Below are 112,405 nucleotides of genomic sequence, written 5' to 3'. Positions count from 1 at the left end.
CGCCTCGCGCGGCTGCTGGCCGAGGCCAAGGACGGCACCCTGGTCTCCTACGAGGAAAGCCCTGGCGGCACGGTCGCCGTGATCGAGCAGGGCAGGCCGGGCGCCAGCTTTCGGCGCCTGTACATCTCAGGTGTTTCCAACTCGGGCGACGCCATCGGGTCGCTGCGCTACATGCGGCTGCAGGCCTTGCTGCCGCTGCTGGTCCACACGCAGGAGCCGCGCTCGGCGCTGGTGGTTGCGCTTGGCACCGGCATTACCGCGGGCGCGCTCACGCAATACCCGGGGCTGGAACGCCGCGTCACGGCCGAGCTGCTGCCCGCGGTGGTGCGTGCCGTGCCGGAGTTCCGGGGCAACTACGACGTCAGCCGCCATCCCCGATCCGACATCCGCGTGCGCGACGGCCGCCATGAACTCCTGCGCAGCCCCGAGCGCTACGACCTGATCACCCTGGAGCCGCCGCCGCCATCGGCTGCCGGCGTGGTGAATCTCTACTCGCGCGATTTCTACGAGCTGGCGCGCAGCCGCTTGCAGCCGGGCGGGCTGTTTGCCCAGTGGCTGCCGCTGGCCACGCAGAACGACGAAGACTCCCGCGCGCTGGTGCGCAGCTTCCTTGACGCGTTCCCGCACGCCTCGCTTTGGACGACCGAGGTGCACGAGATGCTGCTGGTGGGCTCGGATGCGCCGCTGGACCTGGACGCCGCGCGCATCCAGGCGCGCTTCAACCAGCCAGCCGTGGCCGGCGCCCTGCGCGAGGTCGGCATCAATTCGCCCGCCGCGCTGCTCGCCACCTGGGTGACGGGACGGGAAGGGCTGGAGCGCTACGCCGCCGGCGCGCCGGCCGTGACGGACGATCGGCCGTTGATCGAATACGCGGGCTGGGTGCGGCGCGACGAGATATCGCGCGTGCTGCCCGCCTTGCTGGATCTGTATATGGCACCGCCGTTGCGCGGCGCAGACCCTGCCTTTCAGGCGGATATCGATCAGGAGCGTCGCCGGCTGATGCACTTCTACGCGGCCACGCTTGCCGCTTACGCCGGCGACCGGCAGCGCTGGCGGGAAGAGATCGGGCTGGCCGTGCAGGGCGGCGAGGCCAACCAGTACTTCCGCCGCATGCTGGGCATGCGGGACTGAGCAACGAGAGATTCGAGAACACGGATTGGGGAAACCGGGGCCGCCGGCAGCGGTCGGGTAACAGAGGAGGAGCACACATGCGAATCAATCGCTCACTGAAGCGAGCGGCTATCGCGCTCGCGGTGGCGGTGCCGATCGCGGCCGCCGGATGGCTGGTAACCGCGCCAACCACCACAATGGCAGCGGACGCGCCTGCCAAGGCGTCAGCGAGCGCGCCGAACAGCACGTCCGCCAAGAAGCCGAATATCCTTGTGATCTTCGGCGACGATATCGGGCAGACCAATATCAGCGCCTATAGCATGGGTGTGGTCGGTTACAAGACGCCAAACATCGACCGCATCGCGCGCGAGGGCATGATGTTTACCGACTACTACGCCGAAAACAGCTGTACGGCGGGCCGCTCTTCCTTCATCACCGGGCAGACGCCGTTGCGCACCGGCCTGAGCAAGGTCGGCGCGCCGGGTGCGCCGGTGGGCCTGCAGAAGGGCGATATCACGATTGCCCAGGCATTGAAGGCGCAAGGTTATGCCACCGGGCAGTTCGGCAAGAACCACCTTGGGGACAAGAACGAGTACCTGCCGACAGCGCATGGCTTCGATGAGTTCTTTGGCAACCTCTACCACCTGAATGCCGAGGAGGAGCCTGAGCGCCCCTATTGGCCGAAGGACAAGAACGACCCGTTCGCGAAGAACTTCTCGCCGCGCGGCGTGATCCACTCGTTCGCCGATGGCAAGGTCCAGGACACCGGCCCGCTGACCACGAAGCGGATGGAGACGATCGACGACGAGACTACTGCCGCAGCGCAGGAGTTCATCAAGAAGCAAGCCAAGGACAACAAGCCATTCTTCGTCTGGATGAATACCACCCGCATGCACTTGTTCACGCATGTCCGCGACTCCATGAAGGGCCGCAGCGGCATGCCCGGCAACGAGTATGCCGACGGCATGCTGGAGCATGACGAGGATGTGGGCAAGCTGCTGAAGACACTGGATGACCTGGGCATCACCAAAGACACCATCGTGGTCTACACGACCGATAACGGGCCCAACCAGTTCTCCTGGCCGGATGCGGCAACCACCCCGTTCCGCAGCGAGAAAGACACCAACTGGGAGGGGGCGTTCCGGGTGCCCGCCATGGTGCGATGGCCGGGGCGCATCAAGCCGGGAACAGTCTCCAACGAGATGTTCTCCGGGTTGGACTGGTTCCCGACCCTGTTGGCCGCCGTGGGCGATACCACCGTCAAGGATCGCCTGCTGAAGGGCTGGTCGCCGAAATCCGGGCAGAGTTTCAAGGTGCACCTGGACGGCTACAACCAGCTTGACTACCTGACAGGCAAGAATGCGAAGGGAGCGCGCGAAGAGTTCTATTACTTTGACGATGACGGCAATCTGGTGGCCATGCGCTTTGGCGACTGGAAGGCTGTCTTCTGCGAGCAACGCGCGCCGGGGGGCATGCAGGTCTGGGCCAATCCCTTCACCTGCCTGCGACTGCCAAAGATCTTCAATTTGCGCATGGACCCCTATGAGCGCGCAGATGTCGCCTCTGACCAGTACTACGACTGGATGACCAAGAACGCCTACCTGACCGGCATCGCCACCATGAAGGCATCCGTGTTCCTCGAGACCTTCGTGGCCTACCCGCCAAGCCAGAAGCCAGCCAGCTTCAGCGTGGACCAGGTGCGCAAGTCCGTGGACGAGCGGATCGAGAAGCTGAGGTCGCAGAAAAAGTAGCCGCGGCTGTTGTGTAACGATGTGGCCCGCCGGTCCTGCTGGCGGGCCATTCTCGCGACTTACCCCGGCCCTGCGGCCGAGGCTACGAGAGACTTGGACAATGAGTTCCAGAGAGGCAATCGCGGCGCTGCAGCAGCATGTGGAGCAGTCCATCAAAGGGCAGGGCGAAGTGATCCGGCAGATCGTCATCGGCCTGCTGGCCAACGGCCACCTGCTGCTGGAGAGCGTGCCCGGGCTGGCCAAGACGCGCATGGTCAAGAGCGTGGCCGCGAGCCTGGACGCGCAGATGCGCCGCATCCAGTTCACCCCGGACCTGCTGCCCGCCGACATCACCGGCTCGGACATCCTTTACCAGGAGGCGGGCAGGAACAGCTTCCGCTTCCAGCCGGGCCCCGTGTTCGGCAACCTGATCCTGGCCGACGAAATCAACCGTGCGCCGGCCAAGGTGCAATCCGCGCTGCTCGAAGCCATGGAGGAGCGCCAGGTCTCGGTGGGCGGCACCACCCATCCCATGCCTGAACTGTTCATGGTGCTGGCCACGCAGAACCCGATCGAGCAAGAAGGCACTTACCCGCTGCCCGAGGCGCAGATGGACCGCTTCCTGATGAAGGTGCTGATCACCTATCCCGCAGCCGACGACGAGCGCGATGTGCTGCGCCTCGTGCGCGGCGAGGAGACGGGCAGCGCGGCGCCCGCTACGCCCCACGCGGAGCAGGCCAGGGTGCCGCAGTCGGCGATCTTTGCCGCGCGCGAAGAGATCCACGGTGTCCACGTGGCTGACGCGATCGACCGCTACATCATCGACCTGGTCAATGCCAGCCGCACGCCGGCCCGCTTTGACGCCGAACTGGCGAAATGGATCGCGCTGGGCGCCAGCCCGCGCGGCGGCATAGCGCTGGACCGCGCGGCCCGCGCCAACGCCTGGCTGGACGGACGCGATCACGTGACGCCCGACGATGTGCGTGCGATGGCGCTGCCCACGCTGCGGCACCGGCTGATCCTGTCCTACGACGCCAGCGCGGACGGGCTGGACACCGACGCGGTGGTGAACAAACTGGTCGAAGTCGTGGCCGTGCCCGCATGAAGGATCCCGCGATGCCGGTGGTGCGCGGGAGCGAGCTCGGCACCGTGTGGGTCGACGTCGCGCACCTGGCCCGGCTGGAGCTGGCCGTGCGGGACCTGGGCTTCACCATGCGCCAGCCGCACGCCAGTGTGCTGTCGGGCAAGCACGGCTCGCGCATTCGCGGGCGCGGCCTGAACTTCGAAGAACTGCGCGGCTACCAGCAGGGCGACGATGTCCGCCACCTGGACTGGAAGGCCTCGCTGCGCATGGGCAAGCCGCTGGTGCGCGTCTATACCGAGGAGCGCGACCTGCCGGTACTGCTGGTGGTGGATCAGCGCATGCCGATGTTCTTCGGTTCCAGGCGGGCGATGAAATCGGTGCTGGCCGCGGAGTTTGCCGGGCTGTGCGCCTGGATGGCGCTGCAGGCGGGCGACCGCGTGGGCGCGATCGTGTTTAACGACTCCGATACCACGCTGATCCGGCCGCTGCGCAGCCGTGCCCGCGTGCAGGCCGTGCTGGGCGCCATCGCCCGGATGAACCAGGCGCTGCACGCCGACAGCGCGGCGCGGCCCGTCTACGGCCAGCTCGACCGCACGCTGGAGCGCGCCTTGCAACTGGCCGGGCACGACCACCTCATCTGCGTGATCAGCGATTTCGCGGGCGCCGGCCAGCGTACCCAGGACCTGCTGCGCCAGCTGTCCAGCCACAACAGCGTGATCGCGGCGATGGTGTTCGATCCCTTGTTCCAGGCGGTGCCGCACCACACCGGCCGCATGGTCGTGACCGAAGGGCATCTGCAGGTCGAGCTGGACATGGGCGACAAGACCACGCGCGAGCCGATCGAATCCTTCTTCACCGGGCGCCTGCACGAGGTCACCGAACTGCTCAAGCGCAGCGGCGTGCCGATGATGCCGATCGACACGGAGGGTGAGGCCCTGGCCCAGTTGCGGCATTTCCTGGGACGCCTGGCGCCGCGCGGCAAAGCGCCAGGCCGGCATTGAGGCGCGCGGCGGATACTCCATGGCAGACCTGACCCGTTCCTACGCCACCGATGCCGTGCAGCCAGGTGCAGGCGCACCGGAGGCCGCCGGCACATTGGCAAACCTGCAGGAAATCGCCTTGCCGCCGCCTGCGTCCTATCTGCCCCAGACCTGGGGCTGGGCCGTGCTGGCCGCCTTGCTGCTGGCGCTGGGCGGGCTGCTGGCCTGGCGCGCCTGGCGGCGCCGCCAGGCAAACCGCTACCGGCGCGACGCGCTCGCGGAGCTGGCGCGCATTGAAGCCGGCCTGGCCGCGGCGGCCGGCGCCGACAGCCGCCGCGACGCGCTTGCCGCCTTGCCCGCGCTGGTCAAGCGCGTGGTGCTGGCGTTCGCGCCGCGCACGCAGGTGGCGAGCCTGTCCGCGCAGGCATGGCTGGACTATCTCGATGGCACCTGGCGCGGCGGTGGTTTCAGCAATGGCCCTGGCCGGCTGCTGCCGGAGCTGGCCTACGGGCAGCGCCCGCCGCCGGCTGCCGAAGTGACGGCGCTGATTGCGCTGCTGCGCGACTGGATCGGACAGCACCATGCTCACCTTTGACCACCCGTGGGCCGCGCTGGTCCTGCTGTTGCCCATCCTGGTCTGGCTGCTGCTGCCGGCTTACCGGGAAACCATGCCTGCCGTGCGCGTGCCGTTCTTCGAGGAAATGGCTGAACGCTCCGGCCTGCGGCCCTCCGAGGGCGCGGTGGTGATGCGCCGCAACTGGGCACAGCGGCTGCTGGCGCCGCTGTGCTGGGCACTGGTGGTGGCCGCGCTGGCCATGCCGGTCCGGGTGGACCCGCCGATCGAGCGCACCGAGCCGGCGCGCGACCTGATGCTGGCGATCGACCTGTCGCAATCGATGGAGGCCAGGGATTTCGCGCAAGCCGACGGCCACCGCGTGGACCGGCTTACCGCCGTCAAGCAGGTGGTCAGCACGTTTATCGACCGCCGCAAGGAAGACCGCATCGGCCTGATCGTGTTTGGCGCGGCGGCGTTCCCGCAGGCGCCGCTCACCATGGACCACGACAGCGTCAAGGCCTTGCTCGCCGAAGTCCAGATCGGCATGGCGGGCCCGCAGACGGCGATTGGCGACGCCATTGGCGTGGGCGTGCGCATGACCGAAAAATCGCCCGCGCAGGAGAAGGTACTGATCCTGTTGACGGACGGCAACGACACTGCCAGCAAGGTGCCGCCGGAGCAGGCCGCGCGGATCGCCAGGGACAAGGGGCTGATCATCCATACGATCGGCATCGGCGACATCAACGCCACGGGCGAGAACAAGGTCGATCTGGGTGCGTTGCAGAAGATCTCCAGCATGACGGGAGGCCGCTCGTTCCGTGGCGAGGACCTGGCCGGGCTGGAGTCCATCTACGCGACGCTGGACCGGATCACGCCAGTCAAGGTAAAGCGCCAGTCGCACCAGCCCAAGCGCGATCTTTTCTACTATCCGCTCGCCGCGGCGGGCATGCTGCTGTTGCTGTATCACGCGGTCATGCTATTGCTGAGCGCCATCCGCCGGCCGCGCCGCCAGCCGTTGGTGGACCGTGGCCAGGGCGTCGCGCCGGAACCGGGGCACTGAATGGATTTCGGTGAGTTCCATTTCCTGCGCCCCCTGTGGCTGCTCCTGATGCCGGCGGCGTTGCTGATTGTCTTCGCCTGGCATCGGTTCTCCGACCCACGCCGGCGCTGGCGGGGCGTGATCGCCCCGCACCTGCTGGAGCGGCTGATCGTCGATGGCGGGCGCGGCTGGCGCCTGCGGCCGGTACACGGCGCGTGCGCCGCGCTGGTTCTGATCGGCCTTGCCGCGGCGGGGCCGGCCTGGGAGCGCGAGCCGCCGCCGTTTACCGAGGACAAGGCGCCGATGGTGGTTGCCATCGACCTGTCGCGCAGCATGGACGCGGTGGACCTGGCGCCCACCCGGCTGGAGCGCGGCAAGCAGAAGGTGCGCGACCTGATGCAGCTGCGCGCGGGCTCGCGCACCGGGCTGGTGGTGTACGCGGGCACGGCGCACATGGTAGTGCCGCCTACCGATGACCCGCAGTTCATGGCGTTGTATCTGGACGCGCTGGATACCGGCATGATGCCGCGCGCGGGCAAGAACGCCGCCGCCGCGCTGGCGCTCGCCGACACCCTGCTGGCCCGGGAGTCGGCCGCGGGCACCGTGCTGTTCATCACCGATGGCTTCGACCGGGCGGAAATCCCCGTTTTTGCCGCGCTCGCCCGCAATAGCCAGGTGCAGGTGCTGGTGCTGGCTGCCGGCACTACCCAGGGCGGCCCGATCCGTACCGCTGATGGCCGTGTGGCTACCGACCAGCAGGGCCGGCCGGTGCAGGGCACGCTGGACCTGGCGGCGCTGAAGGCGCTCTCGTCCGATGCCGACATCCCGCTGGCCAGCCTGACGCTGGACGACGACGATGTGAACTGGGTACAGCGCCGCGCGGTGCGCAATATGCAGGCCGCGCAGGAGAAGAACGCCGAGGTGCGCTGGAAGGAGGCGGGCTACGTCCTGACCATCCCCATCGCGCTGCTGGCTGCCTTCTGGTTCCGGCGCGGCTGGGTGGTGCGCTGGCTGCCTGCGCTGCTGGTGGCCCTGCTTGTGCAGGCACCGCGCCCGGCGGTGGCGGCGCCGGTGGTCCTCACGACGGCATCGATCAAGGCGTTTTTCCTGGATGCCTTCCTCACCCCCGACCAGCAAGGCCGCTGGCATTTCGAGCGCGGCGATTACACCGCCGCCGCGGCGCATTTCCAGGACCCGATATGGCGTGGCTGGGCCAGCTACCGCGCGCGCGACTTCGCGGGCGCGCTGACCGCGTTTGCCGCCCTGGCCACCCCGGATGCTTTTTTCATGATGGGTAACTGCTATGCGCAGCTGAAGGACTATCCGCGTGCGCTTTCGGCCTATGACAACGCGCTCAAGGGGCGCGCCGGATTTGCGCAGGCCATCGCCAACCGAGCCCTCATCGCGGCGCTGATCGAACAGGAGAAAAAGAAGAAGAAAGACGACGGCGAGGAAGCGCCGGACACGCCGCCGGACAAAATCCAGTTCGACGACAAGGACGATGGCGGCAAGAAGGAAAAGGCCGATATGAGCCGCGTGCAACAACAAAACGCCGAGCTATGGATGCGTAACCTGCAGATTTCGCCGGCGGATTTCCTGCGCCAGAAGTTCCAGATCGAGGCGCAGCAGCCGGCGCAGGGCAAGGCCGCGCCATGAAACGCCTCCTGTTCTACACCACCATTGTCGCCTTGCTGGGCCTGCTGATCGCGCTGCCGGTCCTGGCTGACGGGCCGCGGTCGATGGCGCGCGCGCATCTGGAGCCAGGCGGCGCGGTGGCGCAGGGCCAGCCTGTCAAGCTGGTGGTGGACGCGCTGACTACCAACTGGTTCACCGAGGCGCCGGTCTTTCCCGTGCTGGAGATTCCCGGCGCTATCGTCAGCCCGCCGGGCGACGATGCCACCAACCTGAGCGAAGAGATCCAGGGCGTGAAGTGGTTCGGCGTATCGCGCTCGTACATCGTCACGCCGCAGACCGGCGGCGATCTTGCCATTGCGCCGCTGGAACTCACGCTGCAGGTAGGGCAGGTGAGCGGGGTGGTAAAGGTGCGCACCCCCGCGCTGACGCTGAAAGTCAAGACGGTGCCGCGCCCGGCCGGCGCGGAGAACGCTATCGGGACATCGCGGCTGGAATTGACGCAGTCCATCGACCATGACCTGCGCACGCTCAAGCAGGGCGACGCCTTTACGCGGACCATCGAGATCAGCGCCGACGGCGTGCAGGCCATGCTGCTGCCGCCCACGCCATTTGGGCCGGTGTCGGGGCTCGCGGTCTATCCCAAGGCGCCCCGCGTGCAGGACATCAGCCAGGAGCGACAGGGTTTTCTGGGCGGGCGCCGGGTCGATGCCGCCACCTATCTGGTGCAGAAGTCCGGCCGCTACGAGTTGCCGGGGGTGAGCGTGCAATGGTGGGACATCCGTGCTGGCAAGTTGCGCACGGCCACGGTGCCCCCATTGCGGTTTTCCGCTTCCGCCAACCCCGGCTACCAGCCGCCGGTTGGCATTCCGGGCGAGCCCCTGGCGGCGCTGCCGGGACGCCATGCGCGCCTGGATCCGCAATGGCTAGCCTATTGCGCCGCAGTGCTGGTGGTGCTGGGGCTGGCGGCCTGGCTGCTGTTGCCCCGGCTGATCCGCGCGGTTGGGCGCCTGAAGGCCTGGCGGCGCCAGCGTCGGCTGGCTTATGCAAGCTCCGAGGCCGCCGCCTTTGCGCGGCTGCGGCGCGCGCAGCAGGGCGAGGACGCCAGCGCACTGGTGAGCAGCCTGTACGCCTGGCTCGACCGGGTGGCCCGGCGCGCGCCCGCTGTGCTTGGGCGCCCCGCGGCGCTTGGCGATGCCGAACGCGCCGCCGGCAGCGCGACTTTTGCCACGGCGGGGGAGCAACTGCTGTCCAGCCGCTATGGCGCGGCGGCCACACAAGGCGATGTGCCGCCAGCCGCGCTGGGCAAGGCACTGGATGAAGCCAGGGCGGGGCTGGTGCGCCGCTCCACGCGTTCCGGTCATCATGCGGCGAGATCTTTGCCACCGCTCAATCCGGCCAGTGGCTAGCAAGCACGCCGCCATGGCTGGTCTAAGCTTGGTTTCCATCCGGAGCGATTCCACAATGCTTCCACCTCCGCTGCAGGCTTGTTTCGCATCATCCCCCCCGGCCGGGCGGCGCACCGCCGGCGCGCTGCGCTTGTCGATCGCCATGTTGCTGGCAGCCGTCATGTCCGGCAAGGCCGCCGCCGGGCCGGTGGACCTGCCGAATTCCCTGCCGAACATGGTCGGCGCCGGCTTTGGCTCCACGACGGAATACGCCGGCGGCAAGGACCGCATGATCGGCGTGGTGCCGGGGGTGCGCTATGTCACGCCAGGCGGCCACCTGTTCGAATGGTACGGACCCTATGCGCAATACAACTTTGGTGGCGTCACCGGCTTCCAGTGGGGGCCCGCAGGGGCGCTCCGGTTGGGGCGCAAGGATGTCGACGATCCCGTGGTCTCCCAGATTCACGAAATCAAGACCACGGTGGAGGCGGGCGGCTTCATCGGCTACGAGTACCTGGACCAGGGCAGCATTCCCTACCGGCTGCGCGGCAGCGTGGCGGTGGTGACAAATGCGGGCGTGGTCTACACGGGTGCGCGCCTCAGTGTCAACGGGAGCGGCTGGGTGCCATTGCATCCGCGGGTATATGCCGGGGCCGGGCTGGGCGCAAGCTGGGTGAGCCAGGGCTTCAACCAGACCTACTACGGTGTGACGCCGGACGATGCCGCGCGCAGCGGCCTGCCCGTCTACGCGCCCGGCGGCGGATTGCAGCAGGTGACCGGCTGGCTTGCGCTGGTTTTCCAGATCGACAAGAACTGGTACGCCGGCGCCATGGTCTACGGACAGCGGCTCACCGGCAGTGCCGGAGACAGTCCTATCGTGACGCAGCGCGGCACGCGCAACCAGATCACTTATGGCGCTGGCATCGCCTATGCCTGGAGATAGACAAGCATGGAAATCCATACCGGCAACAACACCCGGAAACGCAAAAGACAGAGCCGTAATCCAAGGAAAGCTTGTGGACACCCCTGAAGACATCGAATCCCGCCGCGAACGCGGCAAAGTCACGCGCAAACACGTTCCCCGCAGCGCGCATGTCGCGGTCGGCAGCGTCGAACGAGATCCCGTCGGGTTGCTGGAGATCAACAGCGCCGGCCGTGTCGAACGGCTGGTGCCGCTGCGCTATGGCCGCATGATCGAATCGCCTTTCACCTTCTACCGTGGCAGCGCCATCATCCAGGCGCATGACCTCGCCGGTACGCCGAATTCAGACATCCCCATCCAGATCTGCGGCGACTGCCACCTGGCCAACTTCGGCGGGTTTGCCAGCCCTGAACGCTCGCTGCTGTTCGACCTCAACGATTTCGACGAAACCAGCCTCGGGCCCTGGGAATGGGACCTGAAGCGGCTTACCGCCAGCTTCGTGGTGGCGGGCCGGCATCTGCGCCACAAGCGGGGCGTGATCGACGACCTGGTCTACCGCATCGTGCGCAGCTATCAGGAGCGCATGGCCAACTATGCCGGGATGGGCATTCTCGACACCTGGTATGACGCCATCACCTTCGAGCGGCTGATGGCCGAGACGCCTTCGCCGCAGATCCACAAAGCCCTGGAGCGCGGCATGGCGCGCGCGACCAAGCGCGCCAGCCAGGCGCTGCTGCCGAAGTTGTCGGAGCGGGTTGGCGAGCGCTGGGTTATCCGCGACGCACCGCCAGGGATCTTCCACATACGAGGCGAGAACACGCTGTTCTCCCCCGAGGACGACTGGATGAAGATCACCGACACCGACAAGGCTTTCGACAGGGCGTTCAAGGAATACCTGGGTACCATGGCGCCAGACAGGCGCCAGTTGCTCAGCCATTTCACGCGCCACGATGCCGCCTTCAAGGTGGTGGGGGTGGGCAGCGTCGGCACGCGCTGCCTGATCATCCTGATGATCGACAATCACGGCAAGCCGCTCTTCCTGCAAAGCAAGCAGGCCACGCAGTCGGTAGTGGCGCGCTATTTCAAGTCGCCGCCGGTGACGCATGAAGGCCGCCGTGTGGTGGAGGGCCAGCGGCTGATGCAGGCGGCCAGCGACGTGTTCCTTGGCTGGAACAACGGGCCGTCCGGCCGGCATTTCTATATGCGGCAACTGCGCGACATGAAGCTGTCGCCCGAGATCGAACTGATGGATATCGAACTGTTCAGCGAGTTCGCGGCGGTGTGCGGCTGGGTGCTGGCGCGAGCCCATGCCAAGGCCAGCGGGATGGCGCTGGAGATCAGCGGCTACCTTGGCAATAGCGATGCGATGGCCGATGCGCTGTTGGCGTATTCGAACGCGTATGCGGATCAGGTCGAGCGCGACTATGACGTGTTTGTCGCCGCTTGCCGCTCTGGCCGCCTGGAGGCGCGTACGGATGCAGACATGGCGGCGGATTTCCGCATCTAAGGCGCCAGAGGTCGCACAGAGTAGCCGGATTTCCTCCTGTGCGGCATGCCGGTCCCGGTCCCGCCAGATTTAGCAAAATTTGGTAGCCGTCCGGACCAGAAGCGCGGACGGCTGGGGCATTCCGCAGCGCAGCAAGGCAAAGTACCGCCTCGTTTGCGCGAAGCGTGGCGAATTCGCCGCATGTAGCGTCAATCGACCCCCGTTTCCCCTCCAGAAGAATTCAATACACACGCCGATAGATTTCAGATGGGGAAAATGTTGATATTGGAAACGATGGAACTAAAGTTCGTCACTGAGGACTAGCGCGCCAGCACGGCCGCCGAGACTGGAAACCAAATTTTCCAAAATATCGGACTCAGGTAGGTGGGGCACTGGCCTGATGCCAGGGCAGGCGCCAGTTTCATCACGATGCTCCGGAGCCATCCATGCGCCAAGCCCTTGATTCGCGCCAATCGAATGCGATCACATCGGCGGACAGGGTGCCCGGCGCAGATGGGACGGGCGGGCAGGAAAGCGTGGGCGCGGCAAGGGATCCGCGAAGCTGCATGCCTGCCCGCAGGGTGAACACGCGCGTGCTGCAGACATTCATCGCCCTGCTGAATGCCGGCTCGATTGCCTTCGTGGCGGACAGGCAGCGGGTATCCCGCGCTACCGTGCTCTACCAGTTGCACTCGCTGGAAGAGCGGGTCGGCACCTTGTTTCATGTCCAGTCCGACGGGGCGCTCTGTCCAACGCCGCTGGCTGTCGATATGGCGCCCAAGGTGCGCGGCATGCTGGATATCTGGGCGAGCCTCGTTGGCGGCCGCGCGGGTGAGCCGGCTGTGCAGGCGTCCGGCAGCTTGCGTATCGGTGTCTCGGGCGTGGCGGAACTGGTGGCGCCGCACGTCCTTGGCCATGTCCGCAGGATGCATCCGCTGATGGATGCCATGCTGGTGCCCATGGCGACGGACGCCGCGCTGATGCAGGCACTGCGCCGCGCGGACATCCATCTCGGGCTTTCCCTTGGCGCGGACGACGCATTCCAGGTGGTCACGGACTGCGTGGAAATGCGCTGCCGGATGGTGCCCGTATGCTCCCGCCTGCGCCACGCCGAATTCATGGCGGCCAGGGTTGATGCCTGGCCGTGGTTGCTGGAAGACAGCATGCCGGGCCTTTCCGCGGATCTCGGCGTCTGGTTCCGCGCGGTGCTGGCCGGCGGCGAGCCACGCGTTCGCGCGCAGTCTGCCGGCGTCCTGATGGACTTGCTGACCGCCGGGCTTGGCGTGACCTTGCTGCCCGAGGTGGGCTTGCCGGGATACCTGGCCGAAAGACATCTCGCGGTGCTGGAGCCGGCGGTGCCATTCATGCCACCCCCGTCAGTCCACTTGTGCGTGGTGGCCCCGGCCGCGGCCCGTCGCGCTGCCCAGCCGAGAGCGCTGGCGCGGGATCTCTATCGCGTGCTGGTTGCCGATGTCGAGTCCGGGCAAGGCAGGCAGCGTGACGAACCTCACCCGGTCAGGTGATTGCGCCATGCGCCTGATTGCTCATGATCTGCGGCTGGGGCGGACCTCGCGACCCGCCTTTTCACACTTAGCCCTCGACCACCCCGGCCGAGGGTTTTTTTCTCTGGCGGGAAAAACACCAATTCTGGCGAAACCGCTTTTCGGGCAAAATCTGTAACCTTTGCCGGAGCGGTGCGATGCGCGCAACCAGCGGCCGGCCAACACAAGATTGCCGATCACCCGACTACAAGGGAAAACCTAAATGCACCCCAGGAAGACGAAGCCTCTCGCCATTGTGTTGCCACTGCTGCTCGCTGCGGTGTCGGCGCATGCCACGGAGGGCGCGTTGGGCCGACCCATTTCCGGCACCAGCGTGGTGCCGAATGCCGGCATCGTATCGCCGGAGCCGATCCTGGCTGTCAACCTGGCCGAGATGTACCTGAATGGCTCTGTCGACGGCGGACGCCAGGTGCCGATCGGGGGGCAGGCCTCGCTCGGCATCAGCGGCGAGGTAGCCTTTACGCTGGCCACCATCATGAAGGTCTGGGACACCAGGACCGGCGCGTGGAATTTTGCCTCCAGCTTCACGCTGCCCTATCTGTGGAACAAGGTGGGTGCCAACGTGACGCTCGGGCGTTTCAACGGTAGCAGCCAGGACACCGCGTCCGGCCTGTTCGATATCTACTTCACACCGGTTATCGCCGGCTATCACTTCTCCCAGACCGAGCACGTGGCGCTGAGCCTGAACATCTGGGCGCCCACGGGCAGCTACGATGCCAACGCGCTGGCCAACACGGGCCTGAACAACTGGACCTTTGTGCCGCAGGTGGCGTACACCAAGATCCTGCCCGAGCAGGGGTGGCAGTTCGATGTGGTTTCCGGCCTGCAGTTCTACACGCGCAACAACGCCACCAACTACCAGAATGCGCCGCTCTTCACGCTTGACGTCATGGCGCGCAAGCTGTTCACCAAATCCTTCAGCGCGGGGCTGATCGTCGGCACCACGCAGCAGCTCGGTAACGACAGCGGACCCACCGCGGATCGCCTCAATGGCTTCCGCGGGCACGACTGGGCGATCGGGCCGGTCATCAACTACGACACCAGGATCGCTGCCAAGAGCACGCTTTCGCTCGGCCTGCGCTGGGTGCCGACGGTGGCGAGCCAGAATCGCATGGAAAGTACCAGAACCTTCATGGGCACGGCGACGCTCGTGTTCTAGCGGGCTGTGCGCAGAGCCGTTCCGAGGTCGGAAGCGGCTGGCGGAATGCGCCGACAAGACTGTGCCGGGACCGCCGCCGGTAACACGCCGGCTTGCCCGCTGGCGTTATTCCTCCACGATCTGCTCGAAGCGCAGGGCCAGGAAATCGATCAGGGCGCGCACCGCGGGCAGCAGCCCCCGGCGCGAGGGATACACGGCATGGATGACGCCGCCCCTTGGCCGCCATTGCGGCACCAGCATGACAAGCCGGCCTTGCTTCAGCTCGTCCTCCACCACCATGCTCGGCAATGCCACCGCGCCGACCCCCGCCAGCGCGGCGAGGCGCAGGGCCAGCATATCGTCGGTGACCAGGCGCGGGCTGTGCCGGATTTCCATGCCGGCGCCATCGGGGCCCTCCAGTTGCCAGCTATGCGCGGGTTGCGGCGGGCCCCAGTCGAGCGTCGGCAGCGCGGCCACGTCGGCCGGCACGGCGGGCAGGCCGCGCTCGGCCAGCAACGCGGGGCTCGCGACCAGGCACCAGGCGCGCCTGCCCAGCGTGCGCATCACCAGATCGCTGTCGCGCAAGGGCGGCACGCGGACCCGGATCGCCACGTCGATGCGCTCGGCGATCACGTCCACGCGGCGGTTGGTGGCCTCCAGATGCACGATCACTTTTGGGTAAGCCGCCATGAACTCCGCCACCATGGCGCCGATCCGCGCGTGCAGCAGCGCCACCGGGCAAGCCAGGCGGACGATGCCCTGGGGCTCGGAACGCGTCAGGTCGATGGCCTGCTGCGCGGCGTCCGCCTCGACCAGCATGGCCTTGCAGTGGCCGTAATAGCTTTGCCCGATCTCTGTGACGGAGAAATGCCGGGTCGAGCGCTGGATCAGGCGCGTGCCCAGGCGCTCTTCGAGTACGCCGATACGGCGGCTCAGCTTTGACTTGGGAATGCCGAGGGCACGGCTTGCCGGCGCGAAGCCCTGGTGATCCACCACCTGGGCGAAGTAGAAGAGGTCGTTGAGGTCGGGGTGCATCGGGGGCATCGTCCTATCAATAGGACACTGAGGATAGCGCACGCCGACTACCGACGGGCCTGGGGACCGCCTAAGCTTTTCTTCAACAGAGGCGCAGTCAGCCCCCATCGTCCAGGAAGCTTCATGAAGCAGATCATCGGCACCTATAGCAGCCCACATGCCCACTGGGTGGGCGACGGCTTTCCAGTCCGCACGCTGTTCTCCCAGCAGAGCCTTGGCAGCCACATGAGCCCGTTCCTGATGCTGGACCATGCCGGCCCGGCCGAATTCACGCCCGCCACCCGCAAGCGCGGCGTGGGCGAGCATCCGCACCGCGGTTTCGAGACCGTGACCATCGTCTATCAGGGCGAGCTGGAACACCGCGACTCCACCGGGCAGGGCGGACGCATCGGCCCGGGCGACGTGCAATGGATGACGGCGGCGTCCGGCATCCTGCATGAAGAGTTCCACTCGGGAGCTTTCACCCGCACCGGCGGCACCCTGGAAATGGTGCAACTGTGGGTGAACCTGCGCGCCCGCGACAAGATGGCGGCGCCGGGCTACCAGACCATCCTGTCGGCGGACATTCCTTCGCTGCCCTTGCCGGGCGGCGCTGGCCGGATGCGCGTGATTGCCGGCGAACATCAGGGCGCGCGCGGACTCGCTCACACCTTCACGCCGATGGATGTCTGGGATCTGCAGTTGCGCGAGGGCGCGGATGTCGACTTGCAGGCGCCCGAGGGCCGCACCGTGGCGCTGGTTGCGCTGCGCGGCAGTGTGCGGGTCAACGGCAGCCAGGTCGCGCAGGCCGGGCAGATGGTGCTGCTTGGCCGCGCGGGCACCGCCTTTGCGCTGGAGGCTACCAGCGCCGCCGTGGTGCTGGTGCTCCATGGCGACCCCATCGACGAACCGGTGGCCAGCTATGGGCCGTTCGTGATGAACACGCAGGAAGAAATCGCGCAGGCGCTGCAGGACCTGCGCAGCGGCCGCTTCGGGCGTATCGAGGCAGTGCAGGAGAGGCGCGTGCGGTAAGCGCGCATCAGGATGGGGCGGCCCTCAGGGGCCGCGGCAGCCAGGCAGTTTGCATCCGATCGCGAAACGCTGGATTCCCGGCGCGGCTGAACGTCAATCGATGAGCCTTCATCGCGATTGACCGTTGTTAATCGTTAATCCTCAAAAAGGAGATTCGCATGACTACCCCGTACAAGCGCCTGGACAAGAGCCAGGCCGCCGTCCTCCTGGTCGATCACCAGGCTGGCCTGCTATCCCTGGTCCGCGATATCGAGCCCGACAAATTCAAGAACAACGTGCTTGCGCTGGCGGACCTGGCCAAGTATTTCAACCTGCCTACCATCCTGACCACCAGCTTCGAAGATGGTCCGAACGGGCCGCTGGTGCAGGAACTGAAGCAGACCTTCCCGGATGCCCCCTACATTGCGCGGCCGGGCCAGATCAACGCCTGGGACAACGAGGACTTCACCAAGGCGGTCAAGGCCACCGGCCGCAAGCAACTGATCATCGCGGGCGTGGTGACCGAGGTCTGCGTGGCGTTCCCCGCGCTGTCGGCGCTGGCCGAAGGCTATGACGTCTTCGTGGTGACGGACGCCTCCGGCACCTTCAACGAGATCACCCGCAATGCCGCCTGGAGCCGCATGGCGGAAGCCGGCGCGCAGATGCTGAGCTGGTTCGGCATCGCCTGCGAGCTGCATCGCGACTGGCGCAACGATATCGAGGGACTGGGCACGCTGTTCTCCAATCACATTCCAGACTATCGCAACCTGATCGCGAGCTACACCACGGCAAAGGGCGCCAAGTAGGCTCGGAGGGCCGGCGCTTCAGGCGCTGGCCCTCCGCGTTTCACCGGCCTGCGCGCGCAATGGCGCAGGCCCGGCGGGCCGGTTTCCCCTGGCCGCGCCTGCCAGGATCGCCTTGACATCCTTACTTAAGATATATATCTTACGATATGTCTTTCGATAGTAGGGGTTGCGATCGTGCGTCACCATCCGCTTCTGGGCAGGCTTAGCCATCGCATGCTGGCTCACCTGTCGTCTCATTTCTCCGCCCATCCCTCGTTGCCCGGGGCGCGCCATGCCATACATGCTGTTGGCCACCATCGCCATGGCGGCGGTCCGGGCGGCTTCTTTGGCGGCGGCGACGGCTTCGACGGTGACGGCGATAGCTGGCGCCGCGGCCGCAAGTTCAGTTCGGACGATCTCCAGCTGATGCTGCTGTCCCTGCTGGAGGAAAAGCCCAGCCATGGCTATGAACTGATCAAGGCACTGGAAACCCGCACCAACGGTTTCTACAAGCCCAGCCCCGGCATGGTCTATCCCGCGCTGACGTTCCTGGAAGAAGTCGGCTATGCCACCGTGGATACCGAGGGCAACAAGAAGCGCTACCAGTTGGCGGAGCCGGGCCGGGCGCATCTCGAAGCCAACCGCGAGCGGCTGGCGCTGATGCTCAACAAGCTCAAGCACGTGGCGCGCAAGATGGAGTGGGTGCGGCGCGCGCTGTCAGGCGAAGGGGCGGAGGGCGGCGAGGAGCGTGAAGCCGAAGGCGGGTGGCTGCCCGAGTTCGTCGAGGCGCGCCTGGCGCTCAAGCGCGCGCTGCTGATGCGCACCGAGGCCACGCCGGCCGAGCAGCGCCGCATCGCCGCCATCCTGGCGCGGGCCACGGCGGAGATCAATGCCGGGCAGGGCGCTACCTGAGTGCTGACCCGGTTCCCGACACTCCATATCCCGAATTCCAACTCCCAGTCATCAAGGAGATCCATGCATACTCGCGACCTCACCGTGCAACGCGTTCGCCATGAACTCAAGATGCGCCTGCTGCAAGTGGTGCGTACCCAGGCCGTCTCCCCGCAACTGCTGCGCGTCACGCTGGCCGGCGACGACCTGAAAGGCTTTGTCTCCGCGTCCTTCGACGATCACGTCAAGGTGTTCTTCCCGGCGGCCGGACAGGACAAGCCCATACTGCCGGTAGCCGGCCCCAACGGCCCGGTCTTTCCCGAAGGCGTGCAGAAACCCGCGGCGCGCGATTACACGCCGCGCCGCTATGACCCGGTCGCGGGCGAACTCGACATCGAGTTTGTGCTGCATGGCGATGGCCCTGCCTCCACCTGGGCCGCGCAGGCTGCGGCCGGCCAGCATCTCGGCGTGGGCGGCCCGCGCGGCTCGTTTGTGATTCCCGAGGGCTTCGACTGGCACCTGCTGGTGGGCGACGAAACCGCGCTCCCCGCGATCGCCAGGCGCCTGGAGGAACTGCCGGCCGGCGTGCGCGCGCTGGTGGTGCTGGCGGTGGACAACGCCGCCGCCGAAATTCCGCTGCCCAGCCGCGCCGACGTCGAACTCCGCTGGCAGCACCGCGACGGCGCGCCAGCGGGTGCAACCGCTGGCAGCTTGCTGGAGCAAGCGCTGCGCGAGCTCCCGCTGCCGAGCGGCGAGGGCTATGCCTGGGCCGCCGGCGAAGGCGCGGCAATCCGTGCCGTGCGCCAGTACCTGGTGGGCGAGCGCGGCATCGAGAAGGGCCGCATCCGCGCCGCCAGCTACTGGAAGGCCGGCGCCGCCGCCGTGCATGAGAACATCGACGACTGATGATTGACGGCTGCGGCGTCCGTTCGCGCGGAGGTTGAAGACCGGATCGGCTGGTTTTACAATGCAACCGCCTCGCCGTGGGTGCCGGAACCGGCGCCAGCGCAGCGCGCCGCAGCCCGCGGCGCCGTGCCGGCGGCGCGCAGACGGAGTTGCGATATGGTCCGGCGAACCAGCCTGGAAGGTGCGGAGTGCCCGGTGGCCCGCTCGCTCGACGTGATCGGCGACTGGTGGTCGCTGCTGATCGTGCGGGATGCCTTCGACGGCCTGCGGCGCTTCGGCGAGTTCCAGCGCAGCCTGGGCCTGGCCAAGAACATCCTGTCCGACCGGCTGCGCACGCTGCTGGCGCACGGCATCCTGGAGCAGGTGCCAGCATCGGACGGCAGTGCCTATCAGGAATACGTGCTGACGCAGAAAGGCCGGGCGCTGTTTCCCGTGGTGGTGGGTTTGCGCCAATGGGGCGAGGCGTTTTTCTTCGCGCCGGGCGAGCCGCATTCGGTGCTGGTGGATGGCCAGGCCGGCAAGCCTGTGCGGCAGCTCGAGGTGCGCGCCGAGGATGGCCGCCTGCTCGGGCCCGATGACGCCGTGGTGAGGAAGGTGGGCGAGGCGGCATGACGCTGCGCAATCCATCGCAGACGTAGCCGATCCTTCGGTCTTCATTCATACGTAGTCCACACCGCATCGCCATGCCAACGGATTCTTCCTCCCGCCCCGCGCTCCTTGTCAGTTCCTGCCTGCTCGGCCAGCCGGTGCGCTACGACGGCCAGGCCAAGGCCCAGCCCGAGCCCGTGCTGGCCGTGCTGGCGCGGCATTTCGACCTGATTCCGGTCTGCCCCGAATCGCTGGGTGGCTTGCCCACGCCGCGTCCGCCCGCCGAGATCGTCGGCGGCAGCGGCGCGCATGTGCTGGCCGGTGCCGCCATCGTGCGCGACGCCACCGGCGCCGATGTCACGCAGCCCTTCACGGCAGGCGCGCGCGACGCACTGGCGATCGCGCGGCAGCGCCAATGCAAGCATGCCTTGCTCAAGGCGCTGAGCCCGTCCTGCGGCAACCGCGAACACTACGACGGTTCGTTCAGCGGCGCCGTGCGTCCGGGGCAGGGCGTGGCCGCGGCATTGCTGGCCGAGGCGGGCGTGCGCGTGTGGAACGAAAGTGAGATCGAGGCGCTGATCCGCACCGCGGGCGCGTCGCCGGCCGCGTTGCAAAACCCGTAGACGCCGTGCGTATTCGCCGCTAAGATCTTCCGGTCGGCCGCACCAACGGCCGGCAGCGTCGCTCGGACGGTTCCGGGCGCTTACGTTCAAGGAAAATCCATGTCCGCCTCCGCAGGCAAGCGCCGCTTCGCGCGTATCGATCGTCTTCCCCCCTACGTCTTCAATATCACCGCCGAGCTGAAAATGGCGGCGCGCCGCCGTGGCGAAGACATCATCGACATGAGCATGGGCAACCCCGACGGCGCCACGCCGCCGCATATCGTTGCCAAGCTTACCGAAGCCGCGCAGCGCCCCGACACCCACGGCTACTCCGCTTCCAAAGGCATCCCGCGCCTGCGCCGCGCCATTTCGCACTGGTACCGCGAGCGCTACGACGTCGAGATCGATCCGGATACCGAGGCCATCGTCACCATCGGTTCCAAGGAAGGGCTGGCCCACCTGATGCTCGCCACGCTCGATCGCGGCGACACCGTGCTGGTGCCCGATCCGAGCTATCCCATCCATATCTACGGCGCGGTGATTGCCGGCGCCGATATCCGCTCGGTGCCGCTGGTGCCGGGGGTGGACTTCTTTGCCGAGCTGGAGCGCGCCATCCGTGGCAGCTATCCCAAGCCGAAGATGATCGTGCTGGGCTTCCCGTCGAACCCGACCGCGCAATGCGTGGAGCTGGACTTCTTCGAGCGCGTGATCGCGCTGGCGCGCAAGCACGATATCTTCGTGGTGCACGACCTGGCTTATGCCGACATCGTGTTCGATGGGTGGAAGGCACCGTCGATCATGCAGGTTCCGGGTGCCAAGGATATTGCCGTGGAGTTCTTCACGCTGTCCAAGAGCTACAACATGGCGGGCTGGCGCATCGGCTTCATGGTCGGCAATCCCGACCTGGTGGCGGCGCTCACGCGCATGAAGAGCTATCACGACTACGGTACCTTCACGCCGCTGCAGGTGGCCGCCATCGCCGCGCTGGAAGGCGACCAGCAATGCGTGAAGGAGATCGCCGCGCATTACCAGACGCGCCGCGACGTGCTGGCGCGCGGGCTGATCGAGTCCGGCTGGCCGGTGGAGATTCCCAAGGCCTCGATGTATATCTGGGCGCGCATTCCCGAGCCGTATCGCGCGCTGGGATCGCTGGAATTCTCCAAGCAGTTGCTGGCCAAGGCCAAGGTCTGCGTCTCGCCCGGCATCGGCTTTGGCGACTACGGCGACGAGTACGTGCGCTTCGCGCTGATCGAGAACGAGGCGCGGATCCGGCAGGCGGTGCGGGGCATCAAGGCGATGTTCCGCACGGACGGACTGGTGAAGGTGCCTGTGGACGAGCACCAGCCGCACGGCCACGCGCCGAAGCCGAAGGACTGATCAGCCGCTGGTCGGACTCTGGTTCGATGACACGCCGGCGCAATGCCGGCGTGCAACGTGCGCGGCGTCAGCCGAGCGACGCCAGCGGATGCGATTCACGCGGCCACGGACTATCGAAGAACGATTGCACCGTGGCTTCGCTGACTTCGCCCACTGTCTTCACGCGCCAGCGTGGCGCATTGTCCTTGTCGACGATCAGCGCGCGTACCCCCTCGATGAAGTCGCCCTGCGTAAAGGCGTGGGATACCACGCCCAACTCCATGCGGAAGCAGTCCGCAAGATCAAGGTCGCGGCCACGCAGCAGCATTTCCCGCGTCACGGCCATCATCAGCGGCGAGCGTCCGCGCAGGATCTCCAGCGTGCGCTCGGCCCAGCCGGCATAAGCCGGATCGGACTCGGCCGCCAGGCTGTCGAGCAACCCGGCCACGCTCGCGTCGGGACGGAAGTGCCGCAGCACGGCCGGCAAGGCCGCCTGCAATGGCGCATCGGCGCCGCCGGCAAGGGGCGTTGCCGGCAGCGCGGCGCGCAGGTCCGCCAGCACATCGCCCGTCCAGCGAATGCCGGCCAGGGTCTGCTCGATGCCTTCCAGGCTCGCGGCGGGCACGGCGATATCGGCCAGCTTGCACAGCAAGGTATCGGCAGCGCCGAGCGTCACGCCGGTCAGCCCGACATAGAGCGCCAGTGCCGGCGGCAGCCTGGACAGGAAATGGCTGGCGCCCACGTCCGGCACCAGGCCGATGCCGGTCTCCGGCATCGCCACCCGCGAGCGCTCCGTGACCACCCGCAGATGCGCGGCCTGTGCCAGCCCCATGCCGCCGCCCATGACGATGCCGTCCATCAGCGCCACCACCGGCTTGGGATAGCCATGCAGGCGGTAGTCGAGCCGGTACTCGTCGACGAAGAACTGCTGGCGTAGCGATGTACCGGCGTGGAAACTGTCGTACAGCGCGCGGATATCTCCGCCGGCGCAAAAGGCTTTGCTGCCCGCGCCGCGCAACAGCACGGCGGCGATGTCGCCGCGCGTGGCCCACGCCGCAAGCTGCGTATCGAGCGCGCCGATCATCGGGTACGACAGGGCGTTCAGCTGACGCGGGCGGTTCAGCGTCATCACGCCGACGCCGTTGATCTCCTGGAACAGCACTTCGGGCTCGGCGTTCATGGCGGCGGCGGGGCGTTCCTGCGCAGCGTCGTTCGGGTTCAGGCGCATGGCGTGGCTCCTAGGCATTGCGCCATTGCGGCGCGCGTTTTTGCAGGAAGGCGTTGACGCCCTCGCGCTGGTCCTCGCCGTCGAACAGGTCGACAAAGCGCTCGCGCTCCAGCGCCAGCGCGGGGCCGCGCGGCACGCCCTGGCGGGCCAGGTGCACCAGTTGCTTGCTGTAGGCCGCCGCGCGCGGGCTGACATGGCTTGCGCGCTCGGCCAGGCGCATCGCGGCGTCGAGGGCCTGGCCGGCCGGCACCACCTCTTCCACCAGGCCGATGCGCAGCGCGGTGGCGGCATCGATCCGTTCATTGGCCAGGATCATGCGCTTGGCCCAGCCCTCGCCCACCAGCCAGGGCAGGGTCTGCGTGCCACAGCCGCAGGGCAGCAGGCCGACGCCGGCCTCGGGCAATGCCATCTGGGCTTGTTCCTCGGCAATGCGGACATCGCAGGCGAGCGCGCATTCCAGCCCGCCGCCCATCGCGTAGCCGTTGATGGCAGCGATCACCAGGGGGCGCGCATTCTGCAGCGCTTCGAAGGCGGCGCCGAAGCGCTGCGCCATTACCCGTGCATGGGCGCGGTCGCCGTCGGCGAAGCCGTTGAGGTCGGCGCCGGCGCTGAAGAAGCGGTTGCCGTCGCCGGTGACGACGATGGCGCGCACGCGCTCGTCGGCGTTCAGCGTGCCCACCAGTTGCTGCAGCTGCTGCAGGCCTTCGGCATTGAAGGCATTGGCGGGCGGGCGCTTGAGGGTCAGGCGGGCGATATGCCCGTCGATCACGTGTTCGATCATGCCGACGGCTCCTCTTGCGTCATGTACTGGCGGATCACGCCCGAGAAATCGAGCTGCCCGTCGCCGGCCTGGCTCACGGCCTGGTAGATCTGCTGGGCCAGGGCGCCCAGGAAGAGCGGCTGCCGCACGCTGCGGGCGGCGTCCGCGGCCAGGCCCAGGTCCTTGAGCATCAGGTCCGCGCCAAAGCCGCCGCTGTAGCCGCGGGAGGCCGGCGCGGCCGGGATCACGCCGGGGTAGGGGTTGCAGGTGTCGGCGGCCCAGCAGCGTCCGGTGGAGGTGTTGACGATGCCGGCCAGCACGCCGGCGTCGATGCCGAGCTTGACGCCGAGGGCCATGGCCTCGGATACGCCGATCATGGAGATGCCGAGGATGAGGTTGTTGCAGATCTTGGCGACCTGGCCCGTGCCGGTGCCCCCGCAGTGGACGATATTGCGGCCCATGCCGGAGAGCACAGGCTGCAGTTGCTCGAACAGGGCTTGTTCGGCGCCTACCATGAAGGTCAGCGTGCCCGCCTGCGCGCCGCCGGTGCCGCCGGAGACCGGGGCGTCGGCCATCGGGTTGCCTTGCTTGCTGGCTTCTGCGGCCAGCGCGCGGATGGTGGCGGGGTCGATGGTGCTGGAATCGACCAGGGGGACGCCGGGGCGGACGCCGGCGAGGACGCCTTCGGGATCGAGGTAGGTGGCGCGGACGTGGGCGGCGGCCGGCAGCATGGTGATGACGAAGTCGGCTTCGGCGGCTGCCTTGCGGGCGGATTGGGCTATGGCGGCGCCGTCGGCTTTTAGTGCTGACAGGGCGGTTGGGTTCAGGTCGAATACGGTGAGGGTGTGGCCTGCCTTGAGCAGGTTGCGGGCCATGGGGGCGCCCATGTTGCCTAGGCCGATGAAGGCGATGTGCATGTTGGCTCCTTACTCTTTGTATCGGTTGTGTTTTGGCTGTGGCGGCTGCTTTAGAGTCAAAAACCTAAAGTCAAAGGCGGTTTCACCCCCCTGCGGGGGGCGACCTACTTTCTTGTCTTGCCAAGAAAGTAGGCAAAGAAGGCGCGCCATACGGCCTGGTACACCTTCACGGCTCGCTTCGCATCGCTTGGGGGGCTCGCTTCGCATCGCGCCGGCAGAAGGCAATGCCTTCAAATTTCTGAAAGCTTGCCCGCCGCCCTTCGTTTCACCGCAAGCTGATGGTCGTATTCACTCCATCGTTCACCGTCGCGTCATCGAACCAGCGTGCGGTCACGGTCTTGGTCTGGGTATAGAACTGCACCACCTGCTTGCCGTAGGGACCCAGGTCGCCCAGCTTGGAGCCGCGCGAGCCGGTGAAGCTGAAGTAGGGCACGGGTACCGGGATGGGGATATTGACGCCGACCTGGCCGACGTCGATCTCGCTCTGGAACTTGCGCGCCGCCGCGCCGCTTTGGGTGAATACGCCGGTGCCGTTGCCGAAGGGGTTGCGGTTGACCAGCGCGATGGCTTCGTCAAGTGTGTCGACTGCGATCACTACCAGCACCGGGCCGAAAATTTCCTGCGTGTAGATGGACATTTCCGTGGTGACGTCGGCGAATACGGTCGGGCCGATGAAGTTGCCGTCGGGGTAGCCGGGTACCTGCACGTTGCGGCCGTCCAGCAGCAGGGTGGCGCCTTCGCGCTCGCCGGCTTCGATCAGGCCGGTTACACGTTGTCTGGCCGCTACCGATACCACCGGGCAGACATCGACACCGGGCTCGCTGCCGGCGCCGACCTTGAGCGTCCTGGCCTTGGCGACCAGATCGGGCAGCCAGTCGCGTGCGGCGCCTACCAGCACCGCCACCGAGGTTGCCATGCAGCGCTGGCCGGCGGCGCCGAACGCCGCGCCGACCAGGGCGTTGAGGGTGTGCTCGCGGTGCGCGTCGGGCAGTACCACGGCGTGGTTCTTGGCACCCATCATCGATTGCACGCGCTTGCCGTGCGCGCCGGCCAGGTTGTAGACGTGGGTGCCCACGGCGGTGGATCCGACGAAGGAAACGGCCTTGATGTCCGGGTGCGTGCACAGGGCATCGACCACCTCGCGCGCGCCGTGCACGACGTTGAGCACGCCGGCCGGCACGCCGGCCTCGACGGCCAGCTTGACCAGTTCCATGGTGGACAGCGGATCCTGTTCCGACGGCTTGAGCACGAAGGTGTTGCCGCACACGATCGCCATCGGGAACATCCACAGCGGGATCATGGCCGGGAAGTTGAACGGCGTGATGCCGGCGCAGACGCCGATCGGCTGTTGCAGGGTGTAGGTATCCACGGTGGCGGCCACGTTCTCGGCAAAGCCGCCTTGCTGCAGCGTGCCGATCGAGCAGGCGTGCTCCACCACTTCCAGGCCGCGGAAGATATCGCCTTCGGCATCGGCCAGGGTCTTGCCCTGCTCGGCGGTGAGGATGGCGGCGATGCGCTTGCTGTGTTCGCGGATGAGCGCCTGGTATTTGAGCATGATGCGCAGCCGCGCGCCCAACGGCGTGTGGCGCCAGGTGGCAAAGGCGCGATGCGCCGCGCCGACGGCCGCATTGACTTCGGCCGCCGTGGCCAGGGGAACTTGCGCCAGTACTTCCTGCGTGGCGGGATTGACCACCGGGCGGAATTCGGTGGCGGCGGACTCCACCCACTCGCCGTTGATCAACAGCTTGACGGTGGGCACGGCGGCGGTATTTGCGGAAGCGGGCTGGGCACTCATTGGGTGGTCTCCGTCGGTTCTGGGTTTTGGTGGGTCAATGCAGGAAAGGAGCAGGCACGCCGCTCAAAGGGTGCGCGCGATCAACATGCGCTGGATCTCGCTGGTGCCTTCGTAGATCTGGGTAATGCGGGCGTCGCGGTAGTGCCGCTCGACCGGGTAGTCTTCCAGGTAGCCGTAGCCGCCGTGGATCTGCAGCGCCTTGGAGCACACGCGTTCGGCCAGTTCAGAGGCGTAGAGCTTGGCCTGCGAGGCTTCCGACAGGCAGGGCTGGCCTGCGGTACGCATATGCGCGGCGCGGTGCACCAGCAGGCGCGCGGCGTTCAGCTCGGTAGCCATGTCGGCCAGCATGTTGGCAATCGGCGGGTGCTCGCGCAGCGGGCGGCCGAACTGCACACGCTCGGCGGCATAGCGGCAGGCGGCTTCGAAGGCGGAGCGGGCGATGCCGAGCGCTTGCGCGGCGATGCCGATGCGCCCGCCTTCCAGGTTCGACAAGGCAATGCGCAGGCCCTCGCCGGGCTCGCCGAGCAGCGCGTCGTGCGGCACGCGGCAGTCTTCCAGCGTGATGGCGCAGGTGTCGGAGGCGCGGATGCCGAGCTTGCGTTCCGGCGCGTGCACGATGAAACCGGGTGTATCGGTAGGCACGACAAACGCGGACAGGCCGCGCTTGCCTTGCTCCGGCTCGGTGGCGGCAAACACGATGGCCACGCCGGCGCGCTGCCCGTTGGTGACGAACTGCTTGGAGCCGGACAGCACCCAGCCGTCGTCGGTGGCGCGGGCACGGGTGCGCAGGTTATGCGCCTCCGAGCCGGCCTGCGGCTCGGTCAGGCAGAATGCGCCGATCATCTCGCCGCTGGCCAGGCGGGGCAGGTAGCGCGCCTTCTGCGCCTCGGTGCCGTAGTGCAGGATGGGGCCGCAGCCCACCGAGTTGTGCACGCTCATCAGCGTGGCGCAGGCGGCGCAGCCCGCGGCGATCTCCTCGATGGCCAGCGCATAGGCGATGTAGTCGGTATACGTGCCGCCCCATTCCTCGGGCACGATCATGCCGAGCAGGCCGAGCGCGCCCATTTCCGTCACGACCTCCGGCGGCAACTGGCCGGCACGGTCCCAGGCCGCGGCGTCCGGCGCCAGCCGTTCGCTGGCGAAGGCGCGCGCGGTGTCGCGGATCATGGCTTGCTGTTCGCTGAATTCTTGATGCATGGCGGCTCGGGTTGCGCCGGGACCGGCGTGGGGTTGGCACGCGATCGCGGCGTCTGGCGGTTGGTCGGGTGGCCCGCTGTGGGCGGGGGGCATGGCAGCAAGTGTAGGAAGACAGCGGGGGGGCTCCTATGCCAGAATCCGCCAACCTTGCTGAACTCGTTTGCCACTGCCGGCGAGCCCGGGCAGGCAAACCGTACCGTACCGATCGTTGCATTCCATGGAAAAACACAGCGTCGCCATTTGCTTCGTGCATCACGCCATCGCGGGCCTGCGAGCGCGCGGCATCGCGCCGGAGCCGGTGTTGCAGGCCGCGGGCATCGCGCCGGCGCTGCTGGCGGTGCCGCAGGCGCGGGTGTCCGCCGCAAGCTACAGCGCCCTGTGGCTGGAAGTGGCCGCCGCGCTCGACGATGAATTCTTTGGCCAGGATTCGCGCCGCATGAAATGCGGCAGCTTTGCCATGCTGTGCCACGCCGTCGCGGGCAGCAAGACGCTGGCGCAGGGGCTGGAGCGGGTGGTGCGCTATTTCGGGCTGCTGCTCGACGATATCGGCGTGCGCCTGGAGCGCGAAGGCGCTGGCGCCGAAGGCGGCCGGGGGGGCGGCAGCGGGGCCGGCAAGCGCCGGCGGGCGGCGCTGGTGCTCACGGCGCCATCGGCGCAGCCGCCGGGCGTGTTTGCCCAGGAGACCATGCTGATCATGCTGCACGGGTTGATGAGCTGGCTGCTGCGCCGGCGCGTGCCGGTCCTGCTGGCGGCGTTCAGCTATCCGGAGCCGGCCTACAGTGCGGAATACCGGCTGATGTACTCGCGCCACCTGGCGTTCGGCGAGCCGGCCACGGCGCTGGTGTTCGACGCGGCCTGGCTGGACCAGCCTGTCCACCAGGACGAGCGCAGCCTCAAGGCCTTCCTGCGCGACGCGCCCCACAACGTGGTGGTCAAGTACAGCGACCGGGGCAGCATCATGGCCCGCGTGCGGCGCCAGTTGCGTGCCCAGCCGCCGGAACAGTGGCCCACGTTCGACCGGCTGGCGCACGATGTCCATATGTCGTCATCGTCGTTGCGGCGCCGGCTGATGGAGGAGGGCGGCACCTACCAGCAACTGAAGGACGAACTGCGGCGCGACCTGGCCATCGAGGCGCTCAGCCATTCCAGCCGCCCGCTGGCGGAGATTGCCGCCGAACTGGGCTTTGCCGAGCCCGGGGCTTTCCACCGCGCGTTCCGCCGCTGGACCGGGCTGCGGCCGGGCGCGTATCGGGCCACGACGCCCGCGATGCCCTAACGGCGCTGGCGCTCGCCGGAAGGGCCCATGGCGGAGGGCTGCGCCGCATGTGCCGGAGCGGCGTGCGGCATGACGTCAGGGGCAGCCGTATGCGGCAGCACGCGGTTGCGCCCCGAGAGCTTGGCCATATAGAGCGCGGTATCGGCGCGCGCGGTGAGTTGCTGCAGGCTCTCGCCGGGCTGCCATGCGGCATAGCCGCCGCTCACGGTATAGCGCACCGTGCCGGAAGGGCCGCCGACGGGGCTGGCCTCGGCCAGCGAGCGGATGCGCTCCGCGACGTGGCGGGCATCCTCCAGCGAACTGGCTGGCAACAGCACGACGAATTCCTCTCCGCCCATGCGGCCGATGCGGTCGGGCGCGCGCAGGCTGGCGGTGACAAGCCGCGCGAACTCGACCAGCACGGCGTCGCCGGCGGCATGGCCGAACGTGTCGTTGACCGACTTGAAGTGGTCGATGTCGACGATCAGCAGCACCGGCGGGTGCCCGCCCCGGGCGGCGCGGGCCAGTTCGCGAAAGGCTTCCTCCTCGAATGCCTTGCGCGACATGGCGCCCGTCAGGTAGTCGCTGTTGGCAATGGCTTCGAGCCGGTGCACCATCGCATCGTGGATCATCAGCACCGCGCCCATGGTGAGACCCGGCGTGGCCATCGCACCCAGCACGAGAAAGGCGGCATTCAGTCCGGGCGAGGTCATGGTGGACGGGTCGTCCATGACCGAGAGCACCGACAAGATGCCGCGCAGGGCATGCGCGGCGGCAAGGAAAAAGGCGAAACCGGCCGTGGTCAGGTAGTGGCTGGTGGGGCGGGCGCGCGGGCGGTAACGCACCAGCACGTACCCCGCGCAGGCGCACAGCACGGCATGGAATACCGAAACGACGACAACGCGCGCGTTGAAGTCATTGTAGATATAGCGCCACGTCACGATGCCGGCCACCACGGCGAGGGCCGCCGCCGCCATGGCCCGCCAGGGCGGCTCTCGCCCGCAGAAGCGCGCGATGCCGGCGTGGAACAGCGCCAGCGCCCACGCCAGCGCGCCGTTGGCTACCACGATCGACAGGATGTCGGGGACCCGGCCACGCAGCGTAAATAGTACAAGCGCCACCATGGCCGTCAGGTTGGCCTGCCACCAGTGCCTCACGCCGGGCTGGCCGCAGCGGCGCAGCGACCAGACGATCGCCAGCATCATGACGCTGAGCAGCGTCGTGACGGCTAGCAGGGCGAACGGGTCCGACATCTGCTGATTTCCTCCGGTTGTATCGCGTGATTGGGTGCGGGTGCCCGGGCGGGCGGGAAGCTCGGGAGAATACCCTAGCGGCGTCGCCGCTACCCACCTACGCAAGAGGGGGTAGACCATTGGCTTGCGGCGGGGCTGTCAGGTCAGGGGACTAGAATGGGGAGCGGGGCGCTTTGATCGGTACTGCGCATCAATGCCCTGACGCTGGCCGTATTGCCGCCATCCTGTCCTTCCCCTCTTGTTTTCATTGCCGCAGCCTGGAAAACCATGCAACACATCAGATTCGACCTCGGCGACCTGCAGGCCATGGTGGCGGTGGTCGAGCAAGGCGGCTTTCGCGCGGCGGCCGAAGCCCTCAACCTGTCGCAGCCGGCGCTGTCGCGCCGCATCGAGAAACTGGAGGAAGCGCTTAACGTCAAGTTGTTCGAGCGCACTACGCGCCGCGTCACCCTGACTGTGGTTGGGCGGGAGTTTGTCGGCAAGGCGCGTGCGGTGCTGACGGAAGTGGAGACTTCGCTACTTGGCATCGGCGATGCCGCCACGGCTCGCGCCGGCGAAGTGACCATTGCCTGCGTGCCCTCGGCCGCGCACTATTTCCTGCCGGCGGTGATCGGGCGTTTTCGTGCGCAGTATCCGAATGTCCGCGTCAAGATGGTGGACGAAGGGGCTAACGTCGTGCTGCATAGCGTGGCCAGCGGCGAGGCGGATTTCGGCCTGAACTTTATCGGCACGCAGGAAGCCGATCTGCTGTTCGAGCCGTTGCTGCGCGATCCGTTCGTGCTGGCCTGCCGCCGCGACCATCCGCTGGCGCGGCGGCGCTCGGTGAAATGGGCCGAACTGGCCGGGCACACGCTGGTGGCCCTGGCCAAGTCCAGCGGCAACCGCCTGATGCTGGATCTCGCCCTGGCGGAGGCGCCGCGGCGGCCGGCCGCCTTCTACGAGGTACGCCACGTCAGCAGCGTGCTGGCGCTGGTGGAGGCCGGCCTTGGCGTGGCAGCGGTGCCGCGGCTGGCGCTGCCCGATGGCGACCGCTCCGGGCTGGCCGCCGTGCCCCTGCGCGAGCCCGCGGTCTCCCGCATGCTGGGGATCCTGCGGCGCCGGGGGCGCATGCTGTCGCCGCATGCGCAGGCGTTGTACGAAATGGTCGCGCAGGCGGTGCCAGCGCGGGGCCGGGCGCGGTCATTGATGCGTGAAAGCGATCAAAGCTGAAAAAGATTGCATTATCGCGGCGCGCGGCGCGTGCATAGAATGGGCTGCCTGCCCTCGGAGACCGATGCGGGCAGGACTTTTGTCTTTTGTCTTTTGTCTGTTCCCATTTCCCATTTCAATGCCCATCGAGAGCGCATATGCCCATATCGTCCGCCGCAGTGCCCAGCCCCGTCGTCACCTCCCTCCGCAGTCGTCCTTCGAACTCCCATGATTCCCGCAAGCGGCCGTTGCTGGCGCTGGTGCTGGCCGGCGTGGCCAGCCTTGCGCTGGGCGCTGGCAATGCACTGGCCGAGGAGGTCAAGGTCATGAACTCGGGCGGCTTCACCGCAGCCTACAAGGCACTCGGACCCGGCTTCGAGAAGTCCACGGGCAATACCTTGTCAACCGCGTGGGGCCCGTCGATGGGCAAGTCCTCCGAGGCGATTCCCAACCGGCTCGCGCGCGGCGAGCATGCCGACGTGGTGATCATGGTTGGCTACGCGCTGGATGAGCTGATCCGGCAAGGCAAGGTGGTGCCGGATAGCCGGGTAGCCCTGGCCGATTCGCGCATCGGCCTGTCGGTGCGGGCTGGCGCGCCAAAGCCGGATATCAGCACCGTCGATGCGTTCCGCAAGACGTTGCTGGAGGCGCGCTCCATTGCCTATTCCGATAGCGCCAGCGGCGTGTATGTCGAGAAGGAGATGTTCAAGAAGCTGGGGATCGAGGAACAGGTCAAGGGGCGCGCGCATAGGATTGAGAAGACCCCCGTGGGTAGCGTGGTGGCGCAGGGCGATTATGAGGTCGGCTTGCAGCAGGTCAGCGAGTTGCTGCCGGTGGCGGGTGCCACGTTTGTCGGGAAGATTCCGGAGGCGGTGCAGCAGGTGACCAGCTTTGCGGCGGGTGTGCCGGTGGGCGCGGAGCATCCGGAGGCCGGGCGGGCGTTGATTCGGTATCTGGCTTCGCCTGCGGCAAGAGAGGAGATCGAGAGGAGCGGGATGGATGCGGTTGTGGGGGATAAGCGGGGGCAGTGAGAGGGGCGAGGCGCTGGTTGCGCGCTCGCGCTGGCGCTAGCCCTGGCAAGCCGGGGCCGCGGCGACGCGGCTCCTGCGTGTCTGCCGCAGCGGGTTGCTGGCGCGCGGCGTGCCACCCCGTAGCGCATCCTGTCGCCAAACAATCCGTCTGGCTGGTATGATCCGCCTCCATGACACAAGCACACCGCCGAAAGAAGCAGCCCGACGTGCTGCGCCCGCAGCTATTGCATTCCGCGGCCCAGCTCGCCCTCGAATCCGGCCTGCGCGCCGTGACGCTGGATGCGGTGGCGGCGCGTGCCGGTGTCAGCAAGGGCGGATTGCAGCATCATTTCCGCAATAAGCAGGCGCTGCTGGACGCGCTCTTCGACGACGCGGTTGAGACCTTCAACGCCGATGTGGCCGCCGCGATCGCCAGCGACACGCAGGCCGAGGGCCGCGCGGCGCGGGCCTATATGCGGGCGACGCTGCAGGAAGAGAGGAAAGAGGACGCCGCCAGCTATCTGCACCTGTTGTTGGCGCTGATGCTGACCGATGCAGATACGCGCGATCGCTGGGCGCCACGCATCGCCGAAATCGCACGCCCCGATCCGCTGCCCGCGGCAGATGCGGCGAGGCTGATGATTTGCCGCCTGGCCGCTGACGGGCTGTGGCTCGCCGACCTGCTGGGCAGCCAGTCGATGGAACCCGGGCTGAGGGCGGAAGTCCTGCGCCAGCTGGACCAGATGACGCGGCGCCAGCCGCAATGAACGCACGATCGAATTTCCAATTGAATACCCAACCGAATACCCAGCCAAAGGCTCAACCTGGCACCTGGCATGACGCCGGCGCACCCAAGCAGGAAACGCCCGCCACGCCGGGCGCCGGCGCGGACCTGCACCGGGCCATCGACGCGGCCCGCGAGGCCCTGCTAAGCCACCAGCATCGCGACGGACACTGGTGCTTCGAGCTAGAGTCGGACGCCACCATCACCGCGGAGTACATCCTGATGATGCACTTCGTGGACGAAATCGACGCCGAATTGCAGGCGGCGATGGCGGTCTACCTGCGAAGCATCCAGAGGCTAGACCGTCATGGTGGCTGGGACCAGTATCACGGCGGCGCGCTCGACGTGTCATGCAGCGTCAAGGCCTACTACGCGCTGAAGGCGGCGGGCGACGACCCTGAGGCCCCGCACATGGCCCAGGCCCGCCGCGCCATCCTGGCGCAGGGCGGGGCCGCCAAGGCCAATGTGTTCACCCGCATCCTCCTGGCCACGTTCGAGCAGGTGCCCTGGCGCGCCACCCCCTTCGTGCCGGTCGAGCTGATCCTGTTCCCTCGCTGGGCGCCTGTGCATCTGGACAAGATGGCCTACTGGGCGCGCTCCACGCTGGTACCGCTGACGGTGCTGTGCTCGATGCGGGCCAAGGCCGCCAATCCGCACCGTGTCGGGGTCAGCGAACTGTTCGTCACGCCGCCCGAGCGCGAGCGGCACTATTTCTCCCGCGAAGGCCTGATGCGCAAGGCCTTCCTGGTGGTCGACAAGCTGGCACGCGCGATCGAGCCGCTGATTCCCTCCTCGGTGCGCCGGCGGGCCGTTGCCCGGGCGCAAGCCTGGTGCGTGGAGCGCATGAACGGCGAGGATGGCCTGGGCGGCATCTTTCCGCCGATGGTGTACTGGTACGAGATGATGGCGCTGCTCGGCGTGCCGAAGACGGATCCGGCCCGCGCTACCTGCCTGGCCGCCATCCGCAAGCTCGTGGTGCGCCGCGCCGACGGCTCGGCCTATTGCCAGCCCTGCCTGTCGCCGGTGTGGGATACCGCCTGGAGCATCATGTCCTTGCAGCACGCCGGCACCGACGCGCGCACGCAGGAGGCGGTGCAGCGCGCCTACGACTGGCTGGAAGCGCGGCAGGTGCGAGACCTGCGCGGCGATTGGGGCAAGCACGTGCCGGCCTCGGTGCAGCCCGGCGGCTGGGCGTTCCAGTACGCCAACGCCTATTACCCTGACATCGACGACAGCGCCGTGGTGGCCGCCATGCTTGCCGTGCACGCGCGCCGGATCGGCCAGCCCGAACGCTACCAGGACGCGGTCGCGAGCGCCGTGAAATGGATGGTGGGCCTGCAATCGCGCAATGGCGGATTTGGCGCCTTCGATGCCAACTGCGATCGCGAGTACCTGAACCGTATCCCCTTCGCCGACCATGGCGCCCTGCTGGATCCGCCCACCGAGGACGTTTCCGGCCGCGTGCTGCTATGCATCGGCCTGAGCGGAAACCGCGAAACGCACGCCGCCGCCGTCGAGCGCTGCGTGGCCTATCTGCGCCGCACGCAGCGCGCCGACGGCGCCTGGTGGGGACGCTGGGGCAGCAATTACATCTATGGCACGTGGAGTGTGCTGGCGGGCCTGGCGCTGGTGGGCGAGGACGTGCGCCAGCCCTATGTCCGCAAGGCAGTCGACTGGCTGCTACGCTGCCAGCACGCCGACGGCGGATGGGGCGAGACCAACGACAGCTACTTCGACCACTCGCTGGCGGGCACCAATGGGGGCGAGAGCACGCCCAACTGCACCGCCTGGGCGCTGCTGGCCCTCTTCGCCGTGGGCGAGGTGGATACGCCCACAGTGCGCAGGGGCATCGCTTACCTCCTGGGCTGCCAGACTGGCAGCGGCCTTTGGCAGCATCCGTCGCACAATGCGCCGGGCTTCCCCCGCATCTACTACCTGAAGTACCACGGCTACACCGCCTACTTCCCGCTGTGGGCGCTGACGCGCTACCGTCAGCTGACAAGGCGCCCGGCGGCGAAGTAGGGCCCGGGGCGGCCCATACGCTCTGGCACACCGCTACGGCCCGCTTCGCAGCGCGGGCCGGCGTGCCCCCCTTGGGAGCGCTCCACACGGCTGCAGCCGGGGAGCCGCGTGCTCGCATTTCCCGACTTGCCAGTCCCCAATACCCACCAACTACACGACGTTGAGCCGCCACGCCCAGGGGCTAGTGGGCAGTACCGGCGTGCATTGAATAGGCAATGCTACCACCGCCGCTCGATCAACGATCAATAAGGTATTCCGCCGCGCTTAATAGCACGGAGACCTGCCGAGATATATAGGACTAGTACGAATTTAATTTAAAAGTACTATTTTGTTTAAAAATTGTAAAAAAGGAATTTATGGCATAAGGAAAGCCGTTTAGAGTCCTGCGTCAAGTTCGATCACGCTGACAATGGAGCGAAGACCATGACGGATCCTGTTGAACAACGGAACGCATACGGCGGTGCGCGCTGGGCGTACTTGCTGGAGGTGGCTGGCGGTAGCCTGTGCTGCTCCGTCCCTTGGCGGATCAAGTGGGGCACAGATCGTTCTCGTTGGCCAGGGAAAGCACATCCATTGCGCGATATTGACGTGGACGAGCCATCAAGACATGGCGCGCTGATCTCCGGGTGGAGGATCGTGTGATGGGCCCCGTATTGGCACGTCATTCCAACGCTTCGCAAACCAGGCAGACTCATGAGTAGCCCTATGAGCAGCAGCACACCTGACGTAAATCCGCTCGCACAAGACAATCAAAACGCAACGGTCCCCGACACCGGACACGGAAGTGATGACGTTGTCCGGCTTGCCAGTGGATTCGACCCGGATGGCGTGGCCTCCGCACGCGCAGTGCTCACGCCAGATAGTGACCAGCGTTGCAAGGAAATAAGCTTTGATCCGCGTTCGCCCATTCCGGTCATCTTCCTGCCTGGCGTGATGGGCTCGCTACTGGCCAACAAGGACACCGGTGAAGAAGTGTGGTACCCGCCCAACATGGATGGCGTGGTTTCGGGCATTTCGGGTGCGATTTCTGTCATTGCAGGCTGGTTCGCCAGCGCCGCCGGGCGCGCGAGACGCTTCGACCCCGTACCGGCCGTGGTTGATCCCCGCGGTCCAGTCAAAGTAGGTAACAGCGGCTTGAGCGAGAAGGAGGCGAGGCGGCGCGGCTGGAGCACGGTGCACCGCTGGAGTTATCAGGCCACGCTGGCCTGGCTGGAGTACACACTCAACCACCCCATGCTCGATGGCAAGCTCCACGGCGAATGGGCACACGGTGATGCAGAGGGCGAGAAGGCCGCGCTGAAAGCCGTGCTTGGCACGCACCCATCCGATTACGGCGCCTATGGTCCTGGCGGACCGATTGACGCGTGCTCCGACGTGTTCAAGTCACTAATCAACTATCGCTATCCCGTCTACGCCATTGGCTACAACTTTCTGCAGTCGAATCAGGTCTCAGGCCAGCAAGTGCTGGACGGCATGGATTTCAAGGATCCCGAGAGCCAGGAGGTCACGCGCATCATGGGCATCCGGGAGATCTGCCGGGAAAACCGGACGGACAAGGCCATCATCATCACGCACTCGATGGGCGGCCTAGTGGCGCGCATGGCCTCGCAACTTTGCGGCGGCGCCAACGACATGCTCGGCGTGATCCACGGCGCGCAACCTGCCACCGGGGCGCCGCTGTTTGCCAAACGGTTCCGCACGGGGGGAGAGGATTTCATCAACAAGAGCCTGATGGGCCGCTGCGCGGCCGAGTTCGTGGCGATTGCCAGTAACGCGGAAGGTCCGATGGAGTTGTCGCCGATGCCGGATTACCACGATCGCAAGCCGTGGTGGATCTTTGTGGATAAGGCCGGCGAAGTACGTATGGCCTTGCCCAAGCAAAGCGCACTGGACGAGCTCTACATCAACGACGCGTGGTACGGGTTGTTGCCCGATAGTTAGTTGTTAGATCCGGCAGGGATTGTGAAGAAGCGCCTGGAAGAGGAAATGGATTCTTCCACTGTGCATGAACACTTTAAAAAAATGATGAGTAATGTAGTGGATCGGCAAAAGGAGCTGATGAACAACTACCACGCCAACACCTATGCGCTGTACGGAGACGGCGCGCTCGATCCACAACGCTCCGATGGCACGCATGAGCCTGACAAGCTGGAATTCAGTGAACCGGCGAAAAACCTGCAAACCTGGGGCAGGGTGGTGTGGCGGGGCGACCTTCCCGAAGGTGTCGGGGAAGCTGAGCTAAGAGCCGCTAAATGGGTGGGCGACGATCAGCACGGCGTACTCAGGATCGTGGTCGGGGGAAGAACTGTCACACTCACCGTGCAACAACAAGCGGTCGCGCCAAAGCCGGGAGAGAAAGACAACGGCATCATCCCAGGCGATGGCACCGTGCCGGCATGGTCTGCCGCAGCGCAAGGCCGTGGGGTGATACCGGATCTGTCGGAAACTAAAGCCACGGGCGTGCAGATGGCCTTTGTGCAAGGTGGCTATGAGCATCAGAAGTGTTTCGATCATCCCTGGACACGCTGGGCCACCCTGTACAGCGTGGCGCAGATTGTGCACAGCACCAAGGTGGCCTCCCAATGAATCCCAATCGGATCAGTTCACGCGTACTGCGCGCGGCCCTCTTCCTGTCGATATGTAGCCTGTCCGCCTGCGTGCGGACGGTTCCCGTGGAGCCCGAAATGACCAACAACCCCTTGCTTGCCGATCCGCGTCCGTGGTGCATTGGCCGACTTGTGATGGATCGCCCTGCTCGTAGCGGACTCAGCTACGAGAAATACGAATACTGGGGCAACAAGATTGATATTGCCAGAGATGTCAGCCCGGGAACGTTCCACTACAGAGTCGATGCGCGCGAAAGCGAGTTGCGAGCCAACAAGCGAATCATGTCCATCCCGCTCACCGATGAAATGATGAGAACGGGGGACAATGGTCTTCATAAGACCGATGCTCCTTGGCTGGAGCAAGCCGTTTCGCCCACACCCAATTCCCGTCTGTTGATTTTCAAAACGAAGGTGAGAGAGGATTACCCTTTCACCGCCGAGGGTTACGTGCTCGCCGGCAGCACGATGCTGACCATGAAGTTCGACGTTCAGCGCAGCAGCGGGATACAGAAGGTCACGCAACGCTCAACCGATGTATACCAAAATATCACTTACCGCGATGACTGGACGGTTCCAACGGAACGCGGCTTTTGCATTCCGGGTGCACTGATCGGCGGGCCTTCGCGCAACAGCGAACTGGCCGAGCAAACCATTGTCCTGCAACCCGGCCGAGCGTCCGCGTTTGTCATCAAGATGCGCGATGCGGTGGATGTGGATCAGCAATCGTCGCTGCTCAAAACCCTGCCCGATCTACGTCGGCAGTTGCGCGCGCAAGGCAGCGTCCAGATTCTGCGCGAAGGCAAGCGCCCGGTCGCGGGCATGGAGGCGGAAGAAGTGCTGTTTTCCATCAAGGAGGGTGGGAGCCAGCTATACCGTTTCTATCTTCTGGCGCCAGGGGTCCACCATTCGATGGCGCAACCGCACACCGAGATCCAGTTGAGGCTGGGAAGTGCACTGACCGATGCTGACAAGGATCGCGGGGTGAAGCCGGAAGAAGTATCTTCGCTCGTCGACGAGGCCGGCGCGATCCAGGCGTGGGATACGCTGCTCAACAGCATGCATTTGCGACCCGGGGCGATGTGATGAGTCGTCACGGAAAACCGGAGTATCGCTTCGATGCTGCCAAGGCTTGCAAACAGCAGTCGATTTAGTACGCAACGCATTCATCAAAGCCGTGAAAACAACATAGCAATGAGGCGTTACGATAACTCAAAGGGTGACTGGACAACAACGGTCGGCAGCAGCGTCGAGGGCCGTGACGCCAACAGGGGAGTGAGGCTTCGCGGCAGCGATTGGTGGAACGTCTTCGGGAGCATCGCGGCTCCACTTCATGCGCCAACCGAGTTTTCAGCGAACAGGGGCTCGCGCCCATGTCACCCGCTTTCGCAGCTTGCCACCCGAGCGGTGACCTGAAGGGGGGCAGGCTACTGCGCTCAACTGGCGTGCGACCGGCCTTTTCTTGGCGGCCGGTCGACGCCTGCACACTAACTCGATACGAATCACGTTGCGGGCATGCCTGCCAATGGCCGCTGGGGTCACGCAGGACTTGGCGTGCCGACTGCAATTGATGCAGTTGAGTTTCTGAGACACGCTGTTCACGATCCGGCGCGGCCAGAAGATGCGCCGCCTCCTCGAACTACCTGCGGATGAGGTTACGCATGGAAGGCGAAAATAGCGCCGGCCCGTTCCCGGGCCGGCAGGAATCCCTTGCTACCTCTATTTCTCAGGGTCTTCGGCCCGAGCCGTGGTTCTCCCCCGGTCAGTCACGCATCGCCGGCATGGCGTTGCCCGTCAGCAGCACCGCCGCTTGTTCACCATACGTGACCACGTAACCGCCGTTGGACGCTTGCCATGCCTGGGCGCCTTGCCGGTCGGCGAACCAGAGTTGCTGGTAGTCGCCGAACTCGCAGAGGTCGAGACGGTAGCGGTCCAGTACCCTGGCGGGGCGGCCGTCGATGTCGCGTTTGCACGCGGCCCAGCCGGCGTAGCCCAGTTCGGCCGCCAGCAGTTGCAGGCAGTGCTTGAGCTGTAGTGTGTGGCGCAGCCGGTAGAGTTCCGCGACGCTTTGCGCGCGTACCTGCTCGCGGTGGATGCGCCGGATTACCGGTAGCGCCTGCATGGCTTCTCCGGCGTGGAGCTGGCGCAACAGCCTGCGTGCATGGCGGCGCAGGAAATCGCTATTGGGAAGGCGGGATGGAGCGTTGAGCGTTGTGAGCCACATGTCATGTCCTTGCAATGCCGTTTCCCGCGGCGGCAAAAAAGGTCAACGTTGTGGTTCTTGCAACGAACTGGCGGTGCCGGGCTGGATCGCTCGGCGCCGTACGGTACGGGCAGGCAGGTGCGCTGGCTTTTGCGGGAGCGGGCGCCCTGCCGGCGCCCGGACGGGATTATATGCCAGCACCGGATGCCTTTGGCAAGCGTTGGCTGAATCAGGCTGCGCATGCCCTTGGCCGGATGCCTGCCGGCTAGGCCGCCTGCGCCTCGGTCTCGGCCGTCAGTCCGAGTTCCTCCACCAGCCGTGCCGCCAGCGCTGCCGCCTGGTTGCGCACGTCGATGATGGTGCCCGACTCCCACAATGCCCCGCGCAGCGGTGCGCCCAGCGTGCTGAGGCCGGGCACGAGGCGGCCGCCGCGATCGAATACGCGGCCGCGCGCGTCGCCGTCGAGGCCGGACCCGGCTGCCGCCGGCCGCACCAGGCCGCGCGCCAGCAGGCTGCGCACCAGGGGCCGGGTGTTGCCTGCGTGCCAGCCGTACTCCGCGCCGGTGCAGTTGATGGCCGCGTCCACAGTGGAGGGCGCGGGCAGCGGGCGCGACAGGTGCAGGGCCACGCGGTGGCTTCTTCCCTCGCTCCCGTGACCGCCACGCTGCCAGCCGCTCGCGGTGTTCCCGTCATCGGCCGGCGCCAGTGCGGTGACGCGGGCGGCGTGTACGTGCAGGCGTCCCTGTGCGCGCACCGCCTCGAATACCGCATGCGTGGGCGGCGCGGCGCGGTGCAGCAGGTTGTCCCAGAAGGGCCGCACATGGCGCAGGAAGCGCTGGCGCTCCGGCACGCTGGCGGCCGCCCACAGCGGGCCGATGTAGGTACGCAGCGCGGGCGGCACGCTTTGCCAGTCGAGGCCTTGCGCCGTCAGTGCAGCGCTTTGCCGGCGCACCCGCCGGACCACGTCGCGCGCGGTGGGCGCGGCCAGCGCTACAGGTCCCGCTGCGGCCAGGAAGTCGTCGCAGGGGCCGGCGTTGTGGCGCAGCCAGGGTACCAGCGCACGCCGGGAGAACGCGTGGTAGGTGCCGGTGAAGCCGAGGCGCTCCAGCGTGGCGACCACGTCGAGCATGGTCAGGCTGGTGCCGATCAGGGCGATCTCGCGTGCGTTCGCGAGCCGGGCCAGTGCTTCGGGCTGCCAGGGGTCCGGCACGTAGCGGCCATCGGCTTCGAGCGCGTCGTCTTGCGCCAGCGCCGGCCGCGCGGGCTGCACGCCAGTGGCCAGCACGATGTGGTCCGTATCCCAGGCGCGGCCGTCGGCGCTGCGCACGCGGTGCGGCACGCCGATGGTCACGTCGGTGATTTCCGCTCGCACATGTTCCAGCGTGGCGTGCCCGGCCGCGCCTGCCAGCGCGCGCGCCAGGGTGTCTTGCAGGTAGTCGCCGTACACGCCGCGCGGAGCGATGGCGTTGTCGGCCTCGGCGGGGGCGGCGTGACCATGGCGCACCAGCCATTGCGAGAAGTCTTCCAGCGCATCGGGGTGAAGGCTGAAGTTCAGCGCGGGCCCGTTGAGGTAGTGCGCCGGGTCTTGCGTGCTGTAGGCCAGCCCGCGCCCCGGCTCGGCACGCGGCTCGAACAGGTGGATGGCGAGCGGTGCGCTGCTGTCGCGCAACAACCGGATGGCGGTCAGGGTGCCGGCCATGCCGCCTCCCACGATGGCGATGCGGCGTGGCTGGGAATCGGGTCGGGTCATGATGGTCTCAGGCGTTGGTGCCGGGCGGGTTGGCGTGCGCCGCGGCGCGCAGCGCCTGCTCGCCGGCGCTCACCAGGATGGCGTCGTTCTGCGGGGTATGGATGCGGCTGCACAGCACGTTGCGGTAATGGCGCTCAAGCGGGTTGCCGCGCGACAAGGCGGGGTTGCCGGCGAGCCTGACCGCAAGCTCGACGGCGGCGATGGCGTTGTCGGTGATGTTGAGCTTGAGCAGGTTGCTGTCCGTGGCGCTGGCCGGCGCGCCGGCATCGGCATCGGCGCTGAAGCGGTCCAGCAGGATGCGGTTGGCCAGCAGCCAGCTGTCGATGCGGCCCACCGCTTCCTGGAAGCGTGGCAGCGTGGCCAGCGGCGCGCCCAGGCTGCCGGGGGCGCGCAGGTTGAGCCACGCGACAAACCAGTCGCTGGCGCTGTGCGCCACGGCGTTGTACAGCGTGCCGAGCAGGGTGGATGTCCACACGGCCCAGGCCGGGTCATGGCGTTCCGCCCAGGCTTCGGGCAGGCGCAGGTCGACCGCATGGGCGGCGGACAGCGGGGTGTTGTCGAAGACCACGTCGTGGCTGCCGGTGGCGCGCATGCCGAGATGGTCCCAGGTAGGCAACACGGTGATGCCGGGCGCGTCGCGCGGCACCAGGAACACACCGGTGCGCGGGCTGGGCTCGTCGGTGCGGCCCCATACGGCCAGCCAGCTTAGCGCCGGGATGCCGGTGGAATAGATCTTGTGGCCCGACAGCAGCCAGCCGTCGCCCTGCCGGCGCGCCACCGTGGCCGGCAGGCCGCCGCGCGCGGGAGAGCCCAGCGCGGGCTCCACGCGCAGGGAATTGATCAGCGCGCCTTGTTCCACCGCGCTGCGTTGCACCTGTTCGCGGATGTCAGCCGGCCATTGCGTGTCCTGCGCCAGGTTGCGATGGCCGAGGATCTGCATCACCAGCACCAGTGCCGTGGACGGATCGCCCGCAGCCACGTGATGGACCACGCGGCGCGCTTCCGCCAGCCCGGCGCCGGCACCGCCGAGCGCGCGCGGCACGGTGAGGTCGAGCAGCCCGAGCTGGTGGAGTTCGGCGATGTTCTCGAAGGCAAAGGTGGCGTCGCGGTCATGCGTGGCGGCGCGTGCGGCAAAGCGCGCGGACAATGCGCGCAAGGCTTCGTCCGTGCGCAGGGGACGCGCCGCGCCGGCCGTACCGGTGGCATCGGGGGTTGGCGCGGCGGGCGTGAAGCCGCTTTCGCGATGCCACTCCGAAATCCGCTGCCGGCTGGTCGTGCCGGTGGGTTTCAAATGCATTCTTGCTCCTGTTTTGTCTGGTGGATGTTCAATGGCAGATCAGCCCGCTCTCGACCAGCATCATGTTGAAGGCGGCGTCGCCGGCGGCTGCATCTCGCAGCCGTGCAAGCCGCCCGTCGCGTTGCCAGCGCGCCAGCCAGTGCTCCAGGTAGCGCGCCGATTGCGCGTCAGGCTGGCGCAGCGTCAGCGTCGCGCCCTCGCCATCGAGCAGCAGCGGCGCCGCCGCGAAGAAGCGCCATTCCGGCAAGCGCATCACGCGCGCGATCAGCGCGGCATCTTCCGCCACCGCCGCGCACTCGCCACGGCGGAACGCCAGCAGCGACTGCAGCGGCGAGGGGTAGCGGCGAAGCCCGGCGCCAGCTCGGGTCAGGAGCGCCTGGAAAGGGCTGCCTTCGCTCACGCAGGCGGTCTTGCCGTCGAGCGCATCGAGCCGGCTTACCGGCGCGAAGCGCAGGGTCAGCAAAGTGCCGCGAGGCGTGCCTGGTGCCCGTACCGAGGCTGCGCGAGGATACGCGCCGTCCGCCGCCGCGCCAAAAGCGAGATCGATAGCGGGGTGCTCGTTGCCGCCGGCGCTGGCTACCGGCAAATGCCGCAGCCTGACCGGGACGCCCAGTGCACGGCCCAGTTCCGCGGCCAGCCCGGCTTCACCCGGATCGGGTTTTGCCACCAGCGGCCGGCCCGGCGGCGTCGGGCGCGGATACACATGCACGCCCACCACCAGTTCGCCACGCGCCTGGGCTTGGCGCAGCAGGGGACCGGGTTCGGCGTGCGATTGCCACGGCGTGCCGGCGAAGAGCCAAAGCGGCAGGGCGATCGCGCAAGCCGCCAGGGCGATCACGCCCGCCATGCGCCTTGTCGCCGCCGGGATGCCAGAGGGCAAGCGCGGCAGGGTACGCGTACGCATGCCGTCCGCCATGCCGCCTGGTAGCGGGTCGGGCCCCAGCCACCAGGTGCCGTGCAGATGCCAGAGCTCATCGGGCATGGCCGCCTCGCCTGCGTTGGCTTACCATCCCTGGCCCAGCCCCAGCAGGCCGAGGATCTCGCGGCGCAGCCGGATCAGTTCGGGGTCGTCGCGATGGCGCGGATAGTCGCGGTCGATCCTGAGTTCCGCCGTGATGCGGGCGGGGCGTTCGCTGAACACGATCACGCGCGTGGCCAGCAGCAGCGCTTCCTCCACGTCGTGCGTAACCAGCAGCGCGGTAAAGCGCGAGCGCTGCCACAGCGCTACCAGCTCGCCCTGCATGCTCAGGCGCGTCAGCGAATCGAGCTTGCCCAGCGGCTCGTCGAGGATCAGCAGGCGCGGCTCGTTGACCAGAGCGCGCGCCAGCGCGGCGCGTTGCGCCATGCCGCCGGACAGCTGGCGCGGATAGGCGCGGGCGAAGTCGGTCAGGCCCACGCGTGCCAGCGCATCGTCCACGCGGGCGCGCTGGCTGCCGAGCAAGCCGCGCGCTTCCAGGCCGAGCGCGGCGTTGTCCCATACGGTGCGCCACGGGTAGAGCGTGGGGTCCTGGAACACCACCACCCGGCTCGGGTCAGGCCCGCCGATCGGTACGCCATCCACCGCCAGCGTGCCGCGCCGTGGCGGCTCCAGCCCGGCCACCAGCCGCAGCAGGGTGGACTTGCCGCAGCCGCTGGGACCGAGCAGGGCAACGAACTCGCCCGGCTCCGCAGTCAGGCTGACGCGGCTGAGCACCGGCAGCACCTGGTCGCGCAGCGTGAAATGATGGCTGACCTGGTCGATGGTCAGGCGCACGCCGTTGCCGGCGGCGCCGGCCGTGTCGATGGCAGCTTGCGCAGGCTGGGCCCGGGCGGGTTCGTCGAGCACGGCGCTTACCATTTGACCACTCCTTTTTGCCAGGCCAGCAGGCGGTCCCGCGAGCGGAACAGCAAGGTGATGAGCCCTGAGAACAGGATCGCCATCACCAGCAGCGCGCCGTACATGCTGGCGTAGGCGGCCCAGCCCTGGGCCCATTGCAGGTACCAGCCCAGGCCGGACTTGACACCCAGCATCTCGGCCACCACCAGCACCGAGAACGATGCGCCCAGGCCCATGAACAGGCCGACGAACACGCTCGGCAGCGCCGCGGGCACGGCGACTTTCAGCACCAGGAAGCGCTCTTTGGCACCGAGGGTGCGGGCCACGTCGTAATACGCCGGGTCCACCGCCGCCACGCCAGACCACGTCAGCACCGTGACCGGGAACCAGGTCGCCAGCGCCACCAGGAAGGTGGCCGCGCTGGCGCTGCTGGGAAAGGCGAAGAACACGATCGGCAGCCATGCCGTGGCCGGCAGCGGCCCCAGCAGGCGCAGCACCGGGTGGACCCAGTAGCCGGCGCGGCTCGACCAGCCGATGGCCACGCCGGTCAGGAAGCCCGCCAGCGCGCCCAGCAGGTAGCCGGTGGCCAGCAGGCGCAGCGAGTGCGCCACCGCGTCGGCCAGCCGCGCATAGTCCTCGAGAAACACTTCAAGCAGCGCTTGCGGCGGCGCGAAGAAGGGGCGCGGCAACAGGCCCAGCTTGGCGGTCACCAGTTCCCAGATCAGCGTCAGCGCCGCGAGCACCAGCAGCCACGGTCCGGCACGGCGCAGCGCGGCGCCGATGCCGCCCAGCCGGTGCTGCACGAATGCCAGCACCAGCAGCACGGCGGCGATACCCGCGAACAGCGAGGCGGCTTCATGCGTCAGTGGCCAGTCTTCCGGCTCGGGCCAGAACTTCACCACGGCGGCGACGGCCAGCCAGGCCGCCGCGGCCAGTGCGCCGGCCAGCCAGACACGCGGGATCGCGGGCGCGGGCAAGGCCAGGAAGTCATCGGGCGCGTCGAAGGCATCGTGTCCGGCAAGCGCCTGTGCGCTGTCCAGCGCGCCGCGCTGCCCGTCAGCCGAGAACGTTGGCATAGATGCGCTCCGCGAATTTGCTGGAATCGGTGCCGGGCCGGATCACCGACACCAGCTTGAGTTCGTCGGTGTATTGCGCCAGCTCCTTCTTCAGGTCCGCGCCCACCGGATGGTGGCCGTGCGTATGGCTCTTGAGCATGGCCACCACATCGGCCTGCGGCACCTTGGCGAACTCGGCGAAATGCCGCGCCGCGCCTGCGGGATTGGCCACCGTCCAGTCCTGCGCCTGCAGCACGGCGTGGGTGAGCGCCGAGGCGGTCTGCCTGTCCTCGCGGATCAGGCTGCCGCGAATGCCGAGCACGCAGCAGGCGCGGTTGGCGTATTCGTCCGACAGGTTGGTGGCGACCTCGACCAGGCCGCGCTCCTTGCGCAGCAGGTAGGTGCGCGGGTCGCCGTCGGCGGCGGCCTGGGCTTCGCCTTTTTCCAGCGCGATGCCGAGCAGGTCGGCCGGGTACTGGCGCCACTGCACATCGCGCACGGGGTCGATGCCGCGCTTGGCCAGCAGGATGGAAAAGAAGTTCTTGGCCGGGCTGGCCATGTCGCTGACGGCCACGGTCTTGCCCTTGAGGCTCTTCAGGTCGGTCACGCCCGAGTTGCTCAGGGTCAGCAGCCGCATGCAGCCGCCGTGGGTGGCCGCCGTCAGCTTGACGTCGAAGCCTTGCTCGAGCGGCTTGAGCCAGCGCAGCGCCATGCCCACGCCGGCGTCCGCTTTCCTGGTGGCAATGGCTTCGAGCAACTGGTCGGTCGAGCCGCCAAAGTTGATCAGCTCCACGTCCAGCCCGTGGTTGCGGAAGATGTTTTCCTTCAGCGCCGCGGCAACCGGCGCCAGGCACACGGAACTGGCGTTCCAGGCCAGCTTGACCGGCTTGAGCTGGCCGGTGGCGGCGCTGGGCCTGGAGGTCCAGATAAAGGGCGCGACGCCGCCGGCGATGGCGAGCGCGCCGGCGGCCTGCAGCCAGCCGCGGCGGTTCAGGGCGCCCGTGCTGCGCGGATTGCCCTCGGGCGAGGAACGGTTGACTGCGGACGGCTGCTCTGGCTCTTGGTGCATGACACTCCTCGGTAGGCTGCGGGATGTGGACGATATGCACCATGCTAAGAACTGGTTCACTGCAACAGAACGAATTTGTTGGCACAAGCTTGCACGCCCACCGACTAATGCGGCGGCTGCATATGCTTGTACCGGCGCGAGGGCGTGGCCGGCAGTGGGGTAAGATCGCCGCTTTCCATTCCGGTCAGATCGATGCAAGCGCAGGCAGTCGCCGCCCCACGGCGGGTGGATATCGTGGTGTACCCCGGATTCAAGGCCATGGAGGCGGTCGGCCCCATGACGGTGTTCGACTACGCCAATGTGCGCCTGGCCCAGCGCGGGCAGCCACCGGCCTACGCCACCCGGATCGTCGCGCTGGAAACCGGCCCGGTGCGCTCCGACACGCTGATGACGCTGGAGGCCACGGCCCGGCTCGATACCGTGCTGCTGCCGGACATCGCCCTGATCGTGGGCGCGCGCGATATCGAGCGCGCCATGGACGAGGCCCAGGGCATCGTGCCCTGGGCGCGCGCGGTGGCGCCGCGCATCGGGCGGCTGATCGCGCTGTGTTCGGGCACCTTCTTCCTGGCCGCCGCGGGTCTGCTCGACGGGCGCCGGGCCACCACGCACTGGGGCGTGGCCGCGCTGCTGCGCCAGCGCTTTCCGGCGGTGGAAGTGGATGCGGACGCCATCTTTGTGCGCCAGGGCAACCTGTGGACCTCGGCCGGGGTGACTGCGGGCATCGACCTGGCGCTGGCCGTGGTCGAGGAAGACCTTGGCCGCGAACTGGCGCTAGACCTCGCGCGTGAACTGGTGGTCTACCTCAAGCGTCCAGGGGGGCAATCGCAGTACAGCCTGCATCTGGCCAGCCAGGCCACCAGCCACGCCGGCATTCGCGGGGTGCAGGACTGGATACTCTCGGATTTGACGCACGACTTCACGATGGCGGAGATGGCGGGCCGGGTGGCGATGAGCGAGCGCAATTTCCGGCGCGTGTTCGCGCGGGAGACGGGTAGCAGCCCGATGGCGTTTATCGAGTCGGCGCGCATCGAAGGGGCGCGGCGGCTGCTTGAACAAGGCGATCTGCCGCTCAAGTCCATTGCCGCGCGCACCGGATTTGGTTCGGACGAGGGGCTGCGGCGCGCGTTCCTGCGCCAGATGGGCATTACGCCGCGGGACTACCGCGAGCGTTTCGGGGTGGCGCAGCGATAGGCGGGGCTTTACTGGTTGCCTGAAGCCGCCGCGGCCGCCTCCGTAGCGCCCGGCGCGTTGGCGTGCAGCCCCGTATCCTGGCTTGCCGGCGTATCGGCCGCAGTGCCGCCCGGGCCGTTCTGGGCGCTGTCCTGCGAGCGCTGGCGGCCCCGGCCGCGGCTGCCGCCACGTCCGCTGGCGCCGATCGGCGCGGCATGGTTCTGCTTCAGTTCCTGATTGATGCTGTCCACCGTGCGCGGCGCAGGCGTCATGCGCGCAAAGTTGCTCTGGATGGCGTTCATGGCTTCGTCGCCAGCCGCGGGTGAACCCTGCGCGAAGGCGGCGGGTGACAACAATAGCGTGGCCACCACGGGAATCAGGCGAAAAGCGCGGGCGCTGCGGGTCATGATGAAGTCCTTCGGCTGGCCGCAAGCCGCGTTCGGATGACGCGGTGACAGCGATCCAGGACACTACCAGCGCGGCCCGCCGCAACGCAAGGCGTCGCACGGCGGATTCCGTTTCATCGGGCGCCGGCGTGTTTCAACGTATTACCAGGCGGCGCCGCCTGCACCGGCGCTTACTCCAGGTTCTGCCCGATACGCCACAACACCCCGGACGGATCGAGCAGCACGAAGTCGCGCATCTGCCAGGGCTGGTCCTGTGGCGGCACGAGCCTGACGCCGTAGCGCCCGCCGATATCCTGTGCATTGACCTTGTCCCACCAGGCCTGCACATCTTCCACCAGCAAATGCATCATCAGGTTTTCGGCCAGCTCTTTCACATAGAAGTTCTGCAGCATGAAGCAGCACTTTCCGTGATGCAGGTAGGCCAGGTTGTCGTCGCTCCATGGCATGACGAAACCCAGGTCCTGGTAAAACTGCCTGGATAGCGTGAAATCCCGGGCGGGCACAAAGGCCTTGAGTTCGATGGTGGTCAGGTTGCTCATGATGCCTTGTTCAGGCGGACGGGCGGGGTCCAGCCCGTCCGCACATGGTCAGAGTTGCGCTACGTGATGCCGGATATGGTTCTCGATGAAGGTCGAGATGAAGTAATAGCCGTGGTCGTAGCCCTCGTGCCGGCGCAGCAGCAGCGGCTGCCCGACGGCGGCGCAGGCGGCCTCGAAGGCTTCGGGGTAGAGCTGTTCGGCGAGGAATTTGTCGGCCAGGCCCTGGTCGACCAGGATGCCGCGTGGGAAGGGCGCGCTGGCCTGGCGCCGCATCAGCGCCGAGGCGTCGTACTGCTCCCAGCTTGCGCGGTCCTCGCCCAGATAGCCGTTAAAGGCCTTCTCGCCCCACGGACAGCGCATGGGCGCGGCGATGGGCGCGAAGGCCGACACCGAGCGGAAGCGGCCGGGATGGCGCTGCGCCAGCACCAGCGCACCATGCCCGCCCATCGAATGGCCGAAGATGCCGACACGCTGAGGATCGGCGGGCAGCGCGGTGGTGACGAGGTCGAACAACTCCTGCGCCACATAGCTTTCCATGCGCCAGTGCTGGCTCCAGGGCGCCTGCGTGGCGTCCAGGTAGAAACCCGCTCCCGCGCCGAAATCCCATGCCTGCGCCTCGCCGGCGATGCCGGTGTCGCGCGGACTGGTATCGGGCGCCACCAGGATCAGGCCATGCTCGGCGGCAACGCGCTGGGCGCCGGCCTTGATCATGAAGGTTTCCTCGGTGCAGGTCAGGCCGGCCAGGTAGAACAGCGCGGGCAGGCGCCGTTCGGGCTGGATCAATGCCTGCGCCGGCAGGAATACCGAGAACCGCATCGGCAGGCCGATGGTCGTCGAGGCGTGCCGATAGAAGCGCTGCACGCCGCCGAAGCAGCCGTGCTCTGAGAGTAGTTCGAGCATGGCGGGCCTCAGTACAGGACCACGGAGCGGATCGACTCGCCGCGCTTCATCAGGTCGAAGCCCTCGTTGATGCGCTCCAGCGGCAGGGTGTGGGTGATCAGGTCGTCGATATTGAGCTTGCCGTCCATGTACCAGTCGACGATCTTCGGCACATCGGTGCGGCCGCGCGCGCCGCCGAAGGCCGAGCCCTTCCATTCGCGGCCGGTGACCAGCTGGAACGGGCGGGTGGAGATCTCCGCGCCGGCCTCGGCCACGCCGATGATGATCGACTTGCCCCAGCCCTTGTGGCAGCACTCCAGCGCCTGGCGCATGACCTTGGTGTTGCCGATGCATTCGAAGGAATAGTCGGCGCCGCCATCGGTCAGCTGCACGATATGGTCCACCACGTTCTCCACCTCGTTCGGGTTGATGAAGTGGGTCATGCCGAACTTGCGGGCCATGGCCTCGCGGCCGGGGTTCAGGTCCACGCCGATGATCTTGTCCGCGCCCACCATCCTGGCCGCCTGGATCACGTTCAGGCCGATGCCGCCCAGGCCGAACACCACCACGTTGGCGCCGGCTTCCACCTTGGCGGTGAACAGCACCGCGCCCACGCCGGTGGTCACGCCGCAGCCGATGTAGCAAACCTTGTCGAAAGGGGCATCCGGACGGATCTTGGCCAGGGCGATCTCCGGCACCACGATGTGGTTGGCGAAGGTGGAGGTGCCCATGTAGTGGAAGATCGGCTTGCCGTCGATGGAGAAGCGCGAGGTGCCGTCGGGCATCAGGCCCTTGCCCTGCGTGGCGCGGATGGCCTGGCACAGGTTGGTCTTGCGCGACAGGCAGAACTTGCACTGGCGGCATTCCGGCGTGTACAGGGGGATCACATGGTCGCCGGGCCTGAGCGAGGTCACGCCGGGGCCCACGTCGGTAACGATGCCTGCGCCTTCGTGGCCCAGGATGGCCGGGAAGATGCCTTCAGGATCGGCGCCGGACAGCGTGTAGTAGTCGGTATGGCAGATGCCGGTGGCCTTGATCTCCACCCGCACTTCACCGGCGCGCGGGCCGTCCAGGTCGACTTCTTCCACGGTCAGCGGGGCACCGGCCTTCCAGGCGATGGCGGCTTTGGTCTTCATGATGTTGTCCTTGGTAGTGGTGGCAACTTGCGTGCCGGCCCGATGTCTGGGGACGCATACCAGTGCCGTGCGGGACGAGCCAGGCACGGCACCGTTGGTCAGCGACGACTATACGCCCACGCGGTTGGCCGCGGACGCCCGAGGCGGCGGATTTGGCCTCGGGCGCCCCTTGTTTGGCCGAAATCGTGGGTTGCGCGGGGCGGGACGGCTGACCGGGCGGCTGCAGTCCGGATGCCGGTTCGGCCAGGGTTTTGGCATCGGCCCGGAGAGATTCCGACTGGCCGACGCGGCCAGCGCAGGGTCGACCAGCGCGCGCTGCCGCCCCTTGCCTGGATCGGGGCAGGGTCATGGCAGGGTCAGGGCATATCGAATTGATCCGATGGCTTGCTCTGATCCAGCTCCGGCAAACCTGCGGAATACATCACCGCCCAGTTGTCCGGACCTAGCCCTCCGTCACGGCAGAGTAAGCTGCCGACGCGCTTGCCGTCCTTCTCGACGACAAGCCCTTCCTTTTCCCAGCCCTTGCCGCTGCCGGCGTAGACCACATAGTCGTAGCCCCCGTTGGAGAACCGGAAGTAATCGGTGCCGCCACCTGAGTAAGCGGTGACGCCCCACCGGAAGTGCTTGCGCGGATCATCCGTGAGTTTCGGGTAAGCAAGCTCGACGGCCCCCTTTTTTCCAAAGCGGTACTGCACGTACCCTTTCGTTTTGGAAAGATCCGGCGAAGCGCAAAGCGATACAACCTTGTTGCCTTTGACCGTGCATGAGAACGCAACATTCTCGGCCGCCGCGCACAGCGATTCATGTGCCAGTGCGGTAAGCGAAAACATCGAAAGCAGCAGGGCGCCAACGACGCGATGCGGGTGGGACATGAATGACTCCAGTTGAATGACTCCGGTCAATCGAGCAGGGCGCCCTGCTCGAACGCGACAAATTCGCAGCCGTAGTGGTGTACCGCATCGCCGTCGGTATGCACCGACTGGTAACGTACCACGCGAACCCCCATCTCCAGGCTTGCCAGCGTGCCAAAGCGCAGCCTGCCTTTGGGCAGCAACGTCCCGACGGCCAGGGCATTCGTACCTGGTGTGCGCGAGCGCAGGCCCACCCCGGACGCCGAAAGATCGGCAATGTCCAGGATGAGTCCGGTGCCGTCAGGCAACTCGGCCTCGAATGTGTACTGGTAATCCAGCGTCTCCGCCCTGTAGTCCCGCCGCCGTTGCACCTGGGACAGTTTTTCCGGGAACGGCACCGAGAACGCGGCGGCGCCGGCGAACAGGGAGCGGGCCGGGGCGCCCAGGCAAAGCGTGAGCGACACATCATCCAGGACAGTCGAAAGTTCGCTTTGCGCGCAGGCCAGTACTGCCTCATTGTCAGGCTCGCTGACGTATCCCTGGAGCGTAAACGTGCGGGCTGGCCCATCCACGGACAGTACTTTCGTGTGCAGTGTGCGCCCGTCCGGCAAGCGCAAGTCGAGGCTGCGCTCCTGCATGGCCAGGATGTCCAGTATCGCGTGGATCTCACCCTCAAGGGCGTACTGGAACCCGTCCGATGACGGCGGGTTGGTCGAAGCGGAGTCAAGTCTATTCATGGATTGGAATGGCTGGTGAACGATCTGACGCGAGGCGTCGGCCCGGCGCGGAGTCAGGCCCAGGCTGGCAAGCGAAAGCGGAAAGAAATGTGACCGCGAAACGACTCCTAACGGCGGGAGCGATCAAATCTTTAGCCCGCCGGGGAAGGGCGGAATGGCGCCGAATGGAAAAGATGGGGAAGAGAGCGCTGGATTTCTCAAGAACCTGTCTGGCAATGCCGTTAGAGCGGTCGGCATGCAACGGAACATGCGATGCAACGAATATGCCCTCGAAGCTGGAAAGTCGCGAGAAACGTCCGATCGAATACCTTGAATGAGTTAGTCCCGATGAATCGTAGCGCTAGCGCCGCAGTGTTCCCGGACCAGTCTGCAATACCATCATGGCCTCGAACGCCTTAGGCGCGCCTTTGCCGCTCCCGTGGGCTGCTGGCAGCCATATCGAACGGCTCAGCGATCCGGGCCGGATACTTCAGATCCTGCAGGATCTGGCCCGCGTGCGTACCCGGCTCCATCTTCAACCTGCGCAGGAGTGGCGGGTTGCTTCGTGCTTTCTGTCCGTCGACCCATCCAGAGGCACCTGCGTGCTTGCCTGGTGCCGCAACGGCCTGGAACTGGAAGCGATCCTGAACGCCAGCGAACTGGCCGCCTCGGCATCGCTGGGCGATATCACGTTCCACTTCCGGTTCGCCACGCCGGCAGTCACCCGCTTCGACGGCGGACCGGCGTTTCTCGCTTCCTTGCCGGCCGGGATCTATATGGTTCCGCGCCGCAGGCATTTTCGCGTCCGCCTGCAGCAGGACAGGGACTTTCGCTGCCAGATCCTGTTAAGCGACGGCCAGCTTGTGGAAATGGAAGTCGCGGACCTGTCCGTATCCGGGGTGGGCTTGCGCTCCATGCGCATCGGACCGGGTCAGTTGCCGGTCGGGACCAGCATCGCGCAATGCTGCCTGGATCTTGGCGACCTGGGTGCGATGAAGCTTGCGCTGCAGGTGGTGCGGCATCGAAAGGCATGGCACGGCAACGAGGCGTACAACCATTTCGGCTGCCGCTTTGGCCAGATGGATGCGCAGAGCGGCAAGTGGCTGCAGCGCATGGTGTTTGCCCTGGAGCTGGCGGGCCGCCCGTGAGCAGGGCGCCCGGCAGGATCGCCATGCCGCCCGGAGACGGGCCAGCCTGCGCCGGTCCCCGCAACAACGGCGCCACTGCATCCGGCACCGCCATCTCGAAACGCAGTTCCGCACCGGGGAGCGCCTGGCTCGGCTTTTGCGCCAGCGGGCGCGCGAGGATGCCGGTGGTGCCATGGCCCGCCGGATCTGACGGGCCGTCGCGCTCAGTATCCTGGGTATCGAGGCTGCGGCGCTTCCTGATAGTAATAGGGCGCCGGCTGTGGCGCGCATGGCACATAAGCGCGATCGTAATCGCGATAGCAATATCCCGGCGGCGGCCCATAAGCCGGCCCATAAGCCGGCGCGGGCGGGGCGGCCATGACGACCGGCTGGCTGGCCACGGCGGTACCGACCACGGCCAGCCCGACGAGGGCGCCGATGGCCAGCGCGACAGCGCCGGCTGAGTCGCCGTCACCGTGGCCGCGTCCGCGTGCGGAGGCAGGACCCGCGGCCAGCAGCGCGGCGGTGAGCAGGCCTGCGCCGACGATGCGGGCGGCACGATTGGGTTTGCGCATGACTGACTCCTTGTGCTGCATGTGAGGGCCAGCGACAGTGACAGCGGCTGGCCTTGCAGGCATCTTAGGGGTCAGGCGTCGCCGGAATCTGTCCACACGGTTAGCAGATGTAACGCTGGAGCCATGGCGATCAGGGCGCCGGACTCGGCGGCGACGGAGGTGGCGAAGCGTCGGGTACCGGGGCAGCCTGCGGCGCCGGGGCCTGCCTGTCAGGAGCCTTTTGCTTGTGCTTCCTGTGTTTCTTGTGCCGCGGCGGCTGTGGCGGCAGGGGCTTTTGCGTGGCGCGCTCGCCTTGCGGCGTTTGCGGCTCGGGCGGCGGCAGCGCGGCGCAGGCCATGCCACTGATGGCCAGGGCGGTAAGCAGGGCGGCTGCCTTGTACATCGAAATTCCGGACTTCATCAGGACTCCTCGAAAAATAATCCGTCACAATCGTCACAACTCTCGGCAAATGCGGGGGCTGAAGTGCAGGAAAACACCTGAACCGTGTATCGCATTTGCCTCCCGGCGTATCTGGCGAGCGTACTCAGGCACCGCCCCGGTCGCGAGGCACCGCCGCCAGGCGGGCGGTGGACGCCGGCGATGCGGTCCCGTGCTGGCCTTCATGCTGGCGGCCAAGCCACCATCCCAGCCAGGCCCATCCCAATGCCAGCGCAGCCCCGGTGAGCGCCACCACGGCCGGGTGGCCGGATAGCCCGTCAATGGCGGTCTTGATCCAGGCGCTGACCGCATCGCCGGCGCGATAAACGGCGGTGTCGATCACGTTCTTGGCCTTGTATTTGGTTTCGGCATCCACCACCGTGAACAGCATCTCCCGGCCCGGCCGCAGCAATGCATATTCGCCCACCCGGCGCAGGATCATCACGCCGGCCAGCACGCCGAAGGCTGGCCATAGCGCCAGCACCAGGAAGCCCGCCGCCACCGCCAGCGGCACCGCGCTGAGCAGGGAAGTCACGCCATAGCGCCTGGCGACACGGCCCGAGAAGAACACCTGCACCACAATGGTCAGTGCCTGCACGATGGCGTCGATGGCGCTGAAGACCTGCGTCTGCTGCGTGCGGCTGGGAAAGGTCTGTGCCACCAGCCTGGCCTGCTCGAAGTAGAGAAAGGTGCTGGCGGTGGCCAGCAGGATCACGAACAGGCTGATGCCCAGCAGGTAGCGCGAACGCGCCACCAGCGTCAGGCCGGCCCAAAGCCCGCCGCCTATGGGCCGGGCCGGGTCCTGAGCCGGGACCGGATCGTCCGCCGCCGGCACACCGGCACCGGCGCGCCGGCGCCAGCCGAACAGGTAGCCCACGCCGGGCAGCGTGGCCGCCAGCAGCGCGGCGGACAGCAGCATCAGCCCGGTCAGGCCGATGCGCGGCACCAGCCAGCCGCCGAGCAACGGCCCGGCGAGTCCGCCCGCGCTGGCGCCGGCGGCCAGCAGGCCGAACAGGCGCCGCGCCTGGCCGGGACGGAATACATCGGCCATCAGGCTCCACGCCACCGACACCACGAACAGGTTGAACACCGACAGCCAGACGTAGAACACCCGCGCCAGCCAGATACTGTCTGGCGCGGCGCGCGTGGCCAAGGCAAAGCCCAGCAGGTTGGCGATAAAGAACGCATAGACCCACGGCACAAAGCGCCGGCGCGGCAGGCGCGCGCTGCACAGGCCATAGCAGGGAATCGCCACCAGCATGACCACGAAGGTGGCGGTGAACAGCCATTGCAGGTTCTGCACACCACCGGCGATACCCATGGTCTCGCGCACCGGACGCAGCATGAAGTAGCTGGCGAACAGGCAGAAGAAGAACAGGAAGCCGGCCGCCACCGCGCTGCCTTCGCCGGGCTGGATGCCGAGGCCGTGCCGGGCCGCTTGCGTGGTGCTGGCCATGACCGGCTCAGGCCAGCAGCGCGGCGATGCGCTCGCGCTGGCGGGCATCGGGCATGCGGCCCAGGCCCGCGCCGAGGTTGTCGCGCATGTTCCTGGGCTTCGACGTGGCGGGGATCGCCGCCGTCACGGCGGGATGGCTGACAATGAATTTCAGGAAGAGTTGGCCCCAGGAGTCGCAGTCGATCTCGCCGGCCCAGGGTGGCAGCGGGCGGTCCTTGACCGCGCGGAACAGCCGGCCGTCCTGGAACGGGCGATTGACCAGCACCGCCACGCCGCGCTCCTGGCACAGCGGCAGCAGCGTGCGTTCGGCATTGCGCTCGGCGACCGAGTAATTGAGCTGGACAAAATCCACGCGTTCGCTGCGCACGATCTGGGCCAGCGCCTCGTGCGCGTCCTCGCGGTAGTGGGTGATACCGGTATAGCGCGTCTTGCCGCGTTCCTTCAACTGGCGGATAAAGCGCAGGTTGTCGCGCCAGTCGATCAGGTTGTGCACCTGCAGCAGATCGACGGTTTCGCTACGCAGGTCGCGCAGCGACTGCGCCCACTGCGCCGGCGCGTTGGCGGCCGACGCCGAGATCTTGGTGGCCAGGAAGACCTTGGCGCGGGCGCTGGCATCCAGCAGCAGGTCGCCGGTAACGGCCTCGGCGCTGCCGTAGCTGGGCGCGGTGTCGATCACCGGGCCGGCCGTTTGCAGCAGCAGGGCCATGACCTCGGCCAGCGGCGCGCGCTCGCCGGGCCCGGTACCCACGTTGAAGGTATCGGCGGTGCCCATGCCGATCACCGGCAGCGTTTCGCGGCCGCCGGGCAGCGCACGGCGCAGGGGGGGCGGGGAGGGCGGGGCAGCGAGCGCGGCGACGGGCAAGGCCAGGCCGGCGGCAAGCAGCATGCTGCGGCACAGGAAGCTGCGTCGATCAGATGGCATGACGGTCTCCTTGCTGGTGGGCACGGATTCTGGCGGCCGGGATTCCCGGTGCTGCGGCATATGGTCACGGCTTCGCATCGCGCACTCCGGTTGGATTAAGCTGGATGCCCCGGTCCGGGGCATCTTCTCACAGATAGGAATCCTGCTGCCATGGTCGCTTTGGTCGCTCTTCTGCTGGTCTGCATCTACCTGTTGCTTGCCGGCGTGCATGTCTACTGGGCGTTGGGCGGCTCCCTGGCCAAGGATGCGGCGGTGCCCCGCATTCCGCGCAAGGTATCCCCAGGCGAAGGGGCTGCCGCGGTGCCTGCGATGGTTCCCGCTTTCACGCCTTCGCGCACCGGCACGCTGATGGTGGCCGTCGGGCTGGCGGTGGTGGCATCGATGGTGGCCGCGCGCGCCGGGCTGTTCGCCGCGCCATCCACGGGGCCGCTCCTGCAATGGGCCATCGGCCTGGTGGCGGTGGCCATGCTGGCGAGGGCGGTGGGCGATTTCCACCTGGTTGGTTTCTTCAAGCGCATCACCGGCTCTCCGTTTGCGCGGCTGGACACGCGGGTCTATTCGCCCCTATGCGCAGTCCTGGCCGCCGGCCTGGCGTACGTGGCGATCCTGCCAGCCTGATCGTCCTTCCTGCTTCCGCCGGCGGCCCGCGCGGTATCGCCGGAACCCCCGATTGCAAATTGGGGGCGAGCGCCTGAAAATGCCCCTCATCCAAGACCGGGCGCCGCGGCCAGGGGCCGTGGCAAGAGGCTGAACGGGAGACGGGAGACCACGATGCGCACCCAGGTAGCGATCATCGGTGCCGGGCCGGCGGGCCTGCTGCTGGGGCATCTGCTGCGCCGCGCCGGCATCGATGCCGTGGTCATCGAGGACCGCAGCCGCCAGCACGTCGAGGCGCGCATCCGCGCCGGCGTGCTGGAGCAAGGCACCGTGGACCTGCTGGTGGCCTGCGGCGCGGGCGAGCGCCTGCAGCGCCAGGGCCTGCGCCACCACGGCATCGACCTGCTGTTCGGCGGACGCCGCCACCATATCGACCTGTCCGGGCCGACCGGGGGCCGTGCCATCACCGTGTACGGCCAGCACGAGGTGGTCAGGGACCTGATCGCCGCGCGCCTGGCGGATGGCGCGCCGTTGCTGTTCGAGGCCAGCGGCGTGGCGCTGCACGGCATCGATGGCAAGGCGCCCGGCGTCACGTTTGCACACGGGGGGCGGCGCCACACGCTGCATTGCGATTTCATCGCCGGATGCGATGGCTTTCGCGGCGTCTCGCGTGGAGCGATTCCAGCATCCGCGCTGCAGGTGTTCGAGCGGACCTATCCCTTTGCCTGGCTCGGCATCCTGGCCGAGGCCGCGCCAGCCGCGCGGGAGCTGATCTATGCCAGTCATGCGCGCGGCTTTGCCCTGTTCTCGATGCGTTCGCCGCAGATCACGCGGCTTTACCTGCAATGCCGTCCCGACGAGGATCTCACCCTGTGGCCAGATGCGCGGATCTGGCAGGAGCTGCACGCCCGCCTGGAGACCGGCGACGGCTGGCGGCTCAACGAAGGCCCGGTGCTGCAAAAGGGCATCACGCCGATGCGCAGCCATGTGGTGGAGCCCATGCAATATGGCCGGCTGTTGCTGGCCGGCGACGCGGCGCATATCGTCCCGCCGACCGGCGCCAAGGGCATGAACCTGGCGGTGGCCGACGTGCGCACGCTGGCACGCGCGCTGGCGGCACACTATGGTGAACGCCGCGAAGACCTGCTGGCGGCGTACTCCGCCACCTGCCTGCGGCGGGTCTGGCGCGCCGAGCATTTCTCCTGGTGGATGACTTCGCTGCTGCATCGTTTCCCTGACCAGACCCCCTTTATGGCGCGGCTGCAGCGCGCCGAGCTGGAATACGTTGCCGCTTCACCGGCCGCGGCCGCGTCTCTCGCGGAAAACTACGTCGGGCTGCCCTTTGCCGCCTTCGAGGGCGAGTGAACCCAATCCATCCCTTTGGAAAGACAGGAGACTTCATGACTCAGCGCAGTGGACGGGCCTCATCGCAACTCGGGGAGGGCCGGCGATGATCGCCAGCTTCCTTGGCGTGCTGTTCGACGGGCTGGCCTACGGCTGCCTGCTGTTCCTGATCAGTGTCGGGCTCTCTGTCACCATGGGCCTGATGAATTTCGTCAACCTGGCCCACGGCGCATTCGCCATGTTCGGCGGCTACGTCGCGGTGGTGCTGATGAGCCGCGCCGGCGTTCCCTTCCTGGCGGCGCTGCCGGTGGCCTTCGCGGGTGCCGCGGTGGTGGGCTGGGGGCTGGAGCGCACCTTGTACCGGCGTCTCTACCGCGCCAGCCATCTCGACCAGGTCCTGTTTTCCATCGGGCTCACCTTCATGGCGATCGCCGCCGCGACCTACGTGTTCGGGCCCGGACAGCAGCCGGTGGAGCTGCCCGCTTTCCTGCGCGGGCAGGTGCGGCTTGGCGGGCTGGATCTTGGCGCCTATCGGCTGTTCCTGGTCGGCGTGGTGGTGGCGATCACCGCCGCGCTGGGCTGGCTGGTGGCCCGTACGCGCTTTGGCGCGCAGGTGCGCGCGGCGGTGGACAACCAGCAGGCGGCGCGCGGTCTCGGTATCAATGTGGAGCGCGTATTCAGCCTGACCTTCGCGCTCGGTTCTGGACTGGCGGGCCTGGGTGGCGGGCTTGGCATCGATGTGCTGGGCCTCGATCCTTCGTTCCCGCTCAAGTACATGGTGTATTTCCTGCTGGTGGTGGCGGTGGGCGGCGCGGGCACCATCCGCGGGCCGCTGGTGGCGGCGCTGCTGCTGGGCGTGGCCGATGTGGCCGGCAAGTACTACGTGCCGGCGGTGGGCGCCTTCGTCATCTATGCGCTGATGGTGCTGTTGCTGGTGCTGTTCCCGGCCGGTCTCTACGGGAGGCGGGCATGAGCGCGCTGGACAAGGTATCCGATGTGGCCAGCGCGGGTGGCGGCGTACTGCGCCCGCGCCTGCCGGACGGACGCTGGCGAGCCGGCGAGATCGTGTTCTGGCTGCTGCCGGTGGCGGCCTGGTTCCTGTTGCCCGGCTACCTGATACTCGGCAGCCAGGTGCTGATTACCGGCCTGTTCGCGCTGTCGCTGGATTTGTTGCTGGGGTACGCGGGCATCGTCTCGCTCGGGCATGCGGCGTTCTTCGGGCTGGGCGCCTACACCGCCGGCCTGCTGGCCGCGCATGGCTGGGGCGAGCCGTTGTCGGGTCTGCTTGCGGCGGGCGCGGTGGCCGGCGTGGCGGGCTGGCTGGCGAGTTTCCTGGTGGTGCGCGGCGGCGACCTGACCCGGCTCATGGTCACGCTGGGCATCGGGCTGATGCTGTTCGAGGCGGCCAACAAAGCGGCCTTCCTCACCGGTGGCGTGGACGGGCTGGCGGGCGTCACCATGTCGCCGCTGCTCGGGTTGTTCGAGTTCGATCTGTTCGGCAAGACCGCCTACCTCTACAGCCTGGTGGTTGTCTTCGTCCTGTTTGCGCTGGTGCGCAGGCTGGTGGACTCCCCCTTTGGACTGTCGCTGCGGGGCATGCGCGAAGGGGCGCGCCGCATGCCCGCGCTGGGCGTCAACGTGCCGCGCCGGCTCGGCGCGGTATTTGCCGTGGCGGCGGCGCTGGCCGGCGTGGCCGGCGGGCTGCTGGCGCAGACCACGCAGTTCGTCGGCATGGACGTGCTGGGCTTTCCGCGCTCGGCGGAGTTGCTGGTGATGCTGGTGCTGGGCGGCGCGGGCAGGCTGTACGGCGCCCTGGTTGGCGCGGCGGTCTTCATGATCGCGCAGGATGTGCTGGCGGGCATCAATCCGGTCTACTGGCAGTTCTGGATCGGCCTGTTGCTGGTGGTGACCGTGCTGTTCGCGCGCGGCGGCGTGATGGGCGCCGTTGACGCCTTGCGCGGCATGCGCCGCAAGCCGGACGGAGACCAGCCATGACGGCCATCTTGCGCACGGAAGGGCTGTCCAGGTCCTGGGGCGGGTTTGCCGCCAACAGCGAGATCTCGCTGCGTTTCCCGCCGGGCGCGCGCCATGCCCTGATCGGGCCGAACGGCGCCGGCAAGACCACCTTCATCAACCTGCTGACCGGCGCCTTGCCGCCCAGCAGCGGCACCATCTGGCTCGGCGACGAGGACATCACGCATCTGCCGCAGCACGCGCGGGTGCGGCGCGGCATGACGCGCACCTTCCAGATCAACACCTTGTTCCCTGGGCTGACCGTGCTGGAATCCGTGGTGCTTGCGGTGGCCGAACGCAGCGGCGCTACACGTATCTGGCATCGCACCGTGGCATCGCAGAGACCGCTGGCCGACGAGGCCATGGCGGTGCTGACCAGCCTGCGCCTCGACCGCGATGCCGATACCGAGACGCGCAACCTGCCTTATGGCAAGCAACGCCTGCTCGAAATCGCACTGGCGCTGGCCACCCGGCCCGCCATCCTGCTGCTGGACGAGCCCGCGGCCGGCATCCCGGCCGGCGAGAGCGCCGAGCTGTTTGGCGTCATTGCCGGCTTGCCGCGCGACATCACCATCCTGTTTATCGAGCACGACATGGACCTGGTATTCCGCTTTGCCGAGCGCATTACCGTGCTGGTCGGCGGCCGTGTGCTCACCGAAGGCACGCCGGCGGAGATCGGCGCCGATCCCCGCGTCAGGGAGGTGTACCTCGGGGAGGCCGCGCATGACTGAATTGCTGCGGGCAGAAGGGGTGTGCGCGGGCTACGGCGAGGCCGTGGTGATCGACGGGATCGACCTGACGCTCCGCGCCGGTGAGAGCCTGGCCCTGCTGGGCCGCAACGGCGTGGGCAAGAGCACGCTGCTGTTGACCCTGATGGGCCTGACGCGGCTGCGGCGCGGCAGCCTGCACTGGCAAGGGCGCGACCTGTCGCGGCTGGCAGCCCACCAGCGTGCCGCCGCCGGGCTGGGATGGGTGCCGCAGGAGCGCTGCATGTTCCCGTCGCTGACGGTGGAGGAGCACCTGACGGCGGTGGCGCGGCCGGGCTTCTGGAACGTCGCGCGGGTCTATGAGATCTTCCCGCGATTGCAGGAGCGCCGGGGCAATCTGGGCAACCAGTTGTCGGGTGGCGAGCAGCAGATGCTGGCAATTGGCCGGGCGTTAATGGTAAACCCGGTACTGCTATTACTGGACGAACCGATGGAAGGTTTGGCACCTATTATTGTTCAGGAATTGCAGAACGTGATCCGCCGCTTGATAGACGAAGGCGGCATGGCTGTGATTGTGGTGGAGCAGCACGCGCGCCTGGCGCTTGGCATGACCCGGCGCGCGATGGTGCTCGACCGGGGCAAGGTGGTACATGCTTCGACCAGCACGGAGTTGCTGGCGGACAAGGTCACGCTGGACAGGTTGCTGACGGTCGCCTGAGCCAGGCCACGGCATGGTCAACCGGGGGCTGGCGTTGGTTGGCGGCCGTTGATGAACCACGCCGGCACGGGCGGCAAAGCCGTGGCCGGCAATCGGGCTATGCCCATGTTTGCAGACGGGTAGTGACGGGGGACTATGGAAACCCATGAGCAGAAGCGGCTGGTCAGCGCCTATATCAAGCGTTACAGCCGGTACGACCCGGCCATCGGTCGGCACGAGGTACGCTCATTCTGGGTCTGGCAGGCCTGCGACTGGCTGTGCGTCAACGATCCCGAAGGGCTGTGGCGGCTGGTGCTGGAGGTCCTTGCCCATACGGAGAGTCCCCGCGTGCTGGGCGCGCTCGCCGCAGGCGAACTCGAAGACCTGATCGAATACCACGGCCCGGCGTTTATCGAGCGCATCGAGCGGCAGGCCGGGCGCGACCCGCGCTTCCGCCGCCTGCTGTGCGGCGTCTGGCGCAGTTCCACGCCCCAGGTCTGGGCGCGTATCCTGGCCGCCAGCGATGGCAATTTCAATGAAGTGCCGCAGCGCGCGATGTGGATGTGCTACGACCTGCAGGGCATCGGGCTGCCGGACGGGCCGGCGCCTGGCGGCGCCACGGCGGACCTTGCGCAGACGCAGCGTGCACCCGCGAAAGTGCCTGCCCGCATCGAGAAACCGCAGTCTCCACGCCAGGAGCGCCAGGGCGCGCAGGGCACCATCACCACTAAGCCACCGCGCCCCGGCGCGCGGGCTACTTCCCCGGATCCTTGACGTTGTCGAACTTGTCGAACTCCACGTTGTAGAGTTCGCCACCGACCTTCTCCACGCGCCGGATATAGACCGTCTGCACCACGTCGCGGGTGTCCGGGTCGATCAGGATCGGGCCCCGCGGGCTGGCGATCTTCATGCCTTTGAGCGCTGCCAGCATCTTGTCCCCGTCAGTCGCGCCGCCGGTCTTTTTCAGCGCTTCGTAGATCGCGCGCATGCCGTCGTAGGCGGCTACCGCCATGAAATTAGGCCGGCCGGCGCCAGGGTTGGCTTCGGCGAACGCCTTCAGGAAGACCTTGTTTTCCGGCGAATCGTGGGCCATCGAATAGTGGAAGGACGTGATCACGCCCAGCGTGGCGTCACCCATGGCCGGCAGCACGTGGTCGTCGGTAAGGTCGCCGGTGGCGATCACGCGGATGCCCGCCTCGGCCAGGCCGCGCTCGCGAAAGCCCTTCATGAACGCCACGCCTTGCTCGCCCGCGGGCAGGAAGAGGAAGACCGCCTCGGGTCTGGCATCCTTGATGCGCTGGATAAACGGGGCGAACTCCGGGTTGCGCAGCGGCACCCGGATGGATTCGATCACCTGGCCGCCACCGCCGATGAAATTGGTCTTGAACGCGGTTTCCGCATCGATGCCCGGCGCATAGTCCGCAACCAGCGTCACCACCTTGCGGACCTTGTTCTTGATGGCCCACGTGGCCATCGGCGCCGAGATCTGCGGCAAGGTCATCGAAACCCGCGCGATATAGCCCGACTTGGTGGTCACCGAAGACGACGCAGCGTTGAAGATCACCATTGCCTTCTTCGCCTGCTCGGCCACCGGCGCCACCGCCAGCGCCTCCGGCGTGAGACCGAAGCCGGCCAGCACATCGACCTTGTCGCGCACCACCAGTTCTTGCGCCAGGCGCTTGGCCACATCGGGCGCGGGGCCGGTGGTGTCCTTGCTGATGATCTGCACCTTGCGGCCCGCCACGGTGTCGCCGTTGAGCTTCTGGAACGCCTTGATGCCACCCTCCATCTGCTTGCCGTAGTCGGCGAAGCTGCCCGAAAAGGGCGCGATCAGCCCGATCTTGACGGGGTCGGCGGCGTGGGCGAGCGTTGGCGCCACGGCAAGCACGCTGCACGCCGCAAGGGCGCGCAGCAAGGGGGCAAAGGTCATCGATGGTCTCCTGGTTGGGTGCGCCCTGATCCCGGCGCCAGGCCGGGCGCGTGCCGGCGCGGGCACTGGCTGTGGAGTTTAGGGGGATGGGGGATTTGGTGCAATCGGGGAGGGCCGCGCATTCATGGCGGCCGTCTCGGTCCGGCGTTGGCCAGCGGAACCTCGCGCAGAGGCGCCGGCTAACGCCGGTTGTCCGCGTCAGGCAGCAACAAGGCGGAACGAGGAAACCGCTTGCTGCAGGCGCTGGGCCTGCTCTTCCAGCGATCCCGCTGCGGCTGCGGCTTGTTCCACCAGCGCGGCGTTTTGCTGCGTCACCGTGTCCATCTGGGTGACCGCCTGGTTGACCTGCTCGATGCCGGCGCTCTGCTCGGCCGAGGCCGCGCTGATCTCGCCCATGATGTCGGTTACGCGCTTGACCGCGCCCACGATCTCTTCCATGGTGTGGCCGGCTTGCCCCACCAGTTGCGAGCCCTTTTCCACGCGCTCGGCGGAATCTCCGATCAGTGTCTTGATCTCCTTGGCGGCTGTCGCGCTACGCTGGGCAAGGCTGCGCACCTCACCGGCCACCACCGCGAAGCCACGGCCTTGTTCGCCGGCGCGGGCGGCTTCCACAGCGGCATTCAGTGCGAGGATGTTGGTCTGGAAGGCGATGCCTTCGATCACGGCGATGATATCGACCACCTTTCTGGACGCGCCGTTGATCTCATCCATGGTGTCGACCACCTGGCCGACCACTTCGCCTCCCCTGACCGCGATTTCGGAAGCATTGACCGCCAGCGAGCTGGCTTGCTTTGCGTTGTCGGCGTTCTGCCGGACGATGCTGGTCAGTTCCTCCATGCTGGAAGCGGTCTGTTGCAAGGACGACGCCTGTTCCTCGGTCCGCTGGGACAGGTCGGTGTTGCCAGCGGCAATCTGGCTCGTGCCGGAGGCAATGGACTCCGTGCCCGTGCGTACCTGGGTGACGATGCGCAGGATATTGCCGTTCATCTCGTTCAGCGCTTGCAGCAACTGGCCGGTCTCGTCCTTGCTATCCGCGTCGATGCGGCTGGTCAGGTCGCCGGCCGCCACTTTCCGGGCGAAACCAACGGCACGATGGAGCGGCCGCGTGATGCCCATGGTCAGCCACAGCGAAAATGCCACGCCGATCGCCAGCACCAGCAGGCCAAGCACGATCAGGCGGTTCCGCGTGGTTTCATAAATCCCGTTGATGTGCTGCGCGGTCGCATCGATGCTGGTGCGCTGGATATCGAGCAGCTTCTGGATTTCGGCGAGATAGGCGTTGCCGGCAGGCACGAACTCGGCTTCCAGCACCCGGTTGGCTTCGTCCGTGCTGCCTTCTTCCTTGAGCTTGGTGATCTTGTCGCGGGAGTCGTTATAGGGCTTGCGCACGGTCTGGATCGTCTGGAATGCCGCCCTTTCCGCTTCCGAGGAGAGCATCGGCTCGATCTTGTCCCGCAATGCGGCGATGGCTTCGACGGAGCCCTTCGTCTCCGCGGCAAAGAACGCGCCGAGGCCCGGGTCCGCGCTCCGCGCCACCGCGGTCGTGCGCCGCACGCTCGTGTGCATCAGGCGATACCAGTCGCTGACGACGCGCTCCTTGGCCAGCGGCTGCTGCATCATGTCGTGCGTGCGTTGAGCGACTTCCTGCAAGCCCATGACGCTGAACACCGTCATGAACGTTGACAGCAGCAGCACCACGCCGAAGCCAATACCGAGACGTACCCCAATTCCAAGATTTTTCATTTCTTCTACCTGAATGGAAATAACAATGGTGGCGAAATACTGGCGCCTTGGGCGCCCATTCGCTCTTTTGTCTGCCGCACCGTGCTATCACGAACGCACCTGTAGGCAATGGTGAATAACGGCGGGCGGGAGACAGACTTGAGTGCCGATCATGCCGGCGGGATCGGGGAGGCACGGGCTGGATCGAAACGCTGTGCCGCCAGGCAGAATACCTTGTCCGCATTTCCGCAAGCCCTGCGGGCGGGTGGCCCGGCGTTGGCAGGCGTAATTGCCGGGCGACGTCACAACGCTTGATCCAGCGCAAATCAAACACCTGACGCCATCGCAAAATTGAGTACAAGCGCATCAGCGCGCTCGGGATGCCACGATGTCGGCACTGCCCCTGGAGCAACTCAACACGCGGGCCGTCTTGCTGGATAGGCCCGACGGCCAAGCGCTGCCTGCCGCGCCAGCGCAGGCAAGCGCACACGTTTTCATTGTCGTCGGGCCTGAGCGCAGCCATCCTGCGCCGCCCGATGATGCCTGGAGATCAGCATGACCCATCCCATCGTGACATCCGACGCAGTGCCGGAGTATGTCGAACTGCCCGCTCCGCAGATGGAAGGCGGCATGCCGCTGATGCAGGCGCTGCGCTTGCGGCACTCCACCCGGGCCTTCACGGGTGAGCCGCTGGCGCCGGAGTTGCTCTCCAGCCTGCTATGGGCGGCATACGGCATCAGCGAACCGGAAACGGGCCGGCGTACCGCCCCGTCGGCGCGCAACTGGCAGGAAATCGAACTGTACCTCGCGCTCGCCGATGGCCTCTATGTGCTGGAACCAGCGGCCTGGCGCCTGCGCCTCGTTAGCGGGGAGGACGTGCGCGCAACCACCGGGCTGCAGGACTACGTGGTGCAGGCGCCGCTGGACCTGGTGTTTGTTGCTCGCCTGTCCAGGATGGACGAGCAGGCAAAACCGGTGCGCCAGTTCTACATGGGGCTGGACACCGGATACATCAGCCAGAACGTGTACCTGTTCTGTGCTTCCGCCGGGCTGGCGACGGTGGCGCGCGGCCTGCTGGACAGGCGCGCCATGGCGGGCGCGATGCGTCTCGATGCGGACCAGCGCGTGGTGCTGGCGCAAAGCGTCGGCTTTGCCTCGGCGAACGGGGCGGCCGGGCATCCGGCATGACGATCTGCAACGAGCGTCTGGGAGCCGGCTATCTATTGGAGCGCATGATGAGCACAACCTCGCACCAGCAAATCGACATCGATCTGAGCGGTGTGGTGCTGCCCGGCGACCTGGTCTGTCCGCCGCTTGCTACCGGCCTGGTGCTGTTCGCGCATGGCAGCGGCAGTTCGCGGCTCAGTCCCCGCAACCGCTATGTCGCCGGCCATCTCAACCACGCCGGCATTGCCACCCTGTTGACCGACCTTCTGCTTGCCGAGGAAGACGTCGGGCTGGCGCGGCGTTTCGATATTGGCCTGCTGGCCGCGCGCCTGGAGGGTATCACCCGCGCCGTTCGCGGCATGGCGCAGCTTGGGCGACTGCGGCTGGGGTACTTCGGCGCAAGTACTGGTGCTGCGGCTGCAATCCGGGCCGCCGCGATGACTGGTGGCGGCTATCGGATCGACGCCGTGGTTTCGCGCGGCGGCCGCCCGGATCTGGCGGGCCATGACGCGCTCGCGGCATTGTCCGCGCCGACCTTGCTGATCGTCGGCGGCGCGGATACCGAGGTGCTGCACCTGAATGAGCGTGCCTACGCATGGATGTCCTGCGAGAAGCACTTCGAGATCGTTGCCGGCGCGACCCATCTGTTCGAGGAACCGGGCGCACTGGAAGTGGCGGCACGGCTGGCTGCCGGGTGGTTCGCCACACACCTGGCAGGGCGGCGGGGCGCGGACCCGGCAACCGGTGAACAGGAGACATCATGATGTTCCAGGACAGGACCGAAGCCGCCACGCGGCTGGCGCAAGCGCTTTCGAATTACCGCGGCACGCATCCCGTGGTGCTGGCCGTTCCACGCGGGGCGGTACCGATGGGCAGGATCGTGGCCGACCAGCTTGGCGGCGAACTCGATGTGGTGCTGGTCAGGAAACTGGGTGCGCCATTCCAGCGTGAACTGGCAGTGGGTGCGGTGGATGAGAGCGGCTGGGTTTATGTCACGCCCTTCGCCGAACAGACTGGCGCCGATCCGGCCTATATCGCAGAGGCGCGCAGAGAGCAGCTGGAACTGCTGCGCCGGCGGCGTGCGCTCTACACGCCCGGGCGCACCGCAACTCCGCTGGGCGGCCGCACGGTCATTGTGCTGGATGACGGCCTGGCCACCGGTGCCACCATGATTGCCGCGCTGCACGCGGTGCGGCAGCAGCAGCCTGCGAGGCTGATCTGCGCCGTGCCCGTGGCCGCTCCGGATTCCCTGGCCCTGGTGGAGGACTATGCGGATGAAGTGGTCTGCCTGGCCGCGCCCGCTAATTTTCGTGCGGTTGGCGCGCATTACAGGGAGTTTCCGCAGATCGACGACGCCGAGGTGGTCGCCTGCCTGGCGGGGGGTGGGGGATGAATGTACCAGCCGCATCGGCGGCGGCCTGTGCGCTGAAAACCGCATTGCAGCGACGTGCTGCCGCAAAGGCCGGCGCCGTGCGTTGGGGCCTTCGGAGGTATGCGGCGGCGCGGCAACTATCGGGCGGTCGACGTGCGTCAACGCTGGGTATCAGGCGCCGCCAATATTGAAAACGAATCCATGCTGGCACGGTCAGCACCTGCGCGGTTTTGCCTGACGCTCTTGTGCGGAGACCCGCCCTCCATCCATGTGGGAGGCGTCTGGATTTTTATGCCCATCCGCAGTTTACTGAGTGGAATGACGCCTGCAAGGAAGCGATCGAAACGCGGGCGATGAAGTGGGGGTGCGAAACATGGAATTGAAATACAAAGGCCGAACCGTCTCCATCCACACACTCAAGGCCGCCCCCGATAGTTGGGATTGGTCTTACGTCATCCACGGCGTCGAAACCAGGCGGCATGCCGATGCGCTTGCCCGGTCGGAAGATGTTGCGGTGGAGTGCGCTTTTCAAGCGGCCCGGAAAGTCATTGATCGCTTGTCGGAAGAGGACAATGACTAGCGTCATCACAAGCCGGGATTGATCGACGGCAGCGGAGGCAGCCAATGGATCGCGACACCATGGAGTACAAGGGGTTCGTCATCCATGTCTTCTGCGAGATGATCAAGGATGGCTCGTACACGGCATCGTGCGAAATCTGGGAAGACGCGGCTGTCGTGCACGATGCCAGATCGATTGGCCGGAACTCCGCCACTGCCGCGGATGCGAAGGCGGCGGCTTACGGATGGGCGAGGCAGTGGATAGACAGCAATTCTTGAGCATGAGGCGGGGCCGGTACCTCGGCGGCGTCTGGCCGGATCTCAATGACATCCGGACGCACTGGCGGACAAGGGGTGGAAGCGCGCTGGCGCGGGACAGGCACCTGAAGGCAGGCTCGAACGATTGCGAGGGCCGCGTGACGTACAAGGCAGTGGCCACGGCGCTGGCCTACGAGTACATGCCTGCCGACCAGTTGCTGGACTGAGTCCGTGCCGCAACAACGCCGCCGTCGGGTTGCTTCATTCGCTATCGGGGTGCGATGGAGGTGCGGTCCAAATTACCTCCGCCTGTTCCTGGCACGGCGCGGCGACCGGTGTCGCAAGCATGGCGCATCAGGACGGTCTTCCTGCCATATCCGGCCATATCGCCTCGTGAGCTCGGCTTCACTGCGCGATGCCATCCGCTTTTTGTACGCAAGAGATGAGCGGCCGCGCGTATGCTGAGTATGCTGGATAAAGTAGACGCTCACCTGACCAACCGGAGGGAATCATGACCGCGCCTGTTACACCCCAGGTTATGCCCAAGTGCCCGTCATGCGGCGCGCAAGGGATGGATAAGATTGCCCACCGTCATCAGCTCTCGCACAGCAATGTTCCCATCTTCGTTGTCGTTCACTGCAATGAGTGCGGGCATGTTTATGGGGTCCTGCCACACTCGCAGGCATAGGCAGGTCCGCGCTACGCAACGCCGCTTTTCCTAGTCGCGAGGAGGCAGCCATGTTCAAGCATCTTCTGGTACCCACGGACGGATCCCCGCTCTCCGAAACCGCAGTCAGAATGGCGATGCTGGTCGCCAGGGACTTCCAGGCGAAGGTAACAGGCATTCACGTCATTCCCGAGTTTCGCGTCTTTACCCATCGCGTCGACATGCTCGAGGATGCGCAGGAGCGCTTTGCCCAAAGGGCTGAACACCATGCGGCGCAATACCTGGGCGTGATCGCGCAAGCCGCGAAGGAAGCAGGGGTGGAGTGCGAAACGGTCTGTGTAACCGGCGACCATCCTTATGAGGCGATCCTCCTGGCGGTGGAGGAGCGGGGCTGCGACCTTGTCGTCATGGCCTCGCACGGCCGCTCTGGCATTCAGGGGCTGCTGATCGGCAGTGAAACCCAGAAAGTCCTGACGCATGGCACGATCCCGGTTCTTGTGTATCGTTGAGGGATCGTGCCCGGTTGACAGCGCCTGAAGCGCACCGCCTTCAGGCGGCTTGGCGGGTACCGATTCCTTCGCTCACGCTGCCCTGCGCGAGCCGCCTCCAGTTCTTCGCTGCATAGGCATGGGCTTGCCTTAATGCTGCCCACAGACCGACCAGCCTGAGTCTCTTCAGCAAGCCTCTGGCTTCGAATTCCGTCGTGCGCCGGACCCGTGTCCTGCCATCCCCGAGCGATTCAAGGGTGAAGGTGTCGATCAGCCTGCCAACCCAGGCGCGGCACCAGACGGTACTTTCCAGCATCTGGTACTGCAGCAGCCGGTCCGGCTCCAGTTGCAGGATGCGCTGGTTGATCGTGCCGCGGTCCGTGGTGCATTGGCGCGTATTCCCGACCGCGGCGGTGCCTTCCAGGACCCGGCAGCTCACTGGCTTGGGAATTCCGAACCAGAACAGCAACGGGCGCGACGTATCCATGCGCGCATGCAGGAAGTGCGGCCAGACATGCCGCGGCTCGCATTCGAAAATCCACTCGGATTTGATCTCCATAACCTGTGCCCGATTGCGGATAGTGGTTGGCGGAAACAAAAGGGAGCCGCGCGGGCTCCCCTCGTTCAACAGGCCGGCACGGCTTACAGTGCGGCGTCTTTCAGCTTCTTCATCGGGCGTACCTTGACCTTGACGGTTGCCGGCTTGGCGGCGAACCACTGGTCTTCGCCGGTGAAGGGGTTCTTGCCGAAGCGCTTCTTGGTGGCGGGAACCTGGGTGGCGACGACCTTGAGCAGGCCCGGCAGGGTGAACTCGCCGGCGCCCTTCTTGTGGACAGCGCTGAGCACCGTGTTTTCGAGATGGGCCAGCACGGTCTTGACTGTCTTGGCATCCAGTTCGGTCTGGGCGACGAGGTGGGCGACAAGGCTGGATTTGTTGAAGGTGTCCTTCAGGGGTTTCACCGCCGGTGCGGCTGCTGCGACCTTCCTGGCCGGCGCGGCCTTCTTTGCCGGTGCTGCTTTCTTTGCCGGCGCTGCCTTCTTGGCGGCAGGCTTGGCGGTGGTCTTTACGACAGCATTTGCTTTGGTAGCCATGGGTCTTGAATCTTGTGTTCGTTGAATTGCCGCCTGCTGCCGACGGCAGCAGGCGCGCGGCGAGCATAGCACTCCGCGCGGCGCATGCCAAACGCGCGCCATCGGCGCGATTCAGGCTGACACGGCCGTCGATGGCCGCGCGGATCATGGCTTGCAGGCGCTCCGGTCCGCGGATGTGGTGAATAAGGCTATGAAAAAATGCGAACGATCCGACGCGGATCGCGGTGGTCAGGCGGAGCGGCTCCGCATGCCAACCACGGCGGCAGGTCATGCAACCGTTGGCAGTTGCTGGTCCGCTTTGGCGCCGAGGCCGAAGCGGCGACCGCGATTCTGCGCAAGCACTGCCGAGCCTACGACGGATCTTTGGTACGCGTACGCGAAACGGCTCCCATGATGCCCAGGCCGAGGGCGATGATACACACGATGCCCACATAGACCTGTGCCACACCAGCGGTAACGAGACCCCACGCTATGCCGCCGACGAGCAGCAGCAGTCCTACCAGGTAGAGCGCGAACGACATGAGGCAGCTCCTTGCAAAGCGCCGCGAACCGTCGCGGCATAGGAGCAATTTAGTCGGCGGGTCCGCTGTCGGCTATCGGAGGATCGCGGAGATTGACGTAGGCCGGTTCTGACTTGTCCAGTGTGGCAAGTCCAGTGGCGCCTGGTGCAAGGCAATGGTTTCGGGGCGCGTGCGTCTTGGTGTCGCGCACCCCGTAGCCCTTGAGGAGGACGATTTCGCCATCCTGGATTACGGCGTGCGCGAGACCTGGGGCTTTGCTGTCCTGCATCGACACTGCGATGAGCCGGCGGCACGCTTCGCATCGGAAGGGAGCGAAGGCGCGTATGCCGGGCAATGCGCGATCCGGTTACGCGCCTGGCAACCACGCGCGGCGGCGCGCCATGTGCACGCCATTGGCGCGGCAGGAAAGACGCCTTACTTGGCGGGCGCTTCCGCCGCGCGCTTGTCGGCGTCGCGCAGCCGCTTGACGGCTTTGCCCAGCAGGCCGCCTTCGCTATCGGATACCGCGGCTTCCAGCGTTGCCAGCGCTGCCTTGATCTGCGCGCCGTGGGCGGCGGAGAAGGCCTGGTCTTCAATCAGGGCGTCGGCCTCCTTGCGGGCGCGCTTGCCCAGCTTGCGGGCGAACTCGGGGTCGAGCTGGCCCTGGGCGGTGGCGTTGGCGATATGGTCGAGCAGGGCGATCAGGCCTGGCGCCGTAGTGGTGGCCGGCACGGCTTCCTCGGTCTTCCTGAGCTTTTTGGGCATAGTTCTTTTCCTCCGGTTGGGGCTCGATTCTATCGCTGGGGCAGAAGCGGGGCCTGCTTCCAAATATGAAAGATTCATGACAGCCGCGAGCAGGGCAGCCTCGGCACCCAGCGATTTGCTGCGGTGCACACCATAGCACATCGCGGCACGGAATCCCCGGGCCGGCACCACTGGCACCGGGGCACGGGGCATGAAAAAAGGGGAGGGGCACTGCGTGCGCCTCCCCTTTTCTGTGGCTGCCGCCCCGCGGATGGTCAGACCACCGTGGCCAGCGCCAGGGTCAGCAGCAGCGCGATCACCGAGATCAGGGTTTCGCAGACCGACCAGGTCTTGAAGGTCTGGGCCACGGTCATGTTGAAATACTCCTTGACCAGCCAGAAGCCGCCGTCGTTCACGTGCGAGAGGATCAGCGATCCGGCGCCCGTGGTCAGCACCAGCAGTTCGGGCCGGGTGCCCGGCACGCTGGCGGCGATCGGCGCGACGATGCCGGCTGCGGTGGTCATGGCTACCGTGGCGGATCCGGTGGCGATTCGGATCAGCACCGCGACCAGCCAGCCGAGCAGCAGCACCGACACATGCGCGCCGGTGGCCACGTCGACGATGGCGTTGGAGATGCCCGAATCGCGCAGCACGCGGCCAAAGCCGCCGCCGGCGCCGACCACCAGCGTGATGATGGCGGTGGGCGCCACGCACTCGTTGGTGAACTTCAGGATGTTTTCCCGGTTGAAGCCGCGGGCCTTGCCGAAGGTGTAGAAGCTCACCAGCGCGGCGATCAGCAGGGCGATCACCGAATTGCCGATCAGCTTGAGGAAATCATTGAAAAAGGTCTTGGGCGTGCTGATGACATCCGCCCAGCTGCCGATCAGCATCAGGAACACGGGCAGCAGGATGGTAAACAGCGTGATGCCGAAGCCGGGCAACTGGTGCGATGCCTTGACGCTCTCGTCTTCCTCGGTGAACTGTTCGGCCAGCGGATTGATATCCGGCAGCTTGACGTAGCGGTCCATCAGCTTGGCGAACAGCGGGCCGGCGATGGCGGCGGTGGGGATGCCGACGATCAGCGCGTACATGATGGTTTTGCCGATGTCCGCCTTGTAGGCGGTCACCGCCAGCAGCGCGGCAGGGTGCGGCGGGATCAGCCCGTGCACCACCGACAGGCCTGCCACCATCGGGATGCCCACCAGCACCATGGAGGTCCCGGTGCGCTTGGCCACGTTGAAGGCGATCGGCACCAGCAGCACGAAGCCCACCTCGAAGAACACCGGCAAGCCGACGATAAAGGCGATGGTGACCATGGCCCAGTGCACGTTCTTCTCGCCGAAGGCATCGATCAGCGTGCGCGCGATGCGTTCGGCGCCGCCGGATTCGGCCATCATCTTGCCGAGCATGGTGCCCAGGCCCACGACCAGCGCGATGTGGCCCAGGGTGCCGCCCACGCCGGCCTCGAACGATTTGACGATGTCGCCCATCGGCATGCCCACGGCAAAGCCGAGCAGCACCGACACGACAACCAGTGTGATGAAGGGGTTGAGCTTGAACTTCGCGATCAGCACGACCAGTGCGATCACGGCGATCAGCGCGTAAAGCAAGAGTGTGGTTCCGGTTACGGCGCCCATATTGTCTCCTTTGTGCGGGGTCCGCCGGTGGCCCGGCGGGGCTCCCCCGCGTCCGCTATGAAAAGGGCCGCGCTGGCGGCGGCCGGTTCAGGTTGTTCGTGGCAGGCTGGCCTGGGTTCAGGCCGCCGGCTTCTTGTAGGCGATGCAGTCCACTTCCACCTTGCAGTCGACCACCATGCTCGACTGCACGCAGGCGCGCGCCGGCGGGTTGGCGCCGAAGTATTCCTTGAAGATCTTGTTGAAGGAGGCGAAGTCGCGCGCGTCGTCCAGCCAGACGCCGCAACGCACGATGTGCTCGGTGCCGTAGCCGGCTTCGGCCAGGATGGCCAGTACGTTCTTGATGGCCTGGTGGGTCTGGGGCACGATGCCGCCGTCGATCACCTCGCCGGCCACCATCGGCACCTGGCCGGACACGTAGAGCCAGCCGTCGGCTTGCACGGCACGGGCAAAGGGCATGTGCTGGCCACCGGTGCCGGCGCCGCCTTCGACGCCAAATCGCTTGATATCCATGGGGAACTCCTGAAGCAAATTGCAGATTGGGTTTATTGCTGGCCGCGCGGCACGGGGCGCGCGGCCGGGATTCACCACGCGGATTGCCGGCCGCGCGGCCTCGTTACTGTGGCGTTGCGGCGTTCGCCCCTGCGGGCTTGCCGCGTGCAAGGAAGCGGCCCGCGCGCGTGCCGGTGGGCCGGCGCTGTTGCCACGACAACTCGCCGTTGACCCACACCGCGGCGATGCCCTCGGCCGGTTGCATGGGGTCGGTGAAGCTGGCCGCATCGCGAATCGTGGCGGCGTCGAACAGGACCAGGTCCGCCCAGTAGCCTTCGCGCACGAAGCCGCGTTCAGTCAGGCCGAAGCGTTCGGCCGACAGCCCCGTCATCTTGTGGATCGCTACCGTCAGCGGGAACAGCTCGCGATCGCGCGCGTAATGGCCAAGCACACGCGGAAAAGCGCCCCACAGGCGCGGGTGGGGCATGGGGTCGTTGGGCAAGCCATCGGAACCCACCACGGTGGCGGGGTGGCTCAGGATGCGGTCCACGTCCGCGTCTTCCATGCAGTGATAGACCGCGCCGGCCGGCTGCAGGCGGCGCGCGGCATCTTCCAGGCCGAGCTCCCACTCGGCGGCGATGTCGGCCAGCAGCCGGCCGCCCATGTCCGGGTGCGGTTCGGACCAGGTCACCATGATGTCGAAATCGCTGGTGACCTGCTTGAGGTCGAGCGTGGAGGAACTGGCGGTGTAGGGATAGCAATCGCATCCCACCGGCTGCCAGCGCTGGGCCCGCTCCAGCGTGTCCAGCACCTCGGCGCTGCGGCCCCAGTTGTCGACGCCGGCGCATTTCAGGTGCGAGATCACCACGGGCACGCGCGCGTGCCGGCCGATGCGGAAGGCTTCGTCCATCGCTTCCAGGATCTCGGCGAACTCGCTGCGCAGGTGGGTGGCATAGAGCGCGCCGGCGCGGGCCAGCGGTTCGGCCAGCGCCAGCACTTCGTCGGTGGTGGCGGAGAACGCATTGGCGTAGGCCAGCCCGGTGGACAGGCCAAGCGCGCCATGGTCGAGCGCTTCCTCAAGCTGCGCGCGCATGGCGGCGATCTCGGCCGCGGTGGCGGTGCGGTCCAGCCGGTCCATATGGTTGCTGCGCAGCGCGGTATGGCCGACCAGGGCCGCCACGTTGACGGCCGGCTGCGCAGCCTGCACGGCTTGCGCGTAGGCGCCGAAATCGGGATAGCGGAAGGCATCGGCGGTGCCCAGCAGGTTCATCGGATCGGGCGGTTCGCCGCGCAGCGCGACGGGCGCCGCGCTGATGCCGCAATTGCCGACGATCACGGTGGTGACGCCCTGCGACAGCTTGGGCGTCATCTCGGGCTGGCGTATCACATTGGTGTCGTCGTGCGTGTGCACGTCGATAAAGCCAGGGGCCAGCACCAGCCCTTCGCCTTGCACCACATGCGCGGCGCTGCCGGGATCGATGCCGTCGGCACCGTCCTCGAGCATGGCGATGCGGGCGATGCGCCCGGCGCGCAGCGCCACGTCGGCCAGGCGCGCTTCGGCGCCGGAGCCGTCGAGCAGGGTCGCGCCGCGGATCAGGGTGTCAAACAGTTCAGGCATGGTCAGTCTCCGAGCGGCTGGCGGCTTTCCGGGGCATCCGGTCCGGCAGTGTTGCCGCGGTGCGCGTCGAGCACGTACTTGAGCCGCCGCAATTGCTCCTGGCTCTGGTCCTGCTGGAGCAGGGCGAGCTGGGTAGCCAGCACGTCCATCACCAGCAGCATCGCGTAGCGCGAGGCCGAGGGCTTGAAAATAAAATCGGTTTCCAGCGTGCGCACCGGCAACAGCACGTCGGCGCGTGCCGCCAGCGGCGAGCCCAGCGCGGTCACCGCGACCAGCTTCGCGCCGTATTCGCGGGCAATATCGCAACTGGCCAGCATCTCGGGCACATTGCCCGTGGCGGAGAAGGCAAGCACGACATCGTCCTTTTGCAAGGTGGCCGCCACCATCTTCTGCAGCAGCGCGTCCTGGTAGCTGGCCACGGGACGGCCCAGGCGGGCCAGGCGGTAACGCGCCTCGTCGGCCATGAAGGACGAGCCGCCACCCATGCCAAAAGCGTAGACCATGCGTGCCTCCAGCAACAGGCGCGCCGCACGCTCCATATGGTCGGGGTCGATCAGCTTGCGGTTGACCTCAAGTGAGTCCAGGATATCCGCATGAATGCTGTCGGCCAGCGTGGCCGGGGACGGCTCCGCCGCGCGGGCGACTTCCGCCTGCAGGAAACGCTGGCCCACCGCGGTGGCTTGCGCCAGGCGCAGCTTCAGGTCGCGCACGTCGCGGCAGCCGATGGCCTTGGCGAAACGGGTCACGCTGGCCTCGCTCACCCCGGCCTGGCGCGCCAGTTCGTTGATGCTGGTGGCCGCCGCGCCAGCCAGGTCCTGCAGGATCACTTGCGCGACCTTCTGCTCGGCCAGGCGCAGCGTGGGGCCACGCTCGGCAATGCGGGTCAGGATGTCGAAGGGCGCGGACATGGTTGGCAGGTCGGTGGTGGAGGCAAGCGGGTCCATCGGGCCGATGTTGCCCCGGAGCCAGCTTTGAATGTTACTTTATAACAAGGGTGAAATATCGTAATTTCAAGGCTATCATTACGTCAATCGGAATTTTTCAGGATGATGGCAACATGCGTGAAATAAAGTACCAAGCCGGCACGATCGATCCGCTCAACAAGGCGCTGGGCAAGCTCGAGGCGCCGCTGGCGCCCGATGACGCTGGCCAGGTAGGCTGGAAATTGCTGGCCGAAGACCTGAGCCTGCCGGCGGCGGTGCTGTATGAAGAGCGCCTGGTGCATAACCTGGAGTGGATGCGCCGCTTCATGGGCGAGTACGGTGTGCAGCTGGCGCCGCATGGCAAGACCACCATGGCGCCCAAGCTGTTCGCGCGCCAGCTTGCCGCCGGCGCCTGGGGCATCACCCTGGCCACCGCGCACCAGACCGCCGCCGCCTATGCGCACGGCGTGCGGCGCGTGATGATGGCCAACCAGCTGGTTGGCCGCCGCAATATGGAAATCGTGGCCGACCTGCTGCGCGATCCGGATTTCGAGTTCTTCACGCTGGTGGATTCGCCTGAACTGGTGGACCAGCTCGGCGCCTATTTCAGTGGCCGCGGGCAGCAGCTACAGGTCTTGCTGGAGCTGGGCGTGACAGGCGGCCGTACCGGCGTGCGCGACGCGCGGCAGCAGGAGGCGGTGCTGGCGGCGCTGGCGCGCTGGCCCGGCGTGCTGTCGCTGGCCGGCGTGGAAATCTACGAAGGGGTGCTGAAGGAAGAGGCCGACATCCGCGCGTTCCTGCAACGCACCGTCGCGGTGACGCGCGAACTGGCCGCGGCGGGGCGCTTCGGCCGCAACCCGGTGGTGATGTCCGGCGCGGGCTCGGCCTGGTACGACGTAGTGGCGGAGGAGTTCGCCCGCACCGACATCGGCACGCCGATCGACATCGTGCTGCGCCCCGGCTGTTACCTCACGCACGACGTCGGCATCTACCGCGCCGCGCAGCAACGCATCCTGGCCAGCAACCCGGTCGCGCAGAAGATGCGCGAAGGCCTGCTCCCGGCGTTGCAACTGTGGGCCTATGTGCAGTCGATTCCCGAGCCTGACCGCGCCATCATCGGCATGGGCAAGCGCGACGCCGCCTTCGACGCCGGCATGCCGCTGCCCGCCCAGGTGTACCGCCCCGGCACGGAGGCCCCGGTGCCGGTGCCCGTGCACTGGGAAGTCACCGGCATGATGGACCAGCACGCATACCTGCAGATCCGGCCGGGCGACGATCTCAAGGTCGGCGACATGGTTGCCTTTGATATTTCGCATCCATGCCTTACCTTCGACAAATGGCGCCATATCCCGGTGCTCGACGGCGACCTGCGCGTGATCGACCTCGTGCAGACGTTTTTCTGAAACGGCATCGCAGGCAGCAGTGACGAGCAGCAACGAACAGCAACGACAGCAACGACAGGGGACGCTTGCACCATGAGCATCGACATTCTCGCTTTCGGCGAAGCACTGGTTGAATTCAACCAGCAGCCCGACGATCCCACGCGCTACCTGCAAGGGTTTGGCGGCGACACTTCCAACTTCTGCATCGCGGCCGCGCGGCAGGGCGCGCATGCCGGCTATATCAGCGCGGTGGGCGAGGACACCTTCGGCGAACGGCTGCTGGCGCTATGGACGCAGGAGCGGGTCGATACGCGCCACGTGCGCGTCGATGCCGGTGCGCCGACCGGCGTGTACTTCGTCACGCACGACGCGCACGGTCACCGCTTCGACTACCTGCGCAGCGGCTCCGCGGCCAGCCACTACAGCCACGAGAACCTGCCGCACCACGCCATCGCCGAGGCGCGCTACCTGCATGTTTCCGGCATCAGCCTGGCGATCAGCACCAACGCCTGCGACGCCGGCCTGGCGGCAATGGAGCACGCGCGCAAGGCGGGTTGCAAGGTCACGCTCGACACCAACCTGCGCCTGCGGCTCTGGACGCTCGCACGCGCACGCGGCATCATGCGCGAGGCCTTTGCGCTGACCGACGTATGCCTGCCAAGCTGGGACGACATCACGGTGCTGACTGGTCTCAACGACCGCGACGCCATCGTAGACTACCTGCTGGGCTGCGGCATCGGGCTGGTGGCGCTGAAGCTGGGCGAGGAGGGTGCCTATGTGGCGACCCCCGACGCCCGCTCGCTGGTGCCGCCGTACCCGGTGCGCCCGCTCGATGCCACCGGCGCCGGCGACTGCTTCGGCGGCAGTTTCGTCGCTCGCCTGGCCGCTGGCGACGATCCCTTCGAGGCCGCGCGCTATGCCAACGTCGCGGCCGCGCTGTCCACCACCGGCTACGGCGCCGTGGCGCCGATCCCGTTTATCGAAACCGTGCTGGCGCGAATGGCCCAGTCGGTTTCCGTGATTGCCTGATACCGCCTGGCGCCCGGCGCCGCCCAACGGGCGGCCGGGCAGGCCGGCTTGCAACCCCAAGCGCCAAGTCCCATCGTCCGACCTTACCGAACACCCACTGCCATGCAAACTCAATCTCCCTCGCTGATCGAACGCCTTGTTAACGTGCCGGTGATCCCGGTGCTCGAGTTTTCCTCCGTCGACGAAGCCCTGCATGTGTCCGAAGCCCTGGTCGGCGGCGGCCTGCCGGTGCTGGAGATCACGCTGCGCACGCCCGTGGCGCTGGACGCCATCAAGGCCGTGGCGGCTGCGTTTCCGCAGGCCTGCGTGGGCGCGGGGACGGTGCTGACAGCGGCGGACCTCAAGGCCGTAGGCGATGCCGGCGCGCAATTCGCGGTCTCGCCCGGGCTCACGCCGGCACTGGCCGTGGCTGCGCAGGGCGCCGGCGTGGCGCTGCTGCCTGGCGTGGCCACCGCCAGCGAAGCGATGGCGGCCATGGAGGCCGGCTTCAAGTTCCTGAAGTTCTTCCCGGCGGAAGCGTCGGGCGGGGTGCCGATGCTCAAGTCGCTCTACGGACCTTTCGCGCAGTTGCGCTTCTGCCCCACCGGCGGCATCGATCTCGCGCGTGCGCCAAGCTATCTCGCTCTGCCCAATGTGGTGTGCGTGGGCGGCTCTTGGGTGGTACCCAAGGACGCCGTGGCCAAGGGCGACTGGGCGCGGGTGCGTACGCTGGCGCAGGAGGCTGCCGCGCTGCGCAAGACCGCCTGACGCCTGCCTGGGACGTCGGACAAAGGCGGATAGCACGCCGCCTCGCCAGGTTCTAAGCTTGCCTTATCCGGACTGCTGGAGGCAGCATGTTTGCGCGATTGGCGGGAAAGGCGGCGGGTAGCGCGGCAAGCTCCGCGGGAAGCTGGGCCCGCCGGCTGCGCCGCGCGCTGGTTTGCGCGCTGGTCCTGTTCGCCGAGTCCTGCGCCAGCCTGCCACCGTCTGTTCCACGCGAGCAAACCGCCGCCCTGTCCGACCCTGCCACCACCGCCCTGGGGCGGTTGGTCGCGGAAAGCTCGCCCGACCCGGCCCTGTCCGGCTTCCACGTGATCGCCTCCGGCGAGGAAGCCTACGGCACCCTGATTTCGCTGGCGCAACATGCCACGCGCACGCTGGATCTCCAGTACTACATCATCGAGGCCGACGAATCCTCCCGCGAAATCCTGCACCAGGTGCGGGCCGCCGCCGAGCGGGGCGTGCGTGTGCGTGTTCTGGTCGATGACCTGCACAGCGATGGCGAGGACCGGGCCTTTCTGCGCTTCGCGGGACATCGCAATATCGAAGTGCGCATGTTCAACCCCTTCCCGGCGGGGCGCTTCTCCAAGTTCACGCGGATGCTCTCTTCCGCCACCGACGTCCGGCGGCTGAACCGGCGCATGCACAACAAGGCGTTTATCGCCGACAACGCACTGGCCATGACCGGCGGGCGCAACATAGGCAACGCCTATTTCCTGAGAGCACCGGATACCAATTTCGTCGATCTCGACGTGATCGCGGCCGGGCCCGCCGTGCGCAGGCTCTCCGCTGCCTTTGACCAATACTGGAACAACCCGCTGGCGGTATCGGTGGAAACACTCGCGACCCCGGCCGAGACGGCGGACGCGGCCGCCGGCGCCGGTGGCGCCAGCGCGGCACGGCCCGAGCAGACCCTGGTCGACGCGGAAACCGAGCGCAAGCGCATCGAGGCACAGGGTATGACGCCGCCCGGCACAATCGACGCACGCGCCAGCTTCCTTGGGCGCCAGTTCGCGGGTGGTGGCAAGCTGGCGCTCGAATGGGCATCCGCCAGCGTGATGGTGGATGCGCCGAGCAAGGTGTCGCCGGACCAGGCGCCCGCCGCCCGCGAGACCATGGGTGAAGAACTGGGCCGCATGCTCAGCGGGGCGAACCGGGAGATCATCCTGATCTCGCCATACTTCATCCCTGGCGACCGCGGGGTGGCGTGGATGGCGGATCTGGTCAAGCGCGGCGTGAAAGTGCGCGTGCTGACCAACTCTCTGGCCGCCACCGATGCGCCCATCGTCCACGTCGGCTACCGGCGCTACCGGCCCGACCTGCTGCGCGCGGGCGTGGAACTGCATGAGCTGAAGTCGCGACCCGGCCGGCCGCAGAAAATCATCGGGGATTACACGTCGTCGCAGGCCAGCCTGCATGTGAAGGCCGCGGTCGCGGACCGTACCAACCTGTTCGTGGGTTCGATGAACTTCGATCCCCGCTCGGCCAGCCAGAACACCGAGACTGGCCTGATCATCCACAGCCCGAAGCTGGCGCAGCAAGTCGCACAGCTATTTGCCGGGGCGATCGATGACAACAGCTACCTGCTGCGCTTGTCCGGACAGGGCGCGGTGCAATGGGTGGATGGCAAGGGAGACAAGGCAGTGGTGTTGGATACCGAGCCGGATACCAGCTGGTCGAAGCGCACCTGGATCGACGTGCTCGCGCCATTCACGCCGGAGGAGCTGCTGTAACACCCCCGGCGCGCTGGCCGGGGATGACGAGCGAGGCGGCGGGTGGAGGCGGGCGGGTCGCGCCATGCCAGGCCCACGCCGCCAGGCACCGGAGCCGGTGCCGGCGACACATCCTATTTGCTGCGATCCGCCGCGCCTTCGAGCTTCTGGCCGCCCTTCTGAATATCCTGGCCGAGCCCGGCCATGGTGTTGCAGCCAGCCAGCAGGGTGGCAAACAGAATGCAGAAGATCCATCCTTTTTTCACGCCAGACTCCTTTCGATCATTGAATTCGCCGCAATTCTACCGTTGTCGCGGGGCACTATGAAGCGCGACTCCCGCCATTTTGTAACCGTTCGTGCCCGGCGAAACGTGCAACAGGACGCCGCATTCCGGGGACGAGGCGGCAGCAGGGGCGGCCTGGCTACGCCAGCAGCTCGCGCGCACGGGCGCAAATGGCCGCATGTGTCTGGGCCAGCCACTGGGCCGGGAAGGGCTGGGCCAGCAGGTAGCCTTGCACGGCACTGCAGCCCCAGTTGCGCACCTCGGTCAGTTGGTGCCGCGTTTCGATGCCCTTGGCGCAGACTGGCAACGCAAGGCGCTGTGCCTGCTCGCAGGCGGATTGCAGCCGGGCGGCGCCGGCGCTCTCCTGGTTTGGCTGCGCGGTCGTGCCGATGCAGCGCGCATCGAAGGTCAGCAGATCCGGGCGCAGGCGCTCCAGGGTCGCGCTGCCGCCAGGTGCGTCGGCAAAGTCGCTCAAGGCAAAGCGCACGCCGGCGCGCCGCAGCGTGGCCAGCTTCGCGGCAGCCACGCGGTCGGTGGCGAGCAACGCACCGGGGGGGATCTCCAGGCAAATCCTGGCCGGGTCCAGATGCCGGCGTTCCAGCGTGCGCAGCAGGGTATCGATCATGGGGGTACCGTGCATCTGCGCGCTGGACACCAGCAAGGAGAGTTCCACCGGTTCGCCGATGCCCGGGCAGTTCAGCAGGGGCAGGGCGTTTTCCATCAGCCACCGCGCGACGTCGCCCATCATGCCGAGCGATTCCAGCGCAGGCAGGAAGTCCTGTGGCGCAACACGCCCGAACTCGGGGCTCTGCCACCGCAGCCTGGCTGTATAGCCTGTCACGCAGCCCGTGGACAACGATGCCCGTGCCTGCAGGTTCAGAGCAAGCTGGCTTCGCGCCAGCGCGTGCGGGAGGGCAGCCAGCAGCGGCGTGGAAAGCGGCCGGGACGTTGTGGCAGCGTTGGCGGCAACGCCGTCACCGCCGCGCTTGCGCACACGCAGCATCGCGTCATACGCTTCGCGCAGGCTGCGCTCGGCCGGCTTGTCGGGTTCGTCAAGCGCCACGCCGACGCTGCTGGCCAGGAACAATTCGAACCCATCCTGCAGGAAGGGGCGTGCGAGGCCGGCGGCCACGCCGCGTGCCAGGCGCAGCGCGGCTTCCATGTAATCGGTCGCCGCCAGGGGTAGCGGCACAGCCGCGCCGATGTCGGCTTGCCCCAGCCACGTCATCTCCGCCGGGGGCGCCAGCGCGGCTACACGCGCCACTGCCTGCGCGCGCAACCGTCCGGCCAGATGCGCGCCGAGCATTTCGCTGGCGTGGGTAAAGCGGTCCAGGTGGATAACAAGGACCGCGAATCGTTGCGTGGCGGGCGATAGTTGCCGGCGCGCTGCCAGAGCGCAAGCGAAATCGCTTGTTTCCCGTGGGTCCACCTCCGCCGAGCGGACATCGTCGTCTGCGTCAGGATGCATGGGGGGTCCCTGTCGTGATCCGGGCACGATCCGGCCATGCCGTGACCGCACCAACCGCCATGCCATCCGTGCCCCGGCCTGGGGATCTTGTCCTCAAGCCGCAGTCAGGAGTGGCACGGCACAGCCAGATCATACGGCACGGCAGGCGCCGCCCGAAGAGCTGCGGATACAGGGATAGTGCGGATTCGCGGGGGCTTGACGGAGCTCAAAATCCGGCGCCTGGCGTAACCAGGCCTGGCGGGCAGGGTGATCAGCCGGTGGTTTCGGCGTCGGCGCCGTCCTCGGGCGGCACGCGCGAGGCCAATACCTTGTCGATGCGCTTGCCATCCATGTCGACGATCTCGAACTTCCAGTCGGCCCAGCGCACCGTGTCGCCGGTTTGCGGGAGCCGGCCCAGCAACAGCAACAACATGCCGGAGAGCGTGTGGTAGCGCTCTTTGTCCTCTTCCGGCACGTGGCGCAGGCCAATGCGGTCTTTCAGCTCGGGGATGGGGATCAGGCCATCGAGCAGCCAGGAGCCATCCTCGCGCTGCACCGCCCATTCCTCGCCGACGCCGTCCTGCTTGAATTCGCCGGTGATGGCTTCGATCAGGTCCTGCAGCGTGACCAGGCCCAGCACCTCGCCGTATTCGTCGATGACGAAAGCGATCTGGCCACCCGAGATGCGGAAATTCTCCAGCAATTCCATGCCGGTCACACTCTCCGGTACGAAAACCGGAGGTTGCACCACGGCGGCCAGGTCGGTGGGCTCGCCGCGCAGGCGGCGCGCAAGCAACTGGCGCGCGCTGACCACGCCGAGCATGTCGTGCATGCCGCCGCGCACCACCGGGAAGCGCGAGTGATCGGACTCCTCGATGCGGCGCAGGTTTTCTTCCAGCGGGACTTCCACGTCCAGGCAGACCACGTCGCCGCGCGGCACCATCAGCGAGGTGAGCTGGCGGTCGTCGAGGCGGAACACATTGCGCACCATGGTGTGCTCGTGCTGCTCGATGACGCCTGCCTCCGAGCCTTCCACCAGCAGCGCATGGATCTCTTCTTCGGTGACGGCCGGGCCACGGCCGCTCTTGACGCCAAGCATGCGCAGCACCAGCCGGGTCGAGCTGGAGAGCAGCTTGACAAAGGGCGTGGAGGCCAGCGCCAGGAAGGAAATCGGGCGTGACACCAGGCGGGCGATGGTTTCCGGCGCCATCTGGCCGAGACGCTTCGGTACCAGTTCGCCAAGCACGATGGAAAAGTACGTCAGGCCCGCCACAACGATGATGGTTGCCACGTAACCGGCGGTCGACGCCTGCAAGCCAAGGCCTTGCAGCCACACACCGAGCGGCTGGGCCAGGGTGGACTCGCCAACCACGCCGTTAAGCACGCCGATCGAAGTGATGCCGATCTGCACGGTCGAGAGGAAGCGGGTGGGGTCTTCGCCCAGCTTGATCGCCTCGATGGCGCCGCGGTCGCCTTCTTCGATGCGCCGTTGCAGGCGGGCCTTGCGAGCCGTCATCAGGGCGATTTCGGACATCGCGAACAGGCCGTTGATCAGAATCAGCGCCAGTAATATGGCAATTTCCATCAGGGTGCGCGCCCTGTGCGCGCAGGAGTTATCGAGGCCCAAAGCATAACATCGCTGTGTGTCAGGACCGCTTCCGGCCTTGCACAGAGTGGCTTATCCATCGCCCGGCGGTATCTGCGGCCGAACGGGCCGCCGCCCCCCGCGCAGCGCGAAAACCGAACGATGCGCCGTTCGAATTCACGACGTTCGAGACGGTGCAAGTCGCTTGTTCCCACTTTCCGTAGCCCGGGAATATTCGATATCCCATTGATATAAAAAGAAAAAACGCTTGTCTCCGCGGGCTGGCACAGCGGTTGCGATACAGACACCGGACCACCGTGCCACGCGGTGAGTCTGGCAACGGCGCTGCCTGGCAGCCGCCGTGAACGCTGTCAAAGCAAGGAGACAAGGATATGGAAGTGCAATCACAAGTCCAGGTGATGGGCATCGACGCCGGCGGCACGATGACCGACACCTTCTTTGTGCGCGCCGACGGGCGGTTCGTCGTCGGCAAGGCCCAAAGCAACCCGGAAGACGAATCCCTGGCCATCTTCAACTCCTCGGAGGACGCGCTTGCGCACTGGCAGCGCGGCGTCGACGACGTGTATCCCGAACTGTTGACCTGCGTGTACTCGGGTACCGCGATGCTCAACCGCGTCGTGCAGCGCAAGGGACTGGACGTGGGCCTGATGGTCAACAAAGGCTTCGAGCACGTCCATTCGATGGGGCGGGCCATCCAGAGCTACCTGGGCTACGCGCTGGAGGAGCGTATCCATCTCAACACGCACCGCTACGACGAACCGCTGGTGCCGCTGTCGCGTACCCGCGGCGTGACCGAACGCACCGACGTGCAGGGTGAGATCGTCATACCGCTGCGCGAAAACGAAGTGCGCCAGGCAACGCGCGAACTGGTGGCGGCCGGGTCAAGGGCCATCGTGATCTGCTTCCTGCAATCGCACAAGAACGGCACCAGCGAGCAGCAAGCTCGCGACATCGTGCGCGAGGAACTCAAGAAGCTGGGCGCCGATCTCCCCGTGTTCGCCTCGGTGGACTATTACCCGCAGCGCAAGGAAAGCCACCGGATGAACACCACGGTGCTTGAAGCCTACGCGGCCGAGCCCTCGCGGCAAACGCTCAAGAAGGTCAGCGACCGTTTCAGGAAGCACGGCGCCAAGTTCGACCTGCGGGTGATGGCCACCCACGGCGGCACCATCAGCTGGAAGGCCAAGGAACTGGCACGCACCATCGTCTCCGGCCCGATCGGCGGCGTGATCGGCTCCAAGCTGTTGGGCGAGACCCTGGGCTACGACAATATCGCCTGTTCCGACATCGGCGGCACCTCGTTCGACATGGCGCTCATCACCAAGGGCAACTTTGCCATTGCCGCCGATCCCGACATGGCGCGCCTGGTGCTGTCGCTGCCGCTGGTGACGATGGACTCGGTGGGCGCCGGCGCGGGCAGCTTCGTGCGGCTCGATCCCTATAGCGGCGCCATCAAGCTCGGTCCGGACAGCGCGGGATACCGCGTCGGTACGTGCTGGCCGGAGAGCGGGCTGGACACGGTGTCGGTTTCCGACTGCCATGTGGTGCTGGGCTACCTCAATCCCGACAACTTCCTTGGCGGCGCCATCAAGCTGGACGTCGAGCGGGCGCGCCAGCATATCAAGGCGCAGATCGCCGATCCGCTGGGTTTGTCGGTGGAGGATGCGGCAGCGGGCGTGATCGAACTGCTCGACCTGCAACTGCGCGAGTACCTGCGCTCCAATGTAAGCGCCAAGGGCTACAACCCGACCGAGTTCGTCTGCTTCTCCTATGGCGGGGCAGGGCCGGTCCATACCTATGGCTACACCGAAGGCCTGGGGTTCAAGGACGTGATCGTGCCGGCGTGGGCGGCGGGCTTCTCGGCATTCGGCTGCGCCTGCGCGGACTTCGAATACCGCTATGACAAGAGCGTCGACCTGGCGCTGCCGCAGGACGCCGCCGAGGCGGACAAGGCCCAGGCGGCCCAGACCATCCAGAAGGCGTGGTCGGACCTGGCCGCCAAGGTGATCGAGGAGTTCAAGATCAACGGCTTCAAGCCCGAAGACGTGATCCTGCGCCCCGGCTACCGCATGCAGTACATGGGCCAGCTCAACGACCTGGAAATCAGCTCGCCTATCGTCAGTGCCGCCACGGCCGGGGACTGGGAGCAGATCGTCGACGCCTTCGAGGAAACCTACGGCAGGGTGTACGCCAGCTCGGCGCGTTCGCCGGAACTGGGCTTCTCCGTCACCGGCGCGATCATGCGCGGCATGGTGATTACCCAGAAACCGGTGCTGCCGGAAGACCCGGAAGGCGGGCCGAAGCCGCCTGCGCAAGCCCGCCTGGGAATGCGCCCGCTGTACCGCCAGAAGCAGTGGCGCGACGCGGTGCTGTGGAAGATGGAGGCGCTGCAGCCCGGCAACATCATTACCGGACCGGCCATCATCGAGTCGGACGCGACCACCTTCGTGGTGCCCGAGGGCTTTGCCACCACGCTCGACAAGCATCGCCTCTTCCACCTCAAAGAAGTGAAGTAAGGAGACACGCCATGAACATGATGTCCAGCAAGGAAGTCGGCCTCGCCGACCTGCTCAAGACCGGCGAAACGCTCAAGCAGTTCCGCGACGCCATCCTGGAGCGCACAGCCAGAACCGGCCACTACAACGGGCTCACGCGCCTTGAATTCCGCGAGCGGGACCCGATCCGCTACGAAAAGCTCTTCTCCAAGCTGCGCGGCGGCCTGGTGCATGCGCGCGAAACCGCCAAGAAGATCGCCGCCAGCCCGATCGTCGAGCAGGAGGGCGAACTGTGCTTCACGCTCTACAACGCCGCGGGCGATTGCGTGCTGACCTCGACCGGGATCATCATCCACGTCGGCACGATGGGCGCGGCGATCAAATACATGATCGAGAACAACTGGGAGGCCAATCCCGGCATCCATCCCGGCGACATGTTCACCAACAACGATTGCTCGATCGGCAATGTCCATCCTTGCGACATCGCCACCATCGTGCCGATCTTCGCGCACGGCAAGCTGGTCGGCTGGGTGGGCGGCGTGACCCACGTGATCGACACCGGCGCGGTGACGCCTGGATCGATGTCGACCGGGCAGGTGCAGCGCTTCGGCGACGGCTACATGATCACTTGCCGCAAGACCGGGGTGAACGACACCCCGTTGCGCGACTGGCTGCATGAGAGCCAGCGCTCGGTACGCACGCCGAAATACTGGATCCTGGACGAGCGTACCCGCATTGCGGGCTGCCACATGATCCGCGACCTGATCGAAGAAGTGATCGAGGACGAAGGACTGGAAGCCTACGAAGAGTTCTCCTACGAGGTGATCGAGGAGGGGCGGCGCGGCCTGCAGACACGCATCAAGGCGATGACGTTGCCCGGCAAGTACCGCAAGGTCGCCTTCGTCGACGTGCCATACAACCATCCGGACGTGCAGACCTCATCGGCTTTCGCCAAGCTCGATTCGATCATGCATTCGCCGGTGGAAATGGAAATCCGTAAGGACGGCTCGTGGCGGCTGGATTTCGAGGGCGCGAGCCGCTGGGGCTGGCACTCGTACAACGCGCATCAGGTGGCCTTTACCAGCGGCATCTGGGTGATGATGACGCAGACCCTGGTGCCCACGCAGCGCATCAACGACGGCGCTTACTTCGGTACGGAATTCCATCTGCCCAAGGGTACCTGGATGAACCCGGACGACCGCCGCACCGGCCATGCCTATGCCTGGCATTTCCTGGTCTCAGGCTGGAGTGCGATGTGGCGCGGCCTCTCGCAGGCCTACTTCAGCCGTGGCTACCTGGAGGAGGTCAATGCCGGCAACGCCAACACCTCCAACTGGCTGCAGGGCGGCGGCATCAACCAGGACGGCGAGATCCACGCGGTCAACAGTTTCGAGGCGTCCTCGTGCGGCACCGGCGCCAGCGCCATCAAGGATGGGCTGAATCATGCCGCGGCGATCTGGAACCCGGAAGGCGACATGGGCGACATCGAGATCTGGGAAATGGCCGAGCCACTGCTCTACCTGGGGCGCAATGCCAAGGCCAATTCCGGCGGCTACGGCAAGTACCGGGGCGGCTGTGGTTTCGAGACGCTGCGCATGGTGTGGAAAGCGCAGGACTGGACCATGTTCTTCATGGGCAATGGCTATATGAACAGCGACTGGGGCTTGATGGGCGGCTATCCGGCCGCCACCGGCTACCGCTTCGAGGCCCACAAGACCGGCCTGAAGGAGCGCATTGCCGCCGGCGACAGCCTGCCGCTGGGCGGCGATGCCAATCCGGACCTGCCGGATTACGAGAACCACCTCAACGCCGGCGCGGTAGTCAAGCGCGACCAGCAGTGCATGACCACCGAGGACTGCTACGACAACTACGACCTGTACCTGAACTACCTGCGCGGCGGCCCGGGCTTTGGCGACCCGCTCGACCGCGAGGCGGAAGCCATCGAGCGGGACCTGAACAACGCCTTGCTGTTGCCGGAGTACGCGCAGAAGGTCTACGGCGCCGTGGCGACCAGGGATGGCAACGGCATCTGGAAGGTGGATGCCAGGGAAACGGCGCTGCTGCGCGTCGAGATCCGTAACCAGCGCCTGGCGCGCTCGCAGCCCGTCCAGGAATGGATGAAGGGCGAGCGCGAGCGGATCCTGGTCAAGCACGCTTCGACCCAGGTGCAGCACATGTTCGCCACCAGTTTCGGTCTGTCGAAGAAGTTCGAGCAGCAGTTCCGTACGTTCTGGGATCTGCCGGACTCGTGGACCCTGACCGAGGACGAACTGGACGTGCCGACCTATGGCTCCAAGTACCGCATGGACCTGTCCAAGATGCCCGACGTCAACACCGTGGTGCTGGTCGAGGAATGAAGCCCGGCCCACGCCAGCGAACACAGACATCAGGCAATACGCCACCAGAGAGGATTCAATATGTCCACCTACACCAGTGAACAGGTCAAGAACCTGGTCGACGGCAAGCTCGACTGGGACACCACCTTGCGCATGCTGTCGATGCCCAAGGATGCCGCGCGCTTCCAGCTTTACGTGGAAGCACTGCAGAAGAAGCTCGATTGGGACGATCGCATCGTGCTGCCGCTGAGCCCGCACATGTTTATCGTGCAGCAAGCCAAGACCAGGAATTGGGTGACCCAATGCGACTGCGGCCATGTCTTCTGCGACTATCGGGAGAACTGGAAGCTGCACGCCAACGTCTATGTGCGCGATACGGACGAAGCCATGGCCGAGGTCTATCCGCAACTGATGGCGCCGGATACCCAATGGCAGGTGTACCGCGAGTACTACTGCCCGAAATGCGGGACCATGCACGACGTGGAAGCGCCTACGCCGTGGTATCCGGTGATCCACGACTTCGAGCCGGATATCGATGCGTTCTACACGGACTGGGTGAAGTTGCCGCTGCCGGAGCGCGTGGATTGATGCGCGCATCGGCACGGAAGTAATTGTTTGTCCACTTTCTGGCCCGGGGATGGAGCGGCCATCCCCGGGCGGAAGGCCTGGCGGCCGTTCGATTTTCGGACGGCCGTTTCGTTTTCGGCCGGTCGCTGGCGGACGATCCGGCGCGCGTGCGGCCCGGCAGGGCGCGCGGCCGATGGCTGGCGCGTGGCCTGGAACTTGCACGTAGGCAAGTCCCGGCTGGCTTTGGCGGCAGCGTCGGGAGTAGCATGCAGGAAGCGGGCCCTGGTCCCGCAAAGCAGACAAGACAAGACAAGACAAGAGAACGAGCCGGCGAACCGGCCATCCGAGCCCGCATCGAGCGGGCCCCCGCAAGGAGACACGGAATGCAAGAAGCCGGCACACCGATGGACTGGTTTTCTCATCCCGACCACGACGCCAGCATCATGTCCGCCTGGGAACACTTGATCGACGGTGGTGAGGCGAGTGCCGGAGAATTGCGCTGCGTGGTCGACGATTCCTGGCGCCGCTGTCTGGTGGGCCAGGTCGATCCCGGTGCCGGTGCCGCGCCGCCACCGCTTGACGAAGGGGCCCTGCGCGCCCGGCGGGAGAAGAACGATCGCCTGCTCAGCGCCAGCCTTCCGTTGATACAGCAGACCCGCGAGTTTCTCTCCCAGACCGGCACCATCATGCTGCTGGCCGATCCCGACGGGATGATCCTCCAGCAGGAGGGCGATATGCGCATCGTCGAGCCGGCCGGGGAAGTGGGCCTGATTCCCGGCTGCGACTGGACCGAGCTCAACTGCGGGACCAATGCCATCGGTACCGCGCTGGCCTTGCAACAGCCCGTGCAAATTCACGGCGCCGAGCATTTTTGCGCCGGCATCAAGCGCTGGACCTGCTCGGCCACGGTCATCCGCGATCCGCTGGACGGCGGCGTGCTTGGGGTCATCGATGTGTCCGGCCTGGCGCAGACCTACAGCCGGCATAGCCTGGCGTTGACGGTGTCGCTGGCCGGCCGTATCGAAAGCCGGCTGGCCAAGCTGGCCATGGAGCGCCGCCTGCGCCTGCTGGATCGCTGCATGAGCCATTTTGCCTCGGTGCGCAGCGATGGCGTGCTCGTCCTCGATGCGGGCGGGCGCCTGATCAAGGCCAATCCGCAGGCACCGGCCGCACTGGCACGGCTGGGTGTGCGCACGGCGCTGAACAGTGCGTTTTCCGTCCCCGGCCTGGACGCCCGCGCGGCGGGCGCGGGCTCCGGACCACTCCCCGAATGGCTGCGCCTGACCCGCTTCGAAGCGATCCGCGACAACGGTGAGATGCTGGGTTTCGTCGTGGTGATCCCTGCCGCGCCGCATCGTCTTGCAACAGGTGCTGTCGGCGTGCCGGCCGCCCGGCCGGGCCTGGCCCCGGCGTTTTCACGGATCGTAGGCAGCAGTGCTGCCTTGCGCTCCGCCGTGGACAAGGCGCAGCACCTCGCGCCGTCCAGGGTGCCGGTACTGCTGCTGGGCGAGACCGGTGTCGGCAAGGAACTGTTTGCGCAGGGGATTCACCAGGCCAGCGCTTGCGCGGATGGCCCGTTCGTGGCGCTCAATTGCGGGGGGCTGTCGCGGGACCTGCTCGCCAGCGAACTCTTCGGCTATGCCGAGGGGGCGTTCACCGGGGCACGCAAATCGGGCGCGCCCGGCAAGATCGAGGCCGCCAACCGGGGAACGCTGTTTCTAGACGAAATCGGGGAAATGCCGCTCGATATCCAGCCGCACCTGTTGCGCGTGCTGGAAGAGGGGGAAATTTACCGGCTGGGCGAAAACACGCCGCGCAAGGTCAGCTTTCGCCTGGTCGCCGCCACCCACCGGAACCTGCGCGACGATGTGGCCGCGGGAAAATTCCGCATGGACCTGTTCTACCGCATCGCCGTGACCAATATCGCGATACCGCCGTTGCGCGAGCGCAAGGACGATATTCCGGCCCTGGTCACGCACTGGCTGGGGCAGCTATGCGAGCGCTACGGCCTGCCGGTGGCCTCGTTCGATGACGACGCTTACCGGTGCCTGCTGGCCTACGACTGGCCGGGCAATATCCGCGAATTGCGCAACGCGCTGGAGGGCTCCTTGCTGATGGCCGAAGGCGGCGTGATCACCATGGACAAGCTGCCGCTCGAAATCAGCGCGGTGGGCATGCCGGGCGCCACCGGCTTGCCCAAGGGCCTTGCCGGCAGCGCGCCCGAGACGGTGTACTCGCTGGAAATGGCCGAATCGGAATCCATCCGCAAGGCCCTGGCGTACAGCGGCGGCAACCTGACCAGGACCGCGTCGCGCCTTGGCATCGCGAAGAGCACGCTGTACCAGAAGATCCGCAAATACGGGTTGAGCGCGGCCCTGAGCGAAACGCGCGGCAGGGTGACATAGGGCGGCGATACTCACCGCTTTCCGCACCTTCAGTCTTCCAGTTTCAGGCTGGCTTTCTTGACGAATGCATTCCAGCGTTCGTATTGGTCGCGGGCGTAGCGGTCCAGCGCCGGGCCATCGCTGGCCACGACCTCGAAACCCGCCTGGGTCAGCTTGCGGTGTGTTTCAGGGTCCGCCAGCGCGGCCTGGAACGCTTCGGTGAGCTTGCGCACCGTCGCCGGCGGGGTGCCGGCCGGGGCGAAGATGCCGATCCAGGAATAGGCCTCGAAGCCGGGAAAGCCGGATTCCGCCACGGTCGGAACATCGGGCAGGTCCGGCAGCCGCTGGTTGCCGGTGACGGCCAGCGGCTTGATCTTGCCTGCGGCAATCTGGCCCTTGAGCGCCGCGTAGCTCAGCAGCGTCAGGCTTGACACATTGCCGAGCACGGCCTGCACGGCGGGCCCGCCGCCGGCATAGGGGACATGCAGCAACTCGACGCTGGCCTGGCGCTTCAGGTCCTCGGCGACCAGGTGATTCATCGAGCCAAGCCCGGTGGAGGCGTAGCTGTATTTGTTCGGCGCCTGTCGGGCGGCGTCCAGGAAGGTCCGCAGGTCTTTGCCGGGCACGGTGGGCGAGGCGCCGATGACCAGCGGGAACCGTACCGCCAGGGTCACGCCGACGAAGTCCTTGAAGGTGTCATAGGGCAGCTTGGACTTGGCGATCGGATTGATGGCGTGGGTGTCGAAGCTCACCAGCACGGTGTTGCCGTCCGGGGCGGAGCGGGCCACGTACTGGGTGGCGAGCTGGCTGGCGGCGCCAGGGCGGTTCTCGATCACCACCGGCCTGCCGGCCGCCTCGGCCAGCTTGGGCTGGATGATCCGCGCGGCGATGTCGGTGCTGCCGCCGGGCGGGAAGGTCACGACCAGCTTCAGTGGCGTTGCGCTGTCCGCCAGCGCGGGCCGGATGGCCAGCGGCAGCAGGCAGGCCAGGAGCGCGACGCCGGCCACCAGCGCACGTCGGTTGACGGATGCTACACGTAGGCAATGCATGAATACCTCTCCCTTGGTCTGTTGGCGTCTGATGGCGTCCGTGACTTCCCGTGCGCGGTCCTTCCTGGCCGGCGGCCGCGCTTGCCGGCCCTGTGCCTCAGCCCATCCACTGGCTCACCGGCGCGGCGGTGTCCTGCAACTCCTGTGAAATCACATCGATCAGCGCCGGACCATCATGCTCCAGCGCAGCCCGGACGGCAGCATCCAGCAGCGCGGGATCTTCCACCCGCCAGGCCTTCACGCCAAAGGCTTCAGCCACCCGGGCGTGGTCGGTGCGGTTGAAGTCCACCGAGAAATAGCGTTTGTCGTAGCCGGCTTTCTGGCTGGCCTTGATCCAGCCGTAGACCGAGTTCGAGAACACGATCATCTTCAGCGGGATCTTGCGCCGCACCAGGGTTTCCATCTCGCCGCAGGTGAAGCCGAAGCTGCCATCGCCCATCACCGAGACGACCGTGGCGCCGGGGCGGCCGACGATGGCGCCGATGCCCGCCGACATGGAGAAGCCCAGCGCGCCATGCGCCCGGTTTGTGATGAAGTGGCGGCCGGGCCGGCTGGCATTGTAGTAGGCCGAGAAGTACGGGCAAGGCGTACCGGGGTCGGCGACCACGATGGCATCGTCGGGCAGGAGGCGGTTGAGTGCATCGACCACGCGCTCGGGCTTGATCGGCGTATCGTGCGATGCAGCCAGGGGGGCGAACGCGGCCAGCTTGGCGGCACGCGCCGCGCCAGCCAGCGCCACGCCGTCGGCGGCGTCCGCCGGGCGATGCGCAAGGCGGTCCCGCACGGCGGGGTTCAGCGCGCGCAAGGCCAGCAGCGCGTCGCCCACCATGCCGACCTCGGTCCGGTAATTGGCCGCGATCACCATCGGGTCGGCATCGATATGCAGGATCGGCACGCTGCGGGCGGGAAAGCGCCAGTGCTCGGTGGTGGTCGAACCGGCCCGGCACCCGATGAACAGCACCAGATCGGCCTGGGCGACAATCTCGCGGGTCGCCATGATGCCGCCGTTGGCGCCCACCACGCCGGCATTGAGCGGGTGGGTGTCGGCCAGGCTGCCCTGGCCGCTGACCGTGGTGCAGACCGGCGCGGACAGCATGACGGCCAGCGCGTCGAGTTCGCCGCAGGCGCCGGAAATCACCACGCCGCCGCCGCAAATGATGACCGGCGCGCGCGCTGCCACCAGCTTTTGCGCCGCGCGTTCGATTTCCGCGGGATCCGGGGCGTAGCGCATGGCGGGGAAACGGTCGTGCCCCTGCTGGGCCCAGACGTCGGCGGCATCGACCTCGTGCTTCTGCACATCGTACGGCAGGCAGATATGGGCTGAACCCGGCTTGCCCGTGGTCATGGCGCGGAACGCGCCGCGTACCGCATCGGGAATCTGGTCGGCACGGTCGACGGTGGTATTCCACTTGGTCAATGGCCGGTAGAGTGCCTCCTGGTCCAGCTCGGTCAGCGGGTATTTGCCGCGCGAACCCACCGAAACGTCCGACGTGATGCCCAACACGGCCACGGAAGATTCATTGGCCTCGACCAGCCCTGGTAACAGGTAGGTAGCCCCGCCGCCGCTCGGGCCTTCGCAGACGCCCACCTTGCCAGTGACGCGCGCATAGGCGTCGGCCATATAGGCGGCACTGCGCTCGTCCCGGGTCAGGATGTGGTCAATGCCGTGGTCCAGGCGCGCCAGGGCATCGTAAAAGGGCAGGCTGGTGTCGCCGCACAGGCCGAAGACGTGCTTCACGCCGTTGAGTTGAAGCATCCGCACCATGGCTTCGGCGCCATTCATCTTAGTCATCCGGGGAATCTCCAAATCCAGGGGCCGCGCGCCGCCCTGGTTGCGGGCCGGGCGCATGCCTGTCTTCGTTGCAGTTGAGCAGGCATGCGCAAAGGATACACATTAGAATACAGTTAAGTATACTTAAAATTGCAGCGCCGGGCCGGACGTGCCACGGGCACGCGGTATGATCCAGCGCCCATCCTTTCGAAGCGAAGCAGACAACAGCATGAAGACGCCTATTTCCACCGTCAGGCGAAGACGCGGTTCCGACGTGTTCACCACGCTTCGGGAGATGGCGATTTCGTATGAACTCAGGCCTGGCGAGCGCCTCAACGAGATTGAACTGGCCGAGCGGCTGGGCGTGAGCCGTACACCGGTGCGCGAAGCGCTTACCCGGCTGGCCACGGATGGTTTCCTGGTGGAATCGAGCCGCGGCTATATGCGCCGCCCGCTCGAAATCCAGGAAATGCTGGATCTGTACGAGGCCCGTGTCGCGGTGGAGCGGGAATGCCTGCGCCTGGCGTTCGCGCGTGCCACGCCGTCCGCTATCGCGGAGGTTGGCGCCTATCTCGATCGGAGCAAATCGGTCCCGCCGGATACGCCGGTGCGCGAACTGGTCGAGCTCGACGAGGGTTTTCACATGCGCATTGCCGCCATGGCCGGCAACGCCGAGCTCAGGCGCATGCTCGCCAGCCTCAACGAGCGCATCCGCTTCATCCGGTGGATCGACATGGAGAACATCGGCCGCGATTCCACCCAGCGCGAACATGCCGAGATCGTGCGCGCCCTGGCGGACCAGAACTGGGAGGCGGGCGAGCGCTATCTCAGCGCGCATATCGCGTTGCGGCGCGAACAGATCGTCGAAGCCATTACCAAAGGGCTGGCGAGGATCTACTTGCCGGATGCCGCCGAGGACGCACGCTTGCCGGAGTCGCCCGACACGGGGCGTTGAACCTGCGATTACCTCCGAGGTAGTCGCCAGGTGGCCATCGCCATGCTGTAATGCGGCCATGGACACCCTGACCCCCAGCTCCGAAACCGCACTCGACTTCCCCGGCCTGCTGCGCTACTGGCGCGGCAAACGCGGCTACAGCCAGCTCGCGCTGTCACTGGCGGCAGGGGTCTCCCAGCGGCATATCAGTTTCCTTGAATCCGGCCGCGCCCGGCCCAGCCGCGAGATGGTGCTGGCGCTGGCCGACCGGCTCGGCGTGCCGCTGCGGCAGCGCAACCGCCTGCTGCTGGCCGGCGGGTTTGCGCCGGCCTACAGCGAGCACGGGCTGGCCGCGCCCGCGCTGCAGATGGTGCAACAGGCGGTCGCGCTGATCCTGTCCAAGCAAGAGCCGTATCCGGCGGTGGTGCTGGATCGCTTCTGGAACATGCTCGATGCCAACCAGGCATACCGCCGCATGATCGGGGTACTGCTGGGCGATCGCGCGCCATCCGTGCTGGAGGAGAACAGCGGGCGCATCAACCTGATGCTCACCGTCTTCAATCCGGATGGCCTGTGGCCGGTCATCGAAAACGCGCGGCAGGTGGGGCGTTACCTGTTGCGGCGCGTCTGGCAGGAATTGCAAACGCAGGCGCAGGACCAGACCGCGCGCGAAATCTTCAACCGGATTGCCGGATGGCATCCCGACATGGTCGGCCCGGCCGGCGTCCCGCTGTTCGATGACGAAGCCGCGGAACGCACGCCACCGCCGATGTTGCCGGTGGCGCTGGCGGCCGAAGGTTTCCGCGCCTCGCTGTTCTCGACGCTGACCACGCTGGGCATCCCGCAGGATGTCACGCTGCAGGAAATGCGCATCGAGTGCTTTTTCCCGGCCGACGATGCCTCGCGCGCCGCGCTGGAGGCGCTGTCGAAGCGGACGTCCGAAAGCCCGCCCTCCAGTGCCCACCGGGGCGTGGCTGTTGGCAGCGCATGAGGTAGCGCGTGGCATAGGGTCATGAAAGGGGTGGAAGTCAGTGGCTATGGTCTATTGCCATTGAGAAATTCCCCAAAATCCCATGGCTTTTTCGATTTGAGGATTTTCCTAATAATCGGGATTGAGCGATTATTGATTCAACTCTCCGGGCAGAGTGCGTGCCGCTATCGCGCTGCATCCATGATGCGGCAACGCACCTTCGATGGGGGGGGCTGAAGCGAGGGGCTAGCTGCCTGCCGGAAGGCGGCCGCGGCACGGTATGCGACAATGCGGGCTGTTTTTTGGTCTACACGAGGGTCCGTCCATGTCCTTGCGCGCCTTATTCCATGCTGCCGCCGTGCTGATCGGCAGTAGCATTTGTCTTGCCGCGTATGCCGAACCGGTTACCGCAACGGTTCGCCCCGCCGCCGCGGGTTTATATGAGTGCCAGGCTCCCAATGGGGGCACGGTGTTCCGTTCCACGCCGCGCGAGGGTTGCGCGATGGTGGCCGCGCCGGATCCTTCGGCGCCCGACCCGCAGCGCTGGCTGCCCCTGACGGGCGCAAACGGGGTGGTCTCCTACTTTGACAAGAGTTCGGTGCGCCGCCGGGGGCCCGAGGTCGGCGTGGCCGTCATGCGTAACGCGCCGGCCGGCGTGATTCGCACCGCCAGTGGCGAACCGATCCGCTCCTCGCTCAGGCGCATGGTCTTCAACTGCGCCACGTCCATGTACGCGGTGGTCGAGCAGACGCTCTATGCCAAACGCTACGCGCGCGGCGAATCGCTCTACACCATCAGCGCGCCACAAGCCGGCATGCCGCAGCCGGCCAACGCCGGCACCATTGCCGGCGAACTGCTGGGCCGGTTGTGCCATTGAGGCCTTTGCCGGCGCACCTGGATGCATTCAATGCTGCGCCGCAGTGTCGATGGGCGTGCTGATGCGTCAACCCATCCCGACCTTGTGCCGTTGTTGATGGTGATGAAGCGGGGTGCCTGTGGCCGCCAAGGGCCACGGCCAGGCTTCTTTCCACAGCTGACCAGGAGGCTGATATGAAGAAGTGGATCGTGATGTTGTCGCTGGCCATGTTTGGCGCGGGTGCATATGCGCAGGCGTCGGCTCCCGCCGCCGGCGATAAGCCTGCCGCGGCAAGCTCGAGCAAGGCGACAAAGCCCGCCAAGACGAAAAAGAACCACGCACCTCCCGATAGCGACAAGATGATGAATAAAGGCGCCTGAGCGCCGATAGCGAAAGGCGACAGGCAGCCCTTGCGTCATTGCGCCACCGCGCGCATGCGCTGGCCGGGCTAGTTCGCCACGCCGCCCGCGTCCGCCGCACCGCGCGTTGCATCACGCGGTGCGGCGTGCCCGGTACCGATGTCCAGCGGCGCCATGCGCCATTCCGGGGGGACTGGCATCGAGGCGGAACCTGATCGAGAGGCTGCGGCCTCTCTTTTTTTGCCCGGATGTATTCACACCGGCTTCCCGTCGCACAACGCCAGCTGACAGCTGGTCCGACTTTCCCGAACGTCTGCTTCAAACGTTCGCAGGCCTGATCCGGGTGCAGTGCACGATTTCGCAGGTGCGCCATGCGCCGTTCCAGTGCCGTACGGGGCCACGCCGCGCGCATTGACGGCGTCCAATCCATGTCCTAGCGTTGCAGATTCGGACGTCGGCCTCAAGTAGCGAAGCGGGGTGCAGCGGCATGCGAGACGACGGCGAGATGCTCGCCCCGGCTATCAGACCTGGCGGCAGCGCCAGGGAAGGGGCTGTAGAAATGGCTGCGTACACAACGTGCCCTGTGCGGCACCGCGCGCTGATCCAGCGATGTTGTCCATGTGACGCCCCAGCACGGGATCGGCACCGAAAGCGGCGTCCGGACGACCGGGGTTTCAATTTGTTGCAAACGTTGCGTGATCGAAACGTGACTTCCCAGGCTCGAATTGTTAAGGTTCTTTTGCGCATTGCAACAAGCCCGATATACGCTTGATCAAGTGAAAACAATGCGCCGCAAGATCCTTATCCGTGCTTCCCGGTATCTTCGCGGCCAGCATCCCGCCGTTGCTTTTGTCATCGCGGCCGCATGGTGGCCCGCCTTTTGCTGCGGTGACTGATCGACCCCGATTTTCCAACTCTGCCTGTCACTGGCATCCATGTCCGAAACCGTTACCCTGCCAACCATCCAATCTGCCCAACCCCATACAGCGGCACGCGCCAATGCGGGCGCCATGCGTCTGGGCAGGTGGTTGTGCGGCGGCATGCTGGCGGTGTGCGCGATGGCCGCGCACGCGTTCGACTTCGATACCGTGGCGGCGCGCGCGCGCCAGCTGGCCGGAACGCCTTACAAGGCGCCTGCGCAGAACCTGCCTCGCGAACTTCGCGAACTGTCCTACGAGCGATATCGCGAGATCGAGTACAAGCCCGAGCGATTCCAGTGGCGTAATGCCAAGCTTCCCTTCGAGCTTTCGTTCTTCCATGAGGGCATGGTGTTCGACCAGCCCGTGCGCATCAACGAAGTGGTGAGCGGCAGCGCGCGCGAGATTCGTTTCGATCCGGCCGCCTTCAACTATGGCCCGCACAAGGTCGATGCCGCCAAGCTCAAGCCGCTGGGCTTCGCCGGCTTCCGGGTGCTCTATCCCCTCAACAACGCCAAGAGCAAGGACGAAGTCGTTTCCTTCCTGGGCGCCAGTTACTTCCGTGCGCTCGGCAAGGACCAATGGTATGGCCTGTCGGCGCGTGGCCTGGCGGTGGATACCGCGCTCAATTCGGGCGAGGAGTTCCCGCGTTTCGTCGAATACTGGATCGAGCGGCCTTCACCGGCGGACAAGCAACTGACCATCTATGCCCTGATGGATTCGCGCCGCATGAGCGGGGCTTATCGCATCGTGATCCGGCCGGGCGCGGAAACCGCCATGGAGGTGAAGTCGCGCCTGTTCATGCGCGAGAACGTCACCAAGCTTGGCCTGGCGCCGCTGACCAGCATGTACCTGTTTGGCGAGAACCAGCCTTCGGCGGTGCAGGACTACCGGCCCGAGGTGCATGACTCCGACGGTCTTTCGGTGCAACTCGGCACAGGCGAATGGCTGTGGCGGCCGTTGAGCAACCCCAAGCGCCTGCTGGTGACCTCGTTCGCGGCGACCAATCCGCAGGGCTTCGGCCTGATGCAGCGCGACCGCAATTTTGGCAATTACCAGGAAATCGGCGCGTGGTACGAGCGCCGCCCGAGCGCCTGGGTGGAGCCCAAGGGCAACTGGGGTTCGGGCCGGGTCGAGCTGGTGCAGATCCCGACTCCGGACGAGACCAACGACAACATCGTGGCGTACTGGGTGCCCGACAACCCACCCAAGCCCAAACAAGCTTTCGATTTCGAATATCGCCTGCTGTGGCAGAAGGACGGCGAAAAACAGCCGCCGCTGTCGTGGGTGACACAAACGCGGCGTGGCCAGGGGCTGAGCCGCAAGCAGGACGACACCAGTTTTTCGCTGGTGGTGGATTTTGAAGGCCCAGTCTTCAAGAAACTGGCTGCGGATACCCGGATCGATCCGGTGATCTCGGCCGACAGCAACGGGGAGCTGCTGAACACTTCGACGCAGCGCAATGAAGCAACCGGCGGCTGGCGCATGACGATGGTCGTGCGCCGCAAGGACGAAAACAAACCGGTCGAATTGCGCGGCTATCTTCGCAACGGCAATACAACCCTATCCGAGACGTGGAGCTACATCTTACCCCCAGGCTAAAGCAGCGCACGGCCCCGGCGGCATGCGAGCGCTATCTCGATCGCGTGCCGGTCTCTCCAGACCTGCGCCGCGAGCTTCTCAACAATGTCGCTTGCGGCGATGACGCGGATCCCGAATCGGCCATTCATTCGCTGCAGCAAAAACTCGCGGCTAAAGACGCTGGCCAGTCGCCGGCGGGCGCTACCTACGGTTCGGTAGGGCGTCGCCTCAATCTCGCGTACGGCGCCCCGCAAGCGGCGGGCGAGCCCCTGGTGCAACGCCGCGCCGATGGCACCGTGCATATCGACACCGGCCCGGCCCCCGAGCGCGGCTCGATGGTGCCGCGGGCATGGCCCCCGCACATCGTCACCGGTTTCCTTCGCAACCTGGGCCGGCGCGTGCTTGGCCGCCCACCCGTGCCTGAAACCTGGGACACCTTGCACGATGGTCCCGACGCCGAGGGCAAGTGGCATCCCGCGGGCGCGCATCGCCGCTGGGTGCTGCTTGGCCTAGTGGCCGGGCAGACCGCACTGGCCACCTACTTCATGACAAAGGTGCTGCCTTATCACGGCACCGACCCGCTCGAGATCGCCGTGCTGGCGCTCTTCGCTATCCTGTTCTCGTGGGTGTCCGCGGGTTTCTGGACCGCGATGATGGGTTTCCTTGTGCTGGCCAAGGGCGGCGACCGCCATCTGATTTCGCGTTCGGCAGCGGTGGACGGACCCATCGCGGAGGAAGCGCGCACGGCAGTCATCATGCCGATCTGCAACGAGGACGTGAACCGGGTCTTCGCCGGGCTGCGCGCGACCTATGAGTCGATGGAGCGCACCGGCGAACTGGCGCGCTTCGATTTCTTCGTGCTGTCCGACAGCGGCGACCCGGACCTGCGTACCGCCGAGACCGATGCGTGGATGGAAACCTGCCGCGCGGTCAATGGCTTTGGCCGAATCTTCTATCGCTGGCGCCGTCACCGCGTCAAGCGCAAGACCGGCAACGTGGCCGACTTCTGCCGCCGCTGGGGCAGTGCGTACCGCTATATGGTGGTGCTTGACGCCGATAGCGTGATGAGCGGCGAATGCCTGACCACGCTGGTCAAGCTGATGGAAGGCAACCCCGGCGCCGGCATCATCCAGACCGCACCGCTGGCAGTGGGGCGCGAGACCATGTATGCGCGGGTGCAGCAGTTCTCCACGCGCGTGTACGGTCCGCTGTTCACCGCAGGACTGCACTATTGGCAGCTTGGCGAATCGCACTACTGGGGCCACAACGCCATCATCCGCATCCTGCCCTTCATGGAGCACTGCGCGCTGGCGCCCTTGCCCGGCAAGGGGCCGCTGGCGGGGGAAATCCTGTCGCACGATTTCGTCGAGGCCGCCCTGATGCGCAGGGCCGGGTGGGGCGTGTGGATTGCCTATGATCTCGAGGGTTCCTACGAGGAACTGCCGCCGAACCTGCTTGACGAGGTCAAGCGCGATCGCCGCTGGTGCCAGGGCAACCTGATGAACTTCCGCCTGTGGATGAAGCAGGGCTTCCACGCGGTGCACCGCGCCGTGTTCCTCACTGGCGTGATGGCTTATCTTTCGGCGCCGTTGTGGTTCCTGTTCCTGGTGCTGTCCACCATCATGCTGGCCAAGCACGCACTGGTACCGCCGGAGTATTTCACGCAGCCTTACCAGTTGTTCCCGACCTGGCCCGAGTGGCATCCGGAAAAGGCGCTGGCCTTGTTCTCGGCTACCGCCACGCTGCTGTTCCTGCCCAAGGTCGCCAGCGTGCTGCTGCTGATGAAAGACTCGCGCAACTATGGCGGGCCGCTGCGCCTGGTCGCTTCGATGCTGATCGAGGTGGTGATGTCGGCCTTGCTGGCCCCCGTCCGGATGCTGTTCCACACCAAGTTCGTGGCGGCGGCATACAGCGGTTGGGGGATTACCTGGAAATCGCCTCCGCGCGAGGATGCGGAGACGACCTGGGGCGAAGCATTTCGCCGTCATGGCATGCATACCTTGCTAGGCCTTGCATGGGGCGGACTGGTGCTGTGGCTGGATCCAAATTTTGTCTGGTGGCTGCTGCCGATCGTCGGCTCGCTGGCCTTCTCGATTCCGCTCTCGGTGTGGCTGTCGCGGGTTTCGTTTGGCCGTGCGCTGCGCCGCGCCAGGCTGTTCGTGACGCCGGAGGAGGCCACGCCGCCGCGCGAAATGGCCGCCATGCAGAAGCACGTCGAGGCCGCGGGCGAACCGCCGGCATTTATCGATGCCGTGGTCGATCCCGTGACCAATGCATTGATGTGCGCCACCGGCTCGCCCCGGGTGGTACAGCCGCAGGCCACGCAACAGGAACATGCCGCGCTGGTGCACCAGGCTCTCACCGCCGGGCCAGATGGCCTCAGCGCCGCCGAAAAGCACGTGCTGCTGGGCGATCCCTTTGCGCTGGCCAGTCTGCATGAACTGGTCTGGGGTTCGCCGCTGGCGCATTCGGGATGGAAGGAAACCCGTGTGTTGCCCCGGCGCGCTGCCAATGTGGTGCCGCTGCGGCCGCGGCTTGCCTGAGTCTTGCGAGGGGAGCGGGTGCCCGCAACGGGCGCCCGCCGGCCCCGGCACTCCAGGGTGTCGCGGCAAGGAAATCAAACGGTTTAACGCAGCGCCGAAGAGCAGATGGGCGCGTTGATGTAGACGTCGCCCACGCGGCGCTCGCCCCGCTCGTTGCGCGTCATATAGCGGAACATCATGCTGATGCCCAGCTTGGTCAGGATTTCCACATCCCGGTTGGCGCAGATATTGCGCTGCAGGGGCGCGGCATAGCTGAGCTCGAAGCTGGCGAGGTCCAGCATGGGGCCTCGATACTTGGTCAGCTCAAGCTGGAAGAGGATGTGTTTGCCCGGTACCGACTGGCAGCGGCGCAGGCGCGTCTCGCCATCGATTTCGATGGGCAGCGCATCGTTGAGTTGTCGGCAGGCCCGCGACAGTATGTTGTCCGGCCGCGCTGTGTTGCGCAGCAATTCCGGTACGCCCGCTGCGCCGGTGTTCTGGCCAGTGGCCGCGCCCTTGAGCATTTGCGCCAGCGCATCGGCTTCGTCAACCACGACGGGTGCGGAGGCGGCGGCCCTGACTGGCGGCGTTGCCGCGCGCGCTTGCTGCGCCCACGGCAAACCGGCCGCGCCGGCGGCCAGGGTAAGTAAGACAGAAAGCAGTGTGTATCTTGTTCTCATGCAGGAAAACGTTGCCGGAAGCCGTTTCGGTGGCCGGGCTTCCGCGGTGCGTCGGGCTGCGCGATCGTCCGCCCGGGGCGTCCGACAGGCTGGCATTGTACCCTTGGCGTTACTGCGGTTGAAAGCCACGCACTCCTCCGATCCGCGGCGAGGCGAGGCCCGTTGCCGCCGGCATGTCCCGGCACCGTCGGGCCTGTCATCACAGTTGCGCGCGTCCAGGCGGATGCGCGCCTGCATCATCGCCGCGCGGCGTGTCGGGTGCGCGGCTTGTTACGCTATGCAACAATTACGCTTCTTACCGCTCCCGCGCCGCTCGCGTCGCTGACGCATTGGCGCAGGTGGCCATTCCGGCCGCCCCGTTGTTCCTCAGGATGTTTCGATGACTCGCTCCGCCCGCGCCCCACAGTCCGCGCGTTTCCCGATTTGGCTCCTGGTATGCGCTTCGCTCACTGCGCTGGCGCCCCTTTCGATTGATATGTACCTGCCGAGCTTCCCTGCGCTGGCCGGCGATCTTGGGGTCGATATCGGGCGTGTGCAACTCACGCTGGGAACCTTTCTGGTGGGACTGGCGGTGGGGCAGGCCTTCTATGGCCCGATCAGCGACCGCTTTGGCCGCAAGCCGCCGCTGTACATTGGCCTGCTGTCCTATGCGCTCGCAGCGGCCGGATGCGCGCTCGCGCGCGACGTCGAGGCGCTGATGCTGTGGCGCTTCTTGCAGGCCCTGGGCGGCTGTGCGGGCATGGTAATGGCCCGTGCCGTGATCCGCGACCGGCTGGAGGCGCACGAATCCGCGCGCGCCTTCTCCTCGCTGATGCTGGTGATGGGCCTGGCGCCGATCCTGGCACCCATCATTGGCGGGGCCGTGCTCGCGGCCTTCGGCTGGCGCGCCATCTTCTGGCTGCTTTGCGCCAGCAGCCTGTTGATCTTGTGGGTGGTCCACCGGTACATGGAAGAATCGCTCGACACCGTCAATGCCATGCCACTGCGCCTTGGCCGCGTACTCGCCAACTACGGCGAGCTGCTGCGAGACCGGGGCTTCGTCGGCTATTCGCTGTCTGCCGGCTGTGCGCAAGCGGGGATGTTCGCCTATATTGCGGGGTCGCCGTTCGTGCTGATCGAGTTGCATGGCATCGATCCCTCTTATTACGGCTTCGTATTCGGTGCCAACGCGTTGGGCTTGATTGGCATGTCGCAACTTAACGCGCGCCTGGTGCGCAACCGCACGCTTGACCACGTGCTGGGCGGCGCCCTGGTTGCGCCGTGCGCGGCAGGCCTGGCATTGGCCGCCGCGGTGCTGGCCGGACTGGCGCCGTTGCCGGTGTTGCTGGCCGGATTCTTTGTGTTTATCGCCAGCCTTGGATGCATCCTGCCGAACGCGTCGGCCCTGGCCATGGCCGAGCAGGGCCAGCGGGCCGGCACAGCGTCCGCGTTGATGGGGACGCTGCAATTCGGGCTGGGCACCCTGGCCGGCGCCGGGGTCAGCTTCTGGCGCGACGGCAGTGCATTGCCGCTGGCGGTAGTCATGGGTATTTGCGGTACCGGTGCGGTACTGATGCGCGTCTTCGGCCGTTCAGGCAAACCGGCGCACGGCGCCGGCTGACTGCTGCCGCCGTAGCGTAGCGGGGCGGCCTGGTTCCACGCTTCCGGCGCCTCCTTTCTCGGCACGGTTACGTGGCCGCGCTGTTTTGCAGCACCACCAGCTGGGCTGGCATCGGCGCGGAGAATCCGGCCTCGCCGAAGCTCTCGCGGATCACGCGGTTGGTGTCGAAATACACCTGCCAGTAATGATCGGTATGGCAGTATGGACGCACGGCAAGGACGGGGCCGACCAGGTTGAATTCGAGAATCTCCACGTCCGGCGGCGGTTCAGTCAGCACGTTGGGCAGTGCGGCCATGCGTTCCTTGAGCAGCGCGGCGGCGGCGATGTGGTCGGTACTGCCGGCCAGCTGCGCCTTGAGTTCAACGCGGCGGTAGGCGTTGGCGCTGAAGTTCTGGATGGTGTCCGCGAAAATCTTGTTGTTGCCGACCACGGTCAGGACATTGTCGGGCGTATCCAGCGTGGTGCAGAACAAGCCGATCTCCCTGACCGTGCCGGTGATTCCACCCACCGTGACGAAATCCCCGACCTTGAATGGCCTCAGCACCACGAGGAAAGCCCCCGCGGCAAAGTTGGACATCAAGCCCGACCAGGCCATGCCGATGGCAACGCCGGCCGCGGCGATCAGCGCGGCGAAGGTGGTGGTCTGGATGCCGAAATAGCCCAGGATGCCGATCACCAGCACGACATTGAGCGTGACCGTGACGATGGACCCGACGTAACGCAGCAAGGTCGGATCGACCTTCTGCTTGGCCAGCGCCCCCTGCACCAGCCGCACCACGAAATGAATCAGCGACCGGCCGATCACCCAGAAGGCGAGGGCAGCAAGTATCTTGATCCCGAATTCGGTCGCATAGGCAATCACTACGTCCTGAAGCTTCTGCAGCGTTGTAGCATCCATCGCGGTTCTCCCTTGCTGGCTCGGCAGGTACACGGGCAACGAACATCATGCAGCGGATTCCCGGGCGCATCGGGGGCAAGACACGAGTGCGGGCAACGCATTATTGCTACGCCGCGTGCGGAAGTTCAAGCACAAAATGGCCGCCACGGGCGCAGCGCGCCACTGGCCGCCAACGGCCGGGGATCCGCGGCAGCGGATGGCGCGGGGGGGCAAGCCCCCTGCGCGCCGCGGCTTACCAGTTGGTTTCGCGCTCCGGCGTGGCGGAGATGCGATGCAACGACAGGTCCGCGCCGTTGTATTCCGATTCGGCATCGAGCCGGATGCCGACCAGCTTCTTCAATGTGCCGTAGACCACGGTGCCGCCCACCAGGGCGATGACGATGCCAAGCAGCGTGCCGATCGTCTGCGCGCCCAGGGAGACGCCGCCGATGCCGCCCAGCGCCTGGCTGCCAAAGATACCGGCGGCAATGCCGCCCCAGGCACCGCACAGCCCATGCAACGGCCAGACGCCCAGCACGTCGTCGATATGCCATTTGTTCTGGGCCAGCGTAAACAGGTAAACAAACAGCGCGCCGGCGATGGCCCCGGTCACCAGCGCACCCAACGGATGCATCAGGTCCGAGCCCGCGCAGACCGCCACTAGGCCGGCAAGCGGGCCGTTGTAGGCAAAGCCGGGGTCGTTGCGGCCCGCCGCCCAGGCGGCCAGGGTACCGCCCGCCATGGCCATCAGCGAATTGATGGCGACCAGCCCGCTGATCTTGTCGACGGTCTGCGCGCTCATGACATTGAAGCCGAACCACCCCACCGCCAGCACCCAGGCGCCCAACGCCAGGAAGGGGATATTGGAGGGCGGGTGGGCGCTGATGCGGCCGTCCTTCTGGTAGCGTCCGCGGCGCGCGCCCAGCAGCAGGATTGCCGGCAGCGCGATCCAGCCGCCCATGGCGTGAACCACGACAGAGCCGGCGAAGTCGTGGAAGGGCACGCCCGCGACGGAGGTGATCCAGTCTTGCACGCCGAACCGGTTGTTCCAGGCGATGCCTTCGAAGAAGGGATACACCAGGCCAACCAGGACGAAGGTTGCCATCAGTTGCGGATTGAAACGCGAGCGCTCGGCAATCCCGCCGGAAATGATGGCGGGAATGGCGGCCGCAAAAGTTGCCAGGAAAAAGAACTTCACCAGTTCATAGCCGCTTCGTTGCGCCAGTTCATGGGCGCTGGTAAAGAATTCGACCCCATACGCCACGGTGTAGCCGATGAAGAAATAGGCGATGGTGGAAATGGCGAAATCCACCAATATCTTGACCAGGGCGTTGACCTGGTTCTTCTTGCGCACCGTGCCTAACTCAAGAAACGCAAAGCCCGCGTGCATAGCGAGCACCATGATCGCCCCCAGCAGGATGAACAGGGCGTCGGTGCCGCTTTTCCAATTGTCCATACATTCCTCGTGCTCAAAATGGGAGCACTGGTATGCAAAAAGCATTCCAGTGTGGGGCATCTTGGCGGGGAATCTGCACCGTGTTGGGTGCTTTTGCACCGGATTGTCGCGCCTGCGGGGGCTGCCCCGTTGATAGCAGCGAGGGCGATCGCCTTGCAGTCCCTGTGGGGACAGGCAAAAGCCTGCGCCAAAATGATGCACCGCATTGATTTGGGGCGTAGCCCTCTCACACCCATGCACCATAATGGGAGATTGCACCGCTCTTGCCCAGAATCGGGGCATGCCGCCGCCTGTGATCCGCGCATCGCACCGGCGGTGGTAGCGAGCGGACGAAGCAAAGCCGCATCGCGCCACAAGGGATGCGCGTCGCCCGTACGCGCGTTCGAATTCTGCCTAGCCTCAACGGGCGCATTTGAAAGGGCGGAAAAGGGGGGTAAATTCCCCGCAAAGGCGCTTGACTCAAGGATTTGCGGCTTTTTTCGTTGCATTGGTGCCACTGGGGATTGCCCAATGCGTAAAGCGCGGATTAGACTGCGCCGATCGGTAATTTGCCGCGTGGCAGACACTCCGATCAAGACGACCAACAAGGGAAATCAGCCATGAATAAAGGTGAACTGGTATCTGCCATCGCCGCGGACGCCGAATTGAGCAATGCAGCGGCAGAGCGCGCACTGAATGCGGCTCTGGACAATATTAAGAAGGCGGTTGCCAAGGGTGATTCGGTAACGCTGGTGGGTTTCGGCAGCTTCAGCTCCGGCAAGCGCGCCGCGCGTACCGGCCGCAATCCGCGTACCGGCGAGACCATCAAGATTCCGGCCGCAAAGACGGTCAAGTTCTCTGCCGGCCAAGGGTTCAAGGACGCTGTGAACAAGAAGAAGTAAGCAGTCCGCGCCTTGAGCGCTGATAAGAAGGCGGCCCGAAAGGCCGCTTTTTTGTTGGCGCCGGGGTGCGCCGGGACGTGCTCCGCCACAAGGCAAGGGGCCCGTTCCGGGTTAAACTGCCGATCGTCGGCACCAGCCTTTCGACCCGCTTCGCGGGTCCGCCCGGCCGCTTCCAGATTCCGGATTTCATCATGAACGACCTGTCCCACCAGCTTTCCATGACCGTGCTGATGACGCCGGACATGGCCAATTTCTCCGGCAATGTGCACGGCGGCACCATCCTCAAGTATCTCGACATGGTGGCTTATGCCTGTGCCAGCCGCTACGCGGGGCGCTATGTCGTGACCTTGTCGGTCGATCAGGTCGTATTTCGCCAGCCCATCCACGTGGGAGAACTGGTGACCTTCCTGGCAGCAGTCAATTTCACCGGGCGCAGCTCCATGGAGATCGGCATCAAGGTCATCACCGAGAACATTCGCAGCAAGCTGGTGCGCCATACCAATAGCTGCTATTTCACCATGGTGGCGGTGGACGATAATGGCGCCCCGGCCGAGGTGCCGGCGCTGGTGCCGCGTGACGAAGTCGAGCGCCAGCGCTTTGCCGCGGCCCAGCTGCGCCGCCAGCTTCGCCAGGAAATGGAAAAACGGCACGACGAAATCACGGGCAAGGTGTCCTGAGGTGGAAGGGGCACGCATGCATACCAGCCAGATGCGCCTGCTAGCGGCGCTGGCGCTGCTGGCGCCGGCCGCGCATGCCGAGGAGATCGGCAGCGTGAGCACCAATTTCCGCATGACCGGCTCCGACAAGGTGGTGATCGAGGCTTATGACGATCCGATGGTGCAGGGCGTGACGTGCTATGTCTCGCGTGCCCGCACCGGCGGCATCAAGGGATCGCTGGGCATGGCCGAAGATCCGCCCGAAAGCTCGATCGCCTGCCGCCAGGTCGGGCCGATCACGTTCAAGGGCCCGCTGCGCCAGCAGGACAACGTATTTTCCGAACGCATGTCGATCCTGTTCAAGACCTTGCACGTGGTGCGCACGGTCGACCGCAAGCGCAATACCCTGGTCTACCTGACCTACTCGGACCGCATCGTTTCCGGCAGCCCGCAGAACAGCGTGACCGCGGTGCCGGTGGCGGCGGAAACGCCGATTCCGGTCAAATAGTCGGCAACCAAGAATCCCATCCGGAGAACACAGCATGAGTCAGCAAGGCAAGGTAGCGCTGGTCACGGGCGCCGCCCGCGGCATCGGCAAGGCGGTGGCGCAGGCGCTGCTGGTGGCGGGCTACCGGGTGGTGTTCGCCGGACGTACCGCCGAACCGCTCCAGGCGCTGGCCGCGCAAGCCCGGGCCGATGGCCATACGGCGCTGGCGGTGCGGTGCGATGTGAGCGATCCGGCTTCGGTGGATCAACTGTTCGCGCAGGTCCGCGAACAGTTCGGCCGGCTCGACGTGCTGTTCAACAATGCCGGCATCAATGCGCCGGCGGTCTCGATCGACGAACTGTCGGTGGAGCAATGGAAGGCGGTGCTGGACACCAACCTGACCGGCGTCTTCCTGTGCTCGCGCGCCGCCTTCGCGCTGATGAAGTCGCAGAGCCCGCGCGGCGGCCGCATTATCAACAACGGCTCCATCTCGGCGCATGCGCCGCGCCCCAATACGGTCCCGTACACGGCCACCAAGCACGCCATCACCGGGCTGACCAGGAGCCTCTCGCTGGATGGCCGCGCCTTCGATATCGCTTGCGGGCAGATCGACATCGGCAACGCGGCCACCGACATGGCTTCGCGCATGGCGCGCGGCGTGCCCCAGGCCAATGGCGAGATCGCGCCCGAGCCGCTGATGGACGTGGCGCACGTAGCGAGTTCGGTGGTCCATATGGCCAACCTGCCGCTCGATGCGAATGTGCAGTTCATGACTGTGATGGCCACCAAGATGCCCTTCGTCGGCCGCGGCTGAACATCGCCCCGGCCGCCTTGCCCGCCTGCCGCGGGCAAGGCGGCTTGCTAGTTGGCAAGCGGCGCCAGCGCCTCGCTTTCGGCCCGGCAGTCGCCGGTGGGCTTCAGGCCCTTGGCGCGGACGTCGGCAAGCTCCGACCTGGCAGCCGCCAGATCCGCAAGGAAAGCGGGGTCGGCATGCAGCCGCGCCACGGTGGCTGCGCCCATGATGCGGCCCTGCATCGCATCGCTTTGCCAATGCACATTGCAGACCAGCCGGCTCTGCCCATAGGCCAGCCCGCGCGCCAGGATCGC

The 112,405-nt window shown here is 66.5% G+C and carries 105 protein-coding genes (2 of these 105 only partly in view); 62 read left to right on the top strand and 43 right to left on the bottom strand.

Annotated elements, in window-relative coordinates:
• The 12 genes from AC1DS6_RS04195 to AC1DS6_RS04140 all read left to right on the top strand — a co-directional run.
• Nucleotides 1-1,131, top strand: partial view of a spermidine synthase gene (locus AC1DS6_RS04195; protein ID WP_477102132.1) — the final stretch only. 1,377 nt of this gene lie to the left of the window's left edge; only the last 1,131 of its 2,508 coding nucleotides appear in the window; the start codon falls outside the window, past its left edge; the stop codon is at nt 1,129-1,131.
• Between the two features lie 77 nt (nt 1,132-1,208).
• A complete protein-coding gene (locus tag AC1DS6_RS04190; protein WP_441637238.1) occupies nt 1,209-2,861 on the top strand; it encodes an arylsulfatase in 1,653 nt (550 codons plus the stop codon).
• 100 nt (nt 2,862-2,961) lie between these two features.
• Nucleotides 2,962-3,945 (top strand): AAA family ATPase, encoded by a 984-nt coding sequence (locus tag AC1DS6_RS04185; protein ID WP_477102131.1) that lies wholly within the window; start codon nt 2,962-2,964, stop codon nt 3,943-3,945.
• Nucleotides 3,942-4,925, top strand: a complete 984-nt coding sequence (locus AC1DS6_RS04180) for a DUF58 domain-containing protein (protein ID WP_441637242.1) — start codon at nt 3,942-3,944, stop codon at nt 4,923-4,925. Before AC1DS6_RS04185 ends, AC1DS6_RS04180 begins: the two co-directional genes overlap by 4 nt.
• A gap of 19 nt (nt 4,926-4,944) precedes the next feature.
• On the top strand, nt 4,945-5,499 hold the full coding sequence (locus tag AC1DS6_RS04175; protein WP_477102130.1) for a DUF4381 domain-containing protein: 555 nt from the start codon (nt 4,945-4,947) through the stop codon (nt 5,497-5,499).
• Nucleotides 5,486-6,520, top strand: a complete 1,035-nt coding sequence (locus tag AC1DS6_RS04170) for a vWA domain-containing protein (protein ID WP_441637472.1) — start codon at nt 5,486-5,488, stop codon at nt 6,518-6,520. The genes AC1DS6_RS04175 and AC1DS6_RS04170 overlap by 14 nt, the downstream gene beginning before the upstream one ends.
• On the top strand, nt 6,521-8,155 hold the full coding sequence (locus AC1DS6_RS04165) for a VWA domain-containing protein (protein ID WP_477102129.1): 1,635 nt from the start codon (nt 6,521-6,523) through the stop codon (nt 8,153-8,155). It abuts the gene before it with no gap.
• Nucleotides 8,152-9,540 (top strand): hypothetical protein, encoded by a 1,389-nt coding sequence (locus AC1DS6_RS04160; RefSeq protein WP_477102128.1) that lies wholly within the window; start codon nt 8,152-8,154, stop codon nt 9,538-9,540. The genes AC1DS6_RS04165 and AC1DS6_RS04160 overlap by 4 nt, the downstream gene beginning before the upstream one ends.
• A gap of 55 nt (nt 9,541-9,595) precedes the next feature.
• Nucleotides 9,596-10,462 (top strand): MipA/OmpV family protein, encoded by an 867-nt coding sequence (locus AC1DS6_RS04155; protein WP_441637478.1) that lies wholly within the window; start codon nt 9,596-9,598, stop codon nt 10,460-10,462.
• A 73-nt stretch (nt 10,463-10,535) separates the two neighbouring features.
• The gene (locus AC1DS6_RS04150) at nt 10,536-11,948 is read left to right on the top strand and encodes a DUF2252 domain-containing protein (RefSeq protein ID WP_477102127.1); all 1,413 of its coding nucleotides are present in this window, start codon (nt 10,536-10,538) and stop codon (nt 11,946-11,948) included.
• A 545-nt stretch (nt 11,949-12,493) separates the two neighbouring features.
• The gene (locus AC1DS6_RS04145; RefSeq protein ID WP_441636039.1) at nt 12,494-13,450 is read left to right on the top strand and encodes a LysR substrate-binding domain-containing protein; all 957 of its coding nucleotides are present in this window, start codon (nt 12,494-12,496) and stop codon (nt 13,448-13,450) included.
• A gap of 241 nt (nt 13,451-13,691) precedes the next feature.
• Complete coding sequence (locus AC1DS6_RS04140) at nt 13,692-14,648, top strand: SphA family protein (RefSeq protein WP_441636037.1); 957 nt, start codon at nt 13,692-13,694, stop codon at nt 14,646-14,648.
• Nucleotides 14,649-14,753: 105 nt separating this feature from the next.
• Here the strand turns inward: AC1DS6_RS04140 and AC1DS6_RS04135 are convergent, their stop codons facing one another.
• Nucleotides 14,754-15,662: a LysR family transcriptional regulator gene (locus AC1DS6_RS04135; RefSeq protein ID WP_477102147.1), complete on the bottom strand. Its 909-nt coding sequence runs from the start codon at nt 15,660-15,662 to the stop codon at nt 14,754-14,756.
• 123 nt (nt 15,663-15,785) lie between these two features.
• Between AC1DS6_RS04135 and AC1DS6_RS04130 the strand changes: the two genes are divergently transcribed.
• The 7 genes from AC1DS6_RS04130 to alaC all read left to right on the top strand — a co-directional run bounded on the left by AC1DS6_RS04130 (nt 15,786) and on the right by alaC (nt 21,801).
• The gene (locus tag AC1DS6_RS04130) at nt 15,786-16,673 is read left to right on the top strand and encodes a pirin family protein (protein WP_477102126.1); all 888 of its coding nucleotides are present in this window, start codon (nt 15,786-15,788) and stop codon (nt 16,671-16,673) included.
• Between the two features lie 158 nt (nt 16,674-16,831).
• The gene (gene ycaC, locus AC1DS6_RS04125) at nt 16,832-17,458 is read left to right on the top strand and encodes an isochorismate family cysteine hydrolase YcaC (RefSeq protein WP_477102125.1); all 627 of its coding nucleotides are present in this window, start codon (nt 16,832-16,834) and stop codon (nt 17,456-17,458) included.
• A 174-nt stretch (nt 17,459-17,632) separates the two neighbouring features.
• Nucleotides 17,633-18,349 (top strand): PadR family transcriptional regulator, encoded by a 717-nt coding sequence (locus tag AC1DS6_RS04120; protein WP_477102124.1) that lies wholly within the window; start codon nt 17,633-17,635, stop codon nt 18,347-18,349.
• 63 nt (nt 18,350-18,412) lie between these two features.
• A complete protein-coding gene (locus AC1DS6_RS04115; protein WP_441636029.1) occupies nt 18,413-19,234 on the top strand; it encodes a siderophore-interacting protein in 822 nt (273 codons plus the stop codon).
• A 156-nt stretch (nt 19,235-19,390) separates the two neighbouring features.
• On the top strand, nt 19,391-19,846 hold the full coding sequence (locus tag AC1DS6_RS04110) for a winged helix-turn-helix transcriptional regulator (protein ID WP_045239698.1): 456 nt from the start codon (nt 19,391-19,393) through the stop codon (nt 19,844-19,846).
• Between the two features lie 71 nt (nt 19,847-19,917).
• On the top strand, nt 19,918-20,445 hold the full coding sequence (locus AC1DS6_RS04105) for a 2-thiouracil desulfurase family protein (RefSeq protein ID WP_441636027.1): 528 nt from the start codon (nt 19,918-19,920) through the stop codon (nt 20,443-20,445).
• A gap of 99 nt (nt 20,446-20,544) precedes the next feature.
• The gene (gene alaC, locus AC1DS6_RS04100; RefSeq protein WP_441636025.1) at nt 20,545-21,801 is read left to right on the top strand and encodes an alanine transaminase; all 1,257 of its coding nucleotides are present in this window, start codon (nt 20,545-20,547) and stop codon (nt 21,799-21,801) included.
• Nucleotides 21,802-21,868: 67 nt separating this feature from the next.
• Here alaC and AC1DS6_RS04095 read toward each other — a convergent pair whose 3' ends face one another.
• The 5 genes from AC1DS6_RS04095 to AC1DS6_RS04075 all read right to left on the bottom strand — a co-directional run bounded on the left by AC1DS6_RS04095 (nt 21,869) and on the right by AC1DS6_RS04075 (nt 27,677).
• Nucleotides 21,869-23,008, bottom strand: coding sequence for an enoyl-CoA hydratase/isomerase family protein (locus tag AC1DS6_RS04095; protein WP_441636024.1), 1,140 nt, complete (start codon nt 23,006-23,008; stop codon nt 21,869-21,871).
• A gap of 10 nt (nt 23,009-23,018) precedes the next feature.
• Nucleotides 23,019-23,789: an enoyl-CoA hydratase gene (locus tag AC1DS6_RS04090; protein WP_441636022.1), complete on the bottom strand. Its 771-nt coding sequence runs from the start codon at nt 23,787-23,789 to the stop codon at nt 23,019-23,021.
• Entirely contained in the window at nt 23,786-24,685 is a 900-nt protein-coding gene (mmsB, locus tag AC1DS6_RS04085; RefSeq protein WP_441636020.1) for a 3-hydroxyisobutyrate dehydrogenase, read from the bottom strand. The genes AC1DS6_RS04090 and mmsB overlap by 4 nt, the downstream gene beginning before the upstream one ends.
• A 265-nt stretch (nt 24,686-24,950) precedes the next feature.
• On the bottom strand, nt 24,951-26,480 hold the full coding sequence (locus AC1DS6_RS04080) for a CoA-acylating methylmalonate-semialdehyde dehydrogenase (protein ID WP_441636018.1): 1,530 nt from the start codon (nt 26,478-26,480) through the stop codon (nt 24,951-24,953).
• Nucleotides 26,481-26,543: 63 nt separating this feature from the next.
• The gene (locus AC1DS6_RS04075) at nt 26,544-27,677 is read right to left on the bottom strand and encodes an acyl-CoA dehydrogenase family protein (RefSeq protein WP_441636016.1); all 1,134 of its coding nucleotides are present in this window, start codon (nt 27,675-27,677) and stop codon (nt 26,544-26,546) included.
• Between the two features lie 217 nt (nt 27,678-27,894).
• On the opposite strand from AC1DS6_RS04075, the gene AC1DS6_RS04070 reads away from it, so the two are divergent.
• Nucleotides 27,895-28,953 (top strand): AraC family transcriptional regulator, encoded by a 1,059-nt coding sequence (locus tag AC1DS6_RS04070; RefSeq protein WP_477102123.1) that lies wholly within the window; start codon nt 27,895-27,897, stop codon nt 28,951-28,953.
• Here the strand turns inward: AC1DS6_RS04070 and AC1DS6_RS04065 are convergent.
• A complete protein-coding gene (locus tag AC1DS6_RS04065; RefSeq protein ID WP_477102122.1) occupies nt 28,950-30,185 on the bottom strand; it encodes a sensor domain-containing diguanylate cyclase in 1,236 nt (411 codons plus the stop codon). The genes AC1DS6_RS04070 and AC1DS6_RS04065 overlap by 4 nt on opposite strands.
• Before the next feature lie 267 nt (nt 30,186-30,452).
• Between AC1DS6_RS04065 and AC1DS6_RS04060 the strand changes: the two genes are divergently transcribed.
• The 7 genes from AC1DS6_RS04060 (at nt 30,453) to AC1DS6_RS04030 (ending at nt 38,878) form a co-directional block, all read left to right on the top strand.
• Entirely contained in the window at nt 30,453-31,394 is a 942-nt protein-coding gene (locus tag AC1DS6_RS04060; RefSeq protein ID WP_441627872.1) for a LysR family transcriptional regulator, read from the top strand.
• Between the two features lie 137 nt (nt 31,395-31,531).
• On the top strand, nt 31,532-32,404 hold the full coding sequence (locus tag AC1DS6_RS04055; protein WP_477102121.1) for a substrate-binding domain-containing protein: 873 nt from the start codon (nt 31,532-31,534) through the stop codon (nt 32,402-32,404).
• Between the two features lie 170 nt (nt 32,405-32,574).
• Nucleotides 32,575-33,150, top strand: a complete 576-nt coding sequence (locus AC1DS6_RS04050; protein WP_477102120.1) for a TetR/AcrR family transcriptional regulator — start codon at nt 32,575-32,577, stop codon at nt 33,148-33,150.
• 125 nt (nt 33,151-33,275) lie between these two features.
• Nucleotides 33,276-35,189: a squalene--hopene cyclase gene (gene shc, locus AC1DS6_RS04045; protein ID WP_477102146.1), complete on the top strand. Its 1,914-nt coding sequence runs from the start codon at nt 33,276-33,278 to the stop codon at nt 35,187-35,189.
• 705 nt (nt 35,190-35,894) lie between these two features.
• Complete coding sequence (locus AC1DS6_RS04040) at nt 35,895-37,130, top strand: esterase/lipase family protein (protein ID WP_441627866.1); 1,236 nt, start codon at nt 35,895-35,897, stop codon at nt 37,128-37,130.
• Nucleotides 37,131-37,775 carry a hypothetical protein gene (locus AC1DS6_RS04035; RefSeq protein WP_441627864.1) on the top strand — a complete coding sequence of 215 codons (645 nt, stop codon included), beginning with the start codon at nt 37,131-37,133 and terminating at the stop codon, nt 37,773-37,775.
• Nucleotides 37,776-37,873: 98 nt separating this feature from the next.
• Nucleotides 37,874-38,878 (top strand): T6SS immunity protein Tli4 family protein, encoded by a 1,005-nt coding sequence (locus tag AC1DS6_RS04030; RefSeq protein WP_441627862.1) that lies wholly within the window; start codon nt 37,874-37,876, stop codon nt 38,876-38,878.
• Between the two features lie 676 nt (nt 38,879-39,554).
• On the opposite strand, the gene AC1DS6_RS04025 is transcribed toward AC1DS6_RS04030, so the two are convergent.
• The 7 genes from AC1DS6_RS04025 to AC1DS6_RS03995 form a co-directional block, all read right to left on the bottom strand.
• Nucleotides 39,555-40,016 (bottom strand): hypothetical protein, encoded by a 462-nt coding sequence (locus tag AC1DS6_RS04025; RefSeq protein ID WP_477102119.1) that lies wholly within the window; start codon nt 40,014-40,016, stop codon nt 39,555-39,557.
• A gap of 244 nt (nt 40,017-40,260) precedes the next feature.
• Nucleotides 40,261-41,745 (bottom strand): FAD/NAD(P)-binding protein, encoded by a 1,485-nt coding sequence (locus tag AC1DS6_RS04020; RefSeq protein WP_477102118.1) that lies wholly within the window; start codon nt 41,743-41,745, stop codon nt 40,261-40,263.
• A gap of 7 nt (nt 41,746-41,752) precedes the next feature.
• A complete protein-coding gene (locus AC1DS6_RS04015) occupies nt 41,753-43,042 on the bottom strand; it encodes an acyl-CoA dehydrogenase family protein (RefSeq protein WP_477102117.1) in 1,290 nt (429 codons plus the stop codon).
• Nucleotides 43,043-43,070: 28 nt separating this feature from the next.
• A complete protein-coding gene (locus AC1DS6_RS04010) occupies nt 43,071-44,024 on the bottom strand; it encodes a substrate-binding periplasmic protein (RefSeq protein ID WP_477102116.1) in 954 nt (317 codons plus the stop codon).
• Between the two features lie 21 nt (nt 44,025-44,045).
• Entirely contained in the window at nt 44,046-44,879 is an 834-nt protein-coding gene (locus AC1DS6_RS04005) for an ABC transporter ATP-binding protein (protein ID WP_441627852.1), read from the bottom strand.
• A complete protein-coding gene (locus AC1DS6_RS04000) occupies nt 44,873-45,934 on the bottom strand; it encodes an ABC transporter permease (protein ID WP_477102115.1) in 1,062 nt (353 codons plus the stop codon). Before AC1DS6_RS04000 ends, AC1DS6_RS04005 begins: the two co-directional genes overlap by 7 nt.
• Entirely contained in the window at nt 45,915-46,982 is a 1,068-nt protein-coding gene (locus AC1DS6_RS03995) for an ABC transporter substrate-binding protein (protein WP_477102114.1), read from the bottom strand. The genes AC1DS6_RS04000 and AC1DS6_RS03995 overlap by 20 nt, the downstream gene beginning before the upstream one ends.
• Before the next feature lie 192 nt (nt 46,983-47,174).
• Here AC1DS6_RS03995 and AC1DS6_RS03990 point away from each other — a divergent pair, with 192 nt between their 5' ends.
• Complete coding sequence (locus tag AC1DS6_RS03990; protein ID WP_477102113.1) at nt 47,175-48,173, top strand: GlxA family transcriptional regulator; 999 nt, start codon at nt 47,175-47,177, stop codon at nt 48,171-48,173.
• 8 nt (nt 48,174-48,181) lie between these two features.
• Here AC1DS6_RS03990 and AC1DS6_RS03985 read toward each other — a convergent pair whose 3' ends face one another.
• The 6 genes from AC1DS6_RS03985 to AC1DS6_RS03960 all read right to left on the bottom strand — a co-directional run bounded on the left by AC1DS6_RS03985 (nt 48,182) and on the right by AC1DS6_RS03960 (nt 52,701).
• On the bottom strand, nt 48,182-48,559 hold the full coding sequence (locus AC1DS6_RS03985) for a hypothetical protein (protein ID WP_477102112.1): 378 nt from the start codon (nt 48,557-48,559) through the stop codon (nt 48,182-48,184).
• A 170-nt stretch (nt 48,560-48,729) separates the two neighbouring features.
• A complete protein-coding gene (locus AC1DS6_RS03980) occupies nt 48,730-49,098 on the bottom strand; it encodes a VOC family protein (RefSeq protein ID WP_477102111.1) in 369 nt (122 codons plus the stop codon).
• Between the two features lie 48 nt (nt 49,099-49,146).
• Nucleotides 49,147-49,998: an S-formylglutathione hydrolase gene (fghA, locus tag AC1DS6_RS03975; RefSeq protein WP_441627840.1), complete on the bottom strand. Its 852-nt coding sequence runs from the start codon at nt 49,996-49,998 to the stop codon at nt 49,147-49,149.
• An 8-nt stretch (nt 49,999-50,006) separates the two neighbouring features.
• The gene (locus AC1DS6_RS03970) at nt 50,007-51,113 is read right to left on the bottom strand and encodes an S-(hydroxymethyl)glutathione dehydrogenase/class III alcohol dehydrogenase (protein ID WP_477102110.1); all 1,107 of its coding nucleotides are present in this window, start codon (nt 51,111-51,113) and stop codon (nt 50,007-50,009) included.
• A gap of 356 nt (nt 51,114-51,469) precedes the next feature.
• The gene (locus AC1DS6_RS03965; RefSeq protein ID WP_477102109.1) at nt 51,470-51,985 is read right to left on the bottom strand and encodes a hypothetical protein; all 516 of its coding nucleotides are present in this window, start codon (nt 51,983-51,985) and stop codon (nt 51,470-51,472) included.
• A 26-nt stretch (nt 51,986-52,011) separates the two neighbouring features.
• Entirely contained in the window at nt 52,012-52,701 is a 690-nt protein-coding gene (locus AC1DS6_RS03960; RefSeq protein ID WP_477102108.1) for a flagellar brake protein, read from the bottom strand.
• Between the two features lie 407 nt (nt 52,702-53,108).
• Between AC1DS6_RS03960 and AC1DS6_RS03955 the strand changes: the two genes are divergently transcribed.
• Nucleotides 53,109-53,828: a flagellar brake protein gene (locus tag AC1DS6_RS03955; RefSeq protein ID WP_477102107.1), complete on the top strand. Its 720-nt coding sequence runs from the start codon at nt 53,109-53,111 to the stop codon at nt 53,826-53,828.
• A 203-nt stretch (nt 53,829-54,031) separates the two neighbouring features.
• On the opposite strand, the gene AC1DS6_RS03950 is transcribed toward AC1DS6_RS03955, so the two are convergent.
• The 4 genes from AC1DS6_RS03950 to AC1DS6_RS03935 form a co-directional block, all read right to left on the bottom strand.
• Nucleotides 54,032-54,382: a mechanosensitive ion channel protein MscS gene (locus AC1DS6_RS03950; protein ID WP_441627830.1), complete on the bottom strand. Its 351-nt coding sequence runs from the start codon at nt 54,380-54,382 to the stop codon at nt 54,032-54,034.
• A gap of 130 nt (nt 54,383-54,512) precedes the next feature.
• On the bottom strand, nt 54,513-54,782 hold the full coding sequence (locus AC1DS6_RS03945; protein WP_441627828.1) for a hypothetical protein: 270 nt from the start codon (nt 54,780-54,782) through the stop codon (nt 54,513-54,515).
• 124 nt (nt 54,783-54,906) lie between these two features.
• The gene (locus tag AC1DS6_RS03940) at nt 54,907-56,256 is read right to left on the bottom strand and encodes an NTP/NDP exchange transporter (protein ID WP_477102106.1); all 1,350 of its coding nucleotides are present in this window, start codon (nt 56,254-56,256) and stop codon (nt 54,907-54,909) included.
• A 7-nt stretch (nt 56,257-56,263) separates the two neighbouring features.
• Nucleotides 56,264-57,178, bottom strand: coding sequence for an aldo/keto reductase (locus tag AC1DS6_RS03935; RefSeq protein ID WP_441627824.1), 915 nt, complete (start codon nt 57,176-57,178; stop codon nt 56,264-56,266).
• Nucleotides 57,179-57,328: 150 nt separating this feature from the next.
• Here AC1DS6_RS03935 and AC1DS6_RS03930 point away from each other — a divergent pair, with 150 nt between their 5' ends.
• The 7 genes from AC1DS6_RS03930 to AC1DS6_RS03900 all read left to right on the top strand — a co-directional run bounded on the left by AC1DS6_RS03930 (nt 57,329) and on the right by AC1DS6_RS03900 (nt 63,310).
• On the top strand, nt 57,329-57,796 hold the full coding sequence (locus AC1DS6_RS03930) for a DUF3995 domain-containing protein (protein ID WP_477102105.1): 468 nt from the start codon (nt 57,329-57,331) through the stop codon (nt 57,794-57,796).
• A gap of 153 nt (nt 57,797-57,949) precedes the next feature.
• Nucleotides 57,950-59,140 (top strand): 4-hydroxybenzoate 3-monooxygenase, encoded by a 1,191-nt coding sequence (gene pobA / locus AC1DS6_RS03925; RefSeq protein WP_477102104.1) that lies wholly within the window; start codon nt 57,950-57,952, stop codon nt 59,138-59,140.
• 85 nt (nt 59,141-59,225) lie between these two features.
• Nucleotides 59,226-60,092: a branched-chain amino acid ABC transporter permease gene (locus AC1DS6_RS03920; RefSeq protein ID WP_477102103.1), complete on the top strand. Its 867-nt coding sequence runs from the start codon at nt 59,226-59,228 to the stop codon at nt 60,090-60,092.
• Entirely contained in the window at nt 60,089-61,114 is a 1,026-nt protein-coding gene (locus tag AC1DS6_RS03915; protein WP_441627816.1) for a branched-chain amino acid ABC transporter permease, read from the top strand. The genes AC1DS6_RS03920 and AC1DS6_RS03915 overlap by 4 nt, the downstream gene beginning before the upstream one ends.
• On the top strand, nt 61,111-61,863 hold the full coding sequence (locus AC1DS6_RS03910) for an ABC transporter ATP-binding protein (RefSeq protein WP_477102102.1): 753 nt from the start codon (nt 61,111-61,113) through the stop codon (nt 61,861-61,863). The genes AC1DS6_RS03915 and AC1DS6_RS03910 overlap by 4 nt, the downstream gene beginning before the upstream one ends.
• Nucleotides 61,856-62,557 carry an ABC transporter ATP-binding protein gene (locus AC1DS6_RS03905; protein ID WP_441627812.1) on the top strand — a complete coding sequence of 234 codons (702 nt, stop codon included), beginning with the start codon at nt 61,856-61,858 and terminating at the stop codon, nt 62,555-62,557. The genes AC1DS6_RS03910 and AC1DS6_RS03905 overlap by 8 nt, the downstream gene beginning before the upstream one ends.
• A gap of 135 nt (nt 62,558-62,692) precedes the next feature.
• Nucleotides 62,693-63,310: a DUF6869 domain-containing protein gene (locus AC1DS6_RS03900; protein WP_477102101.1), complete on the top strand. Its 618-nt coding sequence runs from the start codon at nt 62,693-62,695 to the stop codon at nt 63,308-63,310.
• Here AC1DS6_RS03900 and AC1DS6_RS03895 read toward each other — a convergent pair.
• A complete protein-coding gene (locus AC1DS6_RS03895; protein ID WP_477102100.1) occupies nt 63,291-64,466 on the bottom strand; it encodes an ABC transporter substrate-binding protein in 1,176 nt (391 codons plus the stop codon). The two genes, AC1DS6_RS03900 and AC1DS6_RS03895, sit on opposite strands and share 20 nt — an antisense overlap.
• Nucleotides 64,467-64,664: 198 nt before the next feature.
• Nucleotides 64,665-66,209, bottom strand: coding sequence for a methyl-accepting chemotaxis protein (locus AC1DS6_RS03890; protein ID WP_477102099.1), 1,545 nt, complete (start codon nt 66,207-66,209; stop codon nt 64,665-64,667).
• A 534-nt stretch (nt 66,210-66,743) separates the two neighbouring features.
• Here AC1DS6_RS03890 and AC1DS6_RS03885 point away from each other — a divergent pair.
• From AC1DS6_RS03885 to AC1DS6_RS03855, 7 genes are all read left to right on the top strand, one after another.
• On the top strand, nt 66,744-67,376 hold the full coding sequence (locus AC1DS6_RS03885; RefSeq protein WP_477102098.1) for a SagB/ThcOx family dehydrogenase: 633 nt from the start codon (nt 66,744-66,746) through the stop codon (nt 67,374-67,376).
• Nucleotides 67,377-67,420: 44 nt separating this feature from the next.
• Entirely contained in the window at nt 67,421-68,119 is a 699-nt protein-coding gene (locus AC1DS6_RS03880; protein WP_477102145.1) for a dienelactone hydrolase family protein, read from the top strand.
• Entirely contained in the window at nt 68,116-68,748 is a 633-nt protein-coding gene (locus AC1DS6_RS03875; RefSeq protein WP_477102097.1) for a phosphoribosyltransferase, read from the top strand. Before AC1DS6_RS03880 ends, AC1DS6_RS03875 begins: the two co-directional genes overlap by 4 nt.
• Nucleotides 68,749-69,100: 352 nt before the next feature.
• A complete protein-coding gene (locus tag AC1DS6_RS03870) occupies nt 69,101-69,307 on the top strand; it encodes a hypothetical protein (RefSeq protein ID WP_441627802.1) in 207 nt (68 codons plus the stop codon).
• A 44-nt stretch (nt 69,308-69,351) separates the two neighbouring features.
• Nucleotides 69,352-69,564 carry a hypothetical protein gene (locus AC1DS6_RS03865; RefSeq protein WP_441627800.1) on the top strand — a complete coding sequence of 71 codons (213 nt, stop codon included), beginning with the start codon at nt 69,352-69,354 and terminating at the stop codon, nt 69,562-69,564.
• Between the two features lie 2 nt (nt 69,565-69,566).
• Nucleotides 69,567-69,770 (top strand): hypothetical protein, encoded by a 204-nt coding sequence (locus AC1DS6_RS03860; RefSeq protein ID WP_441627798.1) that lies wholly within the window; start codon nt 69,567-69,569, stop codon nt 69,768-69,770.
• 511 nt (nt 69,771-70,281) lie between these two features.
• Complete coding sequence (locus AC1DS6_RS03855) at nt 70,282-70,719, top strand: universal stress protein (protein WP_441627796.1); 438 nt, start codon at nt 70,282-70,284, stop codon at nt 70,717-70,719.
• Between the two features lie 40 nt (nt 70,720-70,759).
• Here AC1DS6_RS03855 and AC1DS6_RS03850 read toward each other — a convergent pair whose 3' ends face one another.
• The 8 genes from AC1DS6_RS03850 to AC1DS6_RS03815 form a co-directional block, all read right to left on the bottom strand.
• Entirely contained in the window at nt 70,760-71,257 is a 498-nt protein-coding gene (locus tag AC1DS6_RS03850; protein WP_441627794.1) for an SRPBCC family protein, read from the bottom strand.
• Between the two features lie 83 nt (nt 71,258-71,340).
• Nucleotides 71,341-71,790, bottom strand: coding sequence for an HU family DNA-binding protein (locus AC1DS6_RS03845; RefSeq protein WP_441627792.1), 450 nt, complete (start codon nt 71,788-71,790; stop codon nt 71,341-71,343).
• Between the two features lie 350 nt (nt 71,791-72,140).
• The gene (locus AC1DS6_RS03840) at nt 72,141-72,311 is read right to left on the bottom strand and encodes a hypothetical protein (RefSeq protein WP_441627790.1); all 171 of its coding nucleotides are present in this window, start codon (nt 72,309-72,311) and stop codon (nt 72,141-72,143) included.
• A gap of 414 nt (nt 72,312-72,725) precedes the next feature.
• A complete protein-coding gene (locus tag AC1DS6_RS03835) occupies nt 72,726-73,055 on the bottom strand; it encodes a hypothetical protein (protein ID WP_035861420.1) in 330 nt (109 codons plus the stop codon).
• Nucleotides 73,056-73,309: 254 nt separating this feature from the next.
• Nucleotides 73,310-74,671, bottom strand: a complete 1,362-nt coding sequence (locus AC1DS6_RS03830; RefSeq protein ID WP_035861417.1) for a GntP family permease — start codon at nt 74,669-74,671, stop codon at nt 73,310-73,312.
• A 117-nt stretch (nt 74,672-74,788) separates the two neighbouring features.
• Nucleotides 74,789-75,181 carry a RidA family protein gene (locus AC1DS6_RS03825; protein WP_035861414.1) on the bottom strand — a complete coding sequence of 131 codons (393 nt, stop codon included), beginning with the start codon at nt 75,179-75,181 and terminating at the stop codon, nt 74,789-74,791.
• A 103-nt stretch (nt 75,182-75,284) separates the two neighbouring features.
• Nucleotides 75,285-76,778, bottom strand: a complete 1,494-nt coding sequence (locus AC1DS6_RS03820) for an N-acyl-D-amino-acid deacylase family protein (protein WP_477102096.1) — start codon at nt 76,776-76,778, stop codon at nt 75,285-75,287.
• 2 nt (nt 76,779-76,780) lie between these two features.
• Nucleotides 76,781-77,686: a MurR/RpiR family transcriptional regulator gene (locus AC1DS6_RS03815; protein WP_441627878.1), complete on the bottom strand. Its 906-nt coding sequence runs from the start codon at nt 77,684-77,686 to the stop codon at nt 76,781-76,783.
• 149 nt (nt 77,687-77,835) lie between these two features.
• On the opposite strand from AC1DS6_RS03815, the gene AC1DS6_RS03810 reads away from it, so the two are divergent.
• The 4 genes from AC1DS6_RS03810 to AC1DS6_RS03795 all read left to right on the top strand — a co-directional run bounded on the left by AC1DS6_RS03810 (nt 77,836) and on the right by AC1DS6_RS03795 (nt 82,604).
• The gene (locus AC1DS6_RS03810; RefSeq protein ID WP_035861409.1) at nt 77,836-79,104 is read left to right on the top strand and encodes an amino acid deaminase; all 1,269 of its coding nucleotides are present in this window, start codon (nt 77,836-77,838) and stop codon (nt 79,102-79,104) included.
• Nucleotides 79,105-79,176: 72 nt separating this feature from the next.
• A complete protein-coding gene (locus AC1DS6_RS03805) occupies nt 79,177-80,112 on the top strand; it encodes a sugar kinase (RefSeq protein WP_441627783.1) in 936 nt (311 codons plus the stop codon).
• Nucleotides 80,113-80,214: 102 nt separating this feature from the next.
• A complete protein-coding gene (gene eda, locus AC1DS6_RS03800) occupies nt 80,215-80,859 on the top strand; it encodes a bifunctional 4-hydroxy-2-oxoglutarate aldolase/2-dehydro-3-deoxy-phosphogluconate aldolase (protein WP_045239748.1) in 645 nt (214 codons plus the stop codon).
• 86 nt (nt 80,860-80,945) lie between these two features.
• Nucleotides 80,946-82,604, top strand: coding sequence for a phospholipase D-like domain-containing protein (locus tag AC1DS6_RS03795; RefSeq protein ID WP_477102095.1), 1,659 nt, complete (start codon nt 80,946-80,948; stop codon nt 82,602-82,604).
• A gap of 113 nt (nt 82,605-82,717) precedes the next feature.
• Here the strand turns inward: AC1DS6_RS03795 and AC1DS6_RS03790 are convergent, their stop codons facing one another.
• The 3 genes from AC1DS6_RS03790 to AC1DS6_RS03780 all read right to left on the bottom strand — a co-directional run bounded on the left by AC1DS6_RS03790 (nt 82,718) and on the right by AC1DS6_RS03780 (nt 85,899).
• On the bottom strand, nt 82,718-82,849 hold the full coding sequence (locus AC1DS6_RS03790; RefSeq protein WP_035861400.1) for an entericidin A/B family lipoprotein: 132 nt from the start codon (nt 82,847-82,849) through the stop codon (nt 82,718-82,720).
• Nucleotides 82,850-83,006: 157 nt separating this feature from the next.
• Entirely contained in the window at nt 83,007-84,335 is a 1,329-nt protein-coding gene (locus AC1DS6_RS03785) for an EAL domain-containing protein (protein ID WP_477102094.1), read from the bottom strand.
• Between the two features lie 250 nt (nt 84,336-84,585).
• Nucleotides 84,586-85,899 (bottom strand): hemolysin family protein, encoded by a 1,314-nt coding sequence (locus tag AC1DS6_RS03780; RefSeq protein ID WP_441627775.1) that lies wholly within the window; start codon nt 85,897-85,899, stop codon nt 84,586-84,588.
• Nucleotides 85,900-86,291: 392 nt separating this feature from the next.
• On the opposite strand from AC1DS6_RS03780, the gene AC1DS6_RS03775 reads away from it, so the two are divergent.
• From AC1DS6_RS03775 to AC1DS6_RS03760, 4 genes are all read left to right on the top strand, one after another.
• On the top strand, nt 86,292-88,436 hold the full coding sequence (locus AC1DS6_RS03775) for a hydantoinase/oxoprolinase family protein (RefSeq protein WP_477102093.1): 2,145 nt from the start codon (nt 86,292-86,294) through the stop codon (nt 88,434-88,436).
• Between the two features lie 11 nt (nt 88,437-88,447).
• Nucleotides 88,448-90,772: a hydantoinase B/oxoprolinase family protein gene (locus tag AC1DS6_RS03770; protein WP_441627771.1), complete on the top strand. Its 2,325-nt coding sequence runs from the start codon at nt 88,448-88,450 to the stop codon at nt 90,770-90,772.
• Between the two features lie 60 nt (nt 90,773-90,832).
• On the top strand, nt 90,833-91,339 hold the full coding sequence (locus AC1DS6_RS03765) for an acetone carboxylase subunit gamma (RefSeq protein ID WP_441627769.1): 507 nt from the start codon (nt 90,833-90,835) through the stop codon (nt 91,337-91,339).
• A gap of 362 nt (nt 91,340-91,701) precedes the next feature.
• Nucleotides 91,702-93,723, top strand: a complete 2,022-nt coding sequence (locus AC1DS6_RS03760) for a sigma-54-dependent Fis family transcriptional regulator (protein ID WP_477102092.1) — start codon at nt 91,702-91,704, stop codon at nt 93,721-93,723.
• A 29-nt stretch (nt 93,724-93,752) separates the two neighbouring features.
• Here the strand turns inward: AC1DS6_RS03760 and AC1DS6_RS03755 are convergent, their stop codons facing one another.
• Together AC1DS6_RS03755 and AC1DS6_RS03750 are read right to left on the bottom strand one after the other, a co-directional pair.
• Nucleotides 93,753-94,751, bottom strand: a complete 999-nt coding sequence (locus AC1DS6_RS03755; RefSeq protein WP_441627765.1) for a tripartite tricarboxylate transporter substrate binding protein — start codon at nt 94,749-94,751, stop codon at nt 93,753-93,755.
• A 97-nt stretch (nt 94,752-94,848) separates the two neighbouring features.
• Nucleotides 94,849-96,543 carry a thiamine pyrophosphate-binding protein gene (locus AC1DS6_RS03750; RefSeq protein ID WP_477102091.1) on the bottom strand — a complete coding sequence of 565 codons (1,695 nt, stop codon included), beginning with the start codon at nt 96,541-96,543 and terminating at the stop codon, nt 94,849-94,851.
• A 208-nt stretch (nt 96,544-96,751) separates the two neighbouring features.
• On the opposite strand from AC1DS6_RS03750, the gene AC1DS6_RS03745 reads away from it, so the two are divergent.
• The 6 genes from AC1DS6_RS03745 to mdoH all read left to right on the top strand — a co-directional run bounded on the left by AC1DS6_RS03745 (nt 96,752) and on the right by mdoH (nt 104,682).
• Complete coding sequence (locus AC1DS6_RS03745) at nt 96,752-97,477, top strand: GntR family transcriptional regulator (RefSeq protein WP_477102090.1); 726 nt, start codon at nt 96,752-96,754, stop codon at nt 97,475-97,477.
• A 58-nt stretch (nt 97,478-97,535) separates the two neighbouring features.
• Entirely contained in the window at nt 97,536-98,447 is a 912-nt protein-coding gene (locus AC1DS6_RS03740) for a helix-turn-helix domain-containing protein (RefSeq protein ID WP_035861378.1), read from the top strand.
• Between the two features lie 304 nt (nt 98,448-98,751).
• Nucleotides 98,752-99,303: a surface-adhesin E family protein gene (locus tag AC1DS6_RS03735; protein ID WP_441627759.1), complete on the top strand. Its 552-nt coding sequence runs from the start codon at nt 98,752-98,754 to the stop codon at nt 99,301-99,303.
• A 173-nt stretch (nt 99,304-99,476) separates the two neighbouring features.
• Entirely contained in the window at nt 99,477-99,662 is a 186-nt protein-coding gene (locus tag AC1DS6_RS03730; protein WP_441627757.1) for a hypothetical protein, read from the top strand.
• Nucleotides 99,663-100,576: 914 nt separating this feature from the next.
• Nucleotides 100,577-102,160: a glucan biosynthesis protein G gene (locus AC1DS6_RS03725; protein WP_441627755.1), complete on the top strand. Its 1,584-nt coding sequence runs from the start codon at nt 100,577-100,579 to the stop codon at nt 102,158-102,160.
• Nucleotides 102,133-104,682, top strand: coding sequence for a glucans biosynthesis glucosyltransferase MdoH (mdoH, locus tag AC1DS6_RS03720; protein WP_477102089.1), 2,550 nt, complete (start codon nt 102,133-102,135; stop codon nt 104,680-104,682). Before AC1DS6_RS03725 ends, mdoH begins: the two co-directional genes overlap by 28 nt.
• Nucleotides 104,683-104,765: 83 nt before the next feature.
• Here mdoH and AC1DS6_RS03715 read toward each other — a convergent pair whose 3' ends face one another.
• Complete coding sequence (locus AC1DS6_RS03715) at nt 104,766-105,341, bottom strand: hypothetical protein (protein ID WP_035861368.1); 576 nt, start codon at nt 105,339-105,341, stop codon at nt 104,766-104,768.
• A gap of 379 nt (nt 105,342-105,720) precedes the next feature.
• On the opposite strand from AC1DS6_RS03715, the gene AC1DS6_RS03710 reads away from it, so the two are divergent.
• Nucleotides 105,721-106,941, top strand: coding sequence for a Bcr/CflA family multidrug efflux MFS transporter (locus AC1DS6_RS03710; protein WP_477102088.1), 1,221 nt, complete (start codon nt 105,721-105,723; stop codon nt 106,939-106,941).
• 67 nt (nt 106,942-107,008) lie between these two features.
• Here AC1DS6_RS03710 and AC1DS6_RS03705 read toward each other — a convergent pair whose 3' ends face one another.
• Complete coding sequence (locus tag AC1DS6_RS03705; RefSeq protein WP_441627749.1) at nt 107,009-107,839, bottom strand: mechanosensitive ion channel family protein; 831 nt, start codon at nt 107,837-107,839, stop codon at nt 107,009-107,011.
• Nucleotides 107,840-108,071: 232 nt separating this feature from the next.
• Nucleotides 108,072-109,274, bottom strand: coding sequence for an ammonium transporter (locus AC1DS6_RS03700; protein WP_477102087.1), 1,203 nt, complete (start codon nt 109,272-109,274; stop codon nt 108,072-108,074).
• 599 nt (nt 109,275-109,873) lie between these two features.
• Between AC1DS6_RS03700 and AC1DS6_RS03695 the strand changes: the two genes are divergently transcribed.
• The 4 genes from AC1DS6_RS03695 to AC1DS6_RS03680 all read left to right on the top strand — a co-directional run bounded on the left by AC1DS6_RS03695 (nt 109,874) and on the right by AC1DS6_RS03680 (nt 112,112).
• The gene (locus tag AC1DS6_RS03695) at nt 109,874-110,155 is read left to right on the top strand and encodes an HU family DNA-binding protein (protein WP_017226623.1); all 282 of its coding nucleotides are present in this window, start codon (nt 109,874-109,876) and stop codon (nt 110,153-110,155) included.
• A 191-nt stretch (nt 110,156-110,346) separates the two neighbouring features.
• Nucleotides 110,347-110,832 (top strand): acyl-CoA thioesterase, encoded by a 486-nt coding sequence (locus AC1DS6_RS03690; RefSeq protein WP_035861498.1) that lies wholly within the window; start codon nt 110,347-110,349, stop codon nt 110,830-110,832.
• A gap of 16 nt (nt 110,833-110,848) precedes the next feature.
• Nucleotides 110,849-111,319 (top strand): CreA family protein, encoded by a 471-nt coding sequence (locus AC1DS6_RS03685; RefSeq protein ID WP_477102086.1) that lies wholly within the window; start codon nt 110,849-110,851, stop codon nt 111,317-111,319.
• 34 nt (nt 111,320-111,353) lie between these two features.
• Complete coding sequence (locus tag AC1DS6_RS03680) at nt 111,354-112,112, top strand: SDR family oxidoreductase (RefSeq protein ID WP_477102085.1); 759 nt, start codon at nt 111,354-111,356, stop codon at nt 112,110-112,112.
• 47 nt (nt 112,113-112,159) lie between these two features.
• Here the strand turns inward: AC1DS6_RS03680 and AC1DS6_RS03675 are convergent, their stop codons facing one another.
• Nucleotides 112,160-112,405: the 3' end of an acid phosphatase gene (locus AC1DS6_RS03675; protein WP_477102084.1), read on the bottom strand. 618 nt of this gene lie beyond the right edge of the window; the window shows 246 of its 864 coding nt (coding positions 619-864); the start codon falls outside the window, past its right edge; its stop codon occupies nt 112,160-112,162.

This window comes from Cupriavidus sp. 05L310 (assembly GCF_056398185.1).
Note: the sequence above shows the minus strand (reverse complement) of the source record. Positions and strands in the feature narration are given on the sequence as shown.

Bases quoted from the DNA above. Each gene is read 5' to 3' on its own strand.
- AC1DS6_RS04025 (WP_477102119.1), bottom strand. From the start codon at position 40,016: ATGTGGCTCACAACGCTCAACGCTCCATCCCGCCTTCCCAATAGCGAT.
- AC1DS6_RS04110 (WP_045239698.1), top strand. From the start codon at position 19,391: ATGGTCCGGCGAACCAGCCTGGAAGGTGCGGAGTGCCCGGTGGCCCGC.
- AC1DS6_RS03965 (WP_477102109.1), bottom strand. From the start codon at position 51,985: ATGTCCCACCCGCATCGCGTCGTTGGCGCCCTGCTGCTTTCGATGTTT.
- AC1DS6_RS04130 (WP_477102126.1), top strand. From the start codon at position 15,786: ATGAAGCAGATCATCGGCACCTATAGCAGCCCACATGCCCACTGGGTG.
- AC1DS6_RS03715 (WP_035861368.1), bottom strand. From the start codon at position 105,341: ATGAGAACAAGATACACACTGCTTTCTGTCTTACTTACCCTGGCCGCC.
- AC1DS6_RS03960 (WP_477102108.1), bottom strand. From the start codon at position 52,701: ATGAATAGACTTGACTCCGCTTCGACCAACCCGCCGTCATCGGACGGG.
- AC1DS6_RS03920 (WP_477102103.1), top strand. From the start codon at position 59,226: ATGATCGCCAGCTTCCTTGGCGTGCTGTTCGACGGGCTGGCCTACGGC.
- AC1DS6_RS03755 (WP_441627765.1), bottom strand. From the start codon at position 94,751: ATGCATTGCCTACGTGTAGCATCCGTCAACCGACGTGCGCTGGTGGCC.
- fghA (WP_441627840.1), bottom strand. From the start codon at position 49,998: ATGCTCGAACTACTCTCAGAGCACGGCTGCTTCGGCGGCGTGCAGCGC.
- AC1DS6_RS03740 (WP_035861378.1), top strand. From the start codon at position 97,536: ATGGACACCCTGACCCCCAGCTCCGAAACCGCACTCGACTTCCCCGGC.
- AC1DS6_RS04145 (WP_441636039.1), top strand. From the start codon at position 12,494: ATGCCTGCCCGCAGGGTGAACACGCGCGTGCTGCAGACATTCATCGCC.
- AC1DS6_RS04055 (WP_477102121.1), top strand. From the start codon at position 31,532: ATGCCCATATCGTCCGCCGCAGTGCCCAGCCCCGTCGTCACCTCCCTC.
- AC1DS6_RS03970 (WP_477102110.1), bottom strand. From the start codon at position 51,113: ATGAAGACCAAAGCCGCCATCGCCTGGAAGGCCGGTGCCCCGCTGACC.
- AC1DS6_RS04135 (WP_477102147.1), bottom strand. From the start codon at position 15,662: ATGCACCCCGACCTCAACGACCTCTTCTACTTCGCCCAGGTGGTGGAT.
- AC1DS6_RS04005 (WP_441627852.1), bottom strand. From the start codon at position 44,879: ATGGTAAGCGCCGTGCTCGACGAACCCGCCCGGGCCCAGCCTGCGCAA.
- AC1DS6_RS03700 (WP_477102087.1), bottom strand. From the start codon at position 109,274: ATGGACAATTGGAAAAGCGGCACCGACGCCCTGTTCATCCTGCTGGGG.
- AC1DS6_RS03910 (WP_477102102.1), top strand. From the start codon at position 61,111: ATGACGGCCATCTTGCGCACGGAAGGGCTGTCCAGGTCCTGGGGCGGG.
- AC1DS6_RS03940 (WP_477102106.1), bottom strand. From the start codon at position 56,256: ATGGCCAGCACCACGCAAGCGGCCCGGCACGGCCTCGGCATCCAGCCC.
- AC1DS6_RS04115 (WP_441636029.1), top strand. From the start codon at position 18,413: ATGCATACTCGCGACCTCACCGTGCAACGCGTTCGCCATGAACTCAAG.
- AC1DS6_RS03710 (WP_477102088.1), top strand. From the start codon at position 105,721: ATGACTCGCTCCGCCCGCGCCCCACAGTCCGCGCGTTTCCCGATTTGG.
- AC1DS6_RS03815 (WP_441627878.1), bottom strand. From the start codon at position 77,686: ATGTCCGCGCCCTTCGACATCCTGACCCGCATTGCCGAGCGTGGCCCC.
- AC1DS6_RS03835 (WP_035861420.1), bottom strand. From the start codon at position 73,055: ATGCCCAAAAAGCTCAGGAAGACCGAGGAAGCCGTGCCGGCCACCACT.
- AC1DS6_RS03840 (WP_441627790.1), bottom strand. From the start codon at position 72,311: ATGTCGTTCGCGCTCTACCTGGTAGGACTGCTGCTGCTCGTCGGCGGC.
- AC1DS6_RS03885 (WP_477102098.1), top strand. From the start codon at position 66,744: ATGACCCATCCCATCGTGACATCCGACGCAGTGCCGGAGTATGTCGAA.
- AC1DS6_RS03830 (WP_035861417.1), bottom strand. From the start codon at position 74,671: ATGGGCGCCGTAACCGGAACCACACTCTTGCTTTACGCGCTGATCGCC.
- AC1DS6_RS03725 (WP_441627755.1), top strand. From the start codon at position 100,577: ATGTCCGAAACCGTTACCCTGCCAACCATCCAATCTGCCCAACCCCAT.
- AC1DS6_RS04030 (WP_441627862.1), top strand. From the start codon at position 37,874: ATGACCAACAACCCCTTGCTTGCCGATCCGCGTCCGTGGTGCATTGGC.
- AC1DS6_RS04095 (WP_441636024.1), bottom strand. From the start codon at position 23,008: ATGCGCCTGAACCCGAACGACGCTGCGCAGGAACGCCCCGCCGCCGCC.
- AC1DS6_RS03860 (WP_441627798.1), top strand. From the start codon at position 69,567: ATGAGGCGGGGCCGGTACCTCGGCGGCGTCTGGCCGGATCTCAATGAC.
- ycaC (WP_477102125.1), top strand. From the start codon at position 16,832: ATGACTACCCCGTACAAGCGCCTGGACAAGAGCCAGGCCGCCGTCCTC.
- AC1DS6_RS03770 (WP_441627771.1), top strand. From the start codon at position 88,448: ATGAACATGATGTCCAGCAAGGAAGTCGGCCTCGCCGACCTGCTCAAG.
- AC1DS6_RS03780 (WP_441627775.1), bottom strand. From the start codon at position 85,899: ATGGAAATTGCCATATTACTGGCGCTGATTCTGATCAACGGCCTGTTC.
- AC1DS6_RS04140 (WP_441636037.1), top strand. From the start codon at position 13,692: ATGCACCCCAGGAAGACGAAGCCTCTCGCCATTGTGTTGCCACTGCTG.
- AC1DS6_RS04075 (WP_441636016.1), bottom strand. From the start codon at position 27,677: ATGCATCAAGAATTCAGCGAACAGCAAGCCATGATCCGCGACACCGCG.
- AC1DS6_RS04015 (WP_477102117.1), bottom strand. From the start codon at position 43,042: ATGCATTTGAAACCCACCGGCACGACCAGCCGGCAGCGGATTTCGGAG.
- AC1DS6_RS03745 (WP_477102090.1), top strand. From the start codon at position 96,752: ATGAAGACGCCTATTTCCACCGTCAGGCGAAGACGCGGTTCCGACGTG.
- alaC (WP_441636025.1), top strand. From the start codon at position 20,545: ATGTCCGCCTCCGCAGGCAAGCGCCGCTTCGCGCGTATCGATCGTCTT.
- AC1DS6_RS03900 (WP_477102101.1), top strand. From the start codon at position 62,693: ATGGAAACCCATGAGCAGAAGCGGCTGGTCAGCGCCTATATCAAGCGT.
- AC1DS6_RS03935 (WP_441627824.1), bottom strand. From the start codon at position 57,178: ATGCCATCTGATCGACGCAGCTTCCTGTGCCGCAGCATGCTGCTTGCC.
- AC1DS6_RS03825 (WP_035861414.1), bottom strand. From the start codon at position 75,181: ATGGATATCAAGCGATTTGGCGTCGAAGGCGGCGCCGGCACCGGTGGC.
- pobA (WP_477102104.1), top strand. From the start codon at position 57,950: ATGCGCACCCAGGTAGCGATCATCGGTGCCGGGCCGGCGGGCCTGCTG.
- AC1DS6_RS03905 (WP_441627812.1), top strand. From the start codon at position 61,856: ATGACTGAATTGCTGCGGGCAGAAGGGGTGTGCGCGGGCTACGGCGAG.
- AC1DS6_RS03855 (WP_441627796.1), top strand. From the start codon at position 70,282: ATGTTCAAGCATCTTCTGGTACCCACGGACGGATCCCCGCTCTCCGAA.
- AC1DS6_RS04070 (WP_477102123.1), top strand. From the start codon at position 27,895: ATGGAAAAACACAGCGTCGCCATTTGCTTCGTGCATCACGCCATCGCG.
- AC1DS6_RS04060 (WP_441627872.1), top strand. From the start codon at position 30,453: ATGCAACACATCAGATTCGACCTCGGCGACCTGCAGGCCATGGTGGCG.
- AC1DS6_RS03805 (WP_441627783.1), top strand. From the start codon at position 79,177: ATGAGCATCGACATTCTCGCTTTCGGCGAAGCACTGGTTGAATTCAAC.
- AC1DS6_RS03680 (WP_477102085.1), top strand. From the start codon at position 111,354: ATGAGTCAGCAAGGCAAGGTAGCGCTGGTCACGGGCGCCGCCCGCGGC.
- AC1DS6_RS03765 (WP_441627769.1), top strand. From the start codon at position 90,833: ATGTCCACCTACACCAGTGAACAGGTCAAGAACCTGGTCGACGGCAAG.
- AC1DS6_RS03690 (WP_035861498.1), top strand. From the start codon at position 110,347: ATGAACGACCTGTCCCACCAGCTTTCCATGACCGTGCTGATGACGCCG.
- AC1DS6_RS03795 (WP_477102095.1), top strand. From the start codon at position 80,946: ATGTTTGCGCGATTGGCGGGAAAGGCGGCGGGTAGCGCGGCAAGCTCC.
- AC1DS6_RS03820 (WP_477102096.1), bottom strand. From the start codon at position 76,778: ATGCCTGAACTGTTTGACACCCTGATCCGCGGCGCGACCCTGCTCGAC.
- AC1DS6_RS04190 (WP_441637238.1), top strand. From the start codon at position 1,209: ATGCGAATCAATCGCTCACTGAAGCGAGCGGCTATCGCGCTCGCGGTG.
- AC1DS6_RS04080 (WP_441636018.1), bottom strand. From the start codon at position 26,480: ATGAGTGCCCAGCCCGCTTCCGCAAATACCGCCGCCGTGCCCACCGTC.
- AC1DS6_RS04165 (WP_477102129.1), top strand. From the start codon at position 6,521: ATGGATTTCGGTGAGTTCCATTTCCTGCGCCCCCTGTGGCTGCTCCTG.
- AC1DS6_RS04050 (WP_477102120.1), top strand. From the start codon at position 32,575: ATGACACAAGCACACCGCCGAAAGAAGCAGCCCGACGTGCTGCGCCCG.
- AC1DS6_RS03750 (WP_477102091.1), bottom strand. From the start codon at position 96,543: ATGACTAAGATGAATGGCGCCGAAGCCATGGTGCGGATGCTTCAACTC.
- mmsB (WP_441636020.1), bottom strand. From the start codon at position 24,685: ATGCACATCGCCTTCATCGGCCTAGGCAACATGGGCGCCCCCATGGCC.
- AC1DS6_RS03880 (WP_477102145.1), top strand. From the start codon at position 67,421: ATGATGAGCACAACCTCGCACCAGCAAATCGACATCGATCTGAGCGGT.
- AC1DS6_RS03895 (WP_477102100.1), bottom strand. From the start codon at position 64,466: ATGACCTTTGCCCCCTTGCTGCGCGCCCTTGCGGCGTGCAGCGTGCTT.
- AC1DS6_RS03875 (WP_477102097.1), top strand. From the start codon at position 68,116: ATGATGTTCCAGGACAGGACCGAAGCCGCCACGCGGCTGGCGCAAGCG.
- AC1DS6_RS03870 (WP_441627802.1), top strand. From the start codon at position 69,101: ATGGAATTGAAATACAAAGGCCGAACCGTCTCCATCCACACACTCAAG.
- AC1DS6_RS03735 (WP_441627759.1), top strand. From the start codon at position 98,752: ATGTCCTTGCGCGCCTTATTCCATGCTGCCGCCGTGCTGATCGGCAGT.
- AC1DS6_RS04180 (WP_441637242.1), top strand. From the start codon at position 3,942: ATGAAGGATCCCGCGATGCCGGTGGTGCGCGGGAGCGAGCTCGGCACC.
- AC1DS6_RS04040 (WP_441627866.1), top strand. From the start codon at position 35,895: ATGAGCAGCAGCACACCTGACGTAAATCCGCTCGCACAAGACAATCAA.
- AC1DS6_RS03990 (WP_477102113.1), top strand. From the start codon at position 47,175: ATGCAAGCGCAGGCAGTCGCCGCCCCACGGCGGGTGGATATCGTGGTG.
- AC1DS6_RS04000 (WP_477102115.1), bottom strand. From the start codon at position 45,934: ATGCCAACGTTCTCGGCTGACGGGCAGCGCGGCGCGCTGGACAGCGCA.
- AC1DS6_RS03695 (WP_017226623.1), top strand. From the start codon at position 109,874: ATGAATAAAGGTGAACTGGTATCTGCCATCGCCGCGGACGCCGAATTG.
- AC1DS6_RS03980 (WP_477102111.1), bottom strand. From the start codon at position 49,098: ATGAGCAACCTGACCACCATCGAACTCAAGGCCTTTGTGCCCGCCCGG.
- AC1DS6_RS03995 (WP_477102114.1), bottom strand. From the start codon at position 46,982: ATGCACCAAGAGCCAGAGCAGCCGTCCGCAGTCAACCGTTCCTCGCCC.
- AC1DS6_RS04160 (WP_477102128.1), top strand. From the start codon at position 8,152: ATGAAACGCCTCCTGTTCTACACCACCATTGTCGCCTTGCTGGGCCTG.
- AC1DS6_RS03730 (WP_441627757.1), top strand. From the start codon at position 99,477: ATGAAGAAGTGGATCGTGATGTTGTCGCTGGCCATGTTTGGCGCGGGT.
- AC1DS6_RS03890 (WP_477102099.1), bottom strand. From the start codon at position 66,209: ATGAAAAATCTTGGAATTGGGGTACGTCTCGGTATTGGCTTCGGCGTG.
- AC1DS6_RS04175 (WP_477102130.1), top strand. From the start codon at position 4,945: ATGGCAGACCTGACCCGTTCCTACGCCACCGATGCCGTGCAGCCAGGT.
- AC1DS6_RS04065 (WP_477102122.1), bottom strand. From the start codon at position 30,185: ATGTCGGACCCGTTCGCCCTGCTAGCCGTCACGACGCTGCTCAGCGTC.
- AC1DS6_RS03930 (WP_477102105.1), top strand. From the start codon at position 57,329: ATGGTCGCTTTGGTCGCTCTTCTGCTGGTCTGCATCTACCTGTTGCTT.
- AC1DS6_RS03775 (WP_477102093.1), top strand. From the start codon at position 86,292: ATGGAAGTGCAATCACAAGTCCAGGTGATGGGCATCGACGCCGGCGGC.
- AC1DS6_RS03865 (WP_441627800.1), top strand. From the start codon at position 69,352: ATGGATCGCGACACCATGGAGTACAAGGGGTTCGTCATCCATGTCTTC.
- AC1DS6_RS04170 (WP_441637472.1), top strand. From the start codon at position 5,486: ATGCTCACCTTTGACCACCCGTGGGCCGCGCTGGTCCTGCTGTTGCCC.
- AC1DS6_RS03915 (WP_441627816.1), top strand. From the start codon at position 60,089: ATGAGCGCGCTGGACAAGGTATCCGATGTGGCCAGCGCGGGTGGCGGC.
- AC1DS6_RS03985 (WP_477102112.1), bottom strand. From the start codon at position 48,559: ATGACCCGCAGCGCCCGCGCTTTTCGCCTGATTCCCGTGGTGGCCACG.
- AC1DS6_RS03785 (WP_477102094.1), bottom strand. From the start codon at position 84,335: ATGCATCCTGACGCAGACGACGATGTCCGCTCGGCGGAGGTGGACCCA.
- AC1DS6_RS03810 (WP_035861409.1), top strand. From the start codon at position 77,836: ATGCGTGAAATAAAGTACCAAGCCGGCACGATCGATCCGCTCAACAAG.
- AC1DS6_RS04020 (WP_477102118.1), bottom strand. From the start codon at position 41,745: ATGACCCGACCCGATTCCCAGCCACGCCGCATCGCCATCGTGGGAGGC.
- AC1DS6_RS04090 (WP_441636022.1), bottom strand. From the start codon at position 23,789: ATGATCGAACACGTGATCGACGGGCATATCGCCCGCCTGACCCTCAAG.
- AC1DS6_RS03950 (WP_441627830.1), bottom strand. From the start codon at position 54,382: ATGCGCAAACCCAATCGTGCCGCCCGCATCGTCGGCGCAGGCCTGCTC.
- AC1DS6_RS03845 (WP_441627792.1), bottom strand. From the start codon at position 71,790: ATGGCTACCAAAGCAAATGCTGTCGTAAAGACCACCGCCAAGCCTGCC.
- AC1DS6_RS03850 (WP_441627794.1), bottom strand. From the start codon at position 71,257: ATGGAGATCAAATCCGAGTGGATTTTCGAATGCGAGCCGCGGCATGTC.
- eda (WP_045239748.1), top strand. From the start codon at position 80,215: ATGCAAACTCAATCTCCCTCGCTGATCGAACGCCTTGTTAACGTGCCG.
- AC1DS6_RS04185 (WP_477102131.1), top strand. From the start codon at position 2,962: ATGAGTTCCAGAGAGGCAATCGCGGCGCTGCAGCAGCATGTGGAGCAG.
- AC1DS6_RS03705 (WP_441627749.1), bottom strand. From the start codon at position 107,839: ATGGATGCTACAACGCTGCAGAAGCTTCAGGACGTAGTGATTGCCTAT.
- AC1DS6_RS04105 (WP_441636027.1), top strand. From the start codon at position 19,918: ATGCCAACGGATTCTTCCTCCCGCCCCGCGCTCCTTGTCAGTTCCTGC.
- AC1DS6_RS04010 (WP_477102116.1), bottom strand. From the start codon at position 44,024: ATGCCCGATGAGCTCTGGCATCTGCACGGCACCTGGTGGCTGGGGCCC.
- AC1DS6_RS03685 (WP_477102086.1), top strand. From the start codon at position 110,849: ATGCATACCAGCCAGATGCGCCTGCTAGCGGCGCTGGCGCTGCTGGCG.
- AC1DS6_RS03760 (WP_477102092.1), top strand. From the start codon at position 91,702: ATGCAAGAAGCCGGCACACCGATGGACTGGTTTTCTCATCCCGACCAC.
- AC1DS6_RS04155 (WP_441637478.1), top strand. From the start codon at position 9,596: ATGCTTCCACCTCCGCTGCAGGCTTGTTTCGCATCATCCCCCCCGGCC.
- AC1DS6_RS03945 (WP_441627828.1), bottom strand. From the start codon at position 54,782: ATGAAGTCCGGAATTTCGATGTACAAGGCAGCCGCCCTGCTTACCGCC.